At 56.9% G+C, this 114,343-nt stretch carries 106 protein-coding genes, 3 tRNA genes and 1 riboswitch (1 of these 110 cut by a window edge); of the genes, 65 read left to right on the top strand and 44 right to left on the bottom strand.

Features of this window, described 5'->3' with window-relative positions; genetic code table 11:
* The 5 genes from gpt to DSL70_RS11160 form a co-directional block, all read left to right on the top strand.
* A protein-coding gene (gene gpt / locus DSL70_RS11180) for a xanthine phosphoribosyltransferase (protein WP_119308021.1) crosses the window boundary here: on the top strand, positions 1-125 show its 3' end. Its footprint begins 370 nt before the window's first position; 125 of the gene's 495 nt are visible here — the last part of the coding sequence; the start codon falls outside the window, past its left edge; its stop codon occupies positions 123-125.
* A 250-nt stretch (positions 126-375) separates the two neighbouring features.
* Positions 376-461 (top strand) — tRNA-Leu (locus DSL70_RS11175).
* Between the two features lie 228 nt (positions 462-689).
* Positions 690-1,217, top strand: a complete 528-nt coding sequence (locus tag DSL70_RS11170; protein WP_119308020.1) for a hypothetical protein — start codon at positions 690-692, stop codon at positions 1,215-1,217.
* A 207-nt stretch (positions 1,218-1,424) separates the two neighbouring features.
* A complete protein-coding gene (locus DSL70_RS11165) occupies positions 1,425-1,757 on the top strand; it encodes a hypothetical protein (protein WP_119308019.1) in 333 nt (110 codons plus the stop codon).
* A gap of 323 nt (positions 1,758-2,080) precedes the next feature.
* Positions 2,081-2,467, top strand: a complete 387-nt coding sequence (locus tag DSL70_RS11160) for a hypothetical protein (RefSeq protein WP_162916593.1) — start codon at positions 2,081-2,083, stop codon at positions 2,465-2,467.
* Between the two features lie 76 nt (positions 2,468-2,543).
* On the opposite strand, the gene DSL70_RS11155 is transcribed toward DSL70_RS11160, so the two are convergent.
* From DSL70_RS11155 to DSL70_RS11135, 5 genes are all read right to left on the bottom strand, one after another.
* The gene (locus tag DSL70_RS11155; protein ID WP_119308017.1) at positions 2,544-3,233 is read right to left on the bottom strand and encodes an SH3 domain-containing protein; all 690 of its coding nucleotides are present in this window, start codon (positions 3,231-3,233) and stop codon (positions 2,544-2,546) included.
* Between the two features lie 36 nt (positions 3,234-3,269).
* On the bottom strand, positions 3,270-3,983 hold the full coding sequence (locus DSL70_RS11150; protein WP_119308016.1) for an ABC transporter ATP-binding protein: 714 nt from the start codon (positions 3,981-3,983) through the stop codon (positions 3,270-3,272).
* A complete protein-coding gene (locus tag DSL70_RS11145; protein WP_119308015.1) occupies positions 3,980-5,164 on the bottom strand; it encodes an ABC transporter permease in 1,185 nt (394 codons plus the stop codon). The genes DSL70_RS11150 and DSL70_RS11145 overlap by 4 nt, the downstream gene beginning before the upstream one ends.
* Complete coding sequence (locus tag DSL70_RS11140; RefSeq protein WP_119308014.1) at positions 5,161-6,543, bottom strand: efflux RND transporter periplasmic adaptor subunit; 1,383 nt, start codon at positions 6,541-6,543, stop codon at positions 5,161-5,163. The genes DSL70_RS11145 and DSL70_RS11140 overlap by 4 nt, the downstream gene beginning before the upstream one ends.
* A gap of 74 nt (positions 6,544-6,617) precedes the next feature.
* Complete coding sequence (locus tag DSL70_RS11135; RefSeq protein WP_245418186.1) at positions 6,618-6,923, bottom strand: hypothetical protein; 306 nt, start codon at positions 6,921-6,923, stop codon at positions 6,618-6,620.
* 301 nt (positions 6,924-7,224) lie between these two features.
* Between DSL70_RS11135 and DSL70_RS11130 the strand changes: the two genes are divergently transcribed.
* The 3 genes from DSL70_RS11130 to DSL70_RS11120 all read left to right on the top strand — a co-directional run bounded on the left by DSL70_RS11130 (position 7,225) and on the right by DSL70_RS11120 (position 9,673).
* Positions 7,225-7,944 (top strand): response regulator, encoded by a 720-nt coding sequence (locus DSL70_RS11130; RefSeq protein WP_119308013.1) that lies wholly within the window; start codon positions 7,225-7,227, stop codon positions 7,942-7,944.
* A 2-nt stretch (positions 7,945-7,946) separates the two neighbouring features.
* Positions 7,947-9,314 (top strand): sensor histidine kinase, encoded by a 1,368-nt coding sequence (locus tag DSL70_RS11125; RefSeq protein WP_119308012.1) that lies wholly within the window; start codon positions 7,947-7,949, stop codon positions 9,312-9,314.
* Between the two features lie 98 nt (positions 9,315-9,412).
* Positions 9,413-9,673, top strand: coding sequence for a cysteine rich repeat-containing protein (locus DSL70_RS11120; RefSeq protein WP_119308011.1), 261 nt, complete (start codon positions 9,413-9,415; stop codon positions 9,671-9,673).
* An 80-nt stretch (positions 9,674-9,753) separates the two neighbouring features.
* Here the strand turns inward: DSL70_RS11120 and DSL70_RS11115 are convergent, their stop codons facing one another.
* Positions 9,754-10,203, bottom strand: a complete 450-nt coding sequence (locus tag DSL70_RS11115) for a hypothetical protein (protein ID WP_119308010.1) — start codon at positions 10,201-10,203, stop codon at positions 9,754-9,756.
* Here DSL70_RS11115 and DSL70_RS11110 point away from each other — a divergent pair.
* Positions 10,196-10,726 (top strand): MarR family winged helix-turn-helix transcriptional regulator, encoded by a 531-nt coding sequence (locus DSL70_RS11110; RefSeq protein ID WP_342635287.1) that lies wholly within the window; start codon positions 10,196-10,198, stop codon positions 10,724-10,726. The two genes, DSL70_RS11115 and DSL70_RS11110, sit on opposite strands and share 8 nt — an antisense overlap.
* Before the next feature lie 54 nt (positions 10,727-10,780).
* Here DSL70_RS11110 and DSL70_RS11105 read toward each other — a convergent pair whose 3' ends face one another.
* From DSL70_RS11105 to DSL70_RS11095, 3 genes are all read right to left on the bottom strand, one after another.
* Complete coding sequence (locus tag DSL70_RS11105; protein WP_119308008.1) at positions 10,781-11,929, bottom strand: hypothetical protein; 1,149 nt, start codon at positions 11,927-11,929, stop codon at positions 10,781-10,783.
* A 186-nt stretch (positions 11,930-12,115) separates the two neighbouring features.
* On the bottom strand, positions 12,116-13,312 hold the full coding sequence (locus DSL70_RS11100; protein WP_119308007.1) for a PQQ-dependent sugar dehydrogenase: 1,197 nt from the start codon (positions 13,310-13,312) through the stop codon (positions 12,116-12,118).
* 226 nt (positions 13,313-13,538) lie between these two features.
* Complete coding sequence (locus tag DSL70_RS11095; RefSeq protein ID WP_162916591.1) at positions 13,539-14,597, bottom strand: LacI family DNA-binding transcriptional regulator; 1,059 nt, start codon at positions 14,595-14,597, stop codon at positions 13,539-13,541.
* Positions 14,598-15,125: 528 nt separating this feature from the next.
* Between DSL70_RS11095 and DSL70_RS11090 the strand changes: the two genes are divergently transcribed.
* The 6 genes from DSL70_RS11090 to DSL70_RS11065 all read left to right on the top strand — a co-directional run bounded on the left by DSL70_RS11090 (position 15,126) and on the right by DSL70_RS11065 (position 21,120).
* A complete protein-coding gene (locus DSL70_RS11090; protein ID WP_119308005.1) occupies positions 15,126-16,127 on the top strand; it encodes a dihydroxyacetone kinase subunit DhaK in 1,002 nt (333 codons plus the stop codon).
* A gap of 11 nt (positions 16,128-16,138) precedes the next feature.
* On the top strand, positions 16,139-16,786 hold the full coding sequence (locus DSL70_RS11085) for a dihydroxyacetone kinase subunit L (protein WP_119308004.1): 648 nt from the start codon (positions 16,139-16,141) through the stop codon (positions 16,784-16,786).
* 154 nt (positions 16,787-16,940) lie between these two features.
* Positions 16,941-17,927 (top strand): tripartite tricarboxylate transporter substrate binding protein, encoded by a 987-nt coding sequence (locus DSL70_RS11080; protein WP_245418185.1) that lies wholly within the window; start codon positions 16,941-16,943, stop codon positions 17,925-17,927.
* A gap of 257 nt (positions 17,928-18,184) precedes the next feature.
* On the top strand, positions 18,185-18,724 hold the full coding sequence (locus DSL70_RS11075) for a tripartite tricarboxylate transporter TctB family protein (RefSeq protein ID WP_119308002.1): 540 nt from the start codon (positions 18,185-18,187) through the stop codon (positions 18,722-18,724).
* Between the two features lie 7 nt (positions 18,725-18,731).
* Positions 18,732-20,288 (top strand): tripartite tricarboxylate transporter permease, encoded by a 1,557-nt coding sequence (locus DSL70_RS11070; protein ID WP_119308001.1) that lies wholly within the window; start codon positions 18,732-18,734, stop codon positions 20,286-20,288.
* Between the two features lie 67 nt (positions 20,289-20,355).
* Complete coding sequence (locus tag DSL70_RS11065) at positions 20,356-21,120, top strand: HpcH/HpaI aldolase family protein (protein ID WP_119308000.1); 765 nt, start codon at positions 20,356-20,358, stop codon at positions 21,118-21,120.
* Between the two features lie 177 nt (positions 21,121-21,297).
* On the opposite strand, the gene DSL70_RS11060 is transcribed toward DSL70_RS11065, so the two are convergent.
* The 8 genes from DSL70_RS11060 to DSL70_RS11025 form a co-directional block, all read right to left on the bottom strand.
* A complete protein-coding gene (locus DSL70_RS11060) occupies positions 21,298-22,368 on the bottom strand; it encodes an ABC transporter ATP-binding protein (RefSeq protein WP_119307999.1) in 1,071 nt (356 codons plus the stop codon).
* Positions 22,368-23,549, bottom strand: a complete 1,182-nt coding sequence (gene nagA, locus DSL70_RS11055; protein ID WP_162916589.1) for an N-acetylglucosamine-6-phosphate deacetylase — start codon at positions 23,547-23,549, stop codon at positions 22,368-22,370. Before nagA ends, DSL70_RS11060 begins: the two co-directional genes overlap by 1 nt.
* Positions 23,539-24,327, bottom strand: coding sequence for a glucosamine-6-phosphate deaminase (gene nagB / locus DSL70_RS11050; RefSeq protein ID WP_119307997.1), 789 nt, complete (start codon positions 24,325-24,327; stop codon positions 23,539-23,541). The genes nagA and nagB overlap by 11 nt, the downstream gene beginning before the upstream one ends.
* A 3-nt stretch (positions 24,328-24,330) precedes the next feature.
* Positions 24,331-25,155, bottom strand: a complete 825-nt coding sequence (locus DSL70_RS11045; RefSeq protein WP_119307996.1) for a carbohydrate ABC transporter permease — start codon at positions 25,153-25,155, stop codon at positions 24,331-24,333.
* A complete protein-coding gene (locus DSL70_RS11040; RefSeq protein WP_425359357.1) occupies positions 25,155-26,024 on the bottom strand; it encodes a carbohydrate ABC transporter permease in 870 nt (289 codons plus the stop codon). Before DSL70_RS11040 ends, DSL70_RS11045 begins: the two co-directional genes overlap by 1 nt.
* A 75-nt stretch (positions 26,025-26,099) precedes the next feature.
* Entirely contained in the window at positions 26,100-27,422 is a 1,323-nt protein-coding gene (locus DSL70_RS11035; RefSeq protein WP_119307995.1) for an extracellular solute-binding protein, read from the bottom strand.
* A 115-nt stretch (positions 27,423-27,537) separates the two neighbouring features.
* A complete protein-coding gene (locus DSL70_RS11030) occupies positions 27,538-28,437 on the bottom strand; it encodes an ROK family protein (RefSeq protein ID WP_119307994.1) in 900 nt (299 codons plus the stop codon).
* Positions 28,438-28,494: 57 nt separating this feature from the next.
* Positions 28,495-29,211, bottom strand: a complete 717-nt coding sequence (locus DSL70_RS11025) for an N-acetylmannosamine-6-phosphate 2-epimerase (protein WP_119307993.1) — start codon at positions 29,209-29,211, stop codon at positions 28,495-28,497.
* A gap of 330 nt (positions 29,212-29,541) precedes the next feature.
* Between DSL70_RS11025 and DSL70_RS11020 the strand changes: the two genes are divergently transcribed.
* Both DSL70_RS11020 and DSL70_RS11015 read left to right on the top strand, forming a co-directional pair.
* Positions 29,542-30,384: a MurR/RpiR family transcriptional regulator gene (locus tag DSL70_RS11020; protein ID WP_119307992.1), complete on the top strand. Its 843-nt coding sequence runs from the start codon at positions 29,542-29,544 to the stop codon at positions 30,382-30,384.
* 82 nt (positions 30,385-30,466) lie between these two features.
* Positions 30,467-30,928, top strand: coding sequence for a hypothetical protein (locus DSL70_RS11015; protein WP_119307991.1), 462 nt, complete (start codon positions 30,467-30,469; stop codon positions 30,926-30,928).
* A gap of 40 nt (positions 30,929-30,968) precedes the next feature.
* On the opposite strand, the gene DSL70_RS11010 is transcribed toward DSL70_RS11015, so the two are convergent.
* The 5 genes from DSL70_RS11010 to DSL70_RS10985 all read right to left on the bottom strand — a co-directional run bounded on the left by DSL70_RS11010 (position 30,969) and on the right by DSL70_RS10985 (position 35,540).
* The gene (locus tag DSL70_RS11010; RefSeq protein WP_119307990.1) at positions 30,969-32,822 is read right to left on the bottom strand and encodes a GGDEF domain-containing protein; all 1,854 of its coding nucleotides are present in this window, start codon (positions 32,820-32,822) and stop codon (positions 30,969-30,971) included.
* Positions 32,823-33,208: 386 nt separating this feature from the next.
* Positions 33,209-33,484, bottom strand: coding sequence for a hypothetical protein (locus tag DSL70_RS11000; protein WP_119307988.1), 276 nt, complete (start codon positions 33,482-33,484; stop codon positions 33,209-33,211).
* A gap of 254 nt (positions 33,485-33,738) precedes the next feature.
* Entirely contained in the window at positions 33,739-34,161 is a 423-nt protein-coding gene (locus DSL70_RS10995) for a BA14K family protein (RefSeq protein ID WP_205563233.1), read from the bottom strand.
* A gap of 284 nt (positions 34,162-34,445) precedes the next feature.
* Positions 34,446-34,781, bottom strand: coding sequence for a BA14K family protein (locus tag DSL70_RS10990; protein ID WP_119307987.1), 336 nt, complete (start codon positions 34,779-34,781; stop codon positions 34,446-34,448).
* A gap of 315 nt (positions 34,782-35,096) precedes the next feature.
* Positions 35,097-35,540: a BA14K family protein gene (locus DSL70_RS10985; RefSeq protein WP_119307986.1), complete on the bottom strand. Its 444-nt coding sequence runs from the start codon at positions 35,538-35,540 to the stop codon at positions 35,097-35,099.
* 297 nt (positions 35,541-35,837) lie between these two features.
* On the opposite strand from DSL70_RS10985, the gene DSL70_RS10980 reads away from it, so the two are divergent.
* From DSL70_RS10980 to DSL70_RS10970, 3 genes are read left to right on the top strand one after another with little or no spacing between them, the layout of a single operon-like run.
* Positions 35,838-36,407, top strand: coding sequence for a sigma-70 family RNA polymerase sigma factor (locus DSL70_RS10980; RefSeq protein WP_119307985.1), 570 nt, complete (start codon positions 35,838-35,840; stop codon positions 36,405-36,407).
* 21 nt (positions 36,408-36,428) lie between these two features.
* A complete protein-coding gene (locus DSL70_RS10975; RefSeq protein ID WP_162916586.1) occupies positions 36,429-37,187 on the top strand; it encodes a hypothetical protein in 759 nt (252 codons plus the stop codon).
* Positions 37,188-37,212: 25 nt separating this feature from the next.
* Positions 37,213-38,772 carry a S8 family serine peptidase gene (locus DSL70_RS10970; RefSeq protein ID WP_162916585.1) on the top strand — a complete coding sequence of 520 codons (1,560 nt, stop codon included), beginning with the start codon at positions 37,213-37,215 and terminating at the stop codon, positions 38,770-38,772.
* Positions 38,773-38,871: 99 nt separating this feature from the next.
* Here the strand turns inward: DSL70_RS10970 and DSL70_RS10965 are convergent, their stop codons facing one another.
* Together DSL70_RS10965 and DSL70_RS10960 are read right to left on the bottom strand one after the other, a co-directional pair.
* A complete protein-coding gene (locus tag DSL70_RS10965) occupies positions 38,872-40,077 on the bottom strand; it encodes an FAD-dependent monooxygenase (protein ID WP_119307982.1) in 1,206 nt (401 codons plus the stop codon).
* Positions 40,078-40,390: 313 nt separating this feature from the next.
* Positions 40,391-40,627: a zinc-finger domain-containing protein gene (locus tag DSL70_RS10960; RefSeq protein WP_119307981.1), complete on the bottom strand. Its 237-nt coding sequence runs from the start codon at positions 40,625-40,627 to the stop codon at positions 40,391-40,393.
* 249 nt (positions 40,628-40,876) lie between these two features.
* Between DSL70_RS10960 and DSL70_RS10955 the strand changes: the two genes are divergently transcribed.
* On the top strand, positions 40,877-41,626 hold the full coding sequence (locus DSL70_RS10955; protein ID WP_119307980.1) for an alpha/beta fold hydrolase: 750 nt from the start codon (positions 40,877-40,879) through the stop codon (positions 41,624-41,626).
* A 126-nt stretch (positions 41,627-41,752) separates the two neighbouring features.
* Here the strand turns inward: DSL70_RS10955 and DSL70_RS10950 are convergent, their stop codons facing one another.
* A complete protein-coding gene (locus DSL70_RS10950; protein WP_119307979.1) occupies positions 41,753-42,553 on the bottom strand; it encodes an enoyl-CoA hydratase in 801 nt (266 codons plus the stop codon).
* A gap of 287 nt (positions 42,554-42,840) precedes the next feature.
* On the opposite strand from DSL70_RS10950, the gene cysE reads away from it, so the two are divergent.
* Positions 42,841-43,668 (top strand): serine O-acetyltransferase, encoded by an 828-nt coding sequence (gene cysE, locus DSL70_RS10945; protein ID WP_119307978.1) that lies wholly within the window; start codon positions 42,841-42,843, stop codon positions 43,666-43,668.
* A gap of 205 nt (positions 43,669-43,873) precedes the next feature.
* Entirely contained in the window at positions 43,874-44,089 is a 216-nt protein-coding gene (locus tag DSL70_RS10940; RefSeq protein WP_119307977.1) for a DUF3126 family protein, read from the top strand.
* A gap of 120 nt (positions 44,090-44,209) precedes the next feature.
* On the opposite strand, the gene DSL70_RS10935 is transcribed toward DSL70_RS10940, so the two are convergent.
* Positions 44,210-44,914, bottom strand: coding sequence for a hypothetical protein (locus tag DSL70_RS10935; protein WP_119307976.1), 705 nt, complete (start codon positions 44,912-44,914; stop codon positions 44,210-44,212).
* 353 nt (positions 44,915-45,267) lie between these two features.
* Between DSL70_RS10935 and DSL70_RS10930 the strand changes: the two genes are divergently transcribed.
* Positions 45,268-45,597: a DUF6949 family protein gene (locus DSL70_RS10930; RefSeq protein WP_205563232.1), complete on the top strand. Its 330-nt coding sequence runs from the start codon at positions 45,268-45,270 to the stop codon at positions 45,595-45,597.
* A gap of 66 nt (positions 45,598-45,663) precedes the next feature.
* Positions 45,664-46,191, top strand: coding sequence for a gamma carbonic anhydrase family protein (locus DSL70_RS10925; protein ID WP_119308350.1), 528 nt, complete (start codon positions 45,664-45,666; stop codon positions 46,189-46,191).
* A gap of 145 nt (positions 46,192-46,336) precedes the next feature.
* On the opposite strand, the gene DSL70_RS10920 is transcribed toward DSL70_RS10925, so the two are convergent.
* Positions 46,337-46,918 carry a transglutaminase-like cysteine peptidase gene (locus tag DSL70_RS10920; protein ID WP_245418184.1) on the bottom strand — a complete coding sequence of 194 codons (582 nt, stop codon included), beginning with the start codon at positions 46,916-46,918 and terminating at the stop codon, positions 46,337-46,339.
* Between the two features lie 280 nt (positions 46,919-47,198).
* Between DSL70_RS10920 and DSL70_RS22235 the strand changes: the two genes are divergently transcribed.
* Positions 47,199-47,357, top strand: a complete 159-nt coding sequence (locus DSL70_RS22235) for a hypothetical protein (protein WP_162916583.1) — start codon at positions 47,199-47,201, stop codon at positions 47,355-47,357.
* A 127-nt stretch (positions 47,358-47,484) separates the two neighbouring features.
* Here the strand turns inward: DSL70_RS22235 and DSL70_RS10915 are convergent, their stop codons facing one another.
* Positions 47,485-48,093 (bottom strand): PilZ domain-containing protein, encoded by a 609-nt coding sequence (locus DSL70_RS10915; protein WP_119307974.1) that lies wholly within the window; start codon positions 48,091-48,093, stop codon positions 47,485-47,487.
* Between the two features lie 160 nt (positions 48,094-48,253).
* Positions 48,254-48,913 carry a PAS domain-containing protein gene (locus DSL70_RS10910; protein WP_119307973.1) on the bottom strand — a complete coding sequence of 220 codons (660 nt, stop codon included), beginning with the start codon at positions 48,911-48,913 and terminating at the stop codon, positions 48,254-48,256.
* Positions 48,914-49,416: 503 nt separating this feature from the next.
* Between DSL70_RS10910 and DSL70_RS10905 the strand changes: the two genes are divergently transcribed.
* Both DSL70_RS10905 and DSL70_RS10900 read left to right on the top strand, forming a co-directional pair.
* The gene (locus tag DSL70_RS10905) at positions 49,417-50,229 is read left to right on the top strand and encodes a rhomboid family intramembrane serine protease (protein WP_119307972.1); all 813 of its coding nucleotides are present in this window, start codon (positions 49,417-49,419) and stop codon (positions 50,227-50,229) included.
* Positions 50,230-50,546: 317 nt separating this feature from the next.
* Positions 50,547-50,975, top strand: a complete 429-nt coding sequence (locus DSL70_RS10900) for a CBS domain-containing protein (protein ID WP_119307971.1) — start codon at positions 50,547-50,549, stop codon at positions 50,973-50,975.
* A gap of 156 nt (positions 50,976-51,131) precedes the next feature.
* Here the strand turns inward: DSL70_RS10900 and hisI are convergent, their stop codons facing one another.
* On the bottom strand, positions 51,132-51,584 hold the full coding sequence (gene hisI / locus DSL70_RS10895; RefSeq protein ID WP_119307970.1) for a phosphoribosyl-AMP cyclohydrolase: 453 nt from the start codon (positions 51,582-51,584) through the stop codon (positions 51,132-51,134).
* Between the two features lie 62 nt (positions 51,585-51,646).
* Positions 51,647-52,366: a GTP cyclohydrolase I FolE gene (gene folE / locus DSL70_RS10890; protein ID WP_245418183.1), complete on the bottom strand. Its 720-nt coding sequence runs from the start codon at positions 52,364-52,366 to the stop codon at positions 51,647-51,649.
* Positions 52,367-52,617: 251 nt separating this feature from the next.
* Between folE and DSL70_RS10885 the strand changes: the two genes are divergently transcribed.
* The 3 genes from DSL70_RS10885 (at position 52,618) to thrS (ending at position 55,427) form a co-directional block, all read left to right on the top strand.
* Positions 52,618-53,049 carry an iron-sulfur cluster assembly scaffold protein gene (locus DSL70_RS10885; RefSeq protein WP_119307969.1) on the top strand — a complete coding sequence of 144 codons (432 nt, stop codon included), beginning with the start codon at positions 52,618-52,620 and terminating at the stop codon, positions 53,047-53,049.
* Entirely contained in the window at positions 53,046-53,354 is a 309-nt protein-coding gene (gene yidD, locus DSL70_RS10880) for a membrane protein insertion efficiency factor YidD (RefSeq protein WP_119307968.1), read from the top strand. Before DSL70_RS10885 ends, yidD begins: the two co-directional genes overlap by 4 nt.
* Before the next feature lie 117 nt (positions 53,355-53,471).
* The gene (gene thrS / locus DSL70_RS10875) at positions 53,472-55,427 is read left to right on the top strand and encodes a threonine--tRNA ligase (protein WP_119307967.1); all 1,956 of its coding nucleotides are present in this window, start codon (positions 53,472-53,474) and stop codon (positions 55,425-55,427) included.
* Between the two features lie 200 nt (positions 55,428-55,627).
* On the opposite strand, the gene DSL70_RS10870 is transcribed toward thrS, so the two are convergent.
* Positions 55,628-56,137: a hypothetical protein gene (locus DSL70_RS10870; protein ID WP_119307966.1), complete on the bottom strand. Its 510-nt coding sequence runs from the start codon at positions 56,135-56,137 to the stop codon at positions 55,628-55,630.
* A 48-nt stretch (positions 56,138-56,185) separates the two neighbouring features.
* Positions 56,186-57,400 carry a hypothetical protein gene (locus tag DSL70_RS10865; RefSeq protein WP_162916581.1) on the bottom strand — a complete coding sequence of 405 codons (1,215 nt, stop codon included), beginning with the start codon at positions 57,398-57,400 and terminating at the stop codon, positions 56,186-56,188.
* 740 nt (positions 57,401-58,140) lie between these two features.
* On the opposite strand from DSL70_RS10865, the gene DSL70_RS10860 reads away from it, so the two are divergent.
* Positions 58,141-59,445, top strand: a complete 1,305-nt coding sequence (locus DSL70_RS10860; RefSeq protein WP_119307964.1) for a transglycosylase SLT domain-containing protein — start codon at positions 58,141-58,143, stop codon at positions 59,443-59,445.
* A 186-nt stretch (positions 59,446-59,631) separates the two neighbouring features.
* A complete protein-coding gene (locus DSL70_RS10855) occupies positions 59,632-60,786 on the top strand; it encodes a DUF2336 domain-containing protein (RefSeq protein WP_162916579.1) in 1,155 nt (384 codons plus the stop codon).
* Positions 60,787-60,942: 156 nt separating this feature from the next.
* Here DSL70_RS10855 and DSL70_RS10850 read toward each other — a convergent pair whose 3' ends face one another.
* The 3 genes from DSL70_RS10850 to DSL70_RS10840 all read right to left on the bottom strand — a co-directional run bounded on the left by DSL70_RS10850 (position 60,943) and on the right by DSL70_RS10840 (position 63,063).
* Positions 60,943-61,446: an Hpt domain-containing protein gene (locus DSL70_RS10850; protein ID WP_119307962.1), complete on the bottom strand. Its 504-nt coding sequence runs from the start codon at positions 61,444-61,446 to the stop codon at positions 60,943-60,945.
* A gap of 55 nt (positions 61,447-61,501) precedes the next feature.
* On the bottom strand, positions 61,502-62,020 hold the full coding sequence (locus DSL70_RS10845; protein WP_119307961.1) for a response regulator: 519 nt from the start codon (positions 62,018-62,020) through the stop codon (positions 61,502-61,504).
* A gap of 269 nt (positions 62,021-62,289) precedes the next feature.
* Entirely contained in the window at positions 62,290-63,063 is a 774-nt protein-coding gene (locus DSL70_RS10840; protein ID WP_119307960.1) for an NAD kinase, read from the bottom strand.
* 206 nt (positions 63,064-63,269) lie between these two features.
* On the opposite strand from DSL70_RS10840, the gene cutA reads away from it, so the two are divergent.
* From cutA to hmuQ, 8 genes are all read left to right on the top strand, one after another.
* Positions 63,270-63,632, top strand: a complete 363-nt coding sequence (gene cutA / locus DSL70_RS10835; RefSeq protein WP_162916577.1) for a divalent-cation tolerance protein CutA — start codon at positions 63,270-63,272, stop codon at positions 63,630-63,632.
* Between the two features lie 70 nt (positions 63,633-63,702).
* Entirely contained in the window at positions 63,703-64,293 is a 591-nt protein-coding gene (locus DSL70_RS10830; protein WP_119307958.1) for an NUDIX domain-containing protein, read from the top strand.
* Positions 64,294-64,626: 333 nt separating this feature from the next.
* On the top strand, positions 64,627-66,219 hold the full coding sequence (locus tag DSL70_RS10825; RefSeq protein WP_119307957.1) for an ABC transporter substrate-binding protein: 1,593 nt from the start codon (positions 64,627-64,629) through the stop codon (positions 66,217-66,219).
* Positions 66,220-66,441: 222 nt separating this feature from the next.
* Positions 66,442-67,449, top strand: coding sequence for an ABC transporter permease subunit (locus tag DSL70_RS10820; protein ID WP_119307956.1), 1,008 nt, complete (start codon positions 66,442-66,444; stop codon positions 67,447-67,449).
* A 12-nt stretch (positions 67,450-67,461) separates the two neighbouring features.
* A complete protein-coding gene (locus DSL70_RS10815; RefSeq protein WP_119307955.1) occupies positions 67,462-68,364 on the top strand; it encodes an ABC transporter permease subunit in 903 nt (300 codons plus the stop codon).
* Positions 68,365-68,377: 13 nt separating this feature from the next.
* Positions 68,378-69,232: an ABC transporter ATP-binding protein gene (locus DSL70_RS10810; RefSeq protein WP_119307954.1), complete on the top strand. Its 855-nt coding sequence runs from the start codon at positions 68,378-68,380 to the stop codon at positions 69,230-69,232.
* Positions 69,229-70,074, top strand: coding sequence for an ABC transporter ATP-binding protein (locus DSL70_RS10805; RefSeq protein WP_119307953.1), 846 nt, complete (start codon positions 69,229-69,231; stop codon positions 70,072-70,074). Before DSL70_RS10810 ends, DSL70_RS10805 begins: the two co-directional genes overlap by 4 nt.
* 165 nt (positions 70,075-70,239) lie before the next feature.
* Positions 70,240-70,563, top strand: a complete 324-nt coding sequence (hmuQ, locus tag DSL70_RS10800) for a heme-degrading protein HmuQ (protein WP_119307952.1) — start codon at positions 70,240-70,242, stop codon at positions 70,561-70,563.
* 15 nt (positions 70,564-70,578) lie between these two features.
* Here the strand turns inward: hmuQ and thiQ are convergent, their stop codons facing one another.
* The 5 genes from thiQ to DSL70_RS10775 form a co-directional block, all read right to left on the bottom strand.
* A complete protein-coding gene (thiQ, locus tag DSL70_RS10795; protein WP_119307951.1) occupies positions 70,579-71,271 on the bottom strand; it encodes a thiamine ABC transporter ATP-binding protein in 693 nt (230 codons plus the stop codon).
* On the bottom strand, positions 71,258-72,880 hold the full coding sequence (locus tag DSL70_RS10790; protein WP_162916575.1) for a thiamine/thiamine pyrophosphate ABC transporter permease ThiP: 1,623 nt from the start codon (positions 72,878-72,880) through the stop codon (positions 71,258-71,260). The genes thiQ and DSL70_RS10790 overlap by 14 nt, the downstream gene beginning before the upstream one ends.
* A gap of 62 nt (positions 72,881-72,942) precedes the next feature.
* Positions 72,943-73,968 carry a thiamine ABC transporter substrate binding subunit gene (thiB, locus tag DSL70_RS10785; protein WP_162916573.1) on the bottom strand — a complete coding sequence of 342 codons (1,026 nt, stop codon included), beginning with the start codon at positions 73,966-73,968 and terminating at the stop codon, positions 72,943-72,945.
* Between the two features lie 141 nt (positions 73,969-74,109).
* Positions 74,110-74,214, bottom strand: a riboswitch (TPP riboswitch).
* Between the two features lie 102 nt (positions 74,215-74,316).
* Positions 74,317-75,330 carry an alpha/beta fold hydrolase gene (locus tag DSL70_RS10780; protein WP_119307949.1) on the bottom strand — a complete coding sequence of 338 codons (1,014 nt, stop codon included), beginning with the start codon at positions 75,328-75,330 and terminating at the stop codon, positions 74,317-74,319.
* Positions 75,331-75,447: 117 nt separating this feature from the next.
* Positions 75,448-77,772 (bottom strand): lytic transglycosylase domain-containing protein, encoded by a 2,325-nt coding sequence (locus tag DSL70_RS10775; RefSeq protein ID WP_162916571.1) that lies wholly within the window; start codon positions 77,770-77,772, stop codon positions 75,448-75,450.
* A 360-nt stretch (positions 77,773-78,132) separates the two neighbouring features.
* On the opposite strand from DSL70_RS10775, the gene dapA reads away from it, so the two are divergent.
* The 5 genes from dapA to DSL70_RS10745 all read left to right on the top strand — a co-directional run bounded on the left by dapA (position 78,133) and on the right by DSL70_RS10745 (position 81,350).
* The gene (gene dapA, locus DSL70_RS10770) at positions 78,133-79,008 is read left to right on the top strand and encodes a 4-hydroxy-tetrahydrodipicolinate synthase (RefSeq protein ID WP_119307947.1); all 876 of its coding nucleotides are present in this window, start codon (positions 78,133-78,135) and stop codon (positions 79,006-79,008) included.
* A gap of 19 nt (positions 79,009-79,027) precedes the next feature.
* A complete protein-coding gene (gene smpB, locus DSL70_RS10765) occupies positions 79,028-79,510 on the top strand; it encodes an SsrA-binding protein SmpB (RefSeq protein ID WP_119308346.1) in 483 nt (160 codons plus the stop codon).
* A gap of 165 nt (positions 79,511-79,675) precedes the next feature.
* Positions 79,676-79,752, top strand: a tRNA-Met gene (locus DSL70_RS10760).
* A gap of 92 nt (positions 79,753-79,844) precedes the next feature.
* Positions 79,845-79,921 (top strand) — tRNA-Met (locus tag DSL70_RS10755).
* Between the two features lie 742 nt (positions 79,922-80,663).
* On the top strand, positions 80,664-81,350 hold the full coding sequence (locus DSL70_RS10745) for a response regulator transcription factor (protein ID WP_119307945.1): 687 nt from the start codon (positions 80,664-80,666) through the stop codon (positions 81,348-81,350).
* Positions 81,351-81,603: 253 nt separating this feature from the next.
* Here DSL70_RS10745 and DSL70_RS10740 read toward each other — a convergent pair whose 3' ends face one another.
* Positions 81,604-81,786, bottom strand: a complete 183-nt coding sequence (locus DSL70_RS10740) for a hypothetical protein (RefSeq protein ID WP_119307944.1) — start codon at positions 81,784-81,786, stop codon at positions 81,604-81,606.
* A 693-nt stretch (positions 81,787-82,479) separates the two neighbouring features.
* On the opposite strand from DSL70_RS10740, the gene DSL70_RS10735 reads away from it, so the two are divergent.
* From DSL70_RS10735 to DSL70_RS10645, 19 genes are all read left to right on the top strand, one after another.
* Positions 82,480-83,799, top strand: coding sequence for a nucleotide sugar dehydrogenase (locus DSL70_RS10735; protein ID WP_119308345.1), 1,320 nt, complete (start codon positions 82,480-82,482; stop codon positions 83,797-83,799).
* A 10-nt stretch (positions 83,800-83,809) separates the two neighbouring features.
* A complete protein-coding gene (locus tag DSL70_RS10730) occupies positions 83,810-85,279 on the top strand; it encodes a glycosyltransferase (protein ID WP_119308344.1) in 1,470 nt (489 codons plus the stop codon).
* 16 nt (positions 85,280-85,295) lie between these two features.
* On the top strand, positions 85,296-86,405 hold the full coding sequence (locus tag DSL70_RS10725) for a hypothetical protein (RefSeq protein WP_119307943.1): 1,110 nt from the start codon (positions 85,296-85,298) through the stop codon (positions 86,403-86,405).
* Between the two features lie 83 nt (positions 86,406-86,488).
* On the top strand, positions 86,489-87,928 hold the full coding sequence (locus DSL70_RS10720) for a sugar phosphate nucleotidyltransferase (RefSeq protein WP_162916567.1): 1,440 nt from the start codon (positions 86,489-86,491) through the stop codon (positions 87,926-87,928).
* Positions 87,925-89,520 (top strand): right-handed parallel beta-helix repeat-containing protein, encoded by a 1,596-nt coding sequence (locus DSL70_RS10715; protein ID WP_119307941.1) that lies wholly within the window; start codon positions 87,925-87,927, stop codon positions 89,518-89,520. Before DSL70_RS10720 ends, DSL70_RS10715 begins: the two co-directional genes overlap by 4 nt.
* A 104-nt stretch (positions 89,521-89,624) precedes the next feature.
* Positions 89,625-91,001 carry an MBOAT family O-acyltransferase gene (locus tag DSL70_RS10710; protein WP_245418182.1) on the top strand — a complete coding sequence of 459 codons (1,377 nt, stop codon included), beginning with the start codon at positions 89,625-89,627 and terminating at the stop codon, positions 90,999-91,001.
* A 9-nt stretch (positions 91,002-91,010) separates the two neighbouring features.
* Positions 91,011-92,180, top strand: a complete 1,170-nt coding sequence (locus DSL70_RS10705) for an alginate O-acetyltransferase AlgX-related protein (RefSeq protein ID WP_119307939.1) — start codon at positions 91,011-91,013, stop codon at positions 92,178-92,180.
* A complete protein-coding gene (locus DSL70_RS10700; protein WP_119307938.1) occupies positions 92,167-92,991 on the top strand; it encodes a hypothetical protein in 825 nt (274 codons plus the stop codon). Before DSL70_RS10705 ends, DSL70_RS10700 begins: the two co-directional genes overlap by 14 nt.
* A gap of 134 nt (positions 92,992-93,125) precedes the next feature.
* Positions 93,126-94,328 (top strand): alginate O-acetyltransferase, encoded by a 1,203-nt coding sequence (locus tag DSL70_RS10695; RefSeq protein WP_162916565.1) that lies wholly within the window; start codon positions 93,126-93,128, stop codon positions 94,326-94,328.
* Positions 94,329-94,342: 14 nt separating this feature from the next.
* Positions 94,343-94,975, top strand: a complete 633-nt coding sequence (locus tag DSL70_RS10690; RefSeq protein ID WP_119307936.1) for an alginate O-acetyltransferase AlgF — start codon at positions 94,343-94,345, stop codon at positions 94,973-94,975.
* A gap of 22 nt (positions 94,976-94,997) precedes the next feature.
* Positions 94,998-97,802: a tetratricopeptide repeat protein gene (locus DSL70_RS10685; protein WP_119307935.1), complete on the top strand. Its 2,805-nt coding sequence runs from the start codon at positions 94,998-95,000 to the stop codon at positions 97,800-97,802.
* A 19-nt stretch (positions 97,803-97,821) separates the two neighbouring features.
* Positions 97,822-99,096, top strand: coding sequence for an alginate lyase family protein (locus DSL70_RS10680; protein ID WP_162916563.1), 1,275 nt, complete (start codon positions 97,822-97,824; stop codon positions 99,094-99,096).
* 319 nt (positions 99,097-99,415) lie between these two features.
* Positions 99,416-101,038 carry a polysaccharide lyase family 7 protein gene (locus DSL70_RS10675; RefSeq protein WP_119307933.1) on the top strand — a complete coding sequence of 541 codons (1,623 nt, stop codon included), beginning with the start codon at positions 99,416-99,418 and terminating at the stop codon, positions 101,036-101,038.
* 33 nt (positions 101,039-101,071) lie between these two features.
* Entirely contained in the window at positions 101,072-102,856 is a 1,785-nt protein-coding gene (locus DSL70_RS10670; protein ID WP_119307932.1) for a type I secretion system permease/ATPase, read from the top strand.
* A gap of 3 nt (positions 102,857-102,859) precedes the next feature.
* Positions 102,860-104,176: an HlyD family type I secretion periplasmic adaptor subunit gene (locus tag DSL70_RS10665; RefSeq protein ID WP_119307931.1), complete on the top strand. Its 1,317-nt coding sequence runs from the start codon at positions 102,860-102,862 to the stop codon at positions 104,174-104,176.
* Positions 104,177-104,619: 443 nt separating this feature from the next.
* Positions 104,620-105,582 (top strand): TRAP transporter substrate-binding protein, encoded by a 963-nt coding sequence (locus DSL70_RS10660; RefSeq protein WP_119307930.1) that lies wholly within the window; start codon positions 104,620-104,622, stop codon positions 105,580-105,582.
* Between the two features lie 94 nt (positions 105,583-105,676).
* The gene (locus DSL70_RS10655; RefSeq protein ID WP_119307929.1) at positions 105,677-106,198 is read left to right on the top strand and encodes a TRAP transporter small permease; all 522 of its coding nucleotides are present in this window, start codon (positions 105,677-105,679) and stop codon (positions 106,196-106,198) included.
* Positions 106,199-106,204: 6 nt separating this feature from the next.
* Positions 106,205-107,512 (top strand): TRAP transporter large permease, encoded by a 1,308-nt coding sequence (locus DSL70_RS10650; RefSeq protein WP_119307928.1) that lies wholly within the window; start codon positions 106,205-106,207, stop codon positions 107,510-107,512.
* Positions 107,513-107,909: 397 nt separating this feature from the next.
* Positions 107,910-108,935 (top strand): LacI family DNA-binding transcriptional regulator, encoded by a 1,026-nt coding sequence (locus DSL70_RS10645; protein WP_119307927.1) that lies wholly within the window; start codon positions 107,910-107,912, stop codon positions 108,933-108,935.
* A 6-nt stretch (positions 108,936-108,941) separates the two neighbouring features.
* Here the strand turns inward: DSL70_RS10645 and DSL70_RS10640 are convergent, their stop codons facing one another.
* Positions 108,942-111,047: an FAD-dependent oxidoreductase gene (locus tag DSL70_RS10640; RefSeq protein WP_119307926.1), complete on the bottom strand. Its 2,106-nt coding sequence runs from the start codon at positions 111,045-111,047 to the stop codon at positions 108,942-108,944.
* A gap of 289 nt (positions 111,048-111,336) precedes the next feature.
* On the bottom strand, positions 111,337-114,343 hold a 3,007-nt coding region (locus tag DSL70_RS10635; protein WP_119307925.1), incomplete at its 5' end, for a DUF5801 repeats-in-toxin domain-containing protein.

Below are 114,343 nucleotides of genomic sequence, written 5' to 3'. Positions count from 1 at the left end.
CGGTCTATGCCAAGCCGAAGGGCCGTCCGCTGGTCGATACCTTCGTTACCGAGGTGTCGCAAGATACCTGGATCTATTTCCCATGGGACATGGGGTTGCAGTTTCAGGCGCCGATCGCCAAGTAACTGGCGGGAAGTGGTTACTGTTCATCCCTGTTCATGGCCTCATGCTGGTGTGTGGTCTTTCCATCGGACCCTTGGGCTTCGGATATTGTTGATGACAAAAGGGCGGGTCCGGTGTGGCCTGTCCTTTTGTGTGGTGCCGGGTCGGTTCCGTTGCTGCCGTCCTGTTCTTTTGCCGGGGCTTGTGGATGGTCTAGCGGCCATTGCTTGCAATTGCTCGGCTTGCGCATTAGCAATGAGCGGACCATTCTTCGCGGGCGTGATGGAATTGGTAGACATACAGGACTTAAAATCCTGAGGCCTTAGGCCGTGCGGGTTCGATTCCCGCCGCCCGTACCAGACATCCCTTCCTTTCAAATCATTTGATGAAAACTGCGACCTTCGAGAGCGGGACCGCCAGGTCTGTCTGTTGCGGAGTGGCCCGCGGCTGCTATTGGGGGCCCCGATATGGTTTCGCGATTGTGAATGTATTCAATCTGTGTCAAAATGTCGCACTTATAGCGACTGTCAAGAAGGATGGAGTTTTGATGAAGCTGGTCTAATTCGCACACAGAAACAGGAGGAACCATGAAACTCAGTCTCGCCATCGTCGGCGCCGTTTTGGCGTCCAGCTTGCTTGTGAGTGGAAACGCCGATGCTCAGAGCAATGCCAATGTGAGGGATCATCGCACTAGTTCGACCGTCGTCCGCGATCATCGCGTCAAGGCGGTGCCTCTTTCGCCAAGCGAATGCACCCAACTGGGAGGCGATGTCAGAAATGATACGAGTGGCGGTGTCTGCTCTTCCGGTAAATACTGCCGCAGGACTGGCAAGGACGGCACCGTCTTCAGGGTTTGTATTTCCTCTTTTTCCTCTGCCACCCAGAATGCTCCCAAATCTGCACCTAAGCCCACCAATCCACGCCCGGCGAACAGGGCCCCGATGTCTCCGACACAAGGGAAGGTCGTTGCCGTTCCTCTGACCGTCGCTGAATGCACAGGGCTTGGCGGGGTCATCCGCCAGACTGACGAATGTGGCGAAACCAAGACGACATGCGTCACGACGGACGGCCACGGGGTCATTCGGACTGCATGTATCAACAAGATGAGCAAGTAATTTCCCTGAGAGATCCCCGGATCGTTCGGACCCATTCAGCGGGGATCATCCGCCATTTGGGCCACCCCGGTGAATGGTAATCGTGTTGTGATCGATCACCGCCGCCGCCCTCTCAGGGGCAACGCGAGCAGGCAGAGTGGCGCAGCTTTGGCGCGTGTGCGATAATGGGGTGACAACAAAGCAAGGTACCTGAACTAGGAGGGTTTAATGAAACAGATCGGCAAGCTCGTTCTGGCCTCGGCTTTAATTTTCAGCACACATTCGGCTCTGGCCGCACAGCGCGTATGGAGCCCCAAGTATAGCTGCCAAACCATGAAACAGATGGTCCTTGACCGCGGATCGCTTCTGGTCAGCTTTCCGTTGAGAACCAACAATGGCTTCGCGCTTGTATTCAGCAAATACCAGCGTCGGCAGTGCATCGATAATGCGAGCTACAACTATTGCAAGACTTTCTATGTGCCGACATCGGACATGGCCAGCTGCGCAATAGGTTATGTTGAATCGATGCCGCCCAATCTCAAGTGGTTCCGCCATTTCTAAAATGCTGATGCGCTGTATCGGCTAGGGTCGTTCGCACATGCAAGCATCTATCGGCGCCGGAGGTCTGGTTTTGAGGCCTCCGGCGTTTTCTGTATGGGGCAGAGCGGGGGTAAGGCGAAGGATCCTCTCTTGCGGTTGTGGAGGCTCAGGTTCCTTTCTGCAAGGGAACTGCAGTTAAGTGAGGCAACCCAGAGGAGTGCTTCATGGAAATGCGTTGCGCTTTCTGGTGCCAAATCAGGCTTCTATAGATCAATATCGTTATTTTTGACAATATGCGATAATGGGTTGAAGACAAAGCAAGGTACCTGAAAGAGGAGGGTGTAATGAAACTGATCAGCAAGCTCCTTCTGGCCTCAGCTTTAATTCTCAGCACACAAGCTGTTCTGGCTGCGGAACGTGTATGGAGCCCCAGTAATAGTTGCCAATACATGAAGAGACTGGTCATTGACCGTGGTTCGGTTCTGGTCGGATTCCCGATCAGAGCCAAAAGAGGATATGAGCTCGTTTTCAGCAAATTCGAGCGCCAGGCATGCATCGAGAATGCCACCTATCACTTCTGCAGCCTTTTCCGTGTTCCGACCGCTGACATGGCGGAATGCACGGTAGGGTATGTGGAATCGCGTCTGCCGGACGAAGAGATCATTCCGTTGTATCAAAATGATGATTCCCCAAATCGTCCGGATCGGTCTCCAACGCGCGGCATCAAATAGCGCCGTCGCAAGACTTCAGGAAGGGATTGCCCCCGGACATCGTCCGGGGGCCTTTGGTTTCAGGGCAGGTTTCGCCTCAAGGGTTGAAGGTTCTTGTGCCGGAATAACTGCCGCCGCGTGGGCCGGATCGGGTGACCGAGCAGGACCGGTCGTCGCTGCTGCAACTGCGGGAGCGGGTGGCGCTGTAACCGGCAGGGCCCGTGACCGTGCGGGTTCCGTTGCAGACGCCGTTGGCGCAACTGCCGGAGCGGGAACGGGTGGCGCTATAGCCCGCCGGACCGGTGACCGTGGTGGTTCCACTACAGGAGCCATTGGCACAGCTACCGCTGCGATTGACAGTCGTTCCGGCTGGCGGTGGAGGCGGCGGCGCATAATAGGGGGCATAGACACCCCATCGGCCATACCATGGATAGGCGCTGTAATAGCGGGTCCAGTAGGCCTGGCTGAACTGGACAACGGTGACGCTGAGGCGCGGTGCAACGGCAGGGGTGATGATCACCGGGTTGCCCTGATAGACAACCTGGATATAGCGTGCCGCAACCCAGCCCCGATAGGTGCCAAAGCTCACGTCACACCAGCTGTAGTCGGCCAGACAGCCGTTGGTCAGAACGCGCCCGCTAGCGGGCAGGACGGTGACAACGGGGAACTGGGTCGAGGGACCCGCCCGCAGATTGAGGGTGGTGACAACGACCGAGGCCGTTGCCGCCATGGCCAGCTTGCTGCCGAAAAGGGTCAGGGCCAGCACGAGCAGAAGTTTTCTGATCATTCTTTGGTCTCCAGTTGGTTTCAGATCCGGTTTCTGTCAGGTTGATTCCTGACGGGGGTGGTGGCCTTTGACGATCCTGCCGTCGCGCAGCTCATAACTGCGATCGAACAGCGACAACACGCGCGGATCATGGGTAACGACCGCGACGCCAGCATCGGCCTCGGTGGCGATCTGCCGGAAGAGCCGGATCACCTGCTTGCCGCGCTCACCGTCAAGGGCGGCGGTCGGCTCATCGGCGAGGATCAGCCGGGGATCGTTGGCCAGCGCCCGGGCAACGGCCACCCGCTGCTGCTCGCCGCCGGAAAGCTGCTTGGGCAGGTTGTCGCGGCGGTGAGCAAGGTCGAGGCTGCCGAGCAGCCATCGGGCATAGTCCCGGGCATCGCGCGGAGAGACGTCATCAATCTCCAGCGCCAGAGCGACATTCTCCAGCGCGGTAAGGAAGGGAATGAGATTGGCTTTCTGGAAGACGAAGCCGATATTGTGGCGGCGGAAGCTTCTCAATCCCTCCAGCATTGCGTCCGGATAGGATACCCGCTTGCCACCGATATAGACTTCGCCAAGGGTCGGTGGCTCCAGAAGCCCGGCGATCAGCAAGAGAGTGCTCTTGCCAGAGCCGCTGGGGCCAAGGATGCCGACGACCTCGCCGGGCATGATGTCCATCGAGACATCGTCCAGCGCTTTGACGATGCTGTCGCCGCTCTGGTAATGGCGGCTGGCGTTGCGGATCGACAGAACAGGTGTTGCGGTCATGACAGAACCTCCTGGGCCCTCACGTTGAGGGCGCGCGAAATTCCCATCAGACTGGCGAATGCGCAGATGATCGCAACGGTCATTGCCAAGAGGCCCAGATCGTGGAGATCCATCACCACCCGGCGTGGGAAATGCGGGAAGATGAGGCGGGCCAATCCGATGCCGAAGGCAAAGCCTCCCGCTCCGATCAGAAAGGCCTGCTGCACGATCATGTTGATCACCACACTGTTGCGGGCACCAATCAGCTTGAGCATGGCAATCTGGTGCAGTTTCTCGATTGTCAGCATGTAGATGATGAGGGAGATGACGATGGCCATCACGACCAGCAGAACACCGGTGAAGGCGAGAATCTGGATGCGCAGGCGGAGCAGACGCTGGTTGAGCAGCAGATCCTTCTGGTCCTGTCCGCTCATTACATTAACATCGCCCCATGCGAGCAGGGCTTCGCGAACGGCCTGTTCATCGGCCGCCGGGCTGAGGGTTACCAGCACGGCAGCGATCTTCTGGTTGTCGAGCGCGCCATCCACGGAGCCGCCATTGGAATCAGAGTTGCCGGTAGCAAGGCCTGACGCCAGATCGGACTTGCGCGCCAGCAGGATCTCTTCGTTGGTCCGGCGCTTCATGATGGTGATCACGTCATTGACGCTCATGAACATCAGGCCGTCACCGCCCATGTCGACCATGCCGGAGGTCAGCCCGACCACGTGATACTGGTCACGCCCCACGGTGATGGAGGTGCCAAGCGCAAGGCTGAGATTGTCGTTGGCAATCACCTCATAGTGGCCATTGCGCAGATGGCGCCCTGCCGTGAGGTTGATCCAGTCGCCCGTGTCGCTCGGAAAGTCGATTGCGGTGATGGTGGCGCGAACGCTCCTGTCGTTGAAACTCACCTGCTGGCTGGTCTGTGTGAAGCGACGCACGGCGGCAACGCCGACCACACCTGCCACCCTGCGATCCATGTCGGTGGAAATGGCCGAGCTTTCCGAAAAGGGGCCGGAATGCCCGCCCTGCACGACCCAGAGGTCGGCGCCGATTTGCTCGATCAGCAGCAGTGCATCTGCGACGATGCCGCGATAGAGCCCGACCATGCCGATGGAGGCTGTGATCAGGAAACCGACCCCTGCTGCCGTCAGCAGAAAGCGGCCAAGACTGTAGCGGATATCCTTGATCGCCAGATTCATGAGCGTTCCTTGCCTCCCGACAGATCGGCCTGCGCCTTGATGCGCATGCCGTGATAAAGGCGGGTCGGAGCGGTCACATAGATGTCACCAGCGGCAAGGCCGGAACGCACCTCGATGCGGCCTCCTGCTACTGCGCCAACGGTGACCGGCTGCCATCTGGCGCGTCCATCATCGGACAGCCAGACGCCCGGCTGCCCGTCAACACGATTGAGCGCAGTGGTTGGAATGGTGATTGTTGCGGTCTTGGCTGTGAGCTTTACCACCACATTTGCCCGCTGCCCGATCGCCCAATGGGCGGGCAGACGGTCTGGTTTGACATCGACCTCGAATTCGCGGGTTTCCTCATCGACCTGACGGCCAACGCGTGTGACTTCGGCGAAGACGGGATCGTCCGGACTGGCGGAAAAGGTGACGTAGGCCGTTAGACCCTGACCGACCCTGGTGATCAGGCTCTCATCAAACCGCGTGGTGACGACAATGCTGTCCGGGTCAACGATCTCGATGAAGCTGCTGCCCACCGTCAGGGTGTCGCCGATATCCTTCGTCCGGTCGATGATGATGCCGGCAAGCGGCGCATGGATCCGGTATTTGCCGAGCAGGGCCCTTTGCGCCTCGGCGCTTTTGGCCGAGGCAATCATCTGGGATTGGCTCTGCTGGATGTTGGCTTCCGCCTTGGCCTTGTCGGCCTCGGCCCGTGCAAGGGCTGTTTCGGCTGTCTCATAGGACGAGCGACTGGTGGTGTTCGTTTCCAACAGCCGGGTTTGTCGCCCGAATTCAGCTCTGGCGTTGGCGAGGCCGACCTGAGCCTGCTGCAGCTCTGCCTTGACCATGACAACCGCCTGACGCGATGCCTCGACGCTGGCTTCCAGTGAGGCAAGCTGGGCTTTCGCCTCGGCGTCGTCGAGCTCGGCCAGCAGTTCCCCTTCACGGACGCTGTCGTTTTCCTCGACTGCCAGATGCAGAAGGCGCGCCTGAACCGTGCTCGATATGCTGGCCTTGCGTGTGGCATCCAGTGTGCCGGGGCCGGTGATTTCGGGCTGGAAGCTTGTCGCCTCTGCCTGTGTCAACGCCATGGTATGGATCGACCCATAGCGCCAGCCCAGCCAGCAGGCAACCGATAGCAGCAGAATACCGGCGCCAAGCAGCAACTCCCGCCTACGGTTTCGCCGCCTCGATGGCGGGCGTGATGGCAGGCCGTCCGTGTTCTTGCCGGTTCTGGCGGGAGCAGGGGCGGGAGAGCGAGCGGCTTGCTTGCTATCGAACGAGGGCTGCCCCTCGGCTTTCATGGGGGCACCGACAAGGGGTGGGTGCAGGGCGGGATCCTGTGTATCCGGCAACCTGTTGTCCTTCATGCTCTCATCGTGGGTGGTATCAAACATTGCGGGGAGCTTTCAAAAGGGTGGCCCGGCAGATTTTGGTGTGTGGCACGGGGATCTGCCGGGCGGGCAGGGCCTCAGCGGCTGATGGTTCCCTGCCGGGTAACGGTGCCACCGTAGGGCCCGGTGGTCGTGGAGGAGCCGGAGCAGACACCATTGGCGCATGCCGTTGAACCGGTGCGGGTGCTGGTCTGGCCATAGGGATTGGTTCGGTTAATCTGACGGCTGCAGGCACCATTGGCGCAACTGCCCGAGGCCTGTACGCTGGAGGTGCCGCGAGGTCCTGTGACCGTTCCGCTGCGGGTCCAGGCATTTGCCTGGCTCGCCATCGCAAGGGCAATCATGCCCGTCATCAATGCGGTTGTCAGTTTCTTCATCATCATTGATCCTCTGTCTGGCCTCTATCTGGATTTCGTTTTGGGGTGCAAATGCTGATTGGCAGCCTGTGAACAGAGGATGCGCGCCGCAGTTTTCTTCAAAATGAATGAGCCTTTTCAAGCTGTTCCAGTTTGTTTCTGGAATATTTCGTTTTGTAACTGGCAAGGAAAACCGATTGATTTTTGACGGCGGGAAGACCAGCATATGGCGAAGCCTCCCGACTGCCGACCTTTCGCTGCAGCAAGGGGCCTTTGACAGGGCCGGTCTGAAATCAGACCGACGCCCAACAGATGAGCGAAGACGAGCATGGACTCTCAAAGCAAACGCATACTCATCGTTGATGACGACGACGATATCCGGTCACTGATCGCCGAGCTGTTCGAGCGGGAGGGCTATTCCGTGTCCACTGCGCAGGACAGTCTGGAAATGGACCTGATCATGGACCGGACCTTTCCGGACCTGATCATTCTCGATCTGATGCTGCCCGGCGAGGACGGGCTGTCGATCTGTCGCCGTCTGAGAGCGCGTCATTCCCTGCCGATCCTGATGCTGACTGCCAAGGGCGAGGAGCTGGACCGGGTGGTCGGGCTGGAGATCGGGGCAGATGACTATGTGGTCAAACCTTTTTCCAGCCGGGAGCTTCTGGCGCGGACAAGGGCGCTGTTGCGCAGGATCGGCGGGCCCTCGACACCGGTGCTGGAAACGCGGCGGATGGCCTTCGACCGGTTTGTCATCGATCTGGATGCGCGTCAGCTGCTTACCAATGATCAGGAACTCGTTGCGCTGACAAGTGCCGAGTTCGAGCTGTTGGCCTGCTTCATCCTGCGGCCGAGGCGGGTGCTCTCCCGCGACCAGATTCTGGACTTTACCCACGGGCGGCAGGCCAATCCCTATGACAGATCCGTCGACATTCTGGTGTCCCGGTTGCGCAAGAAGCTGGGGCCACTCGAAAGTGGCGGCGATCTGATCAGCACCGTGCGCAATGGCGGCTATCTTCTCGCCGTGCCAGTCAAACAGGTGTCCTGATCATGCGCTTCGGGCTCACGACACGCCTTCTCGCCATCGGCTCCAGTCTGTTTGTCGTGCTCTGGATCGTGCTGATCGTGTCTTTCTACTGGTCGGGCAACGGCATAGAACGGCAGGTCAATCCCGAACCGCAGCAGTTGCTGGCCCTGACGAACCTCGCCAACCAGCTTGGCCCGGAAGGGCACCCGATGCTGGAAGCGGCAACGGCGTCTGCGATGATCTCGATCCGCATCCATGATCAGACCGAACAGATGCGCAAGGATACCGACCTGATGGGCCGTGCGAACATGGCTGCTTATCGGAAGGTCTTGGGGGATCGATTGGTCCGTATCCAGCCCAACGCTATCCTGAAGGGGCGTCCGGGAGCGCGGTTCTTCGCCGGGATAGCCTTTCCACTCGAATACTGGATCAGGCTCAACGATGGCAGTCTCATGGTCGTTGAGATGAAGGCTTCCTTCATTTCAACGAGGAGCGGAGTACCAGCGGGCATCTATGCCGGTTTGCTGGGCGCCATCCTGTCGGCGGTGGCCTTCTTCCTGCTGCATCGGGAGATCAGGCCGCTCGTGCGGCTGGCGAAGGCGGTGGAGCGGATTGACCCCGGTGGGGATATGGTTGAACTGCCTCAGTTCCGGTCGGCAACGCCGGAGGTCGCCGCGCTGGCAGGTACCTTCACGCGGCTGCAGGAGCGATTGCACACGCTGGCGCGGTCTCGCGTGGCGCTGATTGGCGGGATCCAGCATGATATTCGCAGTTTTGCCACCCGTCTGCATTTGCGGGTGGAAAAACTGCCGGATGAGCAGGATCGCAAGAGGGCAACAGCCGATATCCGCGACATGATCGAGCTGCTTGACAATGCGCTGATGACGTCCCGTGCCGAGGTGGGAGCGCTTAATGAGGAACTGCTTGATATCGGTGGATTGCTACGCGGCGAACTGGCTGATTTCCGGCAGGCTGGAGCGCGGGTTGCGTTGGAGTTGGTGCCAGCAGGTGAGGAGATTCTAGTGTTGGGTGACCGGCTTGCCCTGAGGCGGGTGCTCGTCAATGTCATCGACAATGCGATCAAATATGGCGGATGCGCGCATGTTCGGGCCGAGCAGAAAGCCGATGGTGTCTATATCACGATCGACGACGAAGGGCTCGGGTTCAGCAAGGATACGGGTGCACGTGCCCTGTTGCTCGAACCCTTTACACGGGCCGAGCCGTCTCGGGCACGCAAGACAGGCGGGGCCGGGCTCGGGCTTGCTGTTGCCCAGGCCTTGCTCGGTGCTCACAACGGCATAATCACGCTTGCGGCAACGCCTCAGGGGCATGGGCGGGTTGTCATATGCCTGCCGCCGCTTTCCGATCGCCTCGGGCCTCAAGAGCGCTAACTGTTGTTACAAAATGAAATTGCAGAGAAAAACGCCGGCAAAGGGCACCGTCTAGACCTCTCTTCAGTCAATAATGACAAACAGGAAAGGGATATGTCATGACAAGAAAGATCGCCATTGCCGCTCTGGTTGCAGTGTTCTCGTTGCTCTCTGTTGGTGCTTTTGCGCAAGGCTCGATGTCGATGTCGCAGATGCGGGACATCAAGTCTGCCTGCAAGGCCGACGTCAAGGCCTATTGCGGATCGGTTAAGCCGGGGGGTGGACGTCTTGTGATGTGCCTGAAGGACAATGAAAACTCCATCTCTGCCAAGTGCAAGCAGATGATCGACGCCCTGATCAAGCAGCAGCAGGCAAACTAGTCGCTGCGCATTACCGTTAAGCTGCCTCATCGACCGGCTCTGCCCAAATCAGCGGGCAGGGCCGGTTTTTTATGCGCCTGTCAGGCTTGTGGGCGGGCGCGCCGGTTTCCCGAAAGCCGCAGCCCGTCGCGCATGTTGAGTGTCAACAGCGTTATGTTGATGGCTCCGGCGATCAGCTCCAGAGCCTGGACAACATAGAAGCCGGTGTCGAAGGTGCCGCCTTCAGCCTTGGCCGAGAGGTAGAGGGCCGACGGAATGAGGATCAAGAGGCCGTTCGCCGCAATGAAGGGCATCCGCCTTTGCTTGCGTGTGATCACAGGCCCCCGCCAGCCCTTGCCCAGCCGGAAACCAGAGGCGCCTGCGACGATGATTGCGGGGATCAGAACAATGAATCCATACGGGATCAGCGTCTTGACCATGATCACCGTGGCAGGTCCGGCAAACAGTTCCGACAGGGCCGTCGAGAACCAGAAAGCGAGGATCAGAATAAGGGCTGTTGCGCCAGCGACGGGATGAAGGTTCTTGATCATCAGGTTATCTCCCAAAAACAATATAGCAAGCTATATAGCATTGCATAGCTTGCTATACAAGTGCTATCCTGATGGCATGGAATTCAGAAAAAACCAATCCGCGGGCTATCTGCTCAATCATCTGGCCCGCATTTTCGCGCGCGGCCTTTCAGCTCGGATCAAGCCGCTTGGCCTGACGACCGGGACCTTTCCGGCGTTGCTGGAGTTATGGGAAACGGACGGGTTGACCCAGAAGCAGCTGGTTGAACGGCTCGACATCGAACAGGCGACGATGGCCAATACCCTGTCGCGAATGGAGCGGGACGGATTGATTTCGCGAAGGAAGGACGAGAGCGATGGGCGGGTACAGCGGGTGTGGCTGAGCGAACGCGCCCGGGCTTTGCGCGCTCCGGCAATCTCGGCAGCATTGGCGGAAAATGAGGATGCGCTGTCGGGCCTCAGCGCAGTTGAACAGCAACAGTTTGTCGCTCTCATGCAGAAAGTTATTGAAACCAGCTCCGGCGCGGTGGATGGCGAGCGCTGAGGCGCGCCATCACTGCCGTTGGAGGAATGGCGAGACGGTTTGCCGGGCCGGCCCTCAGTCCAGTGAGTCGGAGAGTGATATCGCGTCGCTGACCTTCTCCCGTTGGGCCTGTCGTGCGGCCATGACGCTCATCCCAGCCATCAGCGGCAGCCACCTGGGATCCGCCACCGAGAGAATGAAATTGTCGAAGACGACGTTGGACAGGGTCGCGTTCAGCTTCCGTGCAATGGTGCCGATCTGTTTGCCAGCCAGCTTGACCTGATAGTTGGAACCGAACATGGCGTTCATCCGGATCAGTTCCAGCTTGCCTTCTCTTGTGTCGCCCGAAAAATAGGTGTGATGCAGCACGAGCCTTCTCTTCAGGCGACAGAATTTGACACCGCCCTGATAGAGATCATAGGAGGTGAAGATGTGGAACAGTCGTTTGGTGAGCATGAAAAGCTCCTTGCCGCTGCGGGCATCGCTGATGTGGAATGTCTTGCAGGGAATGTGCGATGAAATGGTCAGGCGCGGTTTCATGGTGACATCGAGCAGATGGAAGTCCTGACCGGTCCATTTGAACTCTTCGTTGAACAGGAAGATCTCTTCCTTGCTGTCCATGCCCAGCGTTGAATTGTCTGCTCTTCCGGTGTTGAAGAAGCCCTGCAGTCTGTCGATCAAGGTTGGCATCAGGCAGGCGGAGCCGAAGGAATAACGAATGGCGTCTGCTGTGCTGGCCGGCTGCTCCGTTTTCTCAAGACGCCATTCCTCGCCGCTGCCCGGGCGCAGGAAGGACGTCAGATGGCCGAAATTCACGCTGATGAAGATTCCGAGAAGCGGCCGGATGAAAACATATTCTTCTTCCGCATTGGGGCCGAGGATGATGACATCCCTGCCGATTGTGGAAATCCGGCCCATCCATGGCTTGCCCCAGGCCGTGTCCATATCCTTGAAGGCGTCGAAAATCTCCTCAAGGCTTGATCCGCGCGTATTGATGATCAGCTTTACGGTGTCGTTGAACTTGTTGTAGAGGCCCGGATTGAAGAATTGCAACACGACCAGAGCCAGAATGAACAGCAAGGTGCTGGCAACAATCGGCCAGGTCTCGACGTCATCGCCATCAAGATTGAAGCCATCGATCAGATAGGAGATGGACAGGACGAACAGCCCGACGGCTGCGATCAGCAGTATGGCTCTGGTGAGCTGGATCATGAAGCGATGCATGGAACAAACCTGAAAAAATTGGCACAAGGGCATGAAAAGGAATGGATCAAATTCCGATATGTGGCTTACTTGTATAACTGCCCTTGCACGCTGTCTTTCCGGTGAATCCCCTAATCTGGCGGAAGTGCCCCGCTATTGCAGGCCCCGGCCGGGTCGTGCCGGGGGCTGCTATTCCTAGGCTTGCTTTTACCTACGGGTCAGGCGGGTAAGAGTCCCGTTGGCCGCGTCTGTCAGAATGACGATAGAGCCGTCGGTGGCATCGACGTCGACGTCGCGGATGCGGCTTCGCCCTTCGAGATAACGCGCCTCACCGGTGACCTTTTCTCCGTCCAGTTTCAGGCGCACCAGAGCCTGACTTGCCAGGCCGCCGATGAGGGCATCGCCGTGCCATTCGGGGAACATGGCCCCGTCATAGAAGACCATGCCGGAGGGAGCGACCACCGGGTCCCAGTAATAAACCGGCTGTTCCATGCCGTCTTTCGCCGTCAGTCCCTCGCCAACCGGCGTGCCGGAATAGTTCTCACCATAGGCAATGATCGGCCAGCCATAGTTGCGGCCTGCCTGCGGGTGGTTGAGTTCGTCGCCCCCTTTCGGGCCATGTTCCACGGTCCACAGGGTGCCATCCGGCCCGAGGGCTGCGGACTGGATGTTGCGATGGCCATAGGACCAGATTTCCGGCAGGCCTCCGGGGAGCATCGGGTTGCCCGCTGCTGCGCCGCCCATGGGGGTGATGCGAACCACCTTGCCAAGCGTCGTTTCGATGTCCTGCGCCAGTTGCCGCGAGGCTTCGTAGTAGCGTTCGCCGGTTGTCACAAACAGGGCTCCGATGTTGTCGAAAACCAGCCGCGAGCCGAAATGGTTGGCCGAGCGCCAGGCGGGTTGCTGCTGAAAGATGACCTCGACATCCTCCATCCGCTTTTCGTCAGCGGAGAGGGTGCCGGTCGCCACCGCCGTTGCGTTGGTGCCATTGCCGCGCGGCTCGGCATAACTCCACCATACCCGGCGCGTGGAGGCAAAGTCATCCCGGATGGTCACATCGAGCAGGCCGCCCTGCTGGCGGGCGTCAACTTCCGGCAGACCGGTAATGGCGCGGGATTTGCTGCCATCGACCCCGATGATGCGCAGACTTCCGGAACGCTCGGTAACAAGCCAGCGGCCATCTGGCAATTGATCCATTCCCCATGGGTGATCAAGGCCACGGGCGATGACGGTCCGTTCCAGAGTGATGCCATCGGCAAGGATGGGCGCTCTCGTTTGCCCGGCAAAAGCGGGTCGTTGCCCCTCGGCATTGGGGGGAGCCTCATTGAAGGACTGGGAGAGGGCTGGGCTGGCCCCAGCGATCAGGCCAACGGCAAGAAGCTGGGCGAAAGTCGTCACATTCATGTCGTGTATCCTTTGGGTCTGTTGCGCTGTCTCTTGGCGGCGCGATTGCTGCCCGGTCGCGAACCGGGCGGTGCGCCGTGTGCAATGGGCACGTGCCGTAGAGATGGGTATTCAGAGCCTGAGGGATAAGGGCGCGATGCGCAATAACACTAATGAGACGGAGCGCAGAACGTCAGCGTGTGCCGACCTCCACACCATGCGCCCGATCTGGCACCCGGGAGCCGGCCTAGTCAGCTTTCAGCTTGACACTCTGGCGGATGACAAGATCGCCAGATACCAGCACCTTGACGGACGGTTGCTTGATCTTGGCAACGATCAGGTCGTCCAGAATGCGGATGGCCATGGCACCGATACGTTGTTTAGGAACGTTTAGTGAAGTTAGCGGCGGGTCGAATATGTTGGCCATCGGCAAATTGTCGAAACCGACCACTGAAATGTCGGCAGGAACGGAATAGCCCATCTCGCGCAAGGCGCGGATGAAACCGAAGGCGATGACGTCGTTCGAGCAGAAATAGGCGTCCGACAGGGTCTTGATGCCTGCCAGCTGCTTGAGAGAATCAGTATAGGCGTCTTCGCTGGTCGCACAGACCGAGAGGATGTTTTCTTCCTCGATCACCAGCTTATGGGCATTCATGGCTCTGAGATAGGCTTCATGGCGGAGCTTGAAGTTGTTCACCTCGGAATAGCTGCTGACCAGACCGATCCGGCTGAAGCCCTGTGAGATGAGATGATCAAGGGCGAGATGCACCAGCTGGTCGTTGTCCATGTCGATGAAATTGCCGTCGACGAACGGGCGGTAGGTGTCGACAATCACATTCGGGATGCCACAGTTGGTGATCAGGCGGACATCCTCGTCGCTCAACTCGGTGCCCAGGGCAACGATGCCGCGCAGATCGGAGGCTGATATTTCCTCGATTATCGTAGAAATATCAGTCGCTTCATGAGAGACGACCTGCAGCGAATAATCGCGTCGGGTCGCTTCGAATGACATGCCGTCTATATAGTCAGAAATGAAGACATTGTGGTCGCGGTTCACGGTCTGGCCGTGGCGGGCGATCTTGAGGAAGCGGACGGTGTTCTGGGCATCCGAGGCAAGAGTCTCTGCGGAGCTGCGCTCACCTCTCGGGGTGTAGTTCAGTTCCTCCATGGCGTGCAGCACATGCAGGCGCGTGCTCTCGGAAATGTCGCCCTTGCGATTGAGCACCAGAGAAGCAGTGGTGACTGAGACGCCAGCGTGGTCCGCGACCTGTCGAAGGGTGGCATTCTTTTTCGGGGCAGACTCCATGGACCGCTGTTTCCTCTCTCTTTTTCCCCTTTTGGCATAACCGGTTGATACGGGTCTTTCAATAAGACAACAGGCTGCCATGGGGCAATGGGAAATAATTATTGAACATCACTAAAATACATGATATTATTTTACTAATAAAGCCGTAATGTTCACTAAACAGGGAGGATGAACAATGCGCACCGATTTTTACCACCCTAATTGCCGGGGATGGTTTTGCGCGCCACCGCGCAGACTTGCCGGGCCAGATGGCCGGTCCGGTCCTTTCCCATATTCCCACGGGTCGTAAGATAGAAGTCCTTGCGGCATAGAGGCTGACGCCTGTCCGGTCTGCCGTGTCTCCGATGTGAGGCGCGTGGTCAGCTTTGCCTGTGCGGCAGCCTTTCTTTCTACCTTGCCTGAAAATCCTCAGGATTCCCGGATCACTCCCGGATCATTCAATGTTCGCGAGTGAAACGAAAACTCCTTGCGGCCGCAGCACCGTGGCCGGTTTGCCATGCCTTTCGTTCCAAGAAGAGATCTAGTCCAATGAAAAAGTTCCTCAACAATCCCGAAGATTTTGTCGATGAGATGCTGGAAGGCATCTATCGTGCGCATCCGGAAGTGACCTTTGCCGATGGTGACATGCGGTGTTTCGTCACCGCCAATCCCGTTCCGGGCAAGGTGGGCATTGTCACGGGCGGTGGCTCCGGTCATCTGCCGCTTTTCCTTGGATATGTCGGCAAGAACATGCTCGACGGGGCAGGGGTCGGTGGTGTGTTCCAGTCGCCCAGTTCCGACCAGTTGCTGTCCGTCACCAAATATGTCGATCAGGGGGCTGGTGTTCTCTATCTCTATGGCAACTATACCGGCGACATCATGAATTTCGATATGGCTGGCGAGTTGGCCGAGCTGGATGACATCGAAACCGCAACCGTCGTCGGCAATGATGATGTTGCCTCGTCGGTGGTTGGTGAAGAGCACAAGCGGCGCGGTGTGGCCGGGATCTTTTTCCTCTACAAGGTGGCCGGAGCGGCCGCTGCCCAGATGAAACCTCTGGCCGAAGTCAAGCGGCTGACCGAGAAGGCGAAGGACCGGGTGCGCACCATGGGCGTTGCGCTGTCTCCCTGCATTGTGCCTGAAGTGGGCAAACCCAGCTTCCAGATTGGCGATGACGAAATGGAAATCGGCATGGGTATCCATGGCGAGCCGGGCATTACGCGCAAGGCGCTGGAGCCGGTGGATGCTGTAGTCAAGGAAATGGCCGACCGCATCTTTGCCGAACAGTCCTATGTGGACGGCGACGAAGTGGCCGTGCTGATGAATGGCCTGGGCGGCACGCCGCTTGAGGAACTCTATATTGCCTACCGGCGTCTCGGCCAGCTGCTGGACGACGAGGGCGTCACGATCCGCCATGTCTGGCTGGGCGAATTCGCCACGTCGATGGAAATGGCCGGTTTTTCGATTTCCATTCTGAAGCTTGACGACGAGCTGGAACCGCTGATCGCGGCAGAAGTCGACACGCCATTCTTCAAGCATTTTGCCGGTTGAGGGAGGGAGCAATGCAGACATTGGACGCGAAGACCGTTGCAGGCCTCTTCCCCCGTCTGGCTGCCCGATTCGAGGCGGAGCGGGATGCGCTCATCGAACTTGACAGCAAGGTGGGCGACAGCGACCTCGGGCTGACGATGGCGAAAGCCTTTCGTGCGGCAAGCGAAGCGGTCGGAGCGCTGGATGCGCCCGATCTGTCGACCCAGATGAAAACGGCTGGAGCCGCCATTGCCAAGGCTGCCCCATCGACGATGGGGACGCTGATGGCGACGGGCTTCCTGCGCGGGTCCAAGGCGCTGGACGGTGCCGCAGCGCTTGATGTGGCGGGGCTTGCTGCCTTCTGGGATGCCTATGCCAACGGTGTTGCCATGCGTGGCAAAGCGGCGCTTGGCGACAAGACGGTGCTGGATGTGCTTGATCCGATTGCGCGCCGTTGCGAGGCCGAGGCTGGCAAGGGGGCGTCTCTGGAGGAAGCCTGCGCCGCTGCGGCCAAAGCGGCTGCCGATGCTCTGGAAGCCACCAGGGATCTGGTTGCCCAGCACGGCAAGGCCGCCGCGTTTCAGGAAAAGTCACGCGGGTTGCAGGATGCGGGCGGAACGGTCGCCTGTATTCTCGCTGATGAATTCAACGGGTTCATGCAGGCGCTGGCCGCCGGTTGATCCGTTCTGAAGCTTCTTCTGCGTGCCCGGTTACGGCACGCGGGAAATGTCGGAACCGGCGCTGACATTCGCTCTTGTTGCGATTGTTCGCGTCGGGGCCGGTTTATGAATCCGGGAGGATTTCCTTTTTAATTTCCATCGAGTGGAGGACACGATGACAGGAAAATTGATGACAGCCCTTTTGGGGGCAACCGTTTTGGGACTTGGCGCTCTGGCAGCAACAGGCGCCTCTGCTGAATGCGATTGGAAACCGACGCGTGCGGTTACCTATATCGTGCCATGGGGTGCCGGTGGTGGCACGGACGCCAACGCCCGCATGCTCGCCAGCATGCTGAGCGAGGAAATGGGGCAGCCCTTCAACGTGGTCAACCGCACCGGCGGTAACGGCGTGACCGGGCATTCGGCCATTGCGCGCGCCAAACCGGATGGCTACACCGTTGGCTCGACCACGACCGAGATCAACACCATGCACTGGATCGGTCTGACGGATTTGACCTATGAAGAGGTAACGCCGATTGCCCTGTTGGATCTGGTGCCTGCCGGCTTTACGGTTTCCAAGGATTCCCCTTACAAGAGCCTCAAGGAAGTCCTCACCGAAGCCAGAACGAATCCTGGCAAGATCACCGCTTCCGGCACCTCGCAGGGCGGGATCTGGCATCTGGCTCTGGCCGGTCTGTTGAATGCCGAGGGCATGGATCCGTCGTCCATTCGCTGGATTCCCTCCAAGGGCGCAGCGCCTGCCATCAAGGAACTGATGGCTGGTGGGGTTGATGTCATCACCGTTGCCCAGTCCGAAGTGAAGTCGCTGATCGATCAGGGTGAGCTCAAGGGCCTTGCCTACATGAACGACACCCGCATGCCTTCGCTGCCTGACATTCCGACCACCGTCGAACAGCTGGATTCGGGCTGGACGCTGTCTTCCTATCAGGCCCTGACCGGTCCTGCCGGAATGGACAAGGAGATTGCCTGCTCCTACGAAAAGGCTGTTCTCAAGGTGCTGGGTACCAAGGAATGGGCCGACTTCAAGGCAAGCCGCGGTGCTGATGTCGTATCCATGGGCGCTGCCGATGTCGGTGCTCTGATTGCCAAGACCGACAAGAATCTTGGCGATACCATCAAGGCAATCGGACTTGCCAAGTAATCTTGGCTGATCCTTCAAATCGGGCGCGCAGCGGATCGGGTCTTTCTTTGGAACCGTTCGCTGTGCGTCAGTCAGGAAGCGGAAGAGCGTACTCATAGCCGGGTTTTGTCCGGGTGTTCCCGGTTGTTTGCTGGGTGCCCTGGTGCTGTTGTCGATGAGCCTTTCGGCAGACTGGAAACAACGCCCTTTCGCATCTACGCTTCGTTTCTGATGACTTCGCGCCGGAGAGCGGGAGGTCTCAAAATGCGAGTTACCTCATGTTTAGCAAGGATATTTTGACAGGCGTGATCCTGTCGGTTTCTGGGGTCTGGGTCGCCTGGCAAGCGCAAAGCTTTCCGACGCTTGGCGGCATGAAGTTCGGCCCGGGACTGTTCCCGACGATTGCCGGCTCGGGGCTGGCCATCTGTGGGCTTCTGGTGCTGTTCACCGGCATCATGTCCTACGTGCGGGCCGGAGAGACCTACCCAGAGACAGAGAATGGGACAGGTTTCGGGTCAGGGAAGGGTATTGGGAGCGGCCAGTCAGAAGCGAGCCTCAAGCCGCAGCTATCGGGCAAGGCATGGATCAATTCCATTGCTCTCATCCTTGGTGTGATCCTGTTTGCCGCCTTCCTCGACACCGTCGGGTTTCATCTGCTGGCCTTTCCGCTGATGGCCTGCCTGCTGATGCTCTATGGCGTCAACTGGTGGAAATCGGTGCTGCTGGCGGTTGGCGTTACGATGCTCGTCCATTTCCTGTTCTATTCATTCCTGCATGTTCCGCTGCCGTGGGGCCTGCTCGAACCGATTGCGTGGTGAGGTCCTCATGTTGACAGATGTTCTTATGACGGTGCTGGCGCCGGAAAATCTGCTGATCATTGTCCTGACGACGATCTATGGCTGTTTCATCGGTGCGGTTCCCGGGTTGACGGCGACAATGGCTGTTGCCCTGCTGGTTCCATTCACCTTCTTCCTCGATCCCATTCCGGCGATCAGCGCCATTGTTGCGACGACGACGACGGCCATTTTCGCCGGTGATATCTCTGGCACACTGCTGCGCATTCCCGGTACGCCAGCCTCGGCGGCCTATGTGGATGATGCCCACACCATTTCCCAGAATGGCAAGCCGCGCACCGCCTTGCTGATTTCCCTTCTGACCGCTGCCATCGGCGGGGTGATCGGGGTGATCATCCTGATGTTGGTGGCTCCGCAACTCGCCCATATTGCCATCAGCTTTTCAAGCTACGAGACCTTCTGGCTGGCCTGTCTGGGGCTCAGCTGTGCGGTGTTCGTGGGTGGCGGGTCTGTTCCCAAGAGTTTTGCCAGCCTGTTCATCGGTCTGGCGATCGCCTGTGTCGGCATCGACGTGGCCGTCGGCTATCCCCGCTATACCTTCGGGGTTGACGACTTGATGGACGGGATCACCTTCATTCCTGCGATGATCGGTATCTTTGCCTTTTCCGAAGTGCTGCGCACGGTTCAGACGTTGAAGAAGAACGAGACGCAGCTGCAGACCATCACCGAACCGTTTTTCTCTGCCTTGAAAGGGGCGATGAGCGCTATTCGCCGGTTCGGTGTGACCGTCTTGCGGTCTTCGCTGATCGGTACTGTGGTCGGCGCTCTGCCGGGGGCCGGTGCCGACATCGCCGCGTGGATCTGCTATGCGCTGGCACGGCGCATGTCCAAGAAGCCGGACGATTTCGGCAAGGGGAGCATGGACGGCATTGCCGCAGGAGGGTCGGCCAACAATGCCGCGATCAGTGGCGCATGGACGCCTGCACTGGTGTTCGGTATTCCCGGAGACTCCGTTACCGCTATTGCGATTGGCGTGTTGCTGCTGAAGGGCATGACGCCGGGACCGCGGATCTTCATCGATCAGCCGGAGCTGACCTCGGCGCTGTTCGGCTCGTTTCTGGTGGCCAACATCATGATGGTTCCCGTGGGGATGCTTGCCATCTTCTGCTCGACCTACATCCTGAAGGTTCCCCGTGCGGTGATGGCGCCGGTCATCCTGCTGTTCTCTCTGGTCGGTGCCTATGCCATTTCCGGCTCTGTCACGGCCATCTGGATCGTGCTGGTGCTCGGGCTGATGGGCTATCTGATGGCGAAGGTGGAAATCCCGCTGGCACCCGCCATTCTGGGCATCGTGCTGGGCAAGATCATCGAAGACAATTTCATGGTCTCGATCATCAAGGCGCAGGGCAACTTCCTGACATTCTTTGATCGCAGCTATTCGCTGGTGCTCGGCATCGTCACCGTGATCATCTGGGCTCTGCTCATCATCCGGGCAGTCCGCGAGATGGTTGCCGGTGGCAAGCGGGCCGGTGGAGAGCCGCAGTCCGGGAAAACCAAGGCGACGAAATCCGAAGAGGGTGCGTTTTAAATCCAAGTCTTCTGGCACGGGTCGAGAGCCAAGAAACCGCGTGCCTGCAACTGAAAGAAGGTGCAAAATGAACTGGTTGCGTGAACAACTCAAAAGTGGGCGTTGTGTTCGCTGTATCTGGTTGGAACTGGCGTCACCGGCCCTTGCCGAAGCCGCTGTCTGGGCCGGTTGGGACTGTGTTCTGATAGACAACGAGCATGGCCCGGCTGATCTGGAGGCCACGGTCAACATGGTCCGTGCTGTCGAGGCTGCTGGTGGCCATGCGGTCGTGCGGGTGCCATGGAATGATCAGGTCTATCTGAAACGCATTCTTGAACTCGGCATCAAGTCCCTGATGATCCCGATGATCTGCGACAAGGAATCGGCAGAAGCGGCAGCTGCTGCGACCCACTATCCCCCGACAGGAACCCGTGGCTATGCCGCTCCCTGTGGTCGCGCTTCCCACTATGGTGCCAAGACCGACTATCTGAAGACCTCCGACGAGGAAGTCTTTGTCATCGGCCAGATCGAGCACAAGGATGCCCTGCCGAATATCGACGCGATTGCCCAGGTTGATGGCATCGAAATGCTGTTTATCGGCCCCAATGACCTTGCCGGTACCATTGGCCTTCTGGAACAGCTGGGTGAAGACGCCGCCGAGGCTCTGGCTGCCGAAGCCGAGGAAAAGATCAAGGCTGCGGGCAAATATATGGGCACCGTCAAACGGCCTCGCTGGAGCTTTGGCGAGCTGAAGGACCGCGGCCACAACTTCCTTGCTGGCCCGGGCGATATCGGTCTGTTCATGGAAGCAGCCAAAGCCGCCAATGAGTCGATGAAAAAAGAGGTGGGTTGATCCTCGCCCTTCCCCCCGGTCCGAGGTTGTGACACGGCGGAGGAGGCAAAAACCCCGCTGCGTTGCCACTTTGGATCATGCAGCATGCCCACGCCGCAAGGCGCGGGCATGTTTTTATCAGGAAGGCCCGTCTGCTATTGTTGCCAGTTTGAACCTTGGCGGCAAGGGGAAAGTCCCTCAGGCATACTCGCGTAGAGCCAGCCCGTCGGCATCGAACAGATGGATGTCGGATGGCTCGAACAGCAGCCCGACCTCAGCGCCGACCTCAGGCAGTTCGCGGCCAACGCCGCGCAGGTTGAGGGCCTCGCCGCTTGTCAGTGTCACGAAGATGCTGGCATCGGCCCCCAGATATTCAACGTGGGAAACAGTGCCGGTAAGGGGAGCATCCATGGAGCTGCCCAGCCTCAGGTGCTCGGACCGCAGACCCAGTTCGGCAACCTTGCCCGTATAGCCGCCTTCAACGGTGATAGCCTTTGATCCACCTGCAAGCATGACGGTCTTTCCGTCTTCGCCGCTGGCTGGCAGCAGGTTCATCTTGGGGCTGCCAATGAACTGGGCAACGAAGCGGTTGACCGGGCGCTCGTACAGCATTTGTGGCGTATCGCATTGCATCAACTGGCCATCGGACAGCACGGCGATGCGGTCAGCCAGTGTCATGGCTTCGACCTGATCATGGGTTACATAGATGATGGTGCCGGACAGGGTCTCATGCAGGCGGGCGATCTCAATGCGGGTCTCGGTGCGCAGAGCAGCATCAAGGTTGGAGAGCGGTTCGTCGAACAGAAAGGCGGATGGCTCGCGCACAATGGCCCGACCGATTGCCACCCGCTGGCGCTGGCCACCGGACAGAGCTGCGGGCTTGCGGTCAAGATAGGGTTCCAGCTTGAGGATGCGTGCCGCCTCTGCCGTCTTCCGCGCGATCTCGGCTTTGGGTAACTTGATGGTCTTGAGGGCGAATTCGATATTTTGCCGGACCGTCATGTGCGGGTAGAGGGCATAGGACTGGAACACCATGGCCATGTGGCGGTCAAAGGGCTGCAATCTCGTCACGTCGCGGTCGTCGCTGATGATGGTGCCGGAGGTCACTTCCTCAAGACCGGCGATCAGGCGCAGCAGGGTGGATTTGCCACAGCCTGACGGGCCGACAAATACCATGAATTCGCCATCCTTGATCTCCAGATTGACGCCCTTGATGATCTCGAGACCATCAAAGGATTTCCTGAGGTCCTTCAGTTGGATGCTACCCATCACTTTTCCTTCGCAGTGTATTTGTCGTTGGCCTTGAAGAGGACTATGCCGTCGCTGATCGTTGCTGAAATGGTGAGGGCGCTGTCCAGAAGGGTCAGGCTGGCCCTGTAGCCCGGCGCGATCCGTCCCAGCTCGTCGTCGATCCCGAGCGCTCTGGCCGGGGTGGAGCCTGCCATCGCCAGTGCCGCCGCAACGGGCGCGTCGGCAAAGCGGATCATGTTGCGGACCGCTTCGTCCATGAACAGATGGGCACCGCCAAGGCGCCCGGTTTCATCGCACAGGCGTCCGTCCCGGAGGTAGACGCGCTTTTCGCCGATATCAAATGCGGTCACGGTGCCGCCGAGCGTCAGCATCGCGTCGGTGACCAGTGCGATCCGGTCCGGGCCTACGTGCTCAAAAACCATGCGCAGGTTGGCCGGGTGGACATGCATGCCATCGGCAATGAGGCCGGCAAAGGGTAGGGTGCCGTCTATAACGGCGCCGATCGGCCCCGGTTCGCGCCCCATCAGGGGCGGCATGGCATTGAAGAGATGGGTTGCTCCGGCCAGCCCATGGCCCTTGAGATCCTGCAAGCGATCATAGCTGACGGCGCTGTGCCCCACGAACACCCGCCAGCCAGCCTTGGCCAGCCGGTCAATCTTGTCCGGAGAGGTTTCCTCGGGCGCCAATGTGATGATGCGCGGATAGCAGGCTTTGGCTTCAAGGAGCGCCATGTCGCTTTCATCGATCGGGCGCACGGCCGCAAGCGGATGAATGCCGGGTTTCTCCGGGCTCAGAAAGGGGCCTTCCAGATGCAGGCCGAGCACACCGGGAGCAGCCTTGGCGGTTGCCTCACCCACGGCGGTCATGGCTGCTTGATAGGCCTTGTCCATGGCGGTGATGAAGGTCGGCATGATATGAGCCACACCGCCGCGCGCCGCCGCTTTCGCCATGATGGCGAGGCTGTCTGCGTCCGGGGTGTCGTTGAACTGGCGGTCGCCTGCACCGTTGATCTGGATGTCGATGAAACCGGGGGCTAGGATTGCGGTCTTGTGCCTTGCGACTCCGCTGAACGCGCCCACGTCGGCGACAGCGTCAATCCGGCCATCACGGATCAGGACCGAGCGATCCCGTTCAGCGGGCGCTCCATGGCCGGGATAGAGCTGCTCGGCGTCGATGACGAAGTCAGGCTTACTTGACAAAATACACCTCTTCTCCACCGGGGTGGATGCTTTCATAGAAGTCGCGCAGTTTCAGTTTCGAGGCCGCGTCCTCGTCGATGATGACGGTGACATCGGGGTGAAACTGCAGGACCGAAGCCGGGCAGGCGGTGCTGACAGGGCCTTCGAGCGCGGCGGCAATGGCGTCGGCCTTGGCAGCCCCGGTTGCCAGCAGAATGACCTTGCGGGCCTGCATGATGGTGGCAATGCCCATGGTCAGGGCGTGGGTCGGCACGGCTTCGTCGGGTTTGAAGAAGCGGCGGTTGGCCTCCATGGTGGAGATGGCTAGCTTCTTGATCCGAGTGCGGGAGCCGAGCGACGAGGATGGCTCGTTGAAGCCGATATGGCCGTTGATGCCGATCCCCAGCAATTGCAGATCAATGCCACCCTGTTCGGTGATCATGGCCTCGTAGCGGCGGGCTTCCTCAGCCGGGTCGGCGGCATCGCCGCGGGGCAGATGGGTGTTCTCCGGCTTGATGTCGACATGGTCGAACAGCAGCTTGTTCATATAGGTCCGGTAGGACTGAGGGTGATCGGCGCTCAGGCCGATATACTCATCAAGGTTGAAGCTCTTCAGTCCGGCAAAGGACAGGTTCAGCTCGCGAGCCTTTTCGATCAGAATGGCGTAGACCTGTTCCATCGTCCCGCCGGTGGCCAGCCCCAGCGTTGCGTCCGGTTTTGTTGCGATCTTGTCAAGCAGGCGTTTTGCGGTGGCGTTTTCTGCGGCTTTGGCGTCGGCATGAATGAGAATAGTTGCCATGGGTTATCCTTTCACAGCGCCAGCCAACATCGACCGGCCGATCTGACGATACATGATAAGTCCGAGAATGACAGGGGGTGCCGAGGCCACAACGATGACCGCTGCCGCAACGCCCCACTGAACGCCGCCGCCGCCTGCCGAGAAGAAGAAGGATGCCCCGACCGTCATGGGCACCGCCTTGCTCGTGGTGAGCATCAGGCCGAACAGGAATTCGTTCCAGGCGGTGATGAAACCAAAGACAAAGGTGGTGGCGATGGCCGGGCGGATCAAGGGCAGGGTCAGCCTTGTCAGGATGCGCCCGGTGCGTGCGCCATCCATGCCTGCGGCCTCGTCAAGTTCGCGCGGAATTTCGGCAACTGCGTTGGTCAGCAGCACCAGCGCCAGCGGCAGGTTGACGACCGCCAGAATGAGCCCGAGGCCGAAGCGCGTGTCGAGCAGGCCAAGGGTCTGGTACATCATGTAGAGCGGGATCGCGAAGATGATCAGCGGCATGGCGCGCAGGTTGACCACCAGCGGCAAAAGCAGGTCGCGGCCGAAGTCGCGCCGGGCAATGGCATAGGCCAGCGGCAGGCAGAGCAATATCGGCAGGATTGTGCCGATCAGCGAAGCCGACAGCGAGTTCCAGAGATATTTCCAGATGTTCAGGCGCTCACTGACCGTGAAGACGGCGGCGAAATTGTCGAGGGTTATGGCCCGCGGGATCAGGCTGGCGTTGGAGATGACGTCAGCCGGGGTCTTGAGGGCGGTGACGATTGTCGCGATGACGGGGAAATTCATCACCAGTGCTGCAACGGCAAACACCAGCCAGCGGATTGCATTCATGACCATCAGGCCGGTCTCCTCTTTTTCAGCAACCAGCCGACCAGCCAGAGCAGGCCGAAGGCGACAACGAACAGCAGCACCGAAGCTGCCAGCGCCTTGCCGATATCAGCGGATTTGAAGAAGGCGGTGTAGATATAGATCGACAGGGACGTGCTGGAGCCACCGGCGCCGGATCCGATGAGGACGTAGATATTGTCGAACACCCGAAAGCCGTCGATGAAGCGGATGCCGAAGGCCACCACTAGGGTTGGCAGAAGGGCGGGCAGCTCGATGTGGGTGAACAGCCTCAGGCCACGGGTGCCGTCCACCTTGGCCGCTTCCCGGATGTCGTTGGGGATGGAGGAATAGGCTGTATAGAACAGCAACAAGGTGAAGGGTGTCCACTGTAGTGTCTCGATGACAACCAGCGTCCTGAAGGCCAGCTGCGGGCTCAGGAAAGCCGGGCTCTCGCCAAAGAATTCAAACAAATAGTAGGGCAATGGGCCGACGAATTCATGCAGCACCAGACGATACATCAGGCCCATCATGGAGGGAGCGATGATCATCGGCATCATGAAGATGGCCATCAGCCAGAAGCGTCTATGGATCAGCGGGGCGAGGAAAACGGCAAGGAACAGGCCAAGTGCCGTTTCGAGTGCTGCGGTCAGTAGGCCGAAGCGGGTGGAAAAGCTGACCGCGCTCCAGAAATAGGGATCGCCGAGCACCTCGCGATAGTTGCCGAAGCCGGAGATGGTCGGGTCGCGCAAATTCTCGAAGCTGACGGTCGATACGGAATAGATCAGGTCAAGGACCGCAGGAAACCCCAGCATCGCCAACAGAAAAACGACGACCGGCGTTGCAAGGATCCGGTTTTCCTTGAGACTTTCATTGGCCACTATGCATTTCCTCGTCAGTGGAAGGCCGGAGTGCACCCCGGGAAGGAGAGGGCGTACTCCGGTCGATCTTGATGATTATTTCAACAGCTCGGCCATGCCGGACTTGGCTTCGGCCAGTGCGTCGTCGAGGCTCTTGACGTCGCCCCAATAGCCGGTGAAGGCCTTGGCCTGCAGTTCATAGACCGAGAGGGCCGATGCAGAGGTTGCACCGCGCATCACATAGCCATACTGGGAGGCGTAGCTGCCCAATGGTACCAGATCCGGGCGCTCTGCGGCTACAGCATCGAGCGCGGGGCCGGTCAGACCCGGAGCGCCGCCAGCCTTGGCGTAGATTTCCATGGCGTCGGCTGTTGCCAGCCATTGCAGGAATTTCTGGGCGCCTTCCTTGTTCTTGCCGGACTTGTTGATGCCAAGGCCCAGACCATGCACATGGGTAAAGCGGCCTTCCGGACCGGACGGAGGGGCCATGGTCTTGGTGACGCTGGCCACAACCGGGTTTTTCTCGGTGCTGAGCAGATCGCCAGCGGCGGCGTTCCACTGCAGCATGGTGGCTACCTGGCCAGAGCCGAAGGCGGCGTTGGCTTCCGGATATTCGTAGGACAGGGAATCCTTCGGTGTTGCACCGGCATCCAGCAGCTTGCGATAGAGTTCAAGGCCGGTCTTGTAGGCGTCGGAATCGACGGTGATGTTGCCATCGGCATCCATCCAGTCAGCGCCATAGGCACGTGGCAGGGACTGGAAGACCATCATGTTGAACAGCAGGTTCTTCATCTGCAGCACGGTGCCGTAGCGGGTCGGGCTGTCGCTGTTGACGGCCTTGGTGAAATAGAGTGCCGTGGCTGCCCAGTCGTTCCAGCTCCAGTCTTCCGGCTTCTTGGGCTGCATTGCCTTGCCGAGATATTTCTCGGCGATTTCGGAATAGCGGGCCTTGGCTGCGTCATCGGACAACAGGGCATCGATCAGGTCGCTGCGGTAATACATGAAATGTAGCGACAGATCGGTGGGAACGCCAAACTGCTTGCCTTCATACTGCATGGTGCTGAGGACGGCGTCGCCGAAGACGTCCTTTGCACCAGCGCCCAGGTCTACCGGTTCCATGAAGGGGGCATACCGGCCAATCGAGTAGGTGGCAATCAGGTTGACATCAAAGGCATCGGTGTTGGCGGCAAGATCGGCGGCCAGCTTGTCATAGAAGCCGTCGCGACTGAAGAACAGCAGTTCGACCTTGTTTTCTGCGGCGACGTCCGGCAGGGCGTTGTAGGCCTTGGCAGCGGCACGCAAGGCGGTTTCTTCCGGTCCGCCCGGCCAGCCCAGAACGGTGACAGCGGCCTGAGCCGACATGGACGCCGTGCTCAGTGCACCAAGAAGCACTGCTGGTAACAGATATCGCAATTTCATTTTATTCTCCTCTGTTGCTTATGACTTGTTGCTCAATTCGTTCCCATTCCCTGCTGCATGATCGACCGTGTTCCGTCGGAGATCTCATCAGCAAGGGAAATTCAGTCAGTCATGGTCACACCCGATCCGCAGCAAACTGCAAGGCCCCAAATAGCGGGCTGTCCTGACCGAGCTCGGCCGGTTTCAGGTCGACATGAAAAAGGGCTGGCTCTTCGCTCTGAAGGAACCGCGAGACGCAATCCAGATAGCCGGCCGCAAGCCCCACACTGCCGCCGATGACGATCCGGTCCAGGCCCAGAATGGCGCGCAAGTTGGCGCAAAGCTCGGCAATGGAGCGGGCGGACTGTTCGACGGCGGTGGTTGCCCACGGCGTGCCCTGACGCCAAAGCGCGAAAATTTCGGGGGTGTCCACGTCCTTGCCCGCCAGCTGTGAGCCGTAGCGGGCAATCGCCCTACCGCTGGCGATGGATTCCATGGTGCCGATGCGCCCGGAACCGCAGCGCTCACTGCCTTGTCTGGCGCTTGAAAAGCCGATGTGTCCGGCAAGGCCATCATCGGACTGCAACAGCTTGCCATCGAGCACAAGGCCGCCGCCGACGCCGGTGGAGACAGTGACAAAGGCCATGCTGTTGGAGCCGACACCCGCCCCGAAGCGGTATTCGCCAAGGGCAGCGGCGGCGGCATCGTTGATCAGCGACACCGGACCGGAAAAGCGCTCGGTTGCCAGAGTCTGAAGATTTGGACCGGTCAGGTTGGAGAGGGTTGAGCGGTTGACCGCCAGCCAGTCGCCGGTGCGGGTCACGCGTCCGGTCAGCGCCACGCCGACGGGGCTTCCACTCACATGCCCCACTTCTTCCAGAAGGCTGGCCATGCAATCGAGTTGGCTGTTGATGTCCGCCTGACCAACCGTTTCGGCACGGGCTCGGGCGACAATCTGGCCATTCTCGAACCGCGCGGCTGCGATTTTTGTCCCGCCGACATCAAGGCCTGTTCCACTGAGATGATTGGCGATCATGGCGTCATACTCGCTTTCAGCTGGCGTTGAAGCTTGAGAGGATCGGCAGGAAAGTCGTCATGGCCGGTGGTCCTTGCGCGCGGCTGCGACCGCATTGGAAAACAGCTGGGTCATGATTTCCAGACGGGTGAGGGCGGAGCCGACGGTCACGCAGTCTGCGCCGCGTTCGATGGCAGCGCGGCAGAGATCTGGCGTCGAGAAGCGCCCTTCGGCGATGACGAAGCCGCCCTTTTTGGCCACGGCCTCGAGCAGGGGAAAGTCTGGCTCTTCCGGTGTCGGGGCTTCGCCCGTGTAGCCGGACATGGTGGTGCCGATGATGTCGGCACCGTCCCTGAGGCAGTTGTCTGCCTCCTGTTCGGTGGACAGGTCGGCCATCACGAGACAGCCATGGTCATGGGCTGCCTTGGCCAGCTCGGCAAAGGAATGGGGCCGGGGGCGATCGGTGCCGTCGATGGCGATGATGTCTGCTCCGGCCTTGGCCAAAGCGTGGACATCTTCCATCAGGGCGGTGATGCGCAGGGGCCACTCTTCGAAGTCCCGTTTGACGAGGCCGACAATGGGCGTGTTTGGCAATGCGGCGCGAACAGCGGCCAGTCGATTGGCGCCTTCGATCCGCAGCCCTTGAGCGCCTCCATCCACGGCAGCAGAAGCCATGGCCACCACGACCTCGTCGCGATCCATTGCTCCACCGTCAATTGGTTGCACTGAAACAATGAGGCCATCTTGCAGCGCCTTCAGAATTCCAGCCTTGGTATCGATTGCTGTTCCCGTCATCAGGTTTCCTAAGCATTTCAAAAATTGAGTGGCACGGGAGTGCCCGGTTGGGTTGACCATATCGCGGAAAAATAATTTTGACAATAATCTATTTTCAAAATAAATTAGTTTGACAATATTTTGCTATTTTAAAATGGCTCCAATAGACTTGGCTACCAGAAGTGCGGCGTTGCGGCCTTTTCCTCGGTTTTACCCCGGCCTGTTCCTTGCCGTGCGGGAAAGGGAAACTGATCCTGCAAGTCTTTTGGATCTTTCGCAGATGAAGCAACTGCTTCAGAATGGCAGAACCCGATTCTGCACCCATCACTCTGATACCGGGCAATTGAACAGATGAACCAAGGCACGACCCCAGTTCTTTCGGAACTCCGCTTCAACAGCGCAAACATGACGCCGAAACTGCGCAAGATCGCCCAGTTCATCAACCAGCATCCCGTTGAAGTGACCACCATGTCGGTCGACGAGCTGGCGGCCAGTGCCAACATCAGCGTGGCGACCATCTATCGCTTCTGCCGCGAACTCGGATATCAGACCTTCTCCCAACTCAAGCTGGCGATTGCCAAGGAGATCTCGGTCGAAAACGCCCTCAAGTCCGATGCTGAGACTGGTGCGGGCAAGGATGATACCCACCGGTTCCCGGATTATCTCAAGGGGCTGGAGGCGACGCGGGATCTGCTGGAACTCAAGGAGATCGACAAGGTCGCCGACCTGATCGTATCGGCGCGGCGGATCATCATCGTTGCCGTGGGGGCTTCTTCCGTTGCCGCGACCTTCATGCATTACAAGCTGATGCGGGCTGGGCTGATGAGCCACCGTCCGACGGACATGCATCTGGCGACCATGCTTGCCTCCAACGTCGACGAACGGGATATGATCATTGCCTTTTCCGCTTCGGGTGGCACGCGCGACATCATCGATGTGCTCAAGATCGGCAAACGCGCCAAGGCCTCGATTGTCAGCATAACGGGGCGGCGGCGCAATGCTGTGGCCGATCTGAGTTCTCACCATCTGCTGGCCGTGGCGTCTGACAGTCCGATCACCAGCGGCTCGGGGCTTTCGGTGATCAGCCAGATTTCGGTTGCTGACACCATCTATGAGACGCTCTACTGGCGCGATGCCGGTGTTCGCAAGCGGATCGACCTTGCCACGGACTCGGTCATCTACAAACATATCTGACCCTGTGGGCAGATCTGAAAGTCCTTTTGTTTCAACTTGCAGTGTGAAAAGATGCGGGCGAATCCAAGGAAAGACGACCATCATGATCCGCTATATCCTTCCCGCCCTTTTGTTGCTGTCTCCTGCCGTTCATGCTGAAGAATGTGCCAATGGTGCGCTCTATGAGGCGGAAGATACCGACGGCAATCTGCAGACGTTGAAAACGTCAGGCCCCTCTGATTCCTTTGTGCTGGAAAAGCAGGCCGATGGGCAGGCGGTCTGGACCATCGAAGCGGAACAGGGCTGCTCAAATGGTAATTCGGCCTGCTGGATGCAGGTTGTGACAACGGATGAAGAGCCCGTCGATGTGCCCGTCGAGACAATCTTGGAAGATGGTCAGGTGAAGTATTATGTCTTCGCCCATCTGCGTCAGACGCTGGCCAGCATGAAGATGAACGACGAGCAGTTTGACACGGTTGCCGACTGGCACATGGCCCGGCCTGACGATTTCATTGCTGGCATGGCTCTGCCGGTCAATGTCTACAAGTTCAAGAGCTGCCGTTAAGTCAAACGCCGGAGTTGACGGCTGGCGGCTTTGGCGACCTTCAGGCGAAGGAATAGATGCGGTTGGCGTCCTGCTGCTGTTTCGGCAGGGGCTTGCCATACAGGAACCCCTGGCCGATATCGCATCCGATCATACGGACAATTTCATGCTGGGTGGGAAGCTCCACGCCCTCTGCGACGACACTCGTATTCAGATAGCGCGACAGGTTGGCGATCATCGCGACGATCGTGCGGGTGCGGTCGTCGCGCTCGACGCTGCCAATGAACGCCTTGTCGATCTTCAGCTTGTCGATTTTCAGGGATACCAAATAGTTCAGATTACAGTAGCCCGTGCCGAAATCGTCCAAAGTGATGGTCACGCCCAGATTGGAAATGGCCTGCAGCTTGTCGTTGACCGCCCCGAAATCATCAATGAGGGCATTCTCGGTGATTTCAATTTCCAGCCGATGACCGGGAAGGCCACTGCTTGCGAGGGCAGTGCTGATGACTTCGGTGACGTCCTGCCGCTTGAACTGCAAGGGCGAGAGATTGACTGATACAAACAGGTTCTCGTTCCAGCTCACAGCATCTTCACAAGCCCGGTTGAGCGCCCATGTGCCCAGTGCACTGATCTGCCTTGTCTGCTCGGCGATGGGAATGAACTTGCCCGGCATGATCATGCCCTTTTCGGGATGATGCCAGCGCAACAGCGCTTCATACCCTACGACCCGACCATTCTTCAGATCGACAAAGGGCTGGTAATAGAGCTCCAGCTCGTTATTGGCGATGGCATTGCGCAGGTCGGTTGCGAGGCGCAGGTCGTCCTGATTGCGCTCATACTCTTTTTCGGAGAAGAATTTCAGCTGGTTTATGCCCAGTGATTTTGCTTCCTGAATCGCCCAGCTGGCATGGCGCTGAAAAGTGGTGGCCTTGCCGTCTGAAGGCGGACCGAGCGCCACTCCGACACTCACGGTTGGATGAATGAAGCCTTCACAGATATGCACCGGCGCAGAGAGCAGTTGCTGCACCTGGCGGACCAGTCTGTGCAGCTTTGCAGCCGATTGCACGGATTTGACCATGACAAGGAATTTGTCACCAGAGATACGTCCGATGGCCAGGTCCTGCCCTGCGAGATCTTCAAGTCGCCGCGCGGTTGCCTTCAGTAGCAGGTCGCCGGCATGTTTTCCATAGTCGTTGTTCACTTCACCGAAGTCATCGATGTCGACATAGAGTACAGCCATGCCCTGCGCATCGGCCATTGGGTGATCTATGGCGATTTGCACTTCGCGCTCGATGGACACCGCGTTGAGCAGTCCGGTCAGTGCGTCCCGTTCCTCACGATTTGCGCCCGCGCGCTCAAGATCGCGATGCAGGATCAGTTCATGGGCGACGATCTGCGCAAGGTCTGTCAGAAACCGGATCTGCTCTTCGCCAAATTCCGGATGAGGTTTCGTGTCCATAAGACAGAAGGACCCAACCCTTATGCCGTTTTCCAGAGTGATCGGGGCTCCGGCATAGAAACGGAACTTGCCATTTCCGGTCACCGCTGGATATGTGCGGAAACGGGGATGCTCTGTCAGATCCGGAACCACGAGTGGTTCGTTCGACAGAATGGCGTAGGAACAGATGGCCTTTGAACGGGGCGCATCCGTCTCTCTGGTTCCAGCGCAGGCCTTGTACCAGTTGCGATCTTTGCCGACGAGTGTGATCTTGCATACCGGCATGCCGAAGTAGGCTGTGGCGAGGCGAACCACGCGATCAAACCGTTCGTCCGGCGGCGTGTCCATGATGTTGAGATCGCTGAGGGCATCCAGTCGATCGGCCTCACTGCGGGCAATCAGACCACCTGAAAGAAGGGAAGCGTCGAAGGTTCCGTATTCAGCTCTTTCCTGTCCCTCTGTCAAATTTTCCATCATTTGAGTTGCTGCATATCTTCTTGAATTCAAAAGTCGCAACGTTTTATGACAGGAGTGTTTAATTTTGTAAAAAGATATCACTCCTGAAAAATATCAATGTTAATGATGTCATTCGGTGTGCCGCCTCTGAGTTGTGATCTGGAAAGGATTCTTCCGGCAACTGGAGCCCGAACAGCGGCTTATGCGGGCATGTGGCGTGGGGCTCTGCCGGTGCCCGAATTGCAAAAACGAGGTGGGCTGCTGGCCGCCGGGAAGAGGGCGCCCACAAAAGAAATGAATCGGAAATAATATTTAATTTCAGAGACTTGAATATGGTGCTTGTAGCCGTTTCAAGTGTCAATGTCAGCCGATACCTGGCACTCTTCTCACTTGAGGCGGAGCCTTCGCTACTTTTTCCGGATGACTTTTTCGCCGATGGTGAAGGCGACATGGGCGACAATCATCATGGCGATGACGGTGCAAATGATGACAGTGACATACTGCCCTCGTGGGATCGTGGCTAGGCCCTTGCTGTTCATGAACACAAGGGCCGCCGAGGCGATAAAGGCGGCTGCTGTTGCATGCAGGCGCTTTTTGAGTACGGTCGAGACCACGAAATTGGCAATGCCGGGAGGGCTGAACATGGCAGCGAGGAAGATTTTTGCAATTGTGTTGATGTCCATTGTTCCGTCCGCTTGTCTGTCGGTTGGCCAGTAGGGCGCTGCTGTGGCTCGGCCTGCTTTGTTGGACAGGCCGGGGTTACCTCGGTTGGTTGCGATTGCCAAAGGTATAAAGGCAAAGGCGCGCGGTGAAAAGCCAGACCATTTTTTATTTGGCTGATATACAAGGGATGCTGGCTAGGGTGCATCGACAAAAAGCAGAAGATGGGCAAAAAAGACCCTCATGCAAGGCAGGAGGGTCTTTGGGTCATCAAGGCCTAACGGCAGAATCTCTGTTGTCCGCCATAGGTTGTGAAATAGCCGGTACGCGGGTTGAAGGACCGGTATTTGGAATGGCAATAGCTGTACCATTCAGGGGTCCAAGGTGCCATACGGCCATAATAGCGCGGTGGCGGGGCTGGACGATAGTAACGCGGTGCCACAGGGCGATAATAGCGCGGCGGTGCCGGACGATAGTAGCGTGGTGGTGGCGGAGCCGGGCGGTAATAGCGGCGTGGCGGGTTGTAGTGGCGATCATTCGCCATGATTGCAGCACCACCAACGGCCCCTGCGATCAGCCCTGTCGCAAAGGCTGCATTCCGACCATCTCTGGCGTTGGCTTTCTGCGTCGCCATCGTCATTGCAATTGCAGGCAACAAGGCTGCAAGCAATAGATAGATACTGATTTTGTGTTTCATCATTGAATGCTCCAAGAGTGGGACTGTCGCAACCAATAGTCAATGCCTGCGATTATGCATTGAATAATGGCAGAATTATTGTTTCCGAATTGTAATTTTTCAAAACACTTCAAAGTGATTTGATTTTTTTCTTTTTGTTTCCACCGGCTTTTTAGGGGGGGGCATGAGTGGCCTGCGGCCTCTTTGGATATGTCCGGGAAATGACCGGGCAACAGAGGGAAAGGCCGCCGGATGGCGACCTTTGAAGCGGAGATCTCTTTGCCGGTTTTCACCAGAGACCGCAGAGCCTAACGGCAGAAGCGGTGGTGACCACCATAGGTCACGAAGTAGCCGGTATGCGGATCAAAAGACCGGTAACGGTTCGAGCAGTAGCGATACCAGGCCGGCGTCCAGGGGGCCGGGCGACCATAGTAACCGCGTGCCGGGCCGCGTGGGCCATAGTATGGGCGATAATAGTTGCCGTTGGCTGCGATGGCTCCGACTGCCAGGCCGGTGATTGCGCCGACTGCGAAGGCTGCGTGCCGTCCGCCTGCGGCTTCGGCTTCGGTGGTGGATACGGCCAGGCTTGCGGTCGTTGCGATGGTTGCGATCATTGCGAAAGTTGCGATGGTTTTCTTGAACATGGTCTCTCTCCGTTGGGTTTCTCGGCTGTTGCTGTCGTTTTTCTTTGTCTTGCTTGATGCGGTGCGCTGTCTGTTGCGCTCATACTCATCAGTCGCCGTGGGATGGGAGTTGGTTCTAAAAAAGTTCAGAAAATTTCGGAATTTCTAATAATTGCTGTAATTTCAGAGGGTTATGATTTCACTTATTTGTGTAAGCCGGCTTTCTCCCGCTCATCTTGCTGATAAGCCGCCTTGACGGCGGCTTATTCTCGTTCTGTTCAGCCCTTTGCCCTGCGTGATCGGGCCGGGTCTGTTGTCGTTACAAGGGCGCTCGTGTTAGCGCAGCGTGCACAGGTGCTTCCTGCCGTCATAACCGGTGTAATAGCCGGTTCTGGGGTTGAAGGACCGGTAGCGCTCGGAGCAGCGTCTGATCTGTTCCCGGCTCATGACGACCGAGCGTGGATTTGGTGCGTGATACCGTGGCGGGTTTGGAGCATAGGCCTTGCGCGGTGCATAATCTCTGCGCGGCGCATAGTCTTTGCGCGGTGCCGGGGCATAGTGCTTGGGCGGGGGAGGCGCGCGGTGCACGGTGACAGGGCGCTTGTTGTCCTTGACTGCGTTCATGGCGATGGCTCCAGCCACCGTGCCGACGACGATGCCGGTTGCAAGCGCTGCGTTCTTGCCATCCTTTGCCTGGGCCTGTGGTGCCGGTCCGGTGATGGCGGCTGTCATTCCCAGTGCGGCTATCATGGCCAGTGTCATGATCTTGTGGCGGATCATTGGTGTTCTCCTTTGCTGGTTTCGAGCATCTCTGCTTTGTGGCTGCCTTACATAGACAGACATTTTGTCAAATAAACGACCACCAACGAGACATGGTTCCAATATATTCTGTTTATTTTGTTTCCGGTTTTTTCCAATAGTTGTTCCGCTCGGGCTAGCCTTGACCTTCTTTGACTGGTTCAAAGGAGAGAGCTGTGCCAAGATGGGGAGCGTTTGTCCTGATGAAAATGTGCAAAAAAATTTGAACCAGACGGCGCGCTCAAACGACACAGGTATGACAGTGAACTTGAGGAATGCATGTCTGAAGCGGAAAACACCCGTGATCTTGCCCTTCTGGAGCAAATCGCGCGAAATGATCGCAAGGCCATTGCTCTGCTTTACCAGAGGCATCATCTTCGGCTTTACCGCTTTCTGATGCGCTTCGTGAAGAATGAGGCGTTGGCAGAAGAACTTGTAAACGAGACCTTCATAGATGTCTGGCGGTCTGCGGAAAAGTTCGAGGGGCGCTCACAGGTTGCCTCCTGGATCCTTTCCATTGGCCGCAACAAGGCGATATCCCAGATGCGCAAGCGATCGGATGCCGCGCTTGATGACGATTATGCCTCCGGGCTGGAAGATGACACGGACACGCCGGAGGTTACCACGCTGAAGCAGGACAAGGCGGCTGCCATGCGGCTGTGCATCGACCGGCTCAGCGATGAACACAGGGAAGTGATCGATCTTGTCTACTATCAGGAAATGGCCATCAAGGAGATTGCCGTCATCCTGTCCGTTCCGGAGAATACGGTGAAGACGCGGGTGTTCCATGCACGCAAGAAACTGTCAGATCTTCTGGCCAAATCCGGCATCGACCGGGGCTGGCCATGAGGCCTTGGATAAATGAAGCCCATGGATACCAGTGTTGAGGAAAAAGACATGACCTACGATCCGGAAATCGAAAAGCTCCTGCCCTGGTTTGCCAAGGGGCTGCTGGAACCTGATGATAGCGAGAAGGTGGAAAGCTATCTCGCCGCTCACCCCGAAATGCACAGGCAGCTCGACCTCATCGCCGAGGAAACTCTGGCGGTGGAGCAGCAGCATGCAGCGCTTGGCGCACCGTCCGCTGGCGGGCTTGACCGTCTGTTGGGCTCGATCGATGCGCTTGAGGCAAAGAGCGGACCGGCGGCATCCCTTGTCGCATCGGTTGCGGCTTCTGGCCGTGCGGGGCGCGGGCTGTCCGGCTGGATCCGGGATTTCCTCGCCGGTCTTTCGAGCCCTTCGATGCAATTTGTCGCTGCGGCGGTTGCTGTCGTGATCGTTGCTCAGGCCGTTATCATCGGCAATCTTGTTCATGGCGGAAGCCAGACGACGGACATTCCGTCTGTCAGCACCTTTACCACTGCTGCCGGACCTCAGGCGAAAACGCTTTCGCAAGCCGGCATGTCATCGGGTAGCTTGCTTGTAGCCTTTAGCAAGGACGCAAGCGTCGGGGCGGTCAATGGCCTGCTGAAGGAGCTTGGCGCCATTGTCAAGGACGGTCCCAAGGCGGGCGGGTTCTATGAGATCGTGATTGCTCAGGACCATCTGCCAGCCGGAGGAATAGAGGCTGTTCTGGAACAACTCAAGGCAAGGAATGACGTGGTTCAGTTCGCATCCGCAAGCCAGTAGCTGCGGATCAGCCGGGGAGACGATCATGCGCTTCAGCATTCAGAAGTCAGCTATAACCCTGATAGTTGCCGGGTTTCTGGCCGTGCCTGTTGTGGCGCTGCCCGGGGCTGCCGGTGCCCAGACCTACACAGATCAGCGCTATATCCCGAACTATCCGCGACGCGGCACAGAGCCTCATCGTCGCGGGTCTCGCGGGATCGGGTCCGGTGCTGCCTTTGGTGTCGGGCTGGGATTGGGACTGACCATCATCGACGGCATCAGTCGCCAGAATCAGATGCGCCAGCCGCCGCCTGACTATGCGCCACCCGAGGCGCCGCCACCAAGGCAGGGCTATCGGCCTGCACCGCGCAAGCCTTCGCAACAGGCCCGTTCACCCAAGCCACCAAGAGAAACCCCGCGCATTGAATTGCCAGAAACCCTGCGTGTGGCTGCGGCAAAGCCGCGGGTTTATTCCATCGGAGACAAGCCGTGGGCCAGTGACACCGAATTTGTGGTGACGCTCAATCCCGGCCTGTCCGAGAGCGACGTGGCAACTTTTCTCAGTGACTATGGGCTGGATCTGATCGAGCAGACGAAGATCAAGCTGCTGGATCAGTATGTTCTGAAGCTGGCCTATCCGGAGGGCATGTCGGTGCGGGATATCCTGCAACTGGCCGGTGACGAGCGGGTGTTCAGGGCCCAGCCTGACTATTTCTACTATCCGTCCGATGATGGCACTTCCGTGCCGCAGCCACCGTTTGCCGGGCTGCAGTATGCGTTTGACCGGCTGGGCTTGGGAACAGGGCAGATGGCTGAGGGCGTCAGTGGCGAAGGGGTGCGGCTTGCTGTCATCGACAGTGGCGTCAATGCCTCCCATCCGGCTGTTTCCGGTGTGGTTGCTGCGCACTATTCGGCCTTTCCCGATGCGGCCGAAGGGGAGCTGGTACCAGCACATGGCACGGCAATCGCCTCGATCATCGCGGCGCGATCCGGCATGCGCGGCATCGCTGATAAGGTGTCGTTGCTTTCCGCCGAGGTGTTCCGGGCCGATGAACGGGGCAACATGGTGGCGGACAGCTACGATATCGTGGGCGGGATCGACTGGGCCGTGGAGCAGGGGGCCGAGATCCTCAATCTCAGCTTTGCCGGCGGCCGGGATGCGCTCATGGAAGCGGCGCTTGCCAAGGCGTCCGAGCGGGGCGTCGTGGCGGTTGCTGCGGCTGGCAACGAAGGCAGTGAGGCACCGGTGGCCTATCCTGCCGCCTATCCGTCGGTGATCGCGGTCACCGCGACCGATGATGCCGATGCGCTCTATGTCTTTGCCAATCAGGGGGACAAGGTGGAGCTTGCTGCGCCCGGTGTCGATGTGCTGGTGGCTGCCGGAGACGAAGGTTTCGCGTTGCAGTCGGGCACCTCGATGGCGACGGCCTATATTTCCGGCTCGATTGCGCTTCTTTTGCAGAAGGAGCCGGGGCTCGGGCTTGCAGAAATCAAGACCCGCCTGTCGCGGAGCACCGAAGATCTCGGGCCAGCGGGTCGCGATCCGCAATTCGGTTTTGGTCGGCTTGATCTATCCAAGGTGTTGAGGGAAGGGGATACCCGATAGGGGCCGAAGAGGCACAGATCGCGGAAAGAATTTGGGGCGTTATAAGGGGGCACTGTCTTGGCGCCCCTTTGCCATACGTCCCGTCCGCCCTGCAGATGGTCAGAGACCGAACTTCACGTCTTCCGGCTTCCAGCCATAGATCCACTCGAACTGCTTGAGCATCTGCCCGGCAGGCATCATTTGCATGGCCAGATTGCGGGCCATGGCGAGCGGGCCGCGCATGTGATAGATGCGGCCGTTCTGGCGCGCCCGGTTGACGACGCGGCAGACGCGCTTCTTGCGGGCCTGTTCATAGGCGGCGAGGCGATCTTCCATGGAGCCGTCGACCTCGTCCAGAGCGCGGGCGAGAATGGCGGCGTCCTCGATGGACATCACTGCTCCTTGTGCCATGAACGGCAGCATGGCGTGGGCGGCATCCCCCAGGAGGGCCACCTTGCCGCGCACCCAGGGCTGGGTCGGATCCTGACCACAGAGTGCCCATTTCAGCCAGTCGTCGCGCTCGGCCAGAAGATCCCTGACCTCACGTGGCCAGCGGGCAAAGCGCTTGTTGAGCCAGACGGCGTCGCCTTTTGTGTTCCAGCCCTGTTCCGACCAGTCTTCATCGACAATCGCCACGATATTCATCATGTGCCCCGAAACGATGGGGTAATGGACGAGGTGGGCCTTTGGTGAAAGCCACAGGCCGACATTGTCGCTGTCGATGCTGCTTGGCACCATCTGCATGGGCAGGGTGGCGCGCCACGCGGTCTTGCCGCTATAGGCGGCCGGGCTGTTGCCGAAATAGTCCGTCCGGATGCGCGACCAGACCCCATCGGCAGCGATCAGGGCCGCACCACGGTAGAAGATCTGTTCCCCATCAGCCAGCTTGCAGCGAACCTCGACGCCCGTTTCGGTTTCGGTGATCTCGCGCACCTCCCGTTCGTCGAGCATTTCGATGAGGTCGGACTGGCTGGCGCGATGATAGAGCGCCTGTTGCAGGTCGGCGCGGTGGATGACCATGTAGGGAGCGCCGAAGCGATTGGAGATGTCACTGGTTGAGATCTCGGACAGTCTGGCGCCTGTCACGCCGGAGTTGATGCAGATCTTGTCAGGGGTTACGGCCAGCTTGGCGATATAGGGCCAGACGCCCCATTCCTTGAGGCTGTTGGTGGCGTTTGGCGAAATCTGGATACCGGCGCCAACCTCGGTGGGGATCCGGTTGCGCTCTAGCAGCAGAACAGGAAAGCCCTTGCAGGCGATTGCGAGGGCTGCGGACAGGCCGCCCGGGCCAGCACCTGCAACAATGATCGGCAGTCGTTCGGTCATGACAGGATCTTTCGAACTGGTCCTCTTGTTCACTCTGGCGCTGGGCCAATACGGGCAAGGGCCTCTTCAAGGCTTCTTCCCACAATAAGCGGCAAGAAGGCTATCCGATAGAGCAGATTGCGTTTTTTAACAGACTCAAACAAAGCCACGGGCAAATTAGTCGGGCCTCTTATAGGTGGTCTTGATCAAAAACAAAAGTGCCCAATTCGTAAGGATGTCACAAAATCGTCACATTTCCTCATCCCCAGATTGGTGACTGGGGTGCAGACAATTGCAACTTTTCAACGTTCCGCCGCGCGCAGCAAACGAGGGATCAGTCTTCGTGGTAGCAGCCCGCCGGACGGGTCGTGGTCGGGCCAAGATCTTCGTCATATTTGTAGAGGGTCGAGCAATAGGGGCAGAGAATTTCTTCCGCGTCACCCATGTCGAGAAAGATATGCGGATGATCCTGAGGCGGCGTCGCGCCGATACACTGGAATTCCCTTGATCCGATGTGGATCACCGGTACGCCCTGATCATTCTTGAAATGAGGAATATTCGAGCTGGCCATTGTAAACCGCTTTCTTTTGCAATGGATTCCGTATGTCGCCAACCATAAGGCCTTGCGCCGGAGATTCCTATTGTCTGTCCGTTTAAACCTTGCCCCTATCCAAAGATATACGTATATTCGCTGCGGCTTTTCCAGCAGAGGCCGCTCCATTCGCCTCGTTTGCCGATTGCGCTTTTGTGCCAAGCTGCTAAGAAGACACAGGTGTGAGCGACAGCTTGCTTTCTCTCTTAATGCGAATCCAATTTTGACATGCCCTATTTCAAATCAGACGATTACACGATTTCCTATCTCGATGAGGGAGCTGGCGAACCGGTTCTGCTCATTCACGGCTTTGCTTCCAACAAGACGGTCAACTGGGTCAATCCGGGCTGGGTTCAGACCCTGACCCAGGCCGGTTATCGTGTTCTGGCGATTGACAATCGCGGCCATGGGGAGAGCGAGAAGCTCTATGATCCGGCGCTCTATTCGTCGCCGCTGATGGCGGAAGACGCGCGGGCGCTGCTGGACCATCTCGGTATCGAACAGGCCTATGTGATGGGCTATTCCATGGGGGCGCGGATTTCTGCCTTCCTGTCGCTGAAATATCCCCAGCGGGTCAAGAAGGTGGTATTTGGTGGCCTCGGTGGCGGCATGATCAACGGCACGGGCGACCCGCAACCGATCATTGATGCGCTGAAGGCCGAGGACGGAGCCAAGGCGACCAGTGCGGTCGGACGGGCTTTCCGTCAGTTTGCCGACCAGACCAAGAGCGACCGGTTTGCGCTGGCGGCCTGCATGGGGTCTTCGCGTCAGAAGATCTCGGTTGATGAGTTGTCCAAACTGCAGGTGCCTGCGCTGGTGGCTGTTGGCACGCGCGACGCCATTGCGGGCACAGCCAAGGAACTGGCCGACGTGTTGCCGGATGCCCGCATCTGCGATATTCCCGGGCGGGACCACATGGTCGCTGTCGGGGACAAGGTTTTCAAGAAGGCCGTTCTGGAGTTCTTCGCCGAGGCGTAACGCTCCTGAGGCACTGTCGGAAAGCAAAAAGGGAGCACGGTCTGACCGCTGCTCCCTTTCTCATATTTGTCTGTTATCGGTCCGGCGTCACTTTATGCTCTCACTGGCCGGTTGATTGGGGCCGAACTATTTGCCTTCAAAGACCGGAGCCCGCTTTTCGGCAAAGGCCCGTCGCCCTTCCTTGTAGTCCTCGCTGTCAAGGCAGGTGCTGGCCATGGCGAACAGCGCGTCAAGGGAGACGCAGCCTTCCTGTGCGATGGCATTGTTGATGCCGGCCTTGTGGTAGCTGGCGCTGAGCGGGGCGAGGCGGGCGACTGACTGGCAATAGGCCGCAGCTTCTGCGTCGAATGTTTCGTCGGCAAAGACCTCGTTGAGAAAGCCGATCCTCTGTGCTTCCGCCGCGCTGTAGACCTTCGCCGTGAGGTAGATTTCCCGGGCGTTGGCCGGTCCGACGATGGAGACCACGTCGGCGATGGCGCGGGTGGGGTAGCCGATCCCGAGCTTTGCGGCGGGAATGCCGAACTTTCCGGCTTCATTGGAGAGGCGCAGATCGCAGGCTGCCGCCAGCCCGAAGCCGCCACCCATGCAGAAGCCCTTGATGAGCGCGATGGTCGGTTTGGATGCCTGCCGGACCACACGGTAGCATTCCGCATTGACGTCGTCATAATGGGTGGCCGAGGGGGTATCCTTGCGCACCGTGTCAAACTCGGCAATGTCGGCGCCGGAGACAAAGGCCTTGTCGCCGCGCCCTTCAATGACGATGACATGAATGGCGGGGTCGGCGTCAAGCTCTCCGAGGGCGGAGGGTATGGCTTGCCACATCGCCAGCGTAACGGCGTTCCGCTTGGCTTCATTGTTGATGACGATGCGGCCGATGGCACCGCTGCGTTCGATCAGGATCTTGTCTGAATTTTGGGTGTCGGTCATATCTGTGCTAACTTTGTGGGATAATTTTTTACTCAAGGCCTAAAAGAGTGGGTTTTTATTCTTGAAGACCCGTGTTACGCAGCCTATCTGTAGCGAGATTGTATGCCAAACAAAAGGCATGCGAATGGACTAGGCGATTTCGGCAAAACCCCTTTTGCCGGGTAGCTCGAATGACAGGGACCACCTCAATTGGCCCTATGAGCAACTGACAATCACGCCCCTTGCTGCTCACAAGGGCACACATCGACATCGTGTCGTTTCGCCCGGATGCGGGAAACGGAGATATTATGGTAGAGGCAAGCCTTAGCCACAGCGCTTACACACAGCCCAACGTCATTGACCCTGTTTGGGAGCGCGTGCGTGCGGAAGCCGAGACTATTGTGCGCACCGAGCCGGTGCTTAGCAGTTTCATCTATTCAACCATTCTCAGCCACAAGCGGCTGGAAAACGCGGTCATTCATCGCATTGTTGATCGCTTGCACAATCCTGCCATGGATTCGGAAGCGATCCGGCAGGCCTATCGTGAGGCCTGCGAGGCTGACCCGTTCATTGCCGAAGCGATGCGCGCGGACATCCGGGCTGTGGCCGATCGTGACCCGGCTTGCGAGCGGTTTGTCGATCCCATCCTCTATTTCAAGGGCTTCCATGCGATCCAGACCCACCGTCTGGCGAACTGGCTCTACAACAACGGCCGCAAGGATTTCGCCTTCTATCTGCAGAGCGTGAGCTCTCAGGTCTATCAGGTGGACATTCACCCGCGGGTATCTTTTGGCAAGGGCATCTTCTTTGACCATGCGACCGGGATCGTCATCGGTGAAACCGCGGTTCTTGAGGATGATGTTTCGATTCTTCAGGGTGTTACTCTGGGTGGCACGGGCAAGGAGGACGGGGATCGTCATCCGAAGATCCGCCATGGTGTGCTGATCGGTGCCGGTGCCAAGGTGCTGGGCAATATCGAAATCGGCAATTGCTCTCGCGTGGCGTCCGGCTCGGTGGTGCTCAAGGCTGTGCCGAACAATGCCACGGTGGCCGGGGTTCCGGCCAAGGTGGTCGGGCAGGCTGGCTGTGCCGAGCCAGCCATCAGCATGAACCAGATTCTTCAGGACGCAGATTGAGCCTTAACGGTGGTTCTGCGTCCATTTGTTCGTTTATCCACGCAGAAAAACTTGAAATCATGTGGAAACCGGCTTTACTCTGCAGGTGTGCTATGCCACTCAACCGGTCATGAGTTCCGGGTGGGGCGCCAACCCGCCCGGATTTTTTGATCAATCCTTGATTGGTTTATTGTGATCAGTGTTGTGTAACCTGCAGGAGGTTATTTTGGACAAGACCGAACTGGCAAAACTTCAAGCTTTCATGCGCAAGACCCTTCAGTCTGCCAACCTCGAAGTGCGCGCCCGTCCGCGCAAGGATGATTCCGCAGAGGTTTATGTTGAAGATGAGTTTGTCGGCGTGCTGTTCCGCGATGAGGAAGATGGTGATTTGTCCTACAACTTCTCCATGGCGATTCTCGATTACGACCTGGAAGAGGCTTGATGTCACACGGTAACGTCCTGTTGCCGTGTTGATGATCAAGCCGCAGAGCCGATCCGAAATTCAAGGCTGTCGATCCCCTGCCGGGGCGACAGCCTTTTTGTTGCTCCGGGCAGGCCCGCATTAAGGCACAAGGAACTTGCTCAACCGCCCGAGCAGCGTAGCATCGAGTCTTTTCCAGTCTTTGAGCAGATGAGGGCGGAACCGGTAGCTCACCTGAAGATTGCCGCCAAGGGTGATCTCCCGCATGCAAAAGGCCGGTTCCTTGTCGTTTGATGCAATGCAGCGGGCGACGAAGGGTTCGTTCGCTTCCGGTTTGAAATAGATGATCTCGCCGCCAAATCCGGATGCCTTGTCCATTTCGAAGCCGATGAGTGCTGCCGGTCCCTTGATCGGCGTGCCGGTGAAAAACTGGCTGTAGACGCTGAACAGCCGTTCAGAGCTCTGCAACAGCTCCCTGGGTTGGCTGAGCGAGACAAAGAGCAGGCTGGAGGCTTCGGTCGCGTCACTGAAGGCGACCTGTTTCTCGCGGCTGAAGCCTTCCATGGATGGCCACAGGAAGACCAGATCAAGCTGCTTGAGGGTTTTGGCTGTGCGCTGTTCTGCGCTTCTTATGACATTCTCCGGCACCGACAGGCGTCGGTCGCCAATGGTGATCTGGCGGGGTGACGTCTCGAAGCTGTAGGGACTGTTGATCAGGCTCGGGCCTGAATATTCAAAGACACGACTGAGCACATAGAGAAATGTGATGGCGATCAGGCCGGCAATCAGGATGAAGAAGATCCATCTCTGTGTCGAACCCTGCTCTTCCGGTGTCTGATGCTGCATCGAATTCTCATCTTAGTCTTTGGCGGGGATGGCAGGAAAAGTGCGCCGGGATTCGCCCCGACTCTAGGCAATCCTCCGCAAGGCTTCAATCGTCCAAACGGAACTACGCACACAACCGCTTGCATTTGCTTATGACGAAATAGGAACAGACAGAAAGGGCGTCATCTCGGTCGGCACGAGTCTTGCTCCTTTATTAAGGAGAGATCGGCCCTTGTGTCACAATGAGACATTGTGGCCGTCGGGTTTGCTGTTTCGCTTGGAATTGCCCCATTTTGATAAGGGCACTGCGGACTGCGGTCACTCTGGAACCTGACACAAGTGGCATCTGGCAAAACCAGAAAAGGATGGAAGTCGTGGGACCTGAATTGTTTGCTCTTGTTTATGTCACCTCGGTGGGCTTTGTCTGCGCTGGCATTTTGGCCAGTCTTTATCAGATCACGGCGCAACGGCCAGCCGGGTTCCGCGTAACGATCAACAGCTGGCCCGGGGTATTCTTCTCGGTGGTCATCTGCACCTTTGCTGGCCCCTTCATTATCATGCGCAATGCCTTGCGCGGGCGGCGGCTTGAGCATCGGCCCATTGGCTGGCTTTTCGGTTCTTCTGCAATTGCCAGTGTCTGGAGCGCCTGTTCCGGGGTGCTGCTGCTCAACGTTCTTTCGGTTGCTGCCAACGCAATGAGTTGATCTCGCTGTCGACACTGGCTATCAGTTGACGCAACGATATCCAGACAGTTCTGAAAGGTGGAAGCCGTGACCCTTTATCAACTCGGAGAGTTCAAACCAAGCGTGCCGGAGGACGGTTCCTATTGGGTGGCACCAAACGCCAGCCTCATCGGCAAGATTATTCTCGGTCAGGACGCCAGCGTATGGTTCGGCGCAGTCCTCAGGGGTGACAATGAACCGCTGACGATTGGCGACCGGAGCAATATTCAGGAGGGCAGCACCCTGCACACGGATATGGGCGCGCCTCTGACCATTGGCACCGACTGCACCATTGGCCACAACGTGATCCTGCATGGCTGCACCATCGGCGATAATTCGCTGATTGGAATGGGAGCGGTGGTGCTGAATCATGCCAAAATCGGCCGCAATTGCCTCATCGGCGCCAAGGCGCTCATCCCAGAGGGTAAGGTCATTCCAGACAATTCGCTGGTCATGGGGATGCCCGGCAAGGTCGTGCGGACGCTCGATGAAGAGGCGATCAACAAGTTGCGCCAGTCGGCGGCCAATTATGTCCTCAACTGGAAACGCTTTGCTACAGAGCTGAAGCCGCTCTGATCCCGCCTTTTCGCAATGGACGAAAAAAAGGGCCAGCCGCGGGGACGACTGGCCCACCCTGATCGCAATGGACGGGATGTGGGGACGCGATCAGGATTGCAAAGCAAAGTGTGAGCAAGAAAGAGCCGTCGAGGGCCCTCCCTCATTAGCGAGTGTCAGCAATGGCAGTCCATTGTGAAGGATGAAGCGCAGCCTGACGCTTGATGTAGTGATAGGGGGTTTTATCCCATGGCAGGATCCGCGGATCCTGATTGTCCAGGATGAGATCGCCCCTATCCGTGCGCACGGTCAGAACTGCATGGCCATTGCCGTTCCTTTCCTTGACGACCGTGATGAGAAGTGCAGTGGTAGGCCAACCGGCCTTGATGAGCATGCGCCGTTTGAGCAGTGCGAAATCTTCGCAGTCGCCAGCTGCCCCCGGATAGGTCCACAGTTCTTCTGTTTTGTATTGTTCCTCATCCGTCACCGGGCGGACAGAGTCATTCACATAGGTATTGATCTCGATCAGCTTGGTCCAGCTCGCCTTGGACAGCTTCACGGCCTGATCCGAATTGAATGAAAGATTGCATTCTGACGGATTGTTCCGGCAGAAATTGACATGTCCGATTGGAGCCGACGTCAGGCCCATAATGGTCATGAATGGTGAGTAACTGGCAGCCGCCGCTTCCCAAGGCATGGCAAGGCAGGCAAGGCTGAAAAAAGCAAATCCCCAAATGCGTTTCTTCATTTTTATCTCCCGTCGTTATGGGAGATTATTAGAAGTATTCATTTGAGATTTATCGAATATTCGTGGCGAAATTTGAGTAAAAAACTATCGAAACTGTCGTAAAACTCTACTTATATTTAAATTGAATTGTATTTTTATTTTAATGGCATTTGAATGAAATTGAGTTTTAATTTGATGTTAATTTGCGGAAAGTCAGAGTCAATTTCGATTAAAATTGTAATTATAAAAAGCGCATCAATATCAATGGCTTGAGTTTTATGCAAGGGCGGGGAAGAGGATTGTGCCCATCAGCAAAAAGAGCGCGGATGGACTGCTTTCACCGGGTGCAGCAGAAACTGTTTCTGCACTTTATGGTGGCAAGAATTCACTTTGTATTTTAATGAGAGTATTTTTGTTGCTTCTTCCGAACGGCAAAAAAATTGAAAAAACTGCTTTTTGATGCATTATTTCGGCGAATAACTTTGCCAATACTGCTGCGGGAACGCCTTCGGGGCAGGCAAATTCCTTCAGCCGAACCTCAAGAGGAGGTCCGGTCTCTTAACAACAACAGGAGAAGGGGAGCCGGTCTATCGCAGGTTCTTGTCGATCGCGGTGCTGTCTTGAACGGCTGAGAATTCGACAGCCAGACCATCTTCCAGATGACGAACCACGCGGGCACGGATCTTGCCGATGTTGACTTCCTTGCCAACAGCCGGGCGGGCGGTGGTCTTGATGGCGGCACCGGAAAGGGAAAGGTCGAGCACGCGGCAGATATGTTCCGAGCCATCAGCAAGGATCAGCTTGGTGATCGGATGCTTCGGCTGGCGACGTTCGTGGCGGCGATCTTCCGGCAGGTCTAGAAGATGACGGTTGGCAAGCCATGTGAGCTGAGAGGCCAATTTGTCCCGCTTGCGCAGGGTCGCATCGATGGTGACGGCGAAGCCGCCTTCGATCTTGCGAACGATCTTGCCTTCAATGCGGCCGATGTGGTCGATATAGGCAATCACCCGTTCACCGATTTCACCCCGGATCGGCGTGATCATGGCCATGCCGCCCGGCGACATGTTGATGACCTGGCACGGATACTCCGTCTTGTTCTCAAGCATGAAGCGACCCAGCAGGTTCACCTTGACGCGTTGATGACGACGGCGCTCGGTAATGCGCGGTAGAACAGATTTTCTCGCTATTGCCGACATAAGGACAGACTGCTTCCCGGCCAGGGTTGGACACGATGGACGAACGTTACGCCATCCTATTCCCCGCATGGTTAACAAAGCCTTGTGTCAGCACGCTTCATTCAAAGCTATCGTAAATAAATCGCCATACCCTAGGGTTGTGCTGTGGATGCAATGCCAATCAATCGCTACGGCCACCTTCAATGACCGTCAGATGGCCGATCCGGCGCTCCGGTCGGATGTGGGCATGGCTGACGACAGGGGACAGGATCGAGGTGGTTGGGGTGAGGCCAAAGTTGTGCTGGGCCTTTGGGGCCTGCTCCTGGGTGCGCATGAAGGCGGGCCTTTCGTCAGGCCAGATCAGGCGCATGGAGGAAATGGAAAGCTCCCGTACCGGCCAGATGCCGATCCAGTATGGCATGTCGACGGGGCTGGCGGCGCCAAGCAACCGGCTCTTAGGCTGGCCATAGTGGCGCAATGGCAGCAGGATCGCTTCAAACTCCAGTTCCTGATTGCGTTCGGTCTTGCCCTTGAATCCTATGACGGCTGCGGCCTCGTCTTCGACAACGGCAGTCAACAACAGTTTCATGCTCGAAAGATCTTCCGTGCTCCACAGATCGTAGAAATTGCGGCCCTTGAGTTCGCGGCAGAAGGAGCCACACAGGCGGGTGCCTGCCAGACGGAAGGTCAGGCTGTTTTCGTTATCATATTCCAGTATGAAGGTGTCGCCAAGGATCTGGTGAATTTCAGCCGGGTCAATATCACTGCGCTCAGGGGCAGTTCGTCCGCCTCTCAGTCCATCCCAATAGGAAAACAGTTCGCGCGTTACCTGATGTTTCATGTCGAGTCTCTATCTGGGGCAGTTCTGCATCCAATCTGTTTCATCATGGGGCAGAACGGGGGTCTTTTGTATCTCACGACTGATACGAAGCAGGGGGCGTGCCAAACGTTAAGGTTGAAAGGGGCAAATCTGGGGCGGGTCTTTCCAACGGTGTTGTTAAGGTTAACGACGGGTTGTCGTTGTGGGCAAACGCGGAATAGTGTAAAAAAGGTCTTAACAGATCCACTGGCGCCAGATCGGACTCCTTTAGTCTGGTGCCGCGGCTCTTCAAAGACTTCCCGAGTTCGGGAACGCCGGCCATCCTGATGATCAACAGATCCTCGGATGGCTTTTTTTTGCCTTTTGCCCTTTTGCTTGTCGCGTTGCCATTTTTGCGCTGCTGTTAACGTTCTTTGTTTTAATATATGCCAGCAGATTGCCTTATTGCCGCCTTATGGCTTGTCAGGATAGCCCTATGCCTTATTTCTAGGGACTGAAGATCAAAGAACAGAGAAGGATCCCCCATGGCTTTGCAACCGCGTGGTTCATGGCACATGCCCCCGGGCATGAAGCCTCCAAGAGAGCCGATGTTCAATTTGCCGACCCCGGTTCTGGTTCTGGCGGGCATCATGATTGCCATTCAGGCCGCGCAATCCTATTTCCTTTCGCTTGATCAAAGGGAAACCCTGCTGCTGACCTTTGCCTTCCTGCCAGCCCGTTATGGTGCAGTCGCTCAGGTCTTTTCCTTCCCCGGCGGCGTGCTGGGCGACATCTGGACATTTGTCACCTATGCCTTCCTGCATGGGGGGTGGGTGCATGTGCTGATGAATGTCGTCTGGATGATGATCTTTGCGACGGTGATTGTCCGGCGCATTGGCACGTTCAACTTCGCCTTGTTCTTTATCATCACGGCTGCGGCGGGGGCTCTGGTGCATCTGCTCATCCATTTTGGCAGCCAGTCCCCTTTGGTCGGCGTATCGGCGGTTCTATCCGGTGCCATGGCCGCCTCGGCGCGCTTTGCCTTCAGCAGCGGAATGGGCTTTTCCGGCTTGCAGGGGCTCAACCGTTATCCCTGCCAGAGCCTCTCTGCACTGCGGCGCAATTCTCAGGCCATGGGCTTTATCGGTATCTGGCTGGTGTTGAACCTGGTGTTCGGTGTCTTTTCGATTTTTGGCGGTGGGGCATCCATCGCTTGGGAAGCGCATCTGGGTGGCTTCATCGCCGGGTTGCTGGTTTTCCCCTATCTCGATCCCTATTCCCGGCCGCCACGCAAACCGAAGCCGCCAAGGGAGGATCCTCCCAAGAAGCGGCCAGATCACCTTAAAGTGATCAAGTAGAGGCTGAACTGGGCACGATGGTGCTCCGCGGCAGGCACATAGACATATTGGCAAAGAGGCGGATGGTCCATCAAGGAAACTGCCTCTTTTTCTTTGTCTTTTTGTCGTGACACACGGGTTTAAAGAGGCGGGCGTGCGTGAAGAGTAAGACGGAGCTACCCCGTAGTTATGCTTAAGTTTGGGGCCTGTTGCGCTTGTCAGGCGGTTCAACATGTCGCACACTTTAAGGTTCAAAGACACGCACTTGCTCTGAGCCCAGCGGCACATGAGGCGCAAAGCGTGCTTTGAGCCAACCTGTCAAGAGGGAGACCCGTTTAATGACGATTGCCACCATACTCAATCAAAAGGGACGAGACGTATTCAAGACCGATCCCGCCACCACACTGGTCGAGGTGGTCAAGATGCTGCGTGACAAGGGCGTGGGTGCCATTCTTGTTGCCGAGGGCGAGAAACTGTGCGGCATTCTCTCGGAGCGCGATATCGTGCGTGCTCTCAGCAATCACGGCGGTTCGGCTTTGCTTCGGCCTGCCAGCGAGTTCATGACCAAGGATGTGATGACCTGCACCGAGGATGAAACCATCGTGTCGGTCATGTCGCGCATGACTACGGGCCGTTTCCGTCACATGCCGGTTGTCAAGGGCAGGAAGATTGCCGGGCTGGTGTCGATTGGTGACGTGGTGAAGTTCCGTATCGAGGAAACCGAACGCGAGGCCGAAGACATGCGTGCCTATATCGCGGCTGGCTAGGACTTCGGGCAAGGGCAGTGTTGATCTGCTCTTTCGTCGTATCACGCAGCGGGCGGGTTTTGCTGCGTGTTCCGTTACAGACGGGCGGTTCTGCCGCCCGTTTCGTTTTGTGGCTTTTGCGACTGTTCGGCAAGCACAGGGGGCTGTCCCGCCCGGCTATTTCTTATAGACTTCCTTGGGGTCAAACAGCGGCTTGTCTTCCCTGAAGGACAGCGTGGCCTTGTCGCCTTCAAGTGTGGCTGCGCGATAGAAGCATGATTTGTAACCCTGATGGCAGTTGGCTGTGGCGCCGCGGGTGCGCACCTTGATCCAGATTGCATCCTGATCGCAGTCGGTTCTCAGTTCGATGACATCCTGAATGTTGCCGCTTGTTGCCCCCTTGTGCCACAGCTCCTTGCGCGAGCGGCTCCAATAATGGGCCTCGCGGGTCTGCAATGTGAGGCCGAGGCTTTCGGCGTTCATATAGGCGAACATCACCACATCGCCGCTATCGGCGTCGGTCACGATGCAGGCAATGAGGCCCTTGTCATCGAATTTGGGCAGGAAGTCCTGCCCCAGTTCGATCTCGTCATGGCTTTTTCCCTGTTGATCCGAAAAGATGACGGGCATGGCCGGGGCCTCATGTGCTGAATGGGTTCTCGGGGAGGGCAATGCTGAATGGGGTGCCGCAATCAGCGGCTCTCACCCACCAGATTGAGGAAGCGGTTCTGCTTCTCGAAATCTTCCTGGAATACGCCGGTAAAGCGCATGGTCACGGTATTGGCGCCGCGCTTGCGGACCCCGCGCATAGTCATGCACATATGTTCGGCTTCCACCAGAAGTGCAATGCCGCGAGGGGCAAGGGTGGCCTCGATGGTATCAATGACCTGCGCCGTGAAGCTTTCCTGAGTCTGCAGGCGGCGGGCAAAGGTGTCGACCACGCGTGCGAGCTTTGACAGGCCGACCACGCCGTTGGACGGATAGTAGGCAATATGGGCCTTGCCAACGAAGGGAACCATGTGGTGTTCGCAGGCTGAGAAGAATTCGACATCACGCAGCAGCACCATGTCCTCATAGCCATTCACCTCTTCGAAGGTGCGGGCGAGGGGGGCGGTCGGATCTTCGCGATAGCCGCGGTAAAGCTCTTCGTAGGCTTTGACGACACGCTTTGGCGTATCGAGCAGGCCTTCACGATCCGGGTCGTCGCCGATCCATTTGATCAGCGTGCGCACGGCCTCTTCGGCTTCATGGCGGGATGGTCGCTTGACCAGCGCCCAATCGTCTGCCTGATCGCCGGATGTGGCCACTGCTTGCAGCTGTGTTTGGTTGTTGTTGTTGTTTTTCAAGGCGGTATCCTGCCCCTCTTCAGCCTTTTCGCCAGCGGAATTGCTGGGGTCGACAATCATATCCATGACAGACCTGTGCGCCTTTCATAACGGAGCATGATTGCGATCGAACCTGATCCTTCGGTGGCGCCATCATGCACTTTTTTTCCAATTTGTCAGCAGGAAATCATATTAGGTGGGTTATGTTACACTATAACCTTCCCTGTCAACGATTTCCAAGGAATCGAACCTGCATTCCTTGTTTTTCTTCCTATATAGGCATTATAGGGGTAAATGCGAGTATTGGATCGCAAGTCAGGGCACAAGAGAGAATTTCCATGCTGGACGATATTTATAATCAGAAGATTTTGGAATTCGCAGGAAATATCGCTCGCCTTCAACGGCTGGAGCAGCCGCAGGCGTCGGCCAGAGCACACAGCAAACTGTGCGGTTCGACCATTGAGGTCGATCTGGTGGTGACGGATGGCAAGGTCAGTGACTATGGCCAGACGGTCAATGCCTGTGCCTTGGGGCAGGCTGCGTCCTCTGTCGTCGGGCGCCAGATCATCGGTTCGGACCTTGCCGAGTTGCGGCAGCTGCGCGAAACCATGCGGGCCATGCTCAAGGAGGAGGGGGCTCCTCCTGCCGGAAAATGGCAAGACCTGCAGTATCTCGAGCCGGTCAGAAACTATCCGGCGCGTCATGCCTCCACGCTACTGGTGTTTGATGCCATCGTCGATGCGTTCGAGCAGATCGAACCGGAAGCATGAAATATCTCGCCATCGGGCTCATCAAGCTCTACCAGATTTTCCTGTCTCCCTTCATCGGGCGGGCCTGTCGCTATCAGCCGACCTGTTCGCGCTATACGGAGGAGGCCATCGGCCGGTTCGGCTTCTGGGCCGGGGGCTGGATGGGGCTTGCACGCATCCTGCGCTGTCATCCATTCGGGCATAGCGGCTTTGATCCTGTGCCTCGACAGTTGCCTCAAGGCGCGCGCTGGTATAAACCATGGACCTATGGCCTTTGGGGCGGCGATCACATCGATCCGGAGACACGTCTGGATAAACGTAAATGATGTATTCTCGCCGGCCTCGACGGACCAGTTTTACATTTCGTACCTAAGACAAACCTAAGGGTTTCTGAACCCGACAGCTTACCTGCGTTGTAGGCAGGAGTTGAGCAGGAGACTACAATGGTCAATCTGACTTTCCCTGATGGATCTGTTCGTGCATTTGACGATGGCGTTCGTGGCGTCGACGTCGCGCAGGGCATTTCCAAATCTCTGGCAAAAAAAGCCGTGGCTGTGAAGCTGAATGGCGAATTGGCCGATCTGGCCGATCCGATCTCCAGCGATGCCAAAATCGAAATCGTGACGCGCACCGATGAAGCTGCGCTGGAATTGATCCGCCACGATGCTGCCCATGTGATGGCTGAAGCCGTGCAGGAATTGTTCCCCGGCACCCAGGTCACCATCGGGCCGGTCATCGACAATGGATTCTATTACGACTTTGCACGCAATGAACCCTTCACGACCGAAGATCTTGCCCTGATCGAAAAGAAGATGGCTGAGATCATCGATCGCAACGCACCCTTCACCAAGGAAGTGTGGAGCCGGGATGTTGCCAAGAAGCATTTCTCCGACAAGGGGGAAAGCTACAAGGTAGAACTGGTCGACGCGATCCCTGAAGGGGAAGACGTCAAGATCTATCGTCAGGGCAACTGGCTTGATCTGTGTCGTGGCCCGCACATGGCTTCGACCGGCCAGATCGGCAAGGCCTTCAAGCTGATGAAGGTTGCCGGTGCCTATTGGCGCGGTGATTCCAACAATGCCATGCTGAGCCGCATCTATGGCACCGCATGGGCATCGGAGCAGGATCTGAAAGATCATCTGACCCGTCTGGAAGAAGCGGAAAAACGCGATCACCGCAAGCTCGGCCGTGAAATGGACCTGTTCCATTTCCAGGAAGAGGCTCCGGGGTCCGTGTTCTGGCATGACAAGGGCTGGACCCTGTTCCAGAACCTGATCACCTACATGCGCCGTCGTCAGAGGAGCTGGGGCTACAAGGAAGTCAACAGCCCTGACATGATGGAACGCACCCTGTGGGAACAGTCCGGTCACTGGGAGAAATTCGGTGAGAACATGTTCACCACCCAGACCCCGGACGAGCGGATCTTCTGCTGCAAGCCGATGAACTGCCCGGGCCATGTCCAGATCTTCAAGAACGGTCTCAAGTCCTACCGCGACCTGCCATTGAAGCTGGCCGAGTTCGGCAAGGTTCATCGCTATGAGCCGTCGGGTGCTCTGCACGGCATGATGCGTGTGCGGTCGTTCACGCAGGATGATGCCCATATCTTCTGTGGCGAAGACCAGATCACCGAGGTCTGTGTCGACCTGCATCAGCAGATCATGTCGATCTATCATGACTTCGGCTTCACCGACATCCGCGTCAAATTCTCTGACCGCCCTGAAAAGCGCGTTGGTTCGGATGCGGTCTGGGATGCAGCTGAAAACGCTCTGAAGACGGCCATTGATGCTGCCGGTCAGGAATGGACGCTGAACCCGGGTGAGGGTGCCTTCTACGGCCCGAAACTCGAATATGTGCTGCGTGACGCCATTGGTCGTGACTGGCAGTGCGGTACGGTTCAGGTGGACCTCAACCTGCCGGGTCGCCTTGGTGCCTTCTTCATCGATACTGATGGCAACAAGGTGCATCCGGTGATGATCCACCGCGCCCTGTTCGGTTCGCTGGAACGCTTCACCGGCATTCTGATCGAGCATTATGCCGGTCACTTCCCGCTGTGGCTTGCGCCGCTGCAGGTGGTCGTCGCGACCATCACGTCGGAAGCGGACGACTATGCCCGTGACGTGGCTGCGCAGCTGACCAAGGCTGGCCTCAATGTCGAGACCGACCTGAGGAACGAGAAGATCAACTACAAGGTCCGCGAGCATTCGCTGGCCAAGGTTCCGGCGCTGCTTGTTGTTGGCAAGAAGGAAGCCGAGGAGAACGGGGTTTCCATCCGTCGTCTCGGATCCAACAATCAGGTCTCCATGTCGCTTGTCGATGCGATCGCTTCGCTGGTTGATGAGGCCATTGCTCCGGACCTGCGTCGTGCCATGGAAGCCGACAAGATCGAGGCTGCCGAATAGGCGGCTTCTGGAGCAGGATTGAAAGAGGCGGTGCCGGATGACGGTGCCGCCTTTTTTGTTGCCTGCAGCCTGTCGGGAGACATGCGGCTGGAGGGTCTCTTCACAAAGTGATTCAGGAAACGGGCGTGTTCCATCACTTTAAGCTGTGTGGATTCCTTGAATCATTTCAGGGGCTTTCTCTTGTTGGGTGAGAAAGTGATTCATGGCCTTTGCTGGTCGGTAACAAGGGTCAGCGGGTGAATGTCCGGCATGCCGGGCAGGGAGACCGTGTCGCAGGCTCTTTCCTTCGTGAGCCATTTGGCTCGCGGGTGCAGGCCTGCCACGGGGATGGCGATGCGCATGTGCCGGTTGGATTGGGCGACATGGGCGAGGGCGTGCCGGAAGCTGTAGGCGCGTGTCTCAAACGAATAGAGACTGTAGCCTTCCTCTGTGTAGATCAGCACGGTGAGGCAGCAGGCCGGGTCATAGTGATACTGGAAGCGGCAGGTGACATCCAGACCGTCAAACTGTGCGTCAAACGACAGGCTGGTCAGAAAGCTTTCCTCTCCTGCTGGCTCACCCGGTGGCGGGCCGGGCGGTGTGGTCGGATCGTAGGGTGGCTCTGACCGAAGAAGTGCACGGAGACGATGGCGGATGGTCTCCCATCGGGTTTCCTGCTCGGGCAGGGCGGCAATGATTGGCTTGCTGTCGTCTTCTGTCGGTGCGCTCATGGTAGGGCAGTCCTTTGTTGCAGGGCTGGCGTATATAAGAGGGCAATCCTACTGGGCGGTGGCCAGAACCTCGATATCGCGATTGAGGCCGGGGCTGACCGAGAAATCGCGATTATAGACCTCGTTGCCCTGCTTGGCGATGGCTGTGTAATCACCGGCGGCCAGCGCCAGCGTCGGGAAGGCGCCGATGGCGCGTTTGACCACATCACCGCCGGGGGTGAACACGGTCCAGATGGTGTTGGCCAGAGCTTCGCCCCCCGGTTCCGAGACAAGGCGCAGGGTTACCTTGGCGGCATTGTGGATCATCGTCACGTTGATCAGCTTGCCTTCGGTGATCTCGACATCGCCGCGGACCTTGGCATTGGCTGATCCGTAGTTCGAGACCACATGGTAGACGCCCTGACTGAGCTTGACGACATGGTCGGGTTTGACATTCTTGATCAGCAGCGTGTGCGCACCGGTGTCGGCATCTTCACCGGTGTAGATGTCGAATTTCAGGATGTTGCTGTCGAGCGGAATGTCGCCTGCGGCCACGGCGTTGAGGCGCATGGCTCCGGCGTGGAGGTTGAAGCTCTCGCGATAGTCGCCTGCCTTGGGCAGGATGACGCGCTTGGTCAGGTTGGCATAGCCATAGCCTGCGTAGACAATGTAGCTGCCCGGCTGAAGGTCGACCTCCAGCGGGCCGCCCTCGACATTGTTCAGCATCGGCAGGTGGCCTTCGGCATCCTTTTCGTCGCTGAAGATACGCCAGTTGATGCCTCGCTGAAGGATCTGCTCATCGTCAGAGAGCAGGGCCGTCAACTCAAGGCGGGCGATGCCGCCGGGTTCTATCTTTGGCTTTTCCGGCTCCTGTCTGGCGGCAAGGGCTTCTGCAGTCTCTGCGGCGCCAGCTGTCAGTGGGGTTTCGGCCTCGGCGTCAACCTCGACGCTGCTGGGGCTTGTCGGCTCCAGCGCATCGGTCGGTGCAGTGGTTTCCTGAGGGGCTGCTGCTGCGGCCTCTGTGCCGGGCTGTGGGGTTGCTTGCCCGGCTTCCGCCGCTTCGCTCTTGATCGGGTTTGAGGCTGGTACCGGGACGGTCTCTGGCAGCTTGAGGTAGACCGGACGCTCGTTGTTGCTCTTCTCGATGATGGTCCCAAGATTGAGAGGGGCCTGTGTTCCCTGAGCCATGGCGCCGTTCAGACAGAGCGCGCCAAAGGCGACAAACAGGGAGACGCGAAGGGCCTGCAAGAGCCTGTGCGGAAGCGTTTGACCGGTTTGTTTCATGGAGTCCACAGATCTGTCCTTGCGTAGCGCCAATATCATCGGATGTGAGGTGAGTCTCAAGCTCAGCCTTCGCTTTGTGTAGCATTTGATTGCCCGATAGCAAATCCAAAAACCGTGGTTATTTGAGGGCGCGGGCTGATAAAAAGACGCATCCGGCTCCGGGGGGCTGCCCTGTCACTTTGCGAGCTGCACCAAAGGGAATCAGTGGCACTGCGGATCAATGTCTGAATGCATTCGGGGATTTGTCGGGCAATAGACAGTGTTGGTGACGATGGGGCGCAGGGAATCCTTGCGGGGGATTTGGTCGGCTTTGCTGAGAAACTGATTCATCTTCTTGAGAAAGTGATTCAATGACTTGCGATAATGATTCATGTTGCTTGTAAATTGATTCAGGTTTCCTTCTTATTATGTTGAAATAAAAGGATAATTTAAAATCTTGATTTGATGGTGGGTGAGCTGGTCAGGCAATTGGAGGACCCTTGGGATGGACGATCGCCAGGGGGAATGCGCGTGGTGGTCGTAGCTTTCTGTACGGTCCACGAGAGCCAGGTCATCCGATAAGCGTGGGCATTCTCGCCTCGTGTTTACTTCTCGATTTATATATTAACAGTCTGTTAACCATTTCAGAAAACAATGGTTAAACAAGTTTTAACGGTGTGAGTCTGTACAAATCCGGTGCGTTCGATGGGATCGCACCCAAGTGCACTTTGGGCACGTTAAACGCTTTCTTGGAGAACCCCTTGGCCAGCTCTGTTTCGTTCAACAATTCGATCAGATTTCAGGCCGCCTTTGAAGAGGCGAGCCGGACGACTGGTACTGACTTCGAGTTTCTTCTGAATACGGCCAAGCGCGAGAGCAACTTCAACGCCTCGGCCAAGGCGCCCACGTCTTCTGCGTCTGGCCTGTTCCAGTTTGTCGAGCAGACGTGGCTTGAGACCATGAAACAGTCCGGGCCCGAACTTGGCCTGGGCAATGTGGCTTCCCAGATCTCTCAATCCGGTGACAGATATTATGTTCGGGATCCGGAAATGCGGCAGCAGATTCTGGATATGCGCAACGACCCCAAGGTCGCCGCCCTGATGGCTGGTGCCTATGCCCAGAGCAACCGTGAGCAACTGAGCGAACAACTCAACCGGACGCCGTCGCAGGGTGAATTGTATGCGGCGCATTTCCTCGGCGCACAAGGCAGTGGCAAGCTCATCACACTTGCCGAGAAGGCGCCGGACACGACAGCTGCAGCGGTGTTTCCTGCTCAGGCTGAGGCCAATCGCAACATCTTCTATGACCGCCAGGGCAACGCCAGAAGCGTGTCCGAGGTGTATGACAATCTGGTTTCCACGGCATCGTCTGAACCTGCTTCGACGAAGAAGAAGGGGCTGTTGGATATGCTTGGGCTGGGCAATCTGTTCAGCGCCAAGGAATCAACCAGGCAGGCGCAGCTGACCCGCAGCCCTGAAACGCCGGCCATGCAGACGCACCATGTGGTGCAGTTGCAGCAGACCGAGGCGAGCGCGCCTGTGGTCAGCGACAGTCAGGAATCCCTTGAATCCTTCTTCTCGCAGCCATTGCAGCGAGCGCTGCCCTCCCGCTATGGCCTGAGCTACATGCCGGAGAGTTCCGTGTCTGCGGTGGCGCGCGCATCGCGTTATGTGACAGGGGATGACGGGGAGCGTGCTGTCAATGAATCGGATGGCGGCGTGCTGGCCAGCCGCTATGTCAATCAGGGCACAGATGAGGTTGCCGCTGTTTCTGCAAGTGATGCCTCTGCGTCTGATATGCCGTTGCCGCGGCGCAAGCCGACAACGGCGGATGTCTATGTCAACAGCCTCAACGGTGCCATGCCGCAGGATAAGCCTCAGAGCAGGTCTCAAGACAGGCTGCAATCTGGGTCCCTGGCCTCCACGACTTCTGCCGCACCCACCAGTGTGCCGCTGGATCTGACCCGTTCCGAGCGTCCGACGGCCTCTGCGATCAAACGCGCAGGAGCAATGGATCTGAGTGCCTTTCTCAACGGTGACGTTTTTACCTCGCGCGACAAGAGCTGATCACTCCGGCGTGCTCCGTCGATGGCCCCCAACCACTTTTCCATTTATGGTGAACTGATCGTTAACAGTTGCTGGTCCAGAATGACTGCAAGCGTATGGGGGCTGTTGCTCCCGTTTTTGTAGTGCATGTTTTGGCTCTGAAAGGACCGCTCTAGAAGTGGCCTGATGGAGCGGGGACGAGTTGTAATGATCGTAGCGAAGTTTCTCTCTTGGATAGAGACCGCGCCTGTTGACCGTCGCGCCGAAGCGACGAGCGCTCTTGCGCGGGCCTACCTCTATTCACCGCTTGATAAAGACGAAAAGGCGGCGGCTGAAACGGCTCTGACCATTCTCCTTGACGATCCGGCTCCCGTGGTAAGGGAAGCATTGGCGCAGGCTCTCCGGCAGTCTCCCTATGCTCCCCGTCAGGTTGTTTTATCACTGGTGCAGGATATCGACAGCGTGGCCATGCCGGTCATTGCCTGTTCGCCGGTTCTGCTCGATTCAGAGCTGGTGGATCTGGTGGCCGATCGTGGCCTTGCCATCCAGTGTGCCGTCGCGTCGCGCCCTTCGGTCAGCCCGGCGCTGTGCGCTGCCATGTCCGAAGTTGCCGAAGCTGATGCCTGCTGTGTGATGCTGGAAAATCCGGGCGCTCAGATTGCTGTCTTCAGTCTGCGTCGTCTTGCCGAACGGTTTGGCCAGAGGCCTGCCGTGCGCAACATGCTGCTGTCGCTTGATGGCCTTCCGATCGACATTCGTCAGATGCTGATCGTGCAGCTCGGCGATGCCCTGCAGCAATTGAATCTGGTGCAGTCCTTCGTCAGTTCCGAACGGCGCACGTCTCTGGTCAAGGATGCCTGTGACAAGGCAACCATCGATCTGGCGTCCTGTTGTGCCCATGGCGACGAATTGGAGGCTCTGGTGGAGCATCTGCGGCTTTCAGGTCAGCTGACGGCCGATCTGCTGATTCGGGCTCTGTGCATGGGTAATGTCGAGATGTTCGTCAAGGCTCTGGTCAGTCTGACCGACCTCAGCGAAAAACGGATACGGGCATGCGTCGCCGATCCGTCGGAGGCGCTGGTGTTGACACTGTGCAAGAAGGCCGGAATTTCCGAGCGGGTTGCTCCGGTCATTCTGTCGGCGCTGGACTCCTACCGTGAACTACAGGGCAGCATGGATAGCAATGTGACGGCGAGCCGCTTCGGGCGGGCGATGGTCGAGCGCATTCTCAGCGATTATAACGACTATGCCGAGGATGAGCTGGATGACCTTCTGGCCCTGCTGCGGCGCTTTGCAACCCAGATAGCGCGCGATGAGGCGCGGGCGCTGACGGCTCGCTACAAGCAGATTTCCGCGGCCTGAGTGATCGTCGGACACAGGTGTCTTTCAATGTAAAAATCGATGCTGGATGAGATGGGGCGGGTTTGTCCCTGCAGTTGAACGCGGGCAGGGCGAGCATCTTCTGAGCTGACAAAAGATGCTGGCATCAAGCAGGGGCTGGCCAATCCTGTGGGATGGTCAGCCTTCGTTTTCCGATGGGTCGGTGTGTTGGGCAATATAGTCTGCGGCCAGCACGCTCAGTTCCTCGGCCAGCTGTTTGCCGATCGCGTTGTCCTCTTCGCGTGCATCTTCCTTGACCACGGCAGTAATGGCCTGCACATGCTTGCGCAGCAGCTCGACGGGCAACTTGTCCGGGCTCGGGATGTTCTCGATCAGGTCGCACATGGAACCGGCAATCAGACCTGCAAGCGGGAAGCCCATGGTGTAGGCCTGCCCCCTGATGTCGTGGCAGGAGCGAAAGAGCTTGTCCATATTCTCTTCCGACAGACCAGCCTTTTCGGCCTGTTCCCAGGAATACTGGAGCTTGGCGATTTCGTCGCGCATCCAGTTGCCAAAATTGAGGGACAGGCGTTCCATGGCCTGTTCAGCCTTGGCAACCGGATCAAAGCCGCTGCTGTTCGGCAGAATCTTGATCTTCTTTCTCAAGTCGACTTTGGGCTTGATGATCTCATAGTCGGCCATAGGATTTGTCCTTCGGGTTCAGGTCTCTTGTCGGAATGCAAAGGGGTATAAATGCTCAACCCGCCATTTTTTGGGCAGAAGAAGCTTCGGATGAGCGGCGTTCGGCTCCCTTGTAGGAAGGGTTCGAAAAACGCCTGCGATCAGGTCCGAAAAACCCTCCCGCTTTCACAAAATAACGCGGGTTGACAACACAGTTTGCGACACGGGCATACAGGGCATTGGCGGAAATCGGCTTGCAGAGGAATTCCGTCACGCCGGCATCGCGTGCTTCCATCACTTTTCTTTTTTCCGAATGTCCTGTCAACATGATTATCGGAACGGTCGGATTGGCAGATGTTTCGGGATGGCGCATCATGCGTGTCAGTTCTATGCCGGAGAAGATGGGCATGAACCAGTCGGTGATCACGATATCTGGCGAATTGGTCTGAAACAGCTCAAGACCGGCAGCGCCATCCTCCGCCTCGGTTACTTCTCTAGCCCCGAAGCTGTTGATGAGCGTGCGCACGACACGTCGCATATGGGCGTTGTCTTCCACAATCAGAAAACGCAATTGTGAGAGGTCAACCTTAATCATCTTGTTAGGCCCTGTCTGTCGATTCTCTGATTTTACACGCGCTTGGTCAAAGCCGGGGAAAATCGAATTTACTATAACGATAGACAGTTAATGAAGGATTTCCTCCAAAAAGCGGCTGTTTCAGGGCTGAATGGACATCAAACAGAGCTTTGCCATGTTACCGCTATGCGCAGCCGGGGCGGGGGAGGGGCACAGAGCAGGGGCACAGAGCAGGGGCTCAACCTGTGCCAATAACTGATTGCGGCGAATGGGGCACGGCCAGTTTGGGGTCAGTAGCGGAACTGTTCGGTGAGGATGCGCTCGGCCCAGCCATGTTCCGGGTCGAACATGATCTTGCAGGATTTCTCGCGGCTCTCGGTGATCTCGACTTCCAGCACCGAACGGATTTCCGCATGGTCGGCCACTGCACTCAGCGGGCGCTTCTTTGGTTCCTTGACGATCAGCTTGACCTTTGCGGTGTTGGGCAAAAGGGCGCCGCGCCAGTGGCGAGGACGGAACGGGCTGATGGGGGTCAGCGCCAGAAGAGGCGAATCGATGGGCAGGATAGGCCCGTGCACAGACAGGTTATAGGCGGTGCTGCCAACCGGGGTTGCCACCAGAGCGCCATCGCAGATCAACTCTTCCATGCGGACCTTGCCGTCGATGCGGATTTCCATCTTGGCTGCCTGTGCGGTTTGCCGGAACACGGATATTTCGTTGATGGCCATGCCTTCATGCACGGAGCCATCCGCGGTAAGGGCACGCATGATGAGCGGGCGGATCTCGGAAATCTCGGAATTGTCGAGCCGATCAAGCAGGCCATCTTCGGAATATTCGTTCATCAGAAAGCCGATCGAGCCGCAATTCATGCCATAGATCGGGATCTGGCTGTTCATGTTGCCGTGCAGGGTCTGCAACATCAGGCCGTCGCCGCCGAGGGCAACAATGACGTCGGCCTGCTCGGAAGGGACGGAGCCGTAAATGTGGGTCAGCCGTTCTTTCGCCTCCAGCGACTCTTCGGTTCCGCTGGAAATGAAGGCTATTTTCTGAAAGGGGCGTGACATTTGCTCTGTCCGTTGTGTTCGCCGCCTGCGCGGCTTCCCGACAGTTGCGGGATCAAAATTGCTTTCCTGCTTCCTCAGCCGGAGCATCGGTCAGGACCGTCGATTTCTATAGTCTTTGTCCACTTCCCGTAGTACTGGACGCATTATGCTTTAGTGGAGTAGCACGAATGTAGATGATTTCCAATGACGAGAGGAGGATGGCAAACATGAAAAATGATGAAATCCTGTTGCTGTATGGGACTTGTCCCGATGGGGAAACGGCGCGCGCCATTGGCCGTTCCCTGCTTGAGGCGAAACTGGTCGCCTGCGTCAACATCCTGCCGGGGATGACTGCGCTCTTTCAATGGCAGGGTCAACTGGAGGAATGCAGCGAGGTTGTCCTGATAGCCAAGAGCCGACATGGCGTCTGGGATGAGGTGGCGCGGCTTTATCAGTCGCTGCATCCCTATGAGGAGCCTGCACTGGTCGCCTTGCCGGTGTCTGACGGGCTGCCCGGCTTCCTGAACTGGGTGCGGACAGAGACGACGTCAACGGGTGATGATGACACCCGGAGGGAGCCTTTGCCTTGAAAGATTGCGCCAGCGGGTGCATGACCTTTGTCATTATTTATTGTCAGGAACGATTGAATTGGAGAATTGCATGCTTGATCGACACGAACTGCTTTCGCGGGAAACCATTTTGACCCTCGACAAGGGGACCATTGATCAGACAACGGTGCGTACGGTGCATGGGGATGGGCGCGAGCATGTCATTTCCGAGCCGGTCTGGTCGGATCGGGATTCGATTGCCGTCCTTCCCTATGATGCCGGGACGCGGACGGTTCTGTTGGTCAGGCAGATGCGGACGGCGATCTTTCTGCGCGACAAGGGCATGATCCTGGAGGCCTGCGCGGGCGGGATCGAGGCATCTGACGGATCGGTCGAGGAAGCCTGTCGGCGGGAGGCGGCCGAGGAGCTTGGGGTGACGCTTGGCACACTGGAACAGGTGGCGCAGGTTTTCATCAACCCCGCCCGGATGGTGGAAAAGGCCAATCTGTTTCTGGCAAGCTATCAGTCTGGTCAGCAGCATCCGGAGGATCGTCAGCAGGATGAAGACGAAGATATTGAAGTCGTTGAAGTATCCGTCGATGATCTGAAGACTTGGCTGGGACAGGGAGCCATTCGCTGCCCGCGGCTTCTTATGCTTTCGCAGTTTTTGCTATCAAGGATCAATGCCAGGCCTGAAGCTTGAATAGACGATCAAGTGTCTTGGCAAAAGTTACAATGATCCAGGTCGCCAATAATCAAAACTATAAAGCTCAGCGCTTGCTTTGGAAAATTTATTTCTGCATTTCACATCAATTTGATTATTTTGTTCCAAATGAGGTGAATAATTTTCAATAAGTGATTGCTTTTCTCTTCAGTTTGTATTCGACTTTTGCGTGTGCTGTTTGCTGCAGCCACAGGGGGGCTCCTGACAGGCACTGCAGACGTCAGGCTAGATGAGATGTGTCCGTCGTTAGGCGAGACACACTTCTTTTTGCCAGCACCTTTTAATGAAAAAATTATGAGAGGGATTCAAACAATGAAGCTGCTTACCAAGGCTTTGGCTGCTACCGCTCTTGCTGCCGTGTTGTCTACGACAGCTCAGGCGAAGACACTGGTCTACTGCTCTGAAGGTAGCCCGGAAGGCTTTACTCCGGCGCTTTACACGTCAGGCACGACCTTTGACGCGTCTTCGCACACCATTTTTAACAAACTCGTCGAGTTTGAACGTGGCAGCACGAATGTTGTTCCTGGACTGGCAGAAAGCTGGGATGTTTCCGAAGATGGTCTGGAATATACCTTCCATCTGCGCAAGGGCGTGAAATTCCACACGACCAAAGATTTTACTCCGAGCCGCGATTTCAACGCCGATGACGTGATCTTCTCCTTCATGCGTCAGAAAGATCCGAACCATCCGTTCAACAAGGTTTCCGGCGGCACCTACGAATATTTCGGCGGCATGTCCATGGACAGCCTGATCAAGGATATCGTCAAGGTTGATGATTATACCGTCAAGTTTGTTCTGAGCCAGGTTGAAGCTCCCTTCATCGCCAACATGGCCATGGACTTCGCTTCCATCGCTTCTGCCGAATATGCTGCTCAGGTTGAAAAGACCGGCAATCTCGACATGTTCGACCAGAACCCGGTCGGCACTGGTCCTTTCCAGCTCGTCGCCTACCAGAAAGATGCCGTCATCCGCTTCAAGGCTTTTGCCGACTACTGGGGTGGCAAGGCTGCTATCGACGATCTGATCTTTGCCATCACGCCTGATGCCTCTGTCCGTTATCAGAAGCTGAAAGCTGGCGAATGCGACGTCATGCCTTATCCGAACCCGGCCGACATCGAATCCATGAAGGCCGATCCGAACATCAACATGATGGAACAGGCTGGTCTGAACGTTGGTTACCTCGCTTACAACAACGAGAACGACAAGTTCAAGGACGTTCGCGTTCGTAAAGCTCTGAATATGGCAATCAACAAGAATGCCATTCTGGACGCAGTCTTCCAGGGCGCCGGTCAGGTTGCCAAGAACCCGATCCCGCCGACCATGTGGTCCTATAACGACAAGGTCGTTGACGATGCCTATGATCCGGAAGCTGCCAAGAAGCTGCTTGCCGAAGCTGGCGTCACCGACATGAAAACCAACATCTGGGCCATGCCGGTTCAGCGTCCTTACAACCCGAATGCCCGTCGTATGGCCGAAATGATTCAGGCTGACTGGAAGGCAGTTGGTGTGGATGCTGAAATCGTTTCCTACGAATGGGGCGAATATCTGAAACGGTCCGGTACGGGCGAACACGAAACGCTCTTGATGGGCTGGACCGGCGATAACGGCGATCCGGACAACTTCCTGTATGTGTTGCTTGGCTGTGATGCCGTGAAATCCGGTTCCAACCGTGCAAGATGGTGCAACAAGGAATTCGACGATCTGCTGGTCAAGGCAAAGCAGACCACCGATGTTGCCGAACGCACCAAGCTCTATGAAGAAGCCCAGGTTGTCTTCAAGCGCGAAGCACCTTGGGCTACCATTGCCCACTCGGTTGTCTTCATGCCGATCAGCAGCAAGGTCCAGAACTACAAGATTGATCCGTTTGGCGGCCACATCTTCTACGGTGTGGATATCGACAAATAATCCGGTATCAGGTGGAGGCGGGATTTCCCGCCTTCACTCTTTTTGTATCAGGCCTATGGAATATTCGGGATTGTTCCGCTAAAAGATGGCCTGAAGACTTGCCTCTCGACAGAAAAGCGCGGCACTTTGTTCGTGCGAATACAGAAAAAGAGATGTGCAAGAGGGCTGCTACACAGACAGGGAAGGGCGAAAGACCTTCTCTCAACCGGGCTGGCAATATCTATGTTTGGTTTTATCATGCGCCGAGTTGGGATGCTTATTCCGACCTTTATCGGCGTGACGCTTGTTGCGTTTTTCTTCATTCGGCTTTTGCCGGGTGACCCAATTCTGCTGCTTGCTGGCGAACGCGGGATTTCCGCCGAGCGCTATGCAGAACTGCAGCATTCCTTCGGTTTCGACAAGCCGGTGATCATCCAATATCTGAATTATCTCATGGGTCTGTTCCATGGTGAATTCGGCATGTCGATGGTGACCCGTCGGCCGGTCTGGGACGAGTTCTTCTCCCTGTTTCCGGCGACACTTGAATTGTCTTTCGTTGCCATCATCATCGCCGTTCTTGTCGGCATCCCGGCTGGCGTGATCGCCGCCGTCAAGCGCGGGTCGTTCTTTGACCATTCGGTCATGACCGGTGCGCTCATCGGCTATTCCATGCCAATCTTCTGGTGGGCCCTGCTGGCCATTATCGTCTTTTCAGGATGGTTGCAGTGGACGCCGGTTTCGGGCCGGATTTCGGTGATGTATTTCTTTGAACCGGTGACCGGTTTCATGCTGATCGACTCACTGTTGTCTGATCAGAGCGGAGCCTTCGGTTCCACCATCTCCCACCTTATCCTGCCGTCCATCGTGCTGGCGACCATTCCGATGGCCGTGATTGCCCGTCAGACCCGGTCTGCCATGCTGGAAGTGCTTGGCGAGGATTATGTGCGAACGGCTCAGGCCAAGGGGCTGTCCAAGCTGCGGATCGTCGGGATGCATGCCTTGCGCAACGCGCTCATTCCGGTGGTGACGACCATCGGCCTGCAGGTCGGTGTGCTGATGGCAGGGGCCATTCTCACCGAGACCATCTTCTCCTGGCCGGGGATCGGCAAGTGGATGGTCGACAGTATTTCCCGCCGCGACTATCAGGTCGTGCAAGGTGGGCTTCTGATGATTGCCATGCTGGTTATGGTCGTCAACCTGGTTGTCGATCTGCTTTATGGCTTGATCAACCCACGCATTCGGCACAGATAAAGGGAGAGGGAAATGACTGATAACACAATCGAAACTGTCTCCCGCCAGTCCACAAAGGCGGTTCTGAAGGAATTCTGGTTCTACTTCAGCGTCAACCGCGGGGCGGTGATCGGGCTGTTCGTGTTTCTGACACTGGTGCTGATCGCATTCTTTGCGCCATACATCGCACCACATGATGCCAACATGCAGTATCGTGAAGCCTTTCTGCTGCCACCGGCCTGGGTTGACGGGGGCAACAGCTCCTTCCTTCTGGGTACCGACGCCGTGGGTCGCGATATCCTGTCCCGCCTGATCATGGGCTCGCGCCTGTCGCTGTTCGTCGGCGTGATCGTTGTGGTCATCGCCCTGACCGGAGGGATCGTGCTGGGGCTGATTGCCGGCTATTATGGCGGCAAGGTCGACACCACGATCATGCGCATCATGGACATCATTCTGGCCTTTCCGTCCCTGCTGCTGGCGCTCGTGCTGGTGGCTGTGCTCGGGCCGGGGCTGGTCAATGCGATGATTTCCATTGCCATCGTTCTGCAGCCCCACTTTGTGCGCCTGACGCGCGCGGCGGTGATGGCCGAGCGGGAACGGGAATATGTGGTGGCTGCCCGGGTTGCCGGAGCCGGTCCGCTGCGGCTGATGTTCCTGACGATTCTGCCGAACTGTACTGCGCCACTGATCGTTCAGGCGACATTGTCCTTTTCCAACGCCATTCTCGACGCTGCCGCGCTTGGCTTCCTTGGCATGGGCGCCCAGCCGCCGACCCCGGAATGGGGCACGATGCTGGCCGAGGCCCGCGAGTTCATCCTCCGGGCCTGGTGGGTCGTGACCTTCCCCGGCGTGTCGATCCTGATCACCGTGCTGGCGATCAACCTCATTGGTGACGGCCTGCGCGATGCGCTGGATCCGAAACTGAAACGGTCATAGGGAGATTTGCAATATGAGTCTGTTGGAAATCAGAAATCTGACCGTTGAATTCGATACCGCCATGGGGCCTTTCCGGGCTCTCAAGGGGGTCGACTATACGGTCGAGAAGGGCGAAGTTCTGGCGATTGTGGGCGAGTCCGGTTCGGGCAAGTCGGTTGCCATGCTGGCGACCATGGGCCTGTTGCCCAAGACCGCCACGGTCAACGCCGACGTGATGACCTTTGACGGGCGGGATCTCAAGATCCTGTCCTCCAGAGAACGGCGCAAGGTGATCGGCAAGGACATTTCGATGATCTTTCAGGAGCCGATCGCCAGTCTCAATCCGTGTTTTACGGTCGGCTTCCAGATCGGCGAAGTGTTGAAGACGCATCTTGGCCTTACTGGCAAGGCGGTCCGCCAGCGGACCATCGAACTGCTGCAGGCAGTTGGCATTCCAATGCCAGAGAAACGCCTGACGAGCTTCCCGCACCAGATGTCGGGCGGTCAGTGCCAGCGCGTGATGATCGCCATGGCCATTGCCTGTCAGCCCAAGCTGCTGATCGCAGACGAGCCGACGACGGCACTGGATGTGACCATCCAGAAGCAGATTCTGGACCTGTTGATGCGTATTCAGGCCGAGCGCCAGATGGGCCTCATCATGATCACCCATGACATGGGCGTGGTTGCGGAAACTGCCGACCGGGTGGTCGTTCAGTATAACGGCGAGCAGATGGAAGAAGCGGGCGTCCTTGAGCTGTTCGAGGCTCCCAAGCATCCTTACACCAGAGCGCTGCTGTCGGCCCTGCCGGAGCGCGCCGAAGGGGATCGCCTGCCGACGGTGAGCGATTTTGCATCAGCTTACAGCAAAGAGGACGGTGCCGCGCTATGAGTGACAACAAGGAAGTAATTCTCAGCGTACGCGGGATCACCCGGGATTATGTGACCCCGGGCGGCCTGTTTGGCAAACCCGAGACGGTGCATGCGCTGAAGGGCATCGATTTCGATCTCTTCCGCGGTGAAACCCTGGCGCTGGTTGGCGAATCCGGCTGTGGCAAGTCAACCCTTGCCCGCATCCTGACGCTCATCGACGCCCAGACCTCTGGCGAGTTGCTGATCAGGGGCAATCCGGTGAATATCGCCAAGAAGAAGGTGTCGGCAGAATTGCGCCGCCGCATCCAGATCGTGTTCCAGAACCCCTATGGCTCGCTCAACCCACGCCAGAAGGTCGGGGCCGTGCTGGAAGAGCCGCTCAAGATCAACAATCCGGAGATGTCGTCCGAGGAACGGCGCCAGAAGGCGATGGATATGTTGCTCAAGGTGGGGCTGAAGAAAGAGCATTTCGGCCGCTATCCGCACATGTTTTCGGGTGGTCAGCGTCAGCGCATCGCCATTGGCCGCGCCCTGATGCTCAATCCGCGCATGCTGGTGCTTGATGAACCGGTGTCGGCGCTCGATCTGTCCATTCAGGCCCAGATCCTCAACTTGCTCAAAGACTTGCAGGAAGAGTTCAATCTTTCCTATCTCTTCATCTCGCACGATCTCAGCGTTGTGAAATATTTCGCCGATCGGGTGATGGTGATGTATTTTGGCGAGATCGTGGAGAGTGGTACGCGGGACGAGATCTTCTCCAATCCGCGGCATGAATATACAAGGACGCTGTTGGCTGCGACGCCGAAGACCAGCATCGAGTCCATTCGTGAACGCGTGTTGGCAGGCAAGGCAACTGCCTGATCCTGCTTTCATATTTGGAATTTTAACCCGCCAGGAGCCTTCTGGCGGGTTTTTTCGTACCCTATTGCGGAACCGTAATGTTAAATGAACGCACTGTAACTTGCTGCTACCCCTTGCTTGCGCCTATGGTTTTTCCCGTATGATTGAAAGCAACGGGAGTTCTGAATGTATCTGGTAATGAACAGGTTCCGCGTCAAAGTAGGCTCTGAGGCTGCCTTTGAGGAGATCTGGCGGTCGCGTGAAAGCAAGCTGTTGGAGCGGGACGGTTTTGTCCGCTTTGATCTGCTGAAGGGCGAGGAGAAGGACGGCTATGTGCTGTTTGCCTCGCATGCCCTGTGGCGCGACAAGGAGGTCTTCGTGGACTGGACAAAGTCGCCGCAGTTCCGCTCCTCGCATGGCAGGCCCAAGAGCGAGCAGACCGTTGACTATGCCGGTCCCCCGGTGCTCGAATGCTTCGAGGTGATTGACGATCTGACAATCGTTGCCTGAGGGCCGTTGCGCTTTCTAGCCCAGATAGGCCTTCAAGGCATCGGACGGGTTGGCAAAAAAGGCGTCCGCCTTACCAACCTGTGCGATGGTCCCGTCCTGTACCAGCGCGACCTGGTCAGCGGCAAGTCTTGCGTCATCGGGGTGATGGGTGACCATGATGATGGTCTGGCCGTTCTGAGCGGCCAGATCTCGCACCAGCTGCAACATGCCCTTGCGCAGGGCGGGGCCGAGGGCTGCGAACGGTTCGTCCAGCAGCAATACGGGCCGCTTGCGCAGGATGGCGCGGGCAAGGCTCGCCCGCTGGCGCTGGCCGCCCGAAAGTGCCCGTGGCAGACGCTTGCCCATGCCGTCGAGGCCCACCTGCGCCAGAGCCTCTTCCACCCGTAGCCATTCCGTCTTGCCAAGCTTCAGGGATGGGTCGACGCCCAGCCCGACATTCTGTTCCACCGTCATGTGGTTGAACAGGTTATGCTCCTGAAACAGCATCGACACCGGGCGGTCTGCCGGGGCGAGGGGGGCCATGTCCCGGCCATCGATGAACAGCTGGCCACCGCCATGGGGCAGAAAACCGGCAATGGCATTGAGGATGGTGCTCTTGCCCGCGCCGGACGGGCCGATGAGGGCGCAGAAGCTGCCCGCCGCAACCTCCAGGCTGATGGTCATTTGCCAGTCATCGAGTGCGATGAAGAGATGGTCAAGTCTGATCACGGCCAGCCAGTCCTTTGTCGAAGAGCAGGAAGAAAGCGAAGGCAACCGCCGTCAACAGGAGGCCTGAGCCATAGGCCTGATCCATGCGGTAGGCTCCCATTTGCTGATAGAGATAGAGCGGAAGCGTCGGAGCAGTTGGCGAGCCGAACAGCGCAATTACGCCCAGATCGCCGATGGAGAGGGCAGCTGTTATGCCGAGGCTGAGGCCAATCGGCTTGCGCATCAGCGGCCAGTGGACAAGGCGAATAGCGGTGCTGCGGGACATGCCCAACTGTTGAATTTGGCGGCCATGGTCGCGCTTGATCTGCCCCATGGCCGGGCCGATCAGGATGAGCGCGAAGGGAACCGCCTGCAGCCCGTTGAGCAGGGCAGTGAGAGGCAGGGCCAGTCTGTCGATGGGGATGTGCTGATTGAGCAGGATGAACAGGCCTGCACCCAATGCAATCGGCGGGGCTACCATGATGGCAAAGCCCGGTAGTTCCACCAGTCGTTTGGTCTTGCCCTTGAGGTGGATGGACAATTGGGCCAACGGCAGGCTGATCAGCCCCATGACAGCACAGGAGCCGAGCGCGACCGCGATCGAGCGTGCCGTCGCGGGCAGCAGGGCCGAGATTTCCAGATCATAGGCAAGGAGCCCTTGCATACCGCGGATGAAGGCCGCGAGCAGTGGCAGCGCCAGAAAGATGAGGGCGAGGGTGATGACCGCACCGTCGAAGGAGCGCGCCAGACGGGAGGACCGGTCACCGCGCGGCACAGCGCCGCCGAGGCTGTCGCCGGTGTCATGGTCGCGAGCGATCAGCCGGGAAACAAGGGCCAGTCCGGCACAGAGCAGGATTTGCAGGAAGGCCAGAAGGGCCGCCCGTTGCAGGTCGAAGTCATAGCGGATGGCCTGATAAATCGCCAGTTCGATGGTCGTTGCCTTGGGGCCTCCGCCAAGGGCGAGCACGACCGTGAAGCTGGTGGCGCAGAGAAGGAAGACAATGGCAAAGACGCCGGGTAGTCTTTCCTTCAGCATGGGCCATTCGATGTGGCGGGCGATGGCCCCGGATCCCATGCCGAGCTGGGTAGCAAGGCGCCATTGTTCGGGGGGAATGGCCAGCCAGCCCTGCAACAGGATGCGGCAAGCCAGCGGCAGATTGAAGAACACATGGGCCAGCAGAATGCCGGAAAGACCATAGATGGAAAAGTCGCCGTAGCCGAGGCCGGTGACGAGCCCGTGCACTGGCCCGGTCTTGCCCCAGACCGCCAACAGGCCAAGGATGGCGACGATGACCGGCAGGATGAAGGGTGCGCCAAACAGCGACAGGATTGCGGTCTTGCCGAAGAAGTCCCGGCTGGCCAATGCCCGGGCAAGGGGCAGGGCCAGAAGCGTCGATAGGATCGCCGACAGGGCAGCCTGCATGAGCGTGAAGCTGATGGCGCGGCGGACATAGATGTCATCAAGAACAGCGAACGGAAAGCCGCCGCCCGCAGCATCGCCCCCTGTGTCGGGGACGGCCATCGACCAGAGTGCGGCCAGACTGGCAAGGACGAGGATGAGCGGTGCCAGAAAGGCGAATGCGGCCGGAATGCCAAAGGCGAATAGCTGTCGTCTGGCCAGTTTGAGCACCGGATGATCCCTCGTCCCTGTCGATAGGTTCTGCCCGCCCGGAACGGGCAGGCTGTCTGTCACTATTTGCTGAGGGCGCCGAGCCACTCGTCAAGGGCGACCTTGCGGATATTGGACACTTTGCCGGTGTCGAACAGCAGTGCCTTGCCCGGTCGCGCGAGATCCTTGAAGGAGGCGGGCCAGTCGGCATCGGGCAGGGCCACCGGATACATCCAGTTGGTTGTCGGGATAATCTTCTGCGCCTCCGGGCCGATGAGATAGCTCAGGAACTGGTTGGCCAGTGCCTTGTTCTGGCTGGACTTGGTGACAGCGGCCAGTTCCACCTGCATGTAGTGGCCTTCGCTGAACAGGGCGGCCTTGTAGTTGGTCTTGTTTTCGGCTTCGATGTGGTAGGCCGGGGAGGTGGTGTAGCTCAGCACCATGTCGGCCTGCCCCTCAAGGAACATGCCATAGGCCTCGGACCAGCCCTTGGTGACAGTCACGATGCGCGGGCTTAGTTTCTGCCAGATTTCGTCAGCCCGTTCGCCATAGAGGTTCTTGACCCAGAGAAGCAGGCCCAGACCCGGGGTTGAGGAGCGAGGGTCTTCAATGACGATCTTGAGGTCGTCAGGGGCATTGACAAGTTCTTCAAAACTGGTTGGAACGGTCTTTACCTTGTCGCTGTCATAGACAAAGGCAAAATAGCCCCAGTCGAAGGGAACATAGGTGCTGCTGTTCCAGACAACGGGCAATTTGAGACCGTCAACTGCGATGCTGTTGGGCTCGAACAGGCCGCTCTTGTCGGCATCGGCGACAAGGTTGGAGTCAAGGCCGAGCAGCACGTCGGCCTTTGACGACGAGCCCTCAAGGCGCAGGCGGTTGAAGGTTTCGGTGGCGTCGCCCGGCGCGACATATTCAACCACGCAGTCGCAGGTTTTCTCGAAGCCTTCCTTGATGGCCGGACCGGGGCCCCATTCGGTGTTGAAGGAGTCATAGGCATAGACGGTCAGGGTAGGTTTGTCTGCAGCAAAAGCGGACGGTGTTGAGGCGAGGCTGGCGACGATGGCCATGCCGGTTGTGGCCAGAAGAGCAAGGGTCAATGCTTTCATATCATTCCTCCAAAGGATCGCGCTCTGCTGGCAAATGCAGGCGCCATGCTGGTATGGTTAGAGCGTGGCGCTGCCGAGCCACGGCAGACGGGCATGCTCTCGCTATTGACCGGATTGGGTAGAGTGGAAGAAGGCTGGTTTTGACCCAAGCTTCGTCGCTTCCTCCGCCGGTGTGATCCGGATCAGGTTCGACGGGTTCGCACCTCGTGCATCTCAGCCTGGTAACAGGCACCCCGGGACGGGCGTCATACTAGTGGCAACAATCCTGGAATTCAATCACAATTGGTCGATATCCGTTGAACAGTCCCTGGCATCGGGTGGTGCCGAGACCCGGGCGTGGTCGCATACTCAGATCGGCTGGCCAGAAAGGGTTGCCTCGAGCTGCGCCTTGTTACGTTCGACCTGTCGGGCGACATCATCAAGATAGACGATCTCGCCTTTTGGCAGCCACTCCGGGGAGGCTTTCGGCGCGTCGGCGGTCCGCTTTGCATCGACTCTCGCGAGAAAAGCGGCAATGGGGTCGTTGACCTCGTCAAAAATCATCAGCGGTGCGTGGCCATGGCCCTTTATCTCCACCAGCTCGCAATCGGGATGGCGTCTGGTCATTTCTCTTGCAACGGACAGGGGGAGAATGTCCGAGAGGTCGCCGCGCAGGACAAGTGTCGGGCAATGGGAGAGGGCGAGAAACTGGGGCCAGAGATTGATCGTGGTCTCGCTGACGTCAACGCCTTCAAGGGCCTTGATGATATAGGGATCGAAGTCACCGACGGGCAGGCCATTCTCGTCTCGGAATGTCATCTGGGCCACCCTCTCCCAATCCCGTTCCGACAGGGTGGTGAAATGGTGGGCGTTTGCTGTCTTGACGAATTCGACGGCATCATCCCAGGTGCGAACCGGTTCGGAGCGGGTGAGGTAGGTCTTGATGCGTGCGATGCCCATGGCATCGATTACCGGGCCGATGTCGTTGAAGATGGCTGCCGCGATGAGCGTGGGGCGCATGGCGGCGATGGCCAGCATCAGCAGGCCGCCGCGCGAGGTGCCGATAAAAGCCGCTTCCGGCAGACCGGCTGCGGCAAGCGTATCAATCACATCGCGGGCCTCGGTCATCACGTCGTAGTTGCGGGGATCCTTGACATAATCCGAAGGGCCGCGGCCGCGACTGTTGAGTGTCAGCACAAGGCGCGGATGCTCCGGATCGGTCGACAGGCGCTCGGCGAGCTGATGGAAATCGCGGCTGGTGCGCGCCAGCCCCGGCAGGCAGACAACAGGCAATCCTCTCTCAGTGTGGTCGCCAAAGGCTTCCCCGCGCAGGGTCAGGCCATCACTGGTGGTCACTTCGAAGCGTCTGACGATCTGTTGCATGGCAAAATTCCCGGACAGGACACTGCAAGCCTTGGGCCAGCCGTGTCTTGGCGAGCCTAATGTTAATACTTACAGTCTCTTGGCCGCTTCGCCAAGGGGTGTTCTAAGCCCCCCTGCTTATGGCTGACCGCGCTTGAGGTCCTTGCTGATATCGAGCGTCTCATTGTGGATGCGCGATTCATAGACCTGCAAGTTCTCGATCAGCTTCATGACATAGTTGCGGGTTTCCGAGAAGGGGATCCGCTCAACCCAGTCGATGGCGCTGACGTCGTTGGTGCGCGGGTCGCCGAAGCGTTCGATCCATTCCGGTGGTCGTCCCGGTCCGGCGTTGTAGGCCGCAAAGGTGAGAATGTAGGAACCACCAAAGCGCTCGAGGTTTTCCTTGAGGAAGGCACTGCCCAAAAGGACCGCGTATTTGGGATCGCTGGTGATGCGCGACTGGGAATAGGAGACGCCGAGCTTGCGGGCCGTACTCTTTGCGGTGGCGGGCAGCATCTGCATTAGGCCAAGCGCATTGGCGTGGCTGCGGGCCTTGACGTTGAACACGCTCTCCTGCTTGGTCAAGGCATAGATCAGCGCAATGTCGAGGCCGTTGGTGTTGACACCTCTTGGCAGGGCATGCAGCGGGAAGGCGAGCTTGTCCACCGGCAAGCCGCGGTTGAGCGCGAGCTGCCCGATCTGGACCGCGTTCTGGTGCAGGTCATAGCTCTGGGCGAGCTTGTGCGCGAGCTCGATTTCCGATGGATCGTCAAGCGTGTTGGCAAGATGGCGGAAGATCGGGCCGGCTCTTTCTTCCTGCCCGATGGCTTTCAGCCGCTTGATGGCCTGCACCAGCTCGCGCCGTTCAAACCGGCTCTTCTGAGCTTGACCGGCTGCGGGCGGCGTGCGCAGATTGAGATGCTTGACGCCCAGCTCTTCAAGGGCCAACTGGCCGTAATAGACGGTTGGATTGGCGGCGGCCTGATAGAATTTTGCCGCTCCTGCCCGATCTCCTGCCGCTTCCCAGGCGCGGCCCTGCCAATAGAGGCCACGGGCCTTGTCCTGCCGACGGGTTGCCCGTTTCCAGCTGTTTTCGAAATGCACGGCGGCGGTCTTGTGGTCGTTGAGATAGCGCAGGGCAAAGAAGCCTGCGTGGAATTCCGCTTCCGAGAAATCGACCCCGGATTCAGCTGAATGGCGCGCCGCAATCCTGTAGGCACGTTTGGCGTCGCCATTGTTGAGCATCATGCGGGCGAGCAATCGTCTTTCGTCCCACCAGACATCATGGTTGATGAGGCGGTCTTCATCAAGCGGTGCCTTGAGCAGCAGGTCTGCTGCCTCGGTTTCCTTGTTGGCGCGGCGAAGATACTGAATCTTGGAGAAGATATAGCCCGGATCGTTGCGGAGCGAACTGGGAACCGCGTTGAGCAGGGAGGCGGCATTGCGGTCGCCGCGGATGACGGCAACCCGGGCATTGACGACCTTCATCTGCGCATCCGTCAAATAGCCTTTGAGGCGCAAGGCCCCATTGGCCCGCTCCCTGTAGAGCAGGTAGCTTGCCCGGTAATAGTGGTCGGCGTTGGTCAGGACGCTGCCAAGACTGGAGCGGATCTTGCTCTCTATATCGTCATTCAGAGCCTGTTCGCGCCAGATCGGACTGATCAATCTGGCGGCCTGTGCCTTGTTGCCGACCATCGCCTGTGAAATGGCCAGCTCGATGGCTGCCGTGGTCGATTCCGGGATGCTGTTGCCGAATGCCCGCACCATTTCGGCACCGGAGCTGGTTTCGCGGGCAACGGCTTCTTCAATGCGGCGTTTGGTCAGGTCGCGGCTCGGCCACCCCGTTTTCTGCTCGTAGAAGGCCTTGATCTCGCTTGCAGGCAGATCATGATAACCGCCGATGATCAGAATGTAGGTCAGCAAGGTCCTGTCAAGGGAGGGCTTCATGCCTTTTTGAATGGCGAGCGCAGTTTTCTGGTCGTTCTTGTCGAGGGCGGTCAACGCCTCTTTGAGGGAGCCACGTTCAGCGCTGATGCCGTTGTCGTGGCGTTCAACCGCAGGCAGGGCGCTTGCTGCACTTTGCGCAGTTGGAGCCGCTTTGGGCGGTTGCAATGTCGCGCCGGATCCCACGGTCGCAACCGGCACCATCGGGTCTGTCCGGTTCTTGGGTAGAACGGTGAGATCGGCCGGCAGCATGGCGGTGTCTGTGCCCGCTTCGGTGGCTGTCCCGGCGTTGGCCCCTGCGGTCTCATTGGCTGTCTGGGCTGGCTCGGGCAGTCGCTCCGGGACAAGAGAAACAGGGGCGGGTGTCGGCGTTGAAACTGTTGGTGCCGCCATTGGTCCTGATGCGGGGCGAGCCCTCGGCACGGGGACGGTTTGCGGAAGCGTCTGGGCGACGACCAGACTTGTCGTTGCCAGAAGGCAGAGGCTTGCGATGGCGGATTTGAAGGGTGCTCTAATCATATCGTCTGAAAATGTGAGTAAAAACCGGCTTTTCATGAAGAAGACATTATTGTTGCAAAATTATGGTGAAGAAATTCCTTAGAACCGGCTCTCTTTTCGAATTCATAAGCTTATCACAGCAATGTGATGGGCATCGGGAAGGTCTGATCGGCGAGGGCTTATCTCGGTTGCAGACCTGTTTTGCAGGTCGATGGGGATGAAATGACAGAAACATTGCATCTTTTGATGAAACGTGGTGTTATGGGCCGCAATTTCCGGCAAATTGTCGGAAAACAATAGCATTCCAGCAAAATGCCGGATTAATTTTTGAAAATAACGAAAATACCATGCGCAAGGCATGGAAAAGATGAGGAAACGGACATGTTCAAAGGATCTTGCACTGCACTCATAACTCCTTTCAATGAGGGCGGCGTGGACTACAAGGCCTTTGAGTCTTTTGTGGACTGGCAGATCAACGAAGGCACTCATGGGCTTGTCCCGGTTGGAACGACCGGTGAATCCCCCACACTCAGTCATGACGAACACAAGAAGGTCGTTGAGTCCTGCGTCAAGGTTGCCAACAAACGCGTTCCGGTTCTGGCGGGCGCCGGTTCCAATTCTACACTGGAAGCCATCGATCTTGCCCAGTTCGCCGAAAAGGCCGGGGCCGACGGTGTGCTGGTCGTGACACCTTACTACAACAAGCCATGTCAGAACGGCCTCTATGAGCATTTCAAGGCAGTGGCTTCGGCGATTTCCATTCCGCTCGTCATCTACAATATTCCGCCGCGTTCGGTGGTCGACATGAGCGTCGAAACCATGGCGCGCCTTTATGAGGATTGCCCGAACATCGTTGGCCTCAAGGATGCCACCGGCGATCTGGTGCGTGTTACCCGTCAGCGTCTGGCCATGGGCAAGGACTTCATCCAGCTTTCCGGCGAAGATGCAACCGCGCTCGGTTTCAACGCCCAGGGCGGGCACGGCTGCATTTCTGTTACCGCTAACGTTGCCCCAAAGCTCTGCAGCCAGTTCCAGACCGCCTGCATGAACGGGGAGTGGGACAAGGCGCTGGAGCTGCACGACCTCTTGTCGCCGCTGCACCGGGCGATGTTCCTTCAGCCAAACCCGGCGGGGGCCAAATATGGGCTGTCCCGCCTAGGCAAGATCGAAAATAGCGTTCGTTTGCCGCTGATGGCTGCTACTGAGCCGGTAAAAGCTGAAATCGACGCTGCAATGAAGGTTGCAGGTCTGATCTAAATTGCTTATCTCTTGTGTCATGGCACAGAAGAAAAAGAAAAGCGATCCGAACAACCGCGTTGTCGCGGAGAATCGGAAGGCGCGACACGATTATGAATTCGGTGAAGTTGTCGAAGCAGGATTGCTTCTGACCGGTACGGAGGTGAAGTCCCTGCGTACCGGCAAGGCGACTATTGCCGAATCCTATGCGTCTGACGAAAACGGCGAAATTGTCCTGATCAATGCCAACATACCGGAATATGATCAGGGCAACCGGTTCAACCATGATCCGCGCCGTCCGCGCAAGTTGCTGTTGCACAAGCGCGAAATCGCCAAGATGAGTCAAGCGGTCCAGCGCGATGGCATGACCATCGTGCCGCTCAAGCTCTATTTCAATGACAAGGGCATCGCCAAACTGGCTGTTGCGGTCGCGCGCGGCAAGAAAAACTACGACAAGCGTCAGGATGCCAAAACTCGGGATTGGCAGCGCGACAAAGCCCGTTTGTTGCGTGACAAGGGCTGAAACCGCAGAAATCCGGTTTCTGTCCAAAAATGCGGACGCGAATTTTTCCCTCTTTTTTATTTCTGTGCAAGCTTTTCAAAAGCTGGAGCATTTTAAAAGAGGGGAAAACCCGAATTTGGGCTTCCATAATTCGGAAAGCCTTCTATAAAGATGACACTTCAGTGACGCGGGGTGGAGCAGCCCGGTAGCTCGTCAGGCTCATAACCTGAAGGTCGCAGGTTCAAATCCTGCCCCCGCAACCAACCTCTGAAGATATTTCAAGGAACAGTCTTGAAATGTGCTGAACGGAAGATCTCACGGTTTTCCGAAGGTTGGTGTCACAAACTGAATTTGGCGCGGGGTGGAGCAGCCCGGTAGCTCGTCAGGCTCATAACCTGAAGGCCGCAGGTTCAAATCCTGCCCCCGCAACCAATTTTCCCAAGCATTTCCAGATATTGCCTGTCTATGCTGACGCCAACGATCTTGGAGCCTTTTCCGAGAGTTTTGGTGGTGTTGGGGTGTATCTCCCAACTTCGTTCATCACGCCCAAATCAATCATATCTGATCTGGTCCAGGATTCGGTCTGTGCGACTGAATTTGGGGTTGGTTATCAAGATGTTGTCGTCGATGGATGGCTGTGTTCGGACGAATGCTTCCGGTGGAACGGCTGTCTCTAAGGGCGCTGCAACTCTCAGGAACGTCGGGTTTTGTTGAAAATGGCTTGGTTGCTTCCGAACTGCTCCTTGTGTTCTTTCCGAGGCGTGTTGCGCTATGTGCCCTCTGTAGGCCTGAGCTATGAGTTTTTTATCCAGCGCTCATTCCCGGTTCGAAAATTGCAATAGAAAATTCCGGGTTGCTTTGAGAGTGCTTCCAAGAGGGGTATCCCCAAAGTGCTTCTCGGTAAAAAATGTATCCATTGCCCGGCATTGAAAGTCACGAATTTGATCCTATCGATATTGTTTTGCCAAATTGTTTCCGCAGCTATACAAACAGAAATAAAGATAATACAATGGTCTTTAAAATATATTGGGCTATATGGTTTTTTGTCTGAGAAATAAATGTGTTGATTAAAACTCGGAGTTCTGAAAACAGGAACTCTGTTTTTGAGATGTCATATTCTCAATTGTGATTGGGAAAATCGATTACAGATTGTGCCACGAATTGAGCAGTTGCCATGATTGAGAATTTGAATTTTGATGCAAAACGCAAGAAGCGTCTGGCTTATATTAACGCCGAGCCACTGATATTCGAGGGGGCTAAAGCTCTTTTAAACGGAACAGATTTTGTTGTTGTCAGAACAATGGATGAAACCAATGGGCCATCTGTCGAACAGGCCCTGAGTCTGCACCCGGATATCGTCATGGTGAAGATCAAGAATATCGAAGAAGGGGAAGTGCTCGTAGATCAGTTGAGCCGCTTCGATGTCAATGTGCCGTTTGTCTTTCTGGATGCAGATGAAAAGTTCTGTCAGATGTTCAGAGAACGCGGGGTCAACTATGCTTTTCTTAGCAGGGCGGTCACCTCCCAGAACTTCGTCAATGCGATTTCAATTGTTGCCAATGGCGGGAATTATATCGACCCCAATATTTCCATGCGGTCAAACGAACAGGCGCGTCTGACGAATGCCGACTGCGATGGCGATGACGACGATCAGATTGAAATGAGCATCTTGAGTGAAAGAGAAAAGACGGTTCTGCATCAGGTCGCTCTCGGGCACTACTCAAAGGAAATTGCTGCCAATCTGAATTTGAGCATCAAGACCATCGAGACCTACAAGAACCGTGCAATGAACAAATTGCAACTGACAGACAGGGCGTCCATCGTACGTTATGCCGTTACCAACGGATGGTTCGACTCATAGCCAGATCGTGCGGGCGAGTTATCGCGCCTGCCATATTGCCGGAAGAACGATCCCGGCAGCGTCCAATACATGATTTCAATGCACTTCAGGGCTGATCCCGATGCCGGTGGCAGCGTCTCCGGTCACGGGAGGGCTGCATTTGTTGCGGGTCGGGAAGAGTTGTTGCGCTCTCCTGCACACCAATTGTGGCTGAGGGAGGTACTCGGGAAGCCGTCAACTTTACCGATGACGCGGCATTATAGCGGTGCCGCTTTCAAGCGACCTGCTGCTTGATGCGAGCGATGGACAGGGGGATGACGTTGGTTGGGCGGTCCTCGGCCAGAAGCTCCTGAGCGTCCATTTTGACCAGCTCTTTGAGCGTGTCCAGATTGATGGACTTGCCATCAAGCTCGATCAGGGTATCGGACAGTCTCTTCACCAAAGCCTTCGAATCCATAGCCAGGTTCCTCTCGTGTTGTGACTCGCTTCCTTGTACAAAAATAATATTGAAAAAAACTAAATAAGCAGAGCGCACAAAATAAGGTGAGGTTGGCAAATTGATCAAAATGGCTGTCCGGAAAAGACGAAAGTAAGATATTTTCTCTTCCTTCTTTCCAAGGATTGATGCCGATCTCTCGATAATCGAACTGGAAATTAATTGAATTTTCAACCAACTTCAAGAATTAAATATCTGATTGTCAAGACTTTATTATTAGCAATAATGATGTAAATCAAAAGCAGCATGTTAAATACTGCGATCTGTGAAAAATCATTCTAAGTCACTGAAATTGGCGTCTTAGTCAGTTTGAAGCAATCTGATATATATCTTCCCCCAAAATCGCTGCCTATTTTTTAATCTCTCACTGATCGAGGAAGTGTCGCTTGTGGCGATGTTGAATTTCACCTATCTCGACATTATCCGTTAACTGTTTGAAAAGACGTGAGAAAGGATTTTCCCTACAGGAGTTCCATTTATTCTGACTAGGTATTTTTATGTACCGGCGCTAATCGTTAAGGGAAGATTAATGTTTGCATAAAATTTGCCCATTTAGGGGCTCGGCCTAAAGCGCCCGGGAAACAGACATGACTTTCCGGGAGAGCATTTATGCCATCGGATAAAAATTAATACTATCAAAACATGAGGTTTGTCGTGGCCAGAATTAGCATCTTTGGTATTGGATATGTTGGAACGGTAGCCGCAGCTTGTCTTGCAAGAGACGGTCATACTGTCATTGCCGCGGATGTCGACGTAAGCAAAGTCGACTCGATCAACGCCGGAAAAACGCCGATTGTAGAGAATGGGCTGCAAGAGCTTATCGCTGCGGGTGTGGCAAGTGGTCGGCTGTCTGCAACGACAGATGCCCGCAAGGCGGTGCTGGAAACGGATGCATCCTTCATATGTGTCGGAACTCCCAGCGCACCGGATGGGTCCGTCGGGCTCGACTATGTGTTGAGCGTTTGCACTGCCATCGGCAGCGCGCTTGCCTTGAAGGATACATTCCACTCAGTTGTCGTGCGCTCGACGATTGTCCCGGGGTCGATGGAGAAGTCCTGTATTCCTGCTCTGGAAGCGTCTTCCGGATTGACGGCGGGCGAAGAGTTCGGCGTAGGCTATTTCCCGGAATTCCTGCGAGAAAGCACCGCAATTGAAGACTATTACGATCCCGGCCTCATCGTCTTTGGTGCGCTTGATCAGCAGACCAACGACATTCTTACCGAGATCAATGGCCAGTTGAACTGCGAAATCAGCACTGTGAGCCTGCGCACTGCGGAAATGATCAAATACACCAGCAACTGCTGGCGTGCGGTCAAGATCACCTTTGCAAACGAGATTGGCAATATCGCCAAGGCCGTGGGGCTCGACGGGCAAGAGGTCATGCGTGTTCTGTGTTCGGACATGAAAGTCAACATGTCGCCTTACTTCATGCGCCCCGGCTTTGCTTTTGGCGGCTCCTGTTTGCCGAAGGATCTGCGTGCCCTGCGCTTCCTGGCACGATCCAACAACGTCCCATCGCCCATGCTTGATGTCGCTCTTTCCGCGAATGAGGCCCAGATCCGGCGGGCCGAACATCTTGTCGACAATCTGGTGGGCCGCTCGATCGGCATGGTCGGGATCAGTTTCAAGGCCGGTACTGATGACCTGAGAGAAAGTCCTCTGGCTGCGCTGGCCGATCGGTTGATCAAGAAGGGGTATGACCTGAAGATCTACGATCCATATGTCCAGGAAGCCTATGACGAGGCGATGAGTGGCGCTGGTCGCGGCAATGACTATGTCGAAAATCTGGAAGCAAGGCTGGTCAGCTCGATTGATGTCCTGATCGACCAGTCCGACATTCTGCTGGTGGGCAACAAATACTCCGAAGTCGTCGAGCCTCTGTCCAGGGCAGCCTCAAGAGTGCCAATGGTCGATCTGGCTCGCCTTGATAACAAGGTGAAGTCCAACGGCAATTATGAAGGCATTTGCTGGTGAGGATGAGACGATGCTGGCTCACATTGCATATATATCGGTAATGTTGATCCTGGCTCTGGCCGTGCCAATGGAAGTCAGCACCAATGCTTCTGGCGCGGTCGTTGTCCTCGGGATCATCGGAGCCTGGCGGTATAGTTGGGCCGCAACGAACTTCCTTCGTGCCTTCTGGTACAAACGCGTTGTGTTTCCACGGCGGCGAAAGGTCGCCGAGGAACGCTATTTTGCCAAACCCACACGGGCTCACGCCTTTTTTCTGACGACAACTTTCAAGATTGCGCCAGAAATTTCAGCCCGTGTCTATCGCTCGATCTTTGCCGCTGCGGCGCACTCCAAGGGCGGGGCAACCATCGTGGCGTCTGTTGTAGATGCTTCGGATGTCCGTCTGATCAAGAGTGCCTTTGCCTCCATGCCTCTCGATATGAGCCGTGTGCAGCTGATTTTCGACAGGATTGAAGGGACCGGAAAGCGCGATGCTCTGGCTACCTCTTTGAGGACCATCGCCAAACACTACCCTTCGCGTAACGACATCGTCATCTTCGTCGATGGAGACAGCTGCGTTCCGGTCGATGTGGTTGATCGGTCAGCGCCCTACTTCCTCGATCCCAGCTATGGCGCCATGACGACGGATGAAACGTCGGAAGCCACGGGTGGGCGACTGTTCCGGGACTGGTTCAATCTTCGGTTTGCTCAACGTCAAATGATGATGTGTTCCATGGGCATCAGCGAGCGGGTTCTGACGCTGACCGGTCGGATGTCTGTCTTTCGGGCCGATCTGGCAACCAACGCGGAATTCATCGAGGCGGTGCAAAGCGACCATATCGACCACTGGCGTCTGGGGCGGGTGAATTTCCTCACCGGTGACGACAAGTCCACCTGGTACTGGTTGCTGCGCAATGGTTACAAGATGGGCTATCTTCCGGATGTGAAGACGCTCTCCATTGAAACCCAGCCTCGGGACGGTTTCTTTGACTCGGCGATCACCCTGATGACGCGCTGGTTCGGTAATATGCTCAGAACCAACGGTCGGGCCCTGTCTCTCGGGCCGAGGCGCATCGGGCTGTTTACCTGGTGGTCCATCCTCGATCAGCGCCTGTCCATGTGGACGACCCTAGCTGGCCCCCTGGGGTTGCTTCTGGCTGCCATTCTGGTCGATCCGCTCGTGCTGTTGCTTTATCTCGCATGGGTCATGCTCACCAGATACCTGTTTTGCCTGCTGATTTCCTCGTTCCGGGAGGGCGGGTTTCCGATCACCTATCCGTTCCTGCTCTATTTCAGTCAAACATTTGGCGCGCTGGTCAAGAGCTACATCCTGTTTCGGCTCGATAAGCAAAAATGGACGCGCCAGAACACAACGCATCAGAACACGACACGCGCTGTTCGAACTCAATTTATGAAATCAAATTCATTTTCCTGGTTTCTTCAGGGGCTGACCTTCTGCTGGTTGGCGCTGGGAGTTTCCTGGATCACCGGCCTCGTTTGAATTGGGAATTATTGCCATGCATATAGACGATCATACAAAACGGACTGACCACGAACCTTATGAATCTCTGGATGGGGTATCCCTTTCCGATGATCATGTCAGCGAGCAGGCCATGCTGCAGATGCCATTTTCGGTCGTCATCGAAGGGCGGCAATATGAAGGCAATGGCATTTCGCTGGTCAACGCCTATGTCAAGGGGCTTGCTTCGCGCGACTATGGTCAGGTCATCAAGCCAGCGACATTCCGCGTTCCGTTTGATGGGTTTCAGGTGACGATGGCGATCGAGGTCGTCATGGTATGTGTCGACGACATCACTGGGCGTTATCGGCTTGATTTCCTCAATCCGACCGGGCCTCATCTGCCCCGTCTGCGCTATATCCTGAATGCTTATATCGCGGGTGAAGTCGTTGGCATCAATGATGTATTGAGCGTCACCGCAGACAAGGTGAAAAAGGCGTCAGCCGGTGATGTAAACAGCGAAAAGTCTTTTGTTCAGCGCTTCAAGTCGGTTGTGGGGGCCGCCTTTGTTGGTGCTGCCACTGTTGGGCTTGTGGTGTTTGCAGGTTCTCTGGTTCAGAACCGCTTGCTCGTCAGGGACGTGCCAAAGCTGGGCAAGGTCATGCCAAGCGGCGCGGTCATCAGGTCCGGAGCCGATGGGCAGATCGTCTATGTCAATCCGCAAGCCGGACTGGAAGAACCGCTCATCGCCATTCAGGGGGCAGATGGTCGTCAACTGACCGTGGTCAACCCCTGCGACTGTACCCTGACAATGGCGAAGTCGAGTGTGGTGGGTGCTGTCGTGGCGAAAGATGACGACCTGGCCTACATCCCGGGCAATGACAGCGGCATCCAGGTTTCGGCCATTCTGCCTGACAAGGAAGCCGAGATGCTGATGTTTGGCGGTGTTGCAGAAGCAACGCTGGCCGATGGCAGAACCATCAACCTGCAGACCAAAGACATCAAACCTCCCGTTTCCGGCCAGACTGCAACGCGCGCCACATTCACAGCGCCAGAGGGGCTTTTGACGCTGGATGACACGGGGGGGCCGGTCAAGCTTCGTATCAAGGACAGCCGGTATGTCTCCTTCATGAGTTTATTCAATGAGTACAAGAAACAGGTTCTCTGAGCCTGAGTGAAGTGGAGCCCCAACCGTCGCAAGCGGGGCTAAAGACCGAACATTGTGCATTTTAATTGATAAGGATGAGAAAAATGGTTGGCATCTATCCATTGGTGTTGTGTGGCGGAGTGGGGACGCGCCTTTGGCCTCTTTCGCGCTCCAATAACCCAAAACAGTTTCAGCCAATTAGCGGGTCTGAAGACACCACCTTCTTTCAGGCCACCGTCGCCAGACATGTTGCAGACGGCTTTGAAGAACCCATTGTCAGTGTGAACAGATCGCATCTTGGCGTGGTGAAGCAGCAGCTGAACGAGATTGACGTCAATGCGACGATCATTGCCGAGCCGCTTGGCCGAAATACCGGGCCTGCGGTGCTTGCCGCAGCCATCCACCTTTCCCTTCGGGACCCGGATGCCGTGATGGCTGTCTTGCCGTCAGACCACATCATCAAGGGCGACCTCAACAGGGCGCTCAAACGCATGATACCGGCAGCTCATAATGGCAAGATTACCCTGTTCGGCATCGAGCCACGCTATCCGGAAACCGGTTACGGCTATATCATCGATGGCGGCCCGCATGAAGAGGTGGCCTTTGCACAAAAGGTTTCGCGCTTTGTCGAGAAACCGCCGTTTGAAATCGCCGAACAGATGATGATCGACCGCAATGCCTATTGGGCATCGGGGATCAGTATGTTCCGTGCCGATGTGATCATGGAAGAGTACCGCAGGCATGATCCGGAGTCCTTTGAGCAGGTGATGGCGGCATATTCCAATGCGGAATATTTCCCGGATCGCCTCGAGCTGGCTGGCGAGGACTTCGCCAGAGCGGTGAGCGGACCGACCGAAGCCATCGTCTTCGAGAAGACGGATCGGACCATTCTTGCACCAACCGATATCGACTGGAACGATGTTGGCGCCTGGAAGGCATTCCATGCAGTGAGCGAAAAGGACGAGCAGGGCAACTATGTCTCCGGGGATGTCGTCTGCATCGACTCCAAGGATTCCTATATTCGCGGCTCGCAAAACCGTCTGATCGCGGTGCTTGGCATTGAAGATCTTGTCATTGTCGACACGGATGACGCCCTTCTGGTTACCACCCATGATCATAGTCAGAAGGTGAAGTCCATCATTTCGACACTGGAACAGGACGGCCGCAACGAAGTGGTCGCCCATGCCTCCAAGACGCTGCCGTGGGGACAGGTCATCAAGATGCAATCGGGCGAGAGTTTCAACCTGACCATGCTGAGGATCGAGCCTGGCCGCACGTTGCATTTCGATGAAATGGCGCATTATCACCGCCTGCTGACCTTCTCCGAGGGGCAGGGGGTCTTTACCAACAAGGCCGGCCTCAGCCAATTCAGGCCCGGCGATGTTGTTGAAGTCAAGGAAGGGGAAGAGGCAACTTTCCGCAACACCGGAAGTGAGACAGCTGTCATCGTCGAGATCCAGTATAAGGTCGAGAGGCAGGAAGTTCTCGACTATCAGCCGTCCGCTGTTCTCGACGTCGACGTCCGCGCCGAAGAGGTTGCATGATGCGCAGCCTGATCCGGACATTGGCCTTCATTGTGGCTGCCGCGGCTCCTGTTCTGTTGCCTGGGGAAGGGGTCTGTGCGCGCGCAGATCAGGAGGTCTTGCGCGCACTTCCCGACCCTATGGCAGATGTCCGCGGGCTCAAGCAACAATTGGCTCTGGCGCCGGATCTGGATATGCAGGCGGTGTCAGACGCAGTGTCGCACATCGTGCCGACCCTGGTGCCCGGTAGCTGGCACCTGGAGGAGGCAGACCTGGCGTCGCCCGCTGTTGTCGGCGGCAAGAAGACCGAGCAACAACAACGTCTTGACTTCCTTCCATTGGATCTTGTGCTCGGTCAGGTCAAAAAGCAGATGGGCGACAAGCACCATCCCGATTTGCTCAAAGCCAATCCGAGACCGGGCCAACCTGTCCTGACCTTGCAGGGCGGGGCCTTCTCGCTGGACGATATTCATTCTGCTCTTGAAAAGGCGGGCAATACCGAAGCGCTGAGCAAGGTCGATGGTGAATACAGTTTGCACTATCCCCTTTTCATCATGTCGACTGCAAAATTGCAGATCAACGCCGGGGAAACCCTGGTTCTGTCGACCGGTGAAGGTGTGTTTGTCCTCAATATCGGAAATCTCTCAATCGTCAAGGCGCAGCTTAGTGGCAGCAATCAGCGCAACAGGATCGGGGAGTTCAAACCGTTTATCCTGACGGCCCTCGGTGGGGGAATGGACATTGTTGGCAGCAAGCTCTCGAACCTTGGCTTTGGAGATCGCACCTATATGCGCGGCATTGACGTGGTTTCCAATCTGCTGTTTCCGATTCAGACCCGCACGCGGCTGGTTGCGAACCGCATTCTCGATGTTGGCTCCATCGAGATGATCGGCATGAAACAGATCGATATCCGGAACAATCTCATCATCAATAGCGAGGATTCCGCGATTCGCGTTCGCAATGTCGAAAGCGGACAGTTGCGCAACAACATCATTGTAGGAAGCCGCCATCACGGTGTGCATCTGACCGATAATCCGAAAAATCTGATGATCAGTGGCAACGTGATTTCGGGTGGGCGGGGGGCCGGGATCTATGCCTCCGGCGGTGTCTCCAGGGCGCAAATCTCTGACAATCTGCTACTGGACAATGCTCAGGATGGCATTGCGCTTGAGGGGGCGGCCTGTTCGGAAATTTCCGGGAACTCGATCTATCAGAATGGGAAGGGTGGCATCGCAGCGACCAACAGCCTCGCAATGCAGTTTCAGAAGAATCTGATTGTTGGCAATGGTGGGGCAGCCATCGCCATCGTTGGTGGCATTGCTACAGATGACCGCCATTTGCTGAAACAGAACCGCTTTATTGACAATCAGACAGGTGTTCTGGCGCGTCATTCACCCAAGCTCGAAATGACCGGAAATGATTTTTCCAGACAACTGCCGGTTCTTTTCGCAGGCGAGCTGAAACGCAATCTGCCGCAATATCTGGCCCGCGCAGGCAAGCTTGATACAGGTGTTGCGGGCATCTTTACGACCTCCAGCTCTGCTGCAACCGCTGTCAGAGAGGGCGGGGGGCGCCAATTTGTTCTTCTCAATCTGGAAAGCTGCAAGCTCTAGGTGTCAAAATGGTATTTTCATCAGAACAATTTCTTTTTTTGTATTTGCCGCTGTTTCTGGCGTTTTATTACATAACGCCCGCCAGATTCCGCTCTTGGACCCTCGTGCTGGGGTCCTATGTCTTCTATGCCTGGTGGCGGGTCGATTTTCTCCTTTTGCTCTTCCTGGTCACTCTGTGGACCTACGGACTTGGCCTGAAGATCCAGCTTGCGACCAGTGAAGCCAGAAAGCAGCTTTTCTGTTCGATCGGTGTGATCGGATGCCTGCTGGTGTTGGGCGTCTTCAAATACCTCAATTTCTTCCTCGACAGCTTTGCGGCCCTTGCTGGCACGTCTGCGCAGGAGATGGGGGTGCACTGGCGTCTTATCCTACCAATCGGTATTTCCTTCTACATCTTCCAGTCGATCAGCTATCTGGTCGATATTCGCCGTGGCGACGCGCCCGCGACGAAAAGCTTCATCGATTTTGCCGCCTTCATTGCCTTGTTCCCGCAGTTGATCGCGGGCCCGATCCTGCGCTTCAAGGACCTTGCGGACCAGATCGTCTATCGTGAACACAGTGTGCGGCTCTTCACAGATGGCATGACCCGCTTCACCATTGGGCTCGCCAAGAAAATCCTGCTGGCTGACAGCATTGCCCCGATTGCCGATGCTGCCTTTTCTTCGGCCGATCCGACCTTTGGCGAGGCGCTGCTGGGCGCCGTTGCCTATACGTTGCAGCTTTACTTTGACTTCTCCGGCTACTCCGATATGGCCATCGGGTTGGGGATGATGATCGGTTTCCGTTTCATCGAGAATTTCAATCGCCCCTATATCTCCCGTTCCATCACCGAGTTCTGGAGACGGTGGCACATCTCGCTGTCGGTCTGGCTGCGTGACTATCTCTATATTCCGCTCGGGGGCAACCGCGGCTCGGTTTACCGGACCTATCTGAACCTCTGTACCGTGATGGTCTTGGGAGGCCTGTGGCATGGAGCCAGCTGGACATTCGTCATCTGGGGAGCCTGGCACGGTGGTTGGCTGGCGCTTGAGCGCATGACCGGCTGGGTCAAGAAAGCCGATGGCGTCTGGTTCTCGCTGCCTCTTACCTTTGTGATCGTCATGATCGGCTGGGTCGTTTTCCGCGCGGAAACCGTCAGTGCTGCAATGGATATCTATGCCGGTCTCGTTGGTGCCAATGGCTTTGCAATCCGCCCGGACTTCCTCATTGGGCTTCCGCAGGATGCTTTCATCTTCCTTTGCATCAGTGCCCTGATTGCTGCATCCGAGGGCAAGTTGCAGAGCTGGTTCAGCTCTGCGGACAAGGATGAGGCGGGAGGGGGCGTGATGGTCGGCCGCGACCTGCCGGGCACGTCCCAAACTGTCGTGCTTCCCGCTATTCGCTCGATGTCTCTGACATTGGCCACAAGTGCGTTGCTGGTTCTTGCGGTGGCAAAACTGGCTGAACAAAGCTTCTCACCCTTCCTCTACTTCCAGTTCTAGGAGAAAGATATGATTGTAAAGATCGCAAATGCTTTTCGTCTTCTGACTCCGGCGCTTTTCATTGGGTATGCCGTCTATGCCAATGCGAGCCTGTTTCTGAATGACGAAACCAGGCTGAAAGGCACAGATGATCTGAGCCTCATGGAAGGCGGTCTGACCCGGGAATTTGAAGAGATCTACAAGACCAGTCTGCCGCACAGGGCACCTGCTGTCGGCCTATTGGGCGCAGCCCGCTATCTGGCACTCGGTGTCGGCAAGAAAGGCGTGATCGTCGGGGATGACGAGTGGTTTTTCACCGAGGAAGAGTTCGGGCCAGACATCAATTCCGAGCCGCTGATTGATCGGTCGGTTGCCGAAATCGCTGCGGTAAGAAATGAACTTGGAAGCCGCAACATCAAGCTTGTCGTTGTTCCCTTGCCGCAGAAATCCGACATCTATTCGGAGCATCTGGGGAGCATTTCGGACACGTCGAACGCCATCAGCCAGTATCGCCATTTCGTGTCGCGTCTGCAGTCTCAGGGCATTGAGGTTGTCGATACGCGCAGCACCATGATGTCTGCCAAGGCGGAAGGGCAGGTCTTTTTCAAGACCGACACTCACTGGACACCGCTGGGGGCAGAAAAGGTGGCGGCCGCCATTGAGCAGGAAATGATCCTGCCAGCGGACATTGATAGCAAATCCTTCAAGCTTTTCAGCGCTGAAGACACCTCGTTCTGGGGTGACCTCGTCAACTTTGTGACCGGAAGCGACTATGGAGAGCTGGCCGGTATCAATCAGGAACACACCAGAATCTGGCGGGCCGAAGAAGAGGTAGCCGATAATTCTGCGGTTGATCTGTTCGGCTCGGATGAAAGCTTTCCGGTGGTGCTCATTGGCACAAGCTACAGCGCAGATACGCGTTGGTCTTTTGCCGAATTCCTCAAAAAGGATCTTAAAGCCGATGTCCTGAACCTTGCTGAAAAGGCAAAGGGGCCGGGGGCTCCGATGTATGCCTTCCTGCAAGGCGAAGTGCTGAGGGATAGCCCGCCCGAGGTTGTTATCTGGGAGTTCCCGACCCGCTATCTGGCACAGAAGGGGATCTGGGATACGAAGCCGCAGTCAGATGGCGAAGCGTCGGTTGGGGCAAAAACGGTTGATCTGAAGCTGTTGGCAAAGGAGCAGAGCAATGGCCATTCCTAAGCTCAAGACGGTGCTATGTCTGTCTGCAATCGTGGCGATTGCCAGCGTTGAAGCTGCGAATGCTGCAACCAATGCTGCGCGTCTGCCAAAAGATACCGCAGCGAACCAAGGTCCGCTTAACCTGCCGCAGTTGCAAGAAGCGGCTGGCGCCGGGCAACAAATCCTGCCTTCACGGATCCAGATGTCATCGGCCTTGAATCTGGATGGCTATCGGCTGAAGCAAATCCGCAGGCGGCTGGTGAGCAAACAGCATGTTTCCTACAAGGATCTGCGCGAGCTTGCCGATACCGGGGATGGACTGGCAGCCTATCGCTTTGCCAAGCGTCTGATGGGAATGGGGCGCAACGACATACTCTCCGATGTTGCCCATTATCTGTCCATCGCAGCATACGACGGGCGCAGCTATGCCGTGCAGCCTCTGGTCAAGATCCTGCAGAACCAGAGTGTTGAATTCTCAGACAGCAGGCTGAAGCATCTGGAAGAGGCGCTTTTGCGACAAGCCAGAAGCGGCGATCAAAAGGCACTGCTGGCACTGGCCCAGTTCTATCAATCTGGCTCGCCTTTTGGTGCCAAACCCGATCTTGCGACGGAGCTGATGAAACGGGTTGATACATCCGCTTATGACGACAGGATTGCTTTGCGTCTGGCTGCGTCCATCGCCTCCCATCAGCCCCTGCTGCCCAACGAGAAAGAGGAAGTGAAACGCTATCTGGATGTTGCAGATCGCAGTGAGGATTTCGGCATTCGTGCCGCGGCCAAGAATATGCGCCGCCTTATAAATCAGCCTCAAGATCTGGGCGAGGAAACCTGAAAGACGAGTATTGCATCATGATTGATTTGAAACCTTTATTTGCAGTCTGTATGTGCACCTTCCTCTTTTCGGGAGATGCCGAGGCGAAAGGCGATCTTTCCGTTTCGGCCTTTGGGTGCAAACATCTTGAAGACATGGCGGAACCCCGTTCCATTGAGGGGAAGTCCGGCTATTTCTACCGGATTTACACGGATCTGAGGATGCATCACAGCTTCTCGGACGAGACCATCGAGAATCTCGCGCGGTTGTCGGAGATGCTCAAGGCCAAGGGCACGACCCTCATCTATGCGCCCGTTCCGACCAAAAGTCAGGCCATGCCGGAGTTCCTGCCCGATTCCGCAGCGCTCTATGGCTACACGCGAGAGCTTGCTGTTCAGAGTTATCAGACCGTTGTGGACCGGTTGAGGGCGGCCAATGTGGTGGCTGCCGATCTGCAGAGCCCGATGATTGCTGCCAAGTCTCACGATGGCCTGTTCTTCCGTTCAGATTTTCACTGGACGGCACAAGGGGCACGTCTGGCGGCTGAGGCAATTGCGGATGTGATCAAGGCCCAGCCTGAATATGCCTCGGCAAAGAAGACCAAGTTCAAGACCAGGGAACTGGAGAGCATTGTGTCCTTCTCGACGTTGCGCAACAATCTGCAACGCTTCTGCAAAGACTCGCTGCCAGCCGTTGAAAGCATGGCCTATGAGACCACAAAGGCTGATCAGTCCTCCGGCAGTTTAGACCTTTTCGGTGCCGAGGCGACAGATCCGATTGCGCTGGTGGGGACCAGCATGTCGAACGCTGAGGCTGGCAATTTCGGCGGCTTTATCAGCCAGTACAGCTCATTGGCGCTCACCAACTATGCCATCTCCGGCGGCAACCAGTTCGGCTCCATTCTCTCCTACATGACTTCCCGGGAGTTTCAGGAAAACCGGCCACGGTTTCTGATTTGGGAGAATCCGATCTACAACAATCTGGGCCAATATGGGCCGGCCCCATGGGTCGAGCTGCTGGCCGCTGCTTCCCAGACCTGCCAGCCGGCACTGGAAGCAAAGGGTCTTGACGATCAACCGAATGAATTTGTCGTGGATCTCACGTCTGTAGAGGTCACCCCCGATCAGGCGGTGATGGTTGAGACCCCGGACCAGACAATCCGTGACTTGAAAGTCGATGCGGCATTGGCAAACGGTCAGCACCGCACAATCTCGATGCTGCGTGGCGACCGGCTGCGCGCGACGGGCCGTTTCTATTTTCCATTGCAACCGCTTGAGCAGGCTCCAATCACGAGCTTGAAGCTGATTTTTGACCGACCTCCCGAAGGTGGGAGCGAACTTCAACTTTGTTCATACTGAAAAGGGCTACGATCATGTTTAAGACATTTCATTTCGCATTCTTCCTCATGACCTCCATTGTGCTTGCAGCCAGCGGTGCAAAGGCAAATGACACGGGCCTTTATGGCAAGGCGCTCGACCCGAATTCTTCTTTCGTGAGAGTTCTCGTTGGCAAAACGACCGCAGTGCGCATCGCCAGCAAGGTTTTCCCGCAATTGGAGAATGGCGTCTCTCCTTACATCGTCGTCTCGCCGAGCACCATTGATGTCGCGATTGGCGACAAGGAGGGCTCGGTCGATGCCAAGCCGGGCAAGTTCTACACCATCGTTCTGAACCAGTCCGACGACCTGTCGGTGATTGACGACCAGATTGCCGTCAATCCGGCCAAAGCCAGCCTGAGCTTTTACAATATGTCCGATGTGACGGCGCTTGATTTCTATGTGCCGCAGGCAAAGGCCAATGCCGTTTCGGCTCTGGCGTCCGGGCATGCGCAAACGGTTCAGCTGAAGGCACCTCTGACGCTTGACTTTTCGGCGATGGCCAATGGGGCTGCGCAGGCAACCGTTCAAAAAGTTCTGCTGGAGCGTGGGAGCGGCACATCGATCATTGCGGAAAGTCGCGATGGTCAATTCATGCTGCGCTCGGTTCGTAATGAAATAGCCCGCTAACCGGAAACAGGAGATCGTTACCATGAGAAACTCCGGATATGGTTTGGGCAAATTGCTGCCCGGGATCATTGTCGGGACGGCAATCGGGCTGCTGGCAAGCACCAGCGCCCGGGCAGTTCCCGTGGCGGTGCATTTTGCGCCGCCAACAATCGAGCTTGGCAAGATTTGCGAAGCCAGGAGACCGGATGCTCAGATCATCGAAAGCTGGCGAGACTGGGATGGCAAGGTTCTACCCAAAGGGCGCTCGGCCGAGGAGTCTTTCCGCGAGCTCGTCCGGTTGCAATATATCGATGCGAAAACCTTCTACAGCAAGATTCTTGCCGGGTTGAAATTGCAAAAGGCTGCCGACCCTTACTACGACGAGGCGCGGTATCTGGTCGATCTCATTCAACTGCACATGCAAGCAGGCAAGTTTCAGGAGATCAAGGAACAGAAGCTGATTGAACAGCTGGAGAAGGTGAGTGGTTCGTCGGCCAAGGCGCAAAACTATCTCGCCAACCTGCATCTGCAAGGCATGCACCCCAATAGTGATCCCGCAAAGGCAATCGAACTGAAGATACAGGCCGCTTACGACGGCGAACCTGATGCCATGCTGTATCTGGCACAGCGCACGGCTGGCGGCGAAAAGATCGAGGGATGGGACGTCGCTCCCGATATTGCAGCGACGCTTGCCTTTGGTGCAATTCTGGGCAAGCTGAACCCGAGTATTTGCGACAGGACCGTCCGGTTGGCGCGCGAATATGCCAATGGCGATATCGTGCAACGGAATTATGAGTTGAGCGATGCCTGGTACCGGTTCGGAGCGGATCTTGGCGACGATTTCTCCGCATGGAAATCCGCCGAGTACCATCTGACCAGTGAATATATCACCAAGAACAACGACTATCTGGTGAAATACCTCAAGCAGGCATCGGATGGCGGCATTCTCAACGCTCAGCTGGAGTATGCACGGGCTTTGGAAATCGGCGCAATCGTCGATGAAAACAAGAAAGAAGCCATGGCGATCTATCAGAAAATCGCCAGAAAGAATCCGCGCCTTGGCTATTTGCGCCTCGTTCAACTGCTGGATTCGGAGCACAGGACGACACCTCAGGCAGCCAAACAATTCAAGGACGCCCTGTTGAAACTCTCCGAACTGGATGATGCTCCCGGATGGGTCTTTGCCAAACTGGGGCAGGCAGAATTGGAAGAAAAGGGCAAGTGGTTGGGCATGACCGCCGCGAAGGGCTACTTTGAGAAAGGGGCCCGCAAAGGTGATGCGGAATCGCAATATCAGCTTGGTAGATTGCTGATGCATGACAATGACGATCCGTCCAATTATGAAAGAGCCATTGATCTGTTCAATGAAACGATTTCTTCCGACGGCAAGGTCGCATCGCTTACGGCTCTTTTGCGCGCGCATAGCTGCTTTTCCCGCAGGCAGAATGATGCGGAGATTGCAGGATTCTGGCAGCGGGCCGAACAGGGCGCAGGCAACAGCAGTCTTGATGTGACACTTGACAGTTTGCGTCTTGCTGCCGTCGGGGAAAGCGATCAAAGCAGGGCGATTCAAAGCCGGATACAGAATACCGCGCTCTACGGTCGGACAAAGGCGCTGCAGAACTACGCCATCTTGATGTCGGCCCAACTCGACGCAGCTTCGGATGCGGCTGAGGCCGATCTGTTGAGGCAGAAAATCAGCTTCTGGCGTGGCTTCGCCAAACAGTTTGAAGGGGGAGAAGCGTCGTTTGTCGCCGGGCTTTATATGGCTGCAACGACTTCCGAAGACAAAGGGCATTTCCTTGGCGATCTGCAAGATCTGGTGGCGCAGAATGACGATGCAGCCAAGTTGAAACTGGCTGGCATCTACCTTGAGAAGCAGGCGGACGATGCCAGCAAGGTGAAAGAGGCGCAGCAGCTGATCCTGACCAGTTCGGACAAGATTCCCGAGGACTTGCTGCAGGCGTTCCTTGATGCGCGCACAGCACATGGCATGGAGACAAAGGCGTTTGTTGCGCAGAATCTCGACAATCTTGCCAAGCGTGCCAGTGCTCAATCGCTGTTGATCCTGGCGTCGGTCGAAACCGATGGGGAACTGCAACGTGATTTGTTCAACAAGTCCGTTGTGCAGATGGGCTGCGATTTCGATACGTCTTTCAAGATGGTCGAGTTCCTGCGCAAGACCTACGGGCATACCGATGTTTTCAAGCATTGGCTTGGTGTGGCCAGCCGCCTGCATTCGGAACCCTGGCAAAGCGTGAAGCTGGGTGACCTCTATGCCGAGCAGGACAGCAAGGAAGCCCGCGCCAAGGCCTATGACCTGTATATGGAGGCCGTCAAGGCACAGGATAATGTTGCCGCAATCCGCTTGCTTGACTGGGTCGCGGATCCGGAAAGCGAGTTCTACAACGCGACCTTGGCAGTCAATCTCTTCAATCAGGCCATCGAGACCGCTCGGCCGAGCCTTTCCTTTGGCATAGCCAACCGGGTGAAGCGGGCTCCGGAACCCATCCGCGAAGCCGTGCTTGAGAACAACAGCCTTGAGAAGCTTTACCGTTCTTCAGCAAAGGCAAGCAATCCGGTTGCCATGCGTGAGCTGGCAAAGATCCTCAGAAGCGGCGAACCAAACGACAGTCGTCTGGAAGAGGCAAGCAACTGGCTGAAGCAGGCTGCAGAACAGAGAGACGTCGAAGCCATGGCGATGCTGGCCCAGAACTATGCTTTCGGCATCGGGGTAACGCCGTCTGCGGAATTGGCGCAGAAGTGGCTTCGCGCGGCAGCCGAAGCAGGGGACAAGACATCGGCTTCCCTTTTGGCGCTTTCTGAAAACCAGAACAAGGGGCAGTGAAACCAGCATGGTACAGTGCATGAAAGAGTTAATCAGCAAGGGAGGGCGAGCGTCATTGCTCGCAGCTCCACTGCTGCTCACAAGCCTTGTTGCCCAGGCAGCGTCGAATGCGCCTGACGCTGAAACGGAAAAATTTGTCTGTCCCGAGTTTCCTGAAGCCACGATTTCTCTTAGCTATGGCAGTCGTTACAAGGACGACAGCAAGTCTCGTTCGGACATTGATGCAGAAGCAAATGCCGCTGTAAACGAGGCGCTTGCCCCTTCGGATCGATTTGTCCAGATCCTGTCCAGTCTGGCTGACAAGGCGCGGACCACACCATCGCAACGAAGCGACATTGTCCGGTGTGCCATCGATGCAATTGATGACTGGGCTGAAGCGGATTCCTTCAGTGAAATCGACAGCCTGACAGCAAATCTGTCCTATGCCTCGCGCGTTGGGGGCATTGCGATTGCTTACGCCCAACTGAAATCCCTCATTCTCCAATCGGCTGAGGAGCCGACAGCGGACGCCGCAATCATTGGTCGATTGCAGTTTTCCAAAAAGGTCGAGCCAGCAGTCGCCACGGAAGAGACTGTTGTCACAGACGGTGAGCCTTCACCTGAAACCGCACCGCTACCTGCCGCCGTGTCCGTGCCTGTATCTGTGCCGGAAGACTATCTGCAAAGCACAGAAACGATTGAGCAGTGGTTGACCGGACTGGGGCACGCCATCATCCAGTTCTGGGAAACCGATGGGCCTCCGATGGCAAGCAAGGGCAATCTGAGAGCATGGGCAGCACTTGCCCTGATCCAGATCGGCCTCATCGTTGAAAATGAGAGCTTCATCGACTGGGGGTTGGAAAGCCACCGGGTGATCCTTGATACCATTGATCCGGATGGCAGTCTACCGATGGAAATGCGCCGCGGCAAATATGCCTTGCACTATCAGCTGCACGCTATCGCTCCGATGGTCACGGCAACCGCCATGCTAAAAGAGGTCAACAAGCTCAATCCCCAACCCTACATGGATCGCCTGATCATGGCTGCGAGGTTTTCGCTGCGCGCCATCGAAAAGCCGGAGCTTGTGGAAGAAAAGACAGACAAACAGCAAACGGTCAAGTCCGGGCTTCTTGAACAGAAGAAGTATCAGATCGCCTGGCTTGAACCGCTTCTGGTGCTCGAAAAGGATCCGGAACTGGATGCCACAATCGATGATTTGAGGCCTCTGACAAACTCTAAACTGGGAGGAAACATGACGCAGAGATTTCACGGCGACAAAAGTGATGGGTCTGAAATTGAAGGAGTTGAACAATAAGTATTCACTGAGTAAAAATATGGCAAAACAAATATAAAATATTCTGACTAAAATTTGTGCACGTAATTATTGATTTAAATCATGGGGATTAAATTGGACTATATTGATGATTAACAATTTTTTAACCATATTCTTTCGATACTTTCGTCCAAGTTGGTGAGTGAATTGCGAGTCTCTTTAGATGATTCTGATCTTTTTAGATGGAATTATCTAAATCTCCCAAGGGAATACGAAGAATTCCAGATCGCTTTTCAGACCAAAACTTGGGTTTTTTGACATGGTGTGAGCCAGTCAAAAACGAAAGAGCTGAGGAAAGACGATGACCACGAATTCCGACAATTTTGACTTATCTGCCTGGAAACTGAACCTGCCCGTTGACGCCTATGGCGGCACAGATGGAAGAGCCAAGACCATAAGCAATCTGGATGGGTATGAAAGTGAATATTTCTATGACGCCAAAGATGGTGCCATGGTGATGACCGCGAGCGTTGACGGAGCCACAACTGGCAACGCTCGTTATGCCCGCACCGAATTGCGCGAAAAAGACGGCAATGACAGTGCCGCCTGGTATCTGAGCGAGGGCGGCACAATGACCGCAACCTTGCGCATTGATGAGGCTCCGGTCTGGGATAACGGCCAGGATGGCAAGATCGTCATCGGTCAGGTTCGCGGAACGGTTGACGAACTCGTGCGTCTTTATTGGGACAATGGCTCTGTCTACTATTACAGCGAACACAGTGGTCCCGATGACAAGACGCTGAAATTCACGTTTGCGAACGCGGACGGAAACGAGCCGTCCATCAGCAAGGGAGAGAATTTCTCCTATCAGATCGAGGTTCATGGCGACCAGATCAAAGTGGTCATCTATGCCGATGGGGATGTCTATACCTCGGAGACCTCCATCACCGATCACTGGACCAACGAACCGCTCAACTTCAAGGCGGGCTGCTATCTGCAGCTCAATGAAGCCATGGGCTCGGGCACGGGGCAGGTTTCCTTTTATGGACTGGACTATTCCCACACCGCTGGTCAGGGATATGACGGGCTTGTTGATGTCGGCCCTGTCGCTGGTGGTGGAGATACCCCATCCAATCCGGATGGTAACGATGGAGGCGGCTCTGGAGACGGGCAAGACCATCTCAATGTGATCTCGGGAGATGACGCCAATGATCGCCTCTATGGCACAAGTGGCGATGACAAGATCTCGGGCCTTGATGGGCGCGATCGCATCATAGGTGAAGACGGAAATGACACGCTGCTCGGTGGCAATGGGGACGACAAGATCTTCGGCGGTTCCGGGAATGACACCATCTACGGCGGGAATGATGATGACCGGCTGTTCGGTGATGATGGCAACGATGCCGTTTATGGTGGTCAGGGTGCTGACAAGCTCTATGGCGGGGCTGGCAATGATGCTCTGCATGGCGATGATGGCAACGACCGTCTCATCGGCGACGGGGGTAATGACATCCTTGATGGCGGGGCCGGCAAGGACGATCTGCGCGGTGGTGCAGGGAACGACAGTCTTTGGGGTGGCGATGGCAACGACCGGCTCTTTGGCCATGCTGGTGATGATGTTCTGGTTGGCGGAAAAGGGGCGGACACGATTCTTGGCTCGTCCGGGGCTGACACGTTCGTTCTGGAATCCATTGACGATAGCACCGTTGATCTGAGCGGTCGTGATCTGTTCAAGGATTTCGATATCTCTGAAGGTGACATCGTTGATCTCAGCGCCATCGATGCCAACAGCACCGTTTCGGGCAATCAGGCCTTTTCCTTTATTGGCGAAGACGCCTTTTCGGGAGAAGCAGGCGAACTGCGCACCGAAGTGGACGGCAGCATTCAGACAATCTTGGGCGACATAGATGGCGATGGTGTAGCTGATTTCGCAGTCGACATCAGAACGTCTGACCATCTGATGGCGAGCGACTTCAGTCTCTAGTGTAGAGAGACGCCAACAAACAAGTAGGTGACTGTGACGATATCAGCTTCAGAAAACAATCCGGTCGGGGTTGATATTGTCCTTCGCTTCGGAGTTTGGCTGCTGGTCTTCTCGATCGCAGCCAACCTTCTCTTGCTGGCCATGCCGATCTATCTGTCTCAGATCTATGATCGGGTTCTGCCCAGCGATGGGCTGGATACGCTGCTGTATCTCACTCTTTTGATCCTGTTTTGCATAGCCCTTTTCAGCATTCTGGAGGTCCTGCGTCGCACTGTGGCCCAGAAGATGAGCGTGCATTACGAGCTGCGAACGAAGTCCGCTCTGCTCGAGCATGGGGTCAAGAACCGCGAAGTTGATCGCACCCGACTGGCATCGTTGCTCAATGACGTGACGACCGTCCGGCAATATCTCTCGGGGCGCGGTGTGTTCAGCGTTCTCGACTTGCCATTCGTGCCGATATTCCTGGCCATTCTTTTCTTCGTTCATCCATGGATTGGCGCCGTTGCCAGTCTTGGTGCGCTGATCCTGCTTCTGCTCGCCCTAGGCAATGAACTGATGGCGTGGAGGCACCAGTATAATACATCACGCCTGTATAAGCAGTCCTCGGTGAAGAGCTCCGAAATCCTGCGCCATCTTGATGATGTCTGCGCAATGGGGATGGGGAGCGCGCAATTGAACCGTTGGCAGCGCAACATCGTAGATGCGGTCTATTCTTCCAACGAACTCTCTGTCGTCAACGGCATTTTCTTCGGCCTTGTCCGCTTTGCCAGACAGGCCATCCAGATCATGATACTGGGCTGCTCGGCCTATCTGGTCATGTCCGAACATCTTTCTGCTGGTCTGATCTTTGCGTCCAGCATCATCTCGGGTCGTGCCCTGTTGCCGATTGAACAATTCGTCGGCAGTTACAAACAGATGACGGCGGCGAGCGTGGCCAATGGTCGCCTCAGGAACTGGTTCAAGGGCACACATCAGACAGGCAACACGCCTGCCCCCCTCACTTTGCCGGAGATCCGGGGCTATCTGCGTTGTGACAATGTCAGCTTTGTTCCCCCGGGCGTCACAGCCGACAAGGCCTTGCTGAGGGGTATCTCTTTTGAGGTTGCCCCCGGAGAGGTTGTGGCCATCGTCGGCTCCAGCGGGGCAGGCAAGAGCACCCTGATGCGCGTTCTGGCCTCGATCATCCGGCCCAGCGTCGGCAAGGTTTCCATCGATGGCTTTGAACTGGCGCAATGGGACCCTGATCAGCTGGGCGCTGAAATCGGATATGCCGGGCAGGAAAGTGATTTTTTCCATGGCACGGTGGCCGAGAATATTTCCCGCTTCAGTCTAGAAGCCAGTGACAAAGACATCGTCAATGCCGCTCTCAATGCCGGAGCACATGAGTTTATCGGCAGCCTGCCCCAAGGCTACAACACCAATCTGGACACGGTTTCCTTCAACTTGTCCGGAGGTCAGAAGCAGCGGATCAATCTGGCTCGGGCCTTCTTTGGTGATCCGCAAATCCTGCTTCTTGATGAACCGGATGCCCATCTGGACAAAGAGGGGGAACGGGCTTTGGTTGCTGCTATTGCGAATGCTCGCGCTGGCGGCAAAACGGTGCTTTTTGTGACCCAGCGCATGCATCTGGTCAATTCTGCCGACAAGGTTCTGATCGTGGACAATGGAACCGTTGTCCGTTTCGGCCCCAGAGAAGCCCTGATGATGCCAAGAGAAGCCGACGGCAAGACGAGAGCCATTGAGGACAAATCCAAAACGGTGGCAGGAGGCCAATCCGGTTCGGACCGGAGCCTGCCATTCGGAAAGGAACAAGGCTGACCGATGAGCGTGATCGACTATGAAAAGGAGATCCAGACTCTTAGTGCCTTCAGGTCGCTGAAGGTTGTCGGTGGCGTGATGATCTTTCTCTTCTTTGGTGTGTTCTGTGTCTGGGCGGGATATGCGCCTCTTGAGGGGGCAGTGATCGCAAGGGGCACGATCACGAAAGAAGGGCGTACGCAGGTGGTTGCCCATGAACGTGGTGGCGTGGTGCGGAGCATTTCGGTCGAGGAAGGCCAGCATGTGGAAGAGGGGCAGTTGCTGCTGACCATCGAAGATAGCGAGAAGAAGGCCGAGTTGGCCAAGCTTGAAACGCGCATGGCCTATATCGCGATCAAGGAGCTGCGCCTTGAGGCCGAGGAGCGGCATGAGGACTTCGCTATTGCCAGTCTGCCTGAAAATCTGAAGCAAGCCACGCCTTTTGCCTCCTTTAATCGGCTTGCGCAAGATCAGGAAAAGCAGTTCAACACGCGCCAGCGCCTGAAGCAGCGTGAGCGATCGGTCCTGTTGGAGCAGCAATCCATTCTCAAGCAGCAACTTGCCGGGTCCCAAGCCGAACTCAAGGCGCTGGATGACTGGCGCAAGATCCTGCAAGAGCAGGTGAAGATGCGAGAGACCCTGATGAAGAAGGGGGTCGTCAGCAAGGTGGCCTACCAGAACACGCAGAAAGAGTTCGCCGAGGTCGAAACCGACTATCGGAAGCTGAAAACGCAAACGGAATCCCTGCCCATCCAGATGTCGGAGATTGATCAGCGCCTGAACCAGCTCGTTGATCAGTTCAATGAAGCTGTGTCGCGGGAATTGGCTGAGCTGCGCTCGGAAAAGCTGGCCCTGGCCAATGAGTTGCAGGCGGCGCGGAAGGTCGTCGACAGGGTGGCTCTGGAAGCGCCAGCAAGCGGCACCATCGACAAGCTGCATGTCAACACCATCGGCAGCGCCATCGCTGCCTATCAGCCACTGGTAGAAATTGTGCCGGATCAGAAACGCCTGCAGATCGAGGTAGAGGTGCGCCCCGCGGACATCGATCAGGTGAGGGTGGGGCAGAAGGCCAGATTGTCGCTGAGTGCATTTGATCCAACAGAATTTCCGGCGGCTGACGGACATGTCGTCTTCATTTCACCGGACAGGCGGATGAACCAGCGCACGCAGCGCCCCTATTTCGTCGTGCGTCTGGAGCTGTTGCCCGAACAATCGACAAGGCTGCCGGATCTGGTCCCCGGCATGCCAGTCGAGGCGTTTCTGGAAACGGGCTCCCGGACATTTTTCCAGATGGTGTTTGAACCGGTCACCAAGAGCATGCAACGTTCCTTCAGGTCTTGAGACCGTTTGGGCGAGGGACTGCCCGTTTGATTGCTTCCTTTCCCGTATTTTCCCCTGTGTCCTTTTTGTTGGTGTGAATGCTGAACGTGTCGGCATTTTCCAAGGTTGCCTTCGTGCAAATCTCGGGCGTTCTCTGTCTGTTGTGCGGTGGGTTTTTGAGGGAATTTCCCCAAGGATATGCGGATAGGTATTTTCCACATCTACGATTTCTTTGATTAATCGTTTAATCATAGGGATGTGCAACGGATTTCACGGGTTGATCTGGCCGATTGGGAAAGCGATTTTCTCCATTTTCTGACAAGATGGTCGGCCAAACCAACAGTCATTCGCGCATGGAAAAACAATTCTAAGCCATATGCCTGATCACGATGTCCCCGGATGAGAGGAAACGAACTTGGGTCTTCGGGAAATCTGAACGGACATGGCGATAACGGGAGTGAAAAATGAACAAGTTGATTCTGGCTTTTGTGGCCTCCAGCCTTGTGGCCCTTACTTCAGCTCAGGCCCGCAACCTGACGCTTGGCCATGCAATGTCTACGGACAATGCCCAGCACCAGGGGATGCAGGTCTTTGCCGACCTCGTCAAAGAGAAGTCGAACGGCGAGCTGACCGTTCAGATCTTTCCGAATGCCCAGCTCGGTTCCGAGCGGGATCAGGCCGAGCAGGTCATCAATGGTGCACTGGATATGGCAAAGATCAATGGATCGCTGGCCGAATCCTTTGAACCGACCCTGAAGGTCATGGGCTTGCCGTTCCTCTTCCGCGATACCGACCACCAGCGTGCCTTCATGCGCAGCGATGTTGCATGGGACCTGATGCAGGAAAGCAAGGGCAAGGGATTCATCGGCCTTTCGCTCCTCGATTCCGGTGCGCGCAGCTTCTATGGTCACAAGCCATTCTATACCCCCGCAGATCTGAAAGGCCTGAAGATCCGCGTACCGGAATCCCAGACCTCCATGCGCATGATCGAACTGCTGGGCGGTAACGCAACGCCGATGCCGTGGACCGAGATTTACACCGGCCTGCAGCAGGGGATCATGGATGCCGCCGAAAACAGCATCTCCAGCCTTGTCGAGGCCCGTCACGCCGAAGTGGCCAAACACTTCTCCAAGGACGAGCACACCATGACGCCTGACATCATCCTGATTTCCGAAGCGACCTGGGATTCTCTCAGCGAAGCAGAGCAGGGGATTCTGCGTGATGCCTCTCTTGAAGCCCTCGACAAGGAAATCGAGTTGTGGGCATCCAATGAAGCGGCCAATGTCGAGAAAGCCAAGGAGATTGGCGTTCAGTTCTATGACGTCGACAAGGCGTCCTTCCGCGAGGCTGTCAAACCGATGATTGATGATGCTCTGAACGATCCCAAGCTTGGCGATTATGTCCGCCGCATTCAGGACCTTCACTGATCTTTGACCCAACCGGCGCCAATGACAAGATCGTCTTCCCAAGGCGTGGTCAGTGGCGCCGAACATCTCACAAAAGTAAGAAACAAGGTGGCCAATGCTTGCGTTCCTAAGAAAGTTCAGAGCATGCCTTGATCAGTTGCTACTGAGTTTTTGTGGAGTCATCATCATACTCCTCGTAGCTGCCGTATCATGGCAGGTTTTCAGCCGATACATACTCAACAACCCGAGCACATTCACCGATGAGATTGCGCGTTTCATGATGATCTGGCTGGGTCTGTTGGGGGCGTCATTCCTGTTTGGCAAAAACGGCCATCTGGCGATCACGCTGCTATCGGATAGCCTCTCGCCGAAGATGCATGCCGCCTTGCAGATCGTGATCGGCATTCTCGTTGTCGCCTTTGCCTATCTGGCAATGATCAACGGCGGGATTGCACTCATGGGGCGGACCATGTTCCAGATCTCTCCGGCGCTGCGCATTCCCATGGGCTATGTCTATGGCATTCTGCCGCTCTCTGCCTTCCTGATCTGCATTTATGTGGTGCTCAACACCATCGATCTGCTCTTTCCGCACAATGACGCGGATGCCCTCAACACCAAGTCTTCCGGGGAGAAATAAGCAGCCATGGATATCTCTGTCGGAGCCTGGCTCCTTTGTCTTTTTTCCTTGATGATCGCGCTTAGCGTCCCCATTGCCGTTGCCATCGCCCTGTCTTCGCTGCTGGTGATGTTCATGGTGCTGCCAGTGCAGGTGGCGAGTGTCACCGCAGGGCAGAAGCTCGTGACTGGCGTGGACAGTTTCAGTCTGCTGGCGATCCCGTTTTTCGTACTGGCCGGCAACATCATGAATTCCGGCGGCATTGCTGCAAGACTGGTCAATTTCGCCAAGCTCATGGTTGGGCACATGCCGGGCTCCATCGCCCATGTCAATATCCTGTCAAACATGCTGTTTGGTGCCGTATCAGGCTCGGCGGTGGCTGCAGCCGCTGCCGTCGGCAAGACCGTTGCCCCGGAGTTCGAGAAGGATGGCTATGACAAGTCCTTTGCGACGGCAGTGAATGTCGCCTCCTGTCCCTCGGGCCTGCTGATCCCGCCGAGCAACTCGCTCATCGTGTTCTCGGTCGTCAGCGGTGGCACCTCGGTGGCTGCCCTGTTCGTTGCGGGTTACATTCCCGGCATCCTGATGGGCCTCAGCTGCATGATTGTTGCCTATGTCATTGCTCGCAAGCGTGGCTATGGCAATCATGCCGACAGCTGCCCGAGCTTGCAGGTAGCCCTGCAGGTGGTCTGGCAGGCCATTCCGAGCCTTGGCCTCATCGTCGTGGTGATCGGTGGCATTATCGGCGGCGTTTTCACGGCAACGGAAGGCGCGTGCATCGCGGTCCTCTATTCCTTCGGCCTCTCTCTTTGCTATCGGTCGTTGTCCCTGTCCGACATGTGGACCATCTGCAAGGAGACGGCAGAAATCACCGGGATCATGCTGTTCCTTGTTGGAGCGTCTTCGATCATGTCATGGGCCATGGCCTTCACCGGACTGCCGGGCATGATCAGCGACTGGATGCTGTCGGTCTCTGACAATCCGATCGTCATTTTCATCATGATGAACATCATCCTGTTGGTCATCGGGATGTTCATGGACCTGACACCGGCGCTGCTGATCTTCACGCCGATTTTCATGCCGATTGCGGTGCAGCTCGGCATGCATCCGATCCACTTTGCCATGATGATCGTCTTCAACCTGTGCATCGGGATTGCAACGCCGCCGGTTGGCACGGCCCTGTTCGTTGGCTGTAGTGTCAGCGGCGCGAAAATAGAAAGCGTGATCCGGGCGATCCTGCCTTTCTGTGCCGTGCTGATCGTCACGCTGATGTTCATCACCTATGTGCCATGGCTGAGCCTTTTCCTGCCGAGGATGTTCGGGCTGATCAACTGATTGCTGCCATCGCGCCTGATCCGTCATGTCAGGCGCGATGAGCCTCCATCTGATTTGGCTTTGTGCGGAACTGCTCCGCCTTGGTCTGGCGGGTGTTGTTCTCGCCGCGTAGGGTGCAAGGGGTGATGAGCCCCGTGCACCCTTTTCGGCTTCTGGCGATCTCGTAGATCTGGTCTGGACGGGCGCGCTTGATAACCCCGATGGCGGCGGAAATTCGGGAAAATGAGTAAGAATGGCCTGTCTTGCTGATTTTGGTTAAAAGAATCTACTTGCCTGACGGGAGAAATTTTGAGAGCACATCACTATACCGATGGTCTCTTTTGAGGATTTGGTGGAGACTAGGGGCGCGGATCCGGCTTGGTCGGTCTGCATTGACCTTTGAAGACACAGGAAGAGCATGGCAAAGAATCGCCAGAAAGTGACAGTCTCGGATATTGCCAAGCGGGCGGGGGTTTCCACCGCTACTGTTTCCAATACCATGAATGGTACTGGGCGCGTGTCTGAAATGACCCGGGTCAAGGTGAAACAGGCAATGGAAGAGCTGGGGTTTGTGCGCGATTATACCGCAGCCAAGCTACGCACGGGCCGGTCGCGTCTGGTAGGTGTTCTCGTTCAGGATATTGCCAACCCGTTCTACGGCGAATTTTCGGCAAGTTTCGAGGCGGCCCTGTCCAATGAGGGATATTTGCCGATCATTGCCAACATCGGTGAAGACAAGGAGCGTCAATCCACTCTGCTCGCCGAAGTCATTGCACACGGGGTGGCCGGAATCATCGTCTCGCCAAGCGCCAACACGGAAGTGGATGATCTGGAGCGAACTTTCGCGCACGAAATTCCGGTTGTCACCTTTGTCCGTGAAATCGAGAATGCGGATTTTGATTTTGTCGGCGTTGATGACTACCGCTGTGGCGAACTGGCAGCAAAACAGTTTCTCAGGGATGCGCATTCGCAGTTCGCCGTGATCGGTGGTCTGGAAAGCTCCTCGACCGGTCGGTTGCGCGTCAAGGGGTTCGTGGATACACTGCACAAGGCGGATATTCCAGACCACTCCATCGTCGTCAAGCAGGGGCCGCAAAGTCGTAATTTCGGTCGCGAAGCTGCTGTTGAACTGAGCGAAACCGAAGCGCCCTTTACAGCCGTTTTCTGTCACAACGACATCGTTGCCATGGGGGCCACTGCGGGCTTCCTGTCCCGGGGGCGAGTGATTGGCGAGGACCTTTCGCTAATTGGATGCGACAACCTGCCGGAGGCTAACATCTGGAATCCTCCGTTGACGAGCGTCGAGACCTATTCCCGTTCCGTCGGCAAGATTGCAGCAGAGCTCATCATTTCGCGGATCAACGGGGACACGGGCAAGCACCGCACCGTTCGGCTGGAACCGAAGCTGATCGAGCGGCAGTCCACATTTGCCTTTGCTGGCTAGCCGGTGTCAGATGGCGGGTTCGATTTGTCTGTCGTCGTCCCGGGTTTCGAATATTTCCTCCCTGAGGAAGGCGCCCCATCCCTTCTCGAAATAGACGGGGCTGGCGTCGCGCGTGCGGATCGGGCGTTCTTGGCAGGAAAGCACTTTTCCGTCGAAGGTCACAATGATCTTCCGGTTCTTGTCGCAGTCCTGTTCAGGGCGGTAAGCGAAGTCTGAGAGGGCTCCTGAGCTGATTTGTGGGACAAGGGGAGATGACGGGTCCCGGATGACGCGTGCGCCGCGACTGCCGCCACCATTGGCGATATAGTGATCAAGGGCGGCAAGTACCGCCGCCGAGGTGAGGGCCAATTGTTTCCAGACAAAATAGTCCGCCACCCTTTTGTCGCTTCTGAGCTGGAGGCCGGATCTCTGGATGGCTTCAATGAGGCCCAGCGCCTCGCCATAGGCTGCCTTCACATCAGCGCCATCAACCACAAAACCGGCGCTGTCGCTCATCCGGGCCTGAATGGTCTGTTTCACAGCCGCGATGGACAAGGAGCCCGCCTTTGCCTGTTCCAGTTCCCTGAACAAGGCGGAGACATCGGAAAGATCAATGGTGTCTGCATGAGACCGGCGCCTGTGTGCCACATGTTTGGCGATCCGCAGGCCAAACACCTGACCCGCATTCAGAGCCGACCCACCTGGTCGGGTGACCCCGTGGCTGCTTGCTGCTTCCCCAACCGCGTAGACCCCATCAAGATTGGTTGCACCCCAGCGGTCGATATCGATCCCGCCGTTCATATGCTGGTTGTTGATGGCCATCCTGAGAGGCTCGCGGGTCAGATCGATGCCGTTCATGCGGTAAAGTTCGATTGCCAGAGGGTTCATTCTCGCCAGTCGGTCGATGGGCAACTCTGCCAACGCATCGTTATTCTCCAGATAGGCCCGGACATCGTTATCCAGATCATCAAGGCTGAATGGCGCCCCCCCTTCCACCGGCAACGGATTGCGCAGGAAGTCTAGAAAGACCTCCCGGCCTTTCCTGATTTCCAGATGGACGGCAATGTCCACCAGCGATGAGCCGAAGTCCATCATGCGGCCTGCGTGAAACGGCCATTGATAGCCTTTGCGAAAGACGTTGGAGACCATTTCCCGCGTGGTACGGTAGTAATCGGAAAGGAAATTATGCTCGCGTCCGGCTGCATCGCGGGAAAAGACATGGGGCATGACCTGAACATAGGTGCCAGACAGGTTCCACGGAAAGGTTTCTCTCGGGGAGCCGATGCCGAACTGGCTCTCGGTGAGGTTGGAAAGCGCAACCCCGGCTTCAAGGGCCATGCCCAGAGAACCGAAGCACTTCTTGGGATAAACGCTGTCGCGATACATCTCGCCCGGTGCGCCGGAGGCAATCACCAGCTCGTCACATTCGATCACTGCAAGTCCGAAGGGGTTGTGTTCAAAGTCTTTGGTGGCGACCACGAGGCCGGTGATGTGTCTGTTCCCGTCGGTTCCTGCGGTGAGAATTCTGATCCCTGTGGCGCTGGTCAGGAACGGGATGCCAAGGCGGATGGCCTCTTCCAGAAGTACCTTGACCATCAGGCGGGATGTTCGCGGCCCGCAGCTCGTTGCGCGGCCATAGTCGTCATGGTCTGTCTGATAGCGCAGGATCGCGCCGAACTGATCCTCGGGCAGATCCAGCCCCATATACTGCAGCCCGGCCATGGCATTGATGGACCCGACTGCCTCCACATAGGCAATGTCTTCGTCCATGCAGCCCCCTGCGGCAAGATCCTTTGCGAGCTGTTCGAAATTGTCGCCATTGCGGCTAGTGGAGGCGGTGTGGATGGTCTGCTTGTCGGAGCCCGAACAGGCCGATGTGCCCATATACATGCCACCGGTCGCCACCATGACATCGCGGTCGCGGCGTTTCAGCTCGCAGGCGGTGCGCAGGCCTGCGGCTCCGGATCCCAGCACCAGCGACTGACAGCGGAAGACGGGCATTCTGTAGCCATCGATATCTTCGACTCGATCTGCCTGTCGGGTTTGGTATCCGCGCGGCATCGGTACGCGGGTTAGCGCCTGAAGGACCCGCGGGGTGAGGGGGGCGTTTGGTGCGGATTTCCGATCAGGCATGACTGCTCCTTGCATTCGATTCCAGCACTGGCTCATCTTGCCAGATTAATCGATTAATCACATAGCTGTGTTGGTGTGTCAAATACGGAAGAATACGTGGTGTTTTGGTGATGGTGAGTAATGGATTTCAAGCAGAATGCGCCCGGCTTCGGCCGGGTGATCCATGCCATGGGGCGACCCCGGGGAGATGTCCAATGTTGTAGCGGCCCATAGATACAGCATCGGGGAGGTTCCTGATGTCAGGAACCTCCCCGTTCTCACTTATTTGGCCTTGGTGATGCTGGCGGAGTTATGAAACATCCGTCGGAGCATCGGTATCATTGAAGAGGATGGAGATCGTCGCGTGCGCATCATTCAGCGTTGCGACTTCCACATCGGTTCCATTGTAGTCGACGATGACCGCAGTCGTATTGCTGCCGCCGTCATAGGCAAGATCGACCACGGCGTCGGCTCCGGCTGCGTCAATTGGCGGCGTGCCGAGCGCTTCCAGTACCGCAGACAGATCCACGACATCCCCTTCGGCCTTGTCGTAGTCGGTGATGAGATCGGTAATCGACGCATCCAGACTATCAAGGTCGATAACGAAGGTATCGGCTCCGTCACCGCCAGTCATCGTGTCTTCACCGGCACCGCCGATCAGAAGGTCATCATCAAGACCGCCGTCGAGTATGTCATCGCCATATCCGCCATCAAGGACATCATCCCCAGCCAAGCCGAAGAGTGTGTCGATGCCGTCGAGTCCAGCGATCACGTTATCTCCGGCATTACCCGTGATCGTGTCGTCGAAATACGAACCGATTGCGTGCTGTTCTGTGCCGAGGATGTATGTGGTCGAAGCACTCGCCGTAAAGTTGGCTGTGGTCAATGGATCCGGTGGCAACATGGACAGATTGAGTGTTCCATCGAAGATGTCGCCATCAGAATCCGTGAGGCTCAGATCCAGCTGGATGTCGACTGCTGCACCGGGATCGATGGCCGTGGCGCCGAATTCGGACAGCACGAACGCGTCCCCGGAAACATAATGGACTTCCAGACTGTTGTAATTGCTTGCCGTATTGATCGAGACATTGTCTCCATAGGAGGTGCCGCTGACCGACGGAGAAGACAAGCCGGCTACATCAACTGAGCCATCACCATTCCAGGTGATGTCGTAACTCTGGGTTCCGATCAGAACACCGGTCAGATCCCCGCCCGAACGATAGAATGTCATCGTGGTGTAGGTCGGCGGTGTTGTCAGACTGTTGGTCATGTGGCTGACCGTGATACTCAGGATGGGCTCGTTTGCACCATCGCCAACAGTCGGAAAGGTCCCTATGGCCGCAGGAAGATCGCTGTCGTCATCAATCTTTGTGTAGAAGCGAACTGTTGACGACGTTCCGATGGAACCGAAGGAAACAAATGCACCATTCACACCATAGTGGCCGTCATACATATGATCCTGGTTGGTCGTTGTGGTGTAGTCGCCGGCCGTACTGGCAGGATTGCCAACCAGATCGGTGACGAAATCAAGCCTGATGCCTTCGCCAGAGCCAATATTCTGACCGCCGCCACCACCGCCGGTGCCAAAGCCATTCGCGGTGTTGTTGATGGTCGTATAATACGGGTAGCTCGGGGTCGCAGGATTGGTTGCTACCGGTGTGATCAGTAGATCCGAGCTGTTGTTGTCGACCGGTTGCGGGTCTCCTGCTTTCTTCGGAACTGTGAGCACATCGCCGGTTGGAACAAAACCGTTCCAGTCGAGGTTGCCGCCAGCAGGATCATATCCTCCGTCCGTGAAGGAAATCTCCGTTGCGCCACCATCGACCGTGCCCACCATCGTGACGCTGTAGGTATCGCTGGCTGATGCCAAAGCTCCGTCGGTGTTGAGCGTGACATAGAATACCACGCCAGCCGATGCGATTGTGGTCGGAACCGTTGCTCCGGTGTAGGCGATCAGCGTCTGGGACCCGTTGATCAGCGTGTAGTAGATCGGAGCCCCTCCCGAGGTGAAGCCACTGTTGGCACCGTTCATGCCCGATGCAAAGGTGATAGAGCCGAGCTGATCCTGACCGATATTGTCGTCAATGTTGACGTCGAGATCGAGATCCCCTGTGAAGGTCGCTCCAGACGAGTTGAGCAGGTAGGCATTTTCTGTCTGGATCGCTGCCGGGCCATCATCTTCAAAGACGATGTCAAGAGCGCTGGCGGTGGTTGACGAAGCCGAGTCACCATCGCCATCAGTGATGCTTGCCGTTACGAAGATGTTTGTCAGAGAAACAAAGTCATCCGGGTTGGAAGAATCCGGGTGATGGAGCGCGCTATACTGCACAAGAACGATGTTGCCGGAGAGGTCGAACCCGACCACGAAGGCAATCACGCCCGATGCGTTGGCTGTGCCATCGCCGTTCGCAACGCGGCCGGTGATCGAGCCATCAAGTTCTGTGAACAGATGAATGGCTCTGCCCGTGGCCGAATCGGTCAGGCCGGTTGCCGTCCCGTTCAGGCCGCTGCCATCAGAGGCGGTCAGCGTCAGGTCCGGAGCATTGCCATCTGATCCGTCAGCGCCATAGCTGGAGGACGTGGTAATGGCACTGGCGACCAGTAGTGCATAGCCAATCATGGTTGGACGGAGGCCAAACGGATCGGTTTCCCCGTCTTCATCGTCAGGAGCCGCGAAGTTGACTAGACCGTCGTCTTCGCCCACCGACTCGTCAGTGGCAAGCGGTGCCAGCTGGTTGAGCGAGATCGTGATGGATGGACCGTCATCCTCGAAGGTGAAGGCGGCTGCGATGTCGGTTGATGCCGACTGGGTATCGCCATCGCCATCCTCGACGGTGGCGGTCAATGTGATGGAGACGCCGGAGAGGACGGATGGTGCGGTTGCCTCGGACGGATCGGCCGGGTCGTCATGCTCGACGGCGCGGATCTGGGTCTGGGTTATGGTGCCGGTGTCGGGATCGAGGCTGATGGTGAAGACGGTGCCACCGGTTGCGGATGCGCCGGTGATGAGGGTCCCAGCGGCATTGATGCTGAGGGTGACCGCTTCGCCTGTGAGGCTGTCGACGAGACCGGATGCGGAGGTCGAGATGGCCATCTGATAGCGGACGGCATCACTGTCGGCGACGCCATCATCGTCATCATCCTTGCCGCCATCGGCGCCAAAGACGCTGTCGAACAGGGCCGCAAAGGAGGCGCTGTCGGTTGTCTGCTCGGCGCCGGTATCCAGATTGCCGGAGGCCAGGGCGCTGTCGTCGGTGACCAGGGTCGGGACGGCGGTGGCATTGCGGGTGATGGATGGACCGTCATCCTCGAAGGTG

This window comes from Cohaesibacter haloalkalitolerans, assembly GCF_003574655.1.
Taxonomy (GTDB): domain Bacteria; phylum Pseudomonadota; class Alphaproteobacteria; order Rhizobiales; family Cohaesibacteraceae; genus Cohaesibacter; species Cohaesibacter haloalkalitolerans.
Note: the sequence above shows the minus strand (reverse complement) of the source record. Positions and strands in the feature narration are given on the sequence as shown.

Excerpts from the sequence above, each read along its gene's own strand:
- DSL70_RS11170 (WP_119308020.1), top strand. The coding sequence starts at position 690 with ATGAAACTCAGTCTCGCCATCGTCGGCGCCGTTTTGGCGTCCAGCTTG.
- DSL70_RS11165 (WP_119308019.1), top strand. The coding sequence starts at position 1,425 with ATGAAACAGATCGGCAAGCTCGTTCTGGCCTCGGCTTTAATTTTCAGC.
- DSL70_RS11160 (WP_162916593.1), top strand. The coding sequence starts at position 2,081 with ATGAAACTGATCAGCAAGCTCCTTCTGGCCTCAGCTTTAATTCTCAGC.
- DSL70_RS11155 (WP_119308017.1), bottom strand. The coding sequence starts at position 3,233 with ATGATCAGAAAACTTCTGCTCGTGCTGGCCCTGACCCTTTTCGGCAGC.
- DSL70_RS11150 (WP_119308016.1), bottom strand. The coding sequence starts at position 3,983 with ATGACCGCAACACCTGTTCTGTCGATCCGCAACGCCAGCCGCCATTAC.
- DSL70_RS11145 (WP_119308015.1), bottom strand. The coding sequence starts at position 5,164 with ATGAATCTGGCGATCAAGGATATCCGCTACAGTCTTGGCCGCTTTCTG.
- DSL70_RS11140 (WP_119308014.1), bottom strand. The coding sequence starts at position 6,543 with ATGTTTGATACCACCCACGATGAGAGCATGAAGGACAACAGGTTGCCG.
- DSL70_RS11135 (WP_245418186.1), bottom strand. The coding sequence starts at position 6,923 with ATGATGATGAAGAAACTGACAACCGCATTGATGACGGGCATGATTGCC.
- DSL70_RS11130 (WP_119308013.1), top strand. The coding sequence starts at position 7,225 with ATGGACTCTCAAAGCAAACGCATACTCATCGTTGATGACGACGACGAT.
- DSL70_RS11125 (WP_119308012.1), top strand. The coding sequence starts at position 7,947 with ATGCGCTTCGGGCTCACGACACGCCTTCTCGCCATCGGCTCCAGTCTG.
- DSL70_RS11120 (WP_119308011.1), top strand. The coding sequence starts at position 9,413 with ATGACAAGAAAGATCGCCATTGCCGCTCTGGTTGCAGTGTTCTCGTTG.
- DSL70_RS11115 (WP_119308010.1), bottom strand. The coding sequence starts at position 10,203 with ATGATCAAGAACCTTCATCCCGTCGCTGGCGCAACAGCCCTTATTCTG.
- DSL70_RS11105 (WP_119308008.1), bottom strand. The coding sequence starts at position 11,929 with ATGCATCGCTTCATGATCCAGCTCACCAGAGCCATACTGCTGATCGCA.
- DSL70_RS11100 (WP_119308007.1), bottom strand. The coding sequence starts at position 13,312 with ATGAATGTGACGACTTTCGCCCAGCTTCTTGCCGTTGGCCTGATCGCT.
- DSL70_RS11095 (WP_162916591.1), bottom strand. The coding sequence starts at position 14,597 with ATGGAGTCTGCCCCGAAAAAGAATGCCACCCTTCGACAGGTCGCGGAC.
- DSL70_RS11090 (WP_119308005.1), top strand. The coding sequence starts at position 15,126 with ATGAAAAAGTTCCTCAACAATCCCGAAGATTTTGTCGATGAGATGCTG.
- DSL70_RS11085 (WP_119308004.1), top strand. The coding sequence starts at position 16,139 with ATGCAGACATTGGACGCGAAGACCGTTGCAGGCCTCTTCCCCCGTCTG.
- DSL70_RS11080 (WP_245418185.1), top strand. The coding sequence starts at position 16,941 with ATGACAGGAAAATTGATGACAGCCCTTTTGGGGGCAACCGTTTTGGGA.
- DSL70_RS11075 (WP_119308002.1), top strand. The coding sequence starts at position 18,185 with ATGTTTAGCAAGGATATTTTGACAGGCGTGATCCTGTCGGTTTCTGGG.
- DSL70_RS11070 (WP_119308001.1), top strand. The coding sequence starts at position 18,732 with ATGTTGACAGATGTTCTTATGACGGTGCTGGCGCCGGAAAATCTGCTG.
- DSL70_RS11065 (WP_119308000.1), top strand. The coding sequence starts at position 20,356 with ATGAACTGGTTGCGTGAACAACTCAAAAGTGGGCGTTGTGTTCGCTGT.
- DSL70_RS11060 (WP_119307999.1), bottom strand. The coding sequence starts at position 22,368 with ATGGGTAGCATCCAACTGAAGGACCTCAGGAAATCCTTTGATGGTCTC.
- nagB (WP_119307997.1), bottom strand. The coding sequence starts at position 24,327 with ATGGCAACTATTCTCATTCATGCCGACGCCAAAGCCGCAGAAAACGCC.
- DSL70_RS11045 (WP_119307996.1), bottom strand. The coding sequence starts at position 25,155 with ATGGTCATGAATGCAATCCGCTGGCTGGTGTTTGCCGTTGCAGCACTG.
- DSL70_RS11035 (WP_119307995.1), bottom strand. The coding sequence starts at position 27,422 with ATGAAATTGCGATATCTGTTACCAGCAGTGCTTCTTGGTGCACTGAGC.
- DSL70_RS11030 (WP_119307994.1), bottom strand. The coding sequence starts at position 28,437 with ATGATCGCCAATCATCTCAGTGGAACAGGCCTTGATGTCGGCGGGACA.
- DSL70_RS11025 (WP_119307993.1), bottom strand. The coding sequence starts at position 29,211 with ATGACGGGAACAGCAATCGATACCAAGGCTGGAATTCTGAAGGCGCTG.
- DSL70_RS11020 (WP_119307992.1), top strand. The coding sequence starts at position 29,542 with ATGAACCAAGGCACGACCCCAGTTCTTTCGGAACTCCGCTTCAACAGC.
- DSL70_RS11015 (WP_119307991.1), top strand. The coding sequence starts at position 30,467 with ATGATCCGCTATATCCTTCCCGCCCTTTTGTTGCTGTCTCCTGCCGTT.
- DSL70_RS11010 (WP_119307990.1), bottom strand. The coding sequence starts at position 32,822 with ATGATGGAAAATTTGACAGAGGGACAGGAAAGAGCTGAATACGGAACC.
- DSL70_RS11000 (WP_119307988.1), bottom strand. The coding sequence starts at position 33,484 with ATGGACATCAACACAATTGCAAAAATCTTCCTCGCTGCCATGTTCAGC.
- DSL70_RS10995 (WP_205563233.1), bottom strand. The coding sequence starts at position 34,161 with ATGATGAAACACAAAATCAGTATCTATCTATTGCTTGCAGCCTTGTTG.
- DSL70_RS10990 (WP_119307987.1), bottom strand. The coding sequence starts at position 34,781 with ATGTTCAAGAAAACCATCGCAACTTTCGCAATGATCGCAACCATCGCA.
- DSL70_RS10985 (WP_119307986.1), bottom strand. The coding sequence starts at position 35,540 with ATGATCCGCCACAAGATCATGACACTGGCCATGATAGCCGCACTGGGA.
- DSL70_RS10980 (WP_119307985.1), top strand. The coding sequence starts at position 35,838 with ATGTCTGAAGCGGAAAACACCCGTGATCTTGCCCTTCTGGAGCAAATC.
- DSL70_RS10975 (WP_162916586.1), top strand. The coding sequence starts at position 36,429 with ATGGATACCAGTGTTGAGGAAAAAGACATGACCTACGATCCGGAAATC.
- DSL70_RS10970 (WP_162916585.1), top strand. The coding sequence starts at position 37,213 with ATGCGCTTCAGCATTCAGAAGTCAGCTATAACCCTGATAGTTGCCGGG.
- DSL70_RS10965 (WP_119307982.1), bottom strand. The coding sequence starts at position 40,077 with ATGACCGAACGACTGCCGATCATTGTTGCAGGTGCTGGCCCGGGCGGC.
- DSL70_RS10960 (WP_119307981.1), bottom strand. The coding sequence starts at position 40,627 with ATGGCCAGCTCGAATATTCCTCATTTCAAGAATGATCAGGGCGTACCG.
- DSL70_RS10955 (WP_119307980.1), top strand. The coding sequence starts at position 40,877 with ATGCCCTATTTCAAATCAGACGATTACACGATTTCCTATCTCGATGAG.
- DSL70_RS10950 (WP_119307979.1), bottom strand. The coding sequence starts at position 42,553 with ATGACCGACACCCAAAATTCAGACAAGATCCTGATCGAACGCAGCGGT.
- cysE (WP_119307978.1), top strand. The coding sequence starts at position 42,841 with ATGGTAGAGGCAAGCCTTAGCCACAGCGCTTACACACAGCCCAACGTC.
- DSL70_RS10935 (WP_119307976.1), bottom strand. The coding sequence starts at position 44,914 with ATGCAGCATCAGACACCGGAAGAGCAGGGTTCGACACAGAGATGGATC.
- DSL70_RS10920 (WP_245418184.1), bottom strand. The coding sequence starts at position 46,918 with ATGAAGAAACGCATTTGGGGATTTGCTTTTTTCAGCCTTGCCTGCCTT.
- DSL70_RS10915 (WP_119307974.1), bottom strand. The coding sequence starts at position 48,093 with ATGTCGGCAATAGCGAGAAAATCTGTTCTACCGCGCATTACCGAGCGC.
- DSL70_RS10910 (WP_119307973.1), bottom strand. The coding sequence starts at position 48,913 with ATGAAACATCAGGTAACGCGCGAACTGTTTTCCTATTGGGATGGACTG.
- DSL70_RS10905 (WP_119307972.1), top strand. The coding sequence starts at position 49,417 with ATGGCTTTGCAACCGCGTGGTTCATGGCACATGCCCCCGGGCATGAAG.
- DSL70_RS10900 (WP_119307971.1), top strand. The coding sequence starts at position 50,547 with ATGACGATTGCCACCATACTCAATCAAAAGGGACGAGACGTATTCAAG.
- hisI (WP_119307970.1), bottom strand. The coding sequence starts at position 51,584 with ATGCCCGTCATCTTTTCGGATCAACAGGGAAAAAGCCATGACGAGATC.
- folE (WP_245418183.1), bottom strand. The coding sequence starts at position 52,366 with ATGGATATGATTGTCGACCCCAGCAATTCCGCTGGCGAAAAGGCTGAA.
- DSL70_RS10885 (WP_119307969.1), top strand. The coding sequence starts at position 52,618 with ATGCTGGACGATATTTATAATCAGAAGATTTTGGAATTCGCAGGAAAT.
- yidD (WP_119307968.1), top strand. The coding sequence starts at position 53,046 with ATGAAATATCTCGCCATCGGGCTCATCAAGCTCTACCAGATTTTCCTG.
- thrS (WP_119307967.1), top strand. The coding sequence starts at position 53,472 with ATGGTCAATCTGACTTTCCCTGATGGATCTGTTCGTGCATTTGACGAT.
- DSL70_RS10870 (WP_119307966.1), bottom strand. The coding sequence starts at position 56,137 with ATGAGCGCACCGACAGAAGACGACAGCAAGCCAATCATTGCCGCCCTG.
- DSL70_RS10865 (WP_162916581.1), bottom strand. The coding sequence starts at position 57,400 with ATGAAACAAACCGGTCAAACGCTTCCGCACAGGCTCTTGCAGGCCCTT.
- DSL70_RS10855 (WP_162916579.1), top strand. The coding sequence starts at position 59,632 with ATGATCGTAGCGAAGTTTCTCTCTTGGATAGAGACCGCGCCTGTTGAC.
- DSL70_RS10850 (WP_119307962.1), bottom strand. The coding sequence starts at position 61,446 with ATGGCCGACTATGAGATCATCAAGCCCAAAGTCGACTTGAGAAAGAAG.
- DSL70_RS10845 (WP_119307961.1), bottom strand. The coding sequence starts at position 62,020 with ATGATTAAGGTTGACCTCTCACAATTGCGTTTTCTGATTGTGGAAGAC.
- DSL70_RS10840 (WP_119307960.1), bottom strand. The coding sequence starts at position 63,063 with ATGTCACGCCCCTTTCAGAAAATAGCCTTCATTTCCAGCGGAACCGAA.
- cutA (WP_162916577.1), top strand. The coding sequence starts at position 63,270 with ATGAAAAATGATGAAATCCTGTTGCTGTATGGGACTTGTCCCGATGGG.
- DSL70_RS10830 (WP_119307958.1), top strand. The coding sequence starts at position 63,703 with ATGCTTGATCGACACGAACTGCTTTCGCGGGAAACCATTTTGACCCTC.
- DSL70_RS10825 (WP_119307957.1), top strand. The coding sequence starts at position 64,627 with ATGAAGCTGCTTACCAAGGCTTTGGCTGCTACCGCTCTTGCTGCCGTG.
- DSL70_RS10820 (WP_119307956.1), top strand. The coding sequence starts at position 66,442 with ATGTTTGGTTTTATCATGCGCCGAGTTGGGATGCTTATTCCGACCTTT.
- DSL70_RS10815 (WP_119307955.1), top strand. The coding sequence starts at position 67,462 with ATGACTGATAACACAATCGAAACTGTCTCCCGCCAGTCCACAAAGGCG.
- DSL70_RS10810 (WP_119307954.1), top strand. The coding sequence starts at position 68,378 with ATGAGTCTGTTGGAAATCAGAAATCTGACCGTTGAATTCGATACCGCC.
- DSL70_RS10805 (WP_119307953.1), top strand. The coding sequence starts at position 69,229 with ATGAGTGACAACAAGGAAGTAATTCTCAGCGTACGCGGGATCACCCGG.
- hmuQ (WP_119307952.1), top strand. The coding sequence starts at position 70,240 with ATGTATCTGGTAATGAACAGGTTCCGCGTCAAAGTAGGCTCTGAGGCT.
- thiB (WP_162916573.1), bottom strand. The coding sequence starts at position 73,968 with ATGAAAGCATTGACCCTTGCTCTTCTGGCCACAACCGGCATGGCCATC.
- DSL70_RS10780 (WP_119307949.1), bottom strand. The coding sequence starts at position 75,330 with ATGCAACAGATCGTCAGACGCTTCGAAGTGACCACCAGTGATGGCCTG.
- DSL70_RS10775 (WP_162916571.1), bottom strand. The coding sequence starts at position 77,772 with ATGATTAGAGCACCCTTCAAATCCGCCATCGCAAGCCTCTGCCTTCTG.
- dapA (WP_119307947.1), top strand. The coding sequence starts at position 78,133 with ATGTTCAAAGGATCTTGCACTGCACTCATAACTCCTTTCAATGAGGGC.
- smpB (WP_119308346.1), top strand. The coding sequence starts at position 79,028 with ATGGCACAGAAGAAAAAGAAAAGCGATCCGAACAACCGCGTTGTCGCG.
- DSL70_RS10745 (WP_119307945.1), top strand. The coding sequence starts at position 80,664 with ATGATTGAGAATTTGAATTTTGATGCAAAACGCAAGAAGCGTCTGGCT.
- DSL70_RS10740 (WP_119307944.1), bottom strand. The coding sequence starts at position 81,786 with ATGGATTCGAAGGCTTTGGTGAAGAGACTGTCCGATACCCTGATCGAG.
- DSL70_RS10730 (WP_119308344.1), top strand. The coding sequence starts at position 83,810 with ATGCTGGCTCACATTGCATATATATCGGTAATGTTGATCCTGGCTCTG.
- DSL70_RS10725 (WP_119307943.1), top strand. The coding sequence starts at position 85,296 with ATGCATATAGACGATCATACAAAACGGACTGACCACGAACCTTATGAA.
- DSL70_RS10720 (WP_162916567.1), top strand. The coding sequence starts at position 86,489 with ATGGTTGGCATCTATCCATTGGTGTTGTGTGGCGGAGTGGGGACGCGC.
- DSL70_RS10715 (WP_119307941.1), top strand. The coding sequence starts at position 87,925 with ATGATGCGCAGCCTGATCCGGACATTGGCCTTCATTGTGGCTGCCGCG.
- DSL70_RS10705 (WP_119307939.1), top strand. The coding sequence starts at position 91,011 with ATGATTGTAAAGATCGCAAATGCTTTTCGTCTTCTGACTCCGGCGCTT.
- DSL70_RS10700 (WP_119307938.1), top strand. The coding sequence starts at position 92,167 with ATGGCCATTCCTAAGCTCAAGACGGTGCTATGTCTGTCTGCAATCGTG.
- DSL70_RS10695 (WP_162916565.1), top strand. The coding sequence starts at position 93,126 with ATGGCGGAACCCCGTTCCATTGAGGGGAAGTCCGGCTATTTCTACCGG.
- DSL70_RS10690 (WP_119307936.1), top strand. The coding sequence starts at position 94,343 with ATGTTTAAGACATTTCATTTCGCATTCTTCCTCATGACCTCCATTGTG.
- DSL70_RS10685 (WP_119307935.1), top strand. The coding sequence starts at position 94,998 with ATGAGAAACTCCGGATATGGTTTGGGCAAATTGCTGCCCGGGATCATT.
- DSL70_RS10680 (WP_162916563.1), top strand. The coding sequence starts at position 97,822 with ATGAAAGAGTTAATCAGCAAGGGAGGGCGAGCGTCATTGCTCGCAGCT.
- DSL70_RS10675 (WP_119307933.1), top strand. The coding sequence starts at position 99,416 with ATGACCACGAATTCCGACAATTTTGACTTATCTGCCTGGAAACTGAAC.
- DSL70_RS10665 (WP_119307931.1), top strand. The coding sequence starts at position 102,860 with ATGAGCGTGATCGACTATGAAAAGGAGATCCAGACTCTTAGTGCCTTC.
- DSL70_RS10660 (WP_119307930.1), top strand. The coding sequence starts at position 104,620 with ATGAACAAGTTGATTCTGGCTTTTGTGGCCTCCAGCCTTGTGGCCCTT.
- DSL70_RS10655 (WP_119307929.1), top strand. The coding sequence starts at position 105,677 with ATGCTTGCGTTCCTAAGAAAGTTCAGAGCATGCCTTGATCAGTTGCTA.
- DSL70_RS10650 (WP_119307928.1), top strand. The coding sequence starts at position 106,205 with ATGGATATCTCTGTCGGAGCCTGGCTCCTTTGTCTTTTTTCCTTGATG.
- DSL70_RS10645 (WP_119307927.1), top strand. The coding sequence starts at position 107,910 with ATGGCAAAGAATCGCCAGAAAGTGACAGTCTCGGATATTGCCAAGCGG.
- DSL70_RS10640 (WP_119307926.1), bottom strand. The coding sequence starts at position 111,047 with ATGCCTGATCGGAAATCCGCACCAAACGCCCCCCTCACCCCGCGGGTC.